118 protein-coding genes and 1 pseudogene (1 of these 119 only partly in view) are annotated in these 113,637 nt (G+C 53.0%); 51 read left to right on the forward strand and 68 right to left on the reverse strand.

The features are described from left to right. Window positions 1–86 precede the first annotated feature (86 nt). Window positions 87–365 carry a YeaC family protein gene (locus EKN38_RS14230; protein ID WP_014831507.1) on the reverse strand — a complete coding sequence of 93 codons (279 nt, stop codon included), beginning with the start codon at window positions 363–365 and terminating at the stop codon, window positions 87–89. Window positions 366–406: 41 nt separating this feature from the next. After that, the gene (gene msrB / locus EKN38_RS14235) at window positions 407–820 is read right to left on the reverse strand and encodes a peptide-methionine (R)-S-oxide reductase MsrB (protein WP_013097052.1); all 414 of its coding nucleotides are present in this window, start codon (window positions 818–820) and stop codon (window positions 407–409) included. A 341-nt stretch (window positions 821–1,161) separates the two neighbouring features. On the opposite strand from msrB, the gene gapA reads away from it, so the two are divergent. Continuing rightward, entirely contained in the window at window positions 1,162–2,157 is a 996-nt protein-coding gene (gene gapA, locus EKN38_RS14240; protein ID WP_014831506.1) for a glyceraldehyde-3-phosphate dehydrogenase, read from the forward strand. Between the two features lie 74 nt (window positions 2,158–2,231). Next, window positions 2,232–3,116, forward strand: coding sequence for a D-hexose-6-phosphate mutarotase (locus tag EKN38_RS14245; protein WP_014831505.1), 885 nt, complete (start codon window positions 2,232–2,234; stop codon window positions 3,114–3,116). A 99-nt stretch (window positions 3,117–3,215) separates the two neighbouring features. Here EKN38_RS14245 and EKN38_RS14250 read toward each other — a convergent pair whose 3' ends face one another. Continuing rightward, window positions 3,216–3,962 carry a MipA/OmpV family protein gene (locus EKN38_RS14250; RefSeq protein WP_126522264.1) on the reverse strand — a complete coding sequence of 249 codons (747 nt, stop codon included), beginning with the start codon at window positions 3,960–3,962 and terminating at the stop codon, window positions 3,216–3,218. Between the two features lie 431 nt (window positions 3,963–4,393). Here EKN38_RS14250 and yeaG point away from each other — a divergent pair, with 431 nt between their 5' ends. The 3 genes from yeaG to EKN38_RS14265 all read left to right on the forward strand — a co-directional run bounded on the left by yeaG (window position 4,394) and on the right by EKN38_RS14265 (window position 8,301). Further along, window positions 4,394–6,328, forward strand: coding sequence for a protein kinase YeaG (gene yeaG / locus EKN38_RS14255; RefSeq protein ID WP_014831503.1), 1,935 nt, complete (start codon window positions 4,394–4,396; stop codon window positions 6,326–6,328). A 74-nt stretch (window positions 6,329–6,402) separates the two neighbouring features. Further along, window positions 6,403–7,686 (forward strand): YeaH/YhbH family protein, encoded by a 1,284-nt coding sequence (locus EKN38_RS14260; RefSeq protein ID WP_014831502.1) that lies wholly within the window; start codon window positions 6,403–6,405, stop codon window positions 7,684–7,686. A 114-nt stretch (window positions 7,687–7,800) separates the two neighbouring features. Further along, the gene (locus EKN38_RS14265) at window positions 7,801–8,301 is read left to right on the forward strand and encodes a YbaK/prolyl-tRNA synthetase associated domain-containing protein (protein ID WP_014831501.1); all 501 of its coding nucleotides are present in this window, start codon (window positions 7,801–7,803) and stop codon (window positions 8,299–8,301) included. Between the two features lie 21 nt (window positions 8,302–8,322). Here the strand turns inward: EKN38_RS14265 and yoaI are convergent, their stop codons facing one another. Further along, window positions 8,323–8,427, reverse strand: a complete 105-nt coding sequence (yoaI, locus tag EKN38_RS26035; RefSeq protein ID WP_014831500.1) for a small membrane protein YoaI — start codon at window positions 8,425–8,427, stop codon at window positions 8,323–8,325. A 147-nt stretch (window positions 8,428–8,574) separates the two neighbouring features. Here yoaI and EKN38_RS14270 point away from each other — a divergent pair, with 147 nt between their 5' ends. Next, complete coding sequence (locus EKN38_RS14270; protein ID WP_008500737.1) at window positions 8,575–9,021, forward strand: DUF441 domain-containing protein; 447 nt, start codon at window positions 8,575–8,577, stop codon at window positions 9,019–9,021. Here the strand turns inward: EKN38_RS14270 and EKN38_RS14275 are convergent. After that, window positions 9,005–9,796: an AraC family transcriptional regulator gene (locus EKN38_RS14275; RefSeq protein ID WP_014831499.1), complete on the reverse strand. Its 792-nt coding sequence runs from the start codon at window positions 9,794–9,796 to the stop codon at window positions 9,005–9,007. The genes EKN38_RS14270 and EKN38_RS14275 overlap by 17 nt on opposite strands. A gap of 99 nt (window positions 9,797–9,895) precedes the next feature. Between EKN38_RS14275 and EKN38_RS14280 the strand changes: the two genes are divergently transcribed. Then, a complete protein-coding gene (locus EKN38_RS14280) occupies window positions 9,896–11,071 on the forward strand; it encodes a CynX/NimT family MFS transporter (protein ID WP_126522266.1) in 1,176 nt (391 codons plus the stop codon). 33 nt (window positions 11,072–11,104) lie between these two features. Here EKN38_RS14280 and EKN38_RS14285 read toward each other — a convergent pair whose 3' ends face one another. Beyond that, window positions 11,105–11,812: a CTP synthase gene (locus EKN38_RS14285; RefSeq protein WP_014831497.1), complete on the reverse strand. Its 708-nt coding sequence runs from the start codon at window positions 11,810–11,812 to the stop codon at window positions 11,105–11,107. Window positions 11,813–11,913: 101 nt separating this feature from the next. Here EKN38_RS14285 and EKN38_RS14290 point away from each other — a divergent pair, with 101 nt between their 5' ends. Then, window positions 11,914–12,258 (forward strand): DUF488 domain-containing protein, encoded by a 345-nt coding sequence (locus EKN38_RS14290; protein WP_014831496.1) that lies wholly within the window; start codon window positions 11,914–11,916, stop codon window positions 12,256–12,258. On the opposite strand, the gene EKN38_RS14295 is transcribed toward EKN38_RS14290, so the two are convergent. Next, the gene (locus EKN38_RS14295; protein ID WP_014831495.1) at window positions 12,259–12,564 is read right to left on the reverse strand and encodes a hypothetical protein; all 306 of its coding nucleotides are present in this window, start codon (window positions 12,562–12,564) and stop codon (window positions 12,259–12,261) included. 80 nt (window positions 12,565–12,644) lie between these two features. Further along, window positions 12,645–12,899 carry a DUF333 domain-containing protein gene (locus EKN38_RS14300; protein ID WP_014831494.1) on the reverse strand — a complete coding sequence of 85 codons (255 nt, stop codon included), beginning with the start codon at window positions 12,897–12,899 and terminating at the stop codon, window positions 12,645–12,647. Window positions 12,900–13,206: 307 nt separating this feature from the next. Between EKN38_RS14300 and EKN38_RS14305 the strand changes: the two genes are divergently transcribed. Genes EKN38_RS14305 through yoaJ form a run of 3 tightly spaced genes read left to right on the forward strand, consistent with a single transcriptional unit; the run spans window position 13,207 to window position 14,454 of the window. Next, window positions 13,207–14,235 carry a sensor domain-containing diguanylate cyclase gene (locus EKN38_RS14305; protein WP_050859647.1) on the forward strand — a complete coding sequence of 343 codons (1,029 nt, stop codon included), beginning with the start codon at window positions 13,207–13,209 and terminating at the stop codon, window positions 14,233–14,235. A 45-nt stretch (window positions 14,236–14,280) separates the two neighbouring features. Continuing rightward, window positions 14,281–14,379 (forward strand): YoaK family small membrane protein, encoded by a 99-nt coding sequence (locus tag EKN38_RS14310; RefSeq protein WP_014883431.1) that lies wholly within the window; start codon window positions 14,281–14,283, stop codon window positions 14,377–14,379. Further along, complete coding sequence (gene yoaJ / locus EKN38_RS26240; protein ID WP_071841870.1) at window positions 14,380–14,454, forward strand: protein YoaJ; 75 nt, start codon at window positions 14,380–14,382, stop codon at window positions 14,452–14,454. 54 nt (window positions 14,455–14,508) lie between these two features. On the opposite strand, the gene EKN38_RS14320 is transcribed toward yoaJ, so the two are convergent. Further along, the gene (locus EKN38_RS14320; RefSeq protein WP_008500746.1) at window positions 14,509–14,757 is read right to left on the reverse strand and encodes a GlsB/YeaQ/YmgE family stress response membrane protein; all 249 of its coding nucleotides are present in this window, start codon (window positions 14,755–14,757) and stop codon (window positions 14,509–14,511) included. 280 nt (window positions 14,758–15,037) lie between these two features. Further along, a complete protein-coding gene (locus EKN38_RS14325) occupies window positions 15,038–16,522 on the reverse strand; it encodes a sensor domain-containing diguanylate cyclase (protein ID WP_014831492.1) in 1,485 nt (494 codons plus the stop codon). Between the two features lie 239 nt (window positions 16,523–16,761). Here EKN38_RS14325 and EKN38_RS14330 point away from each other — a divergent pair, with 239 nt between their 5' ends. After that, window positions 16,762–18,273 (forward strand): cyclic diguanylate phosphodiesterase, encoded by a 1,512-nt coding sequence (locus EKN38_RS14330; protein WP_014831491.1) that lies wholly within the window; start codon window positions 16,762–16,764, stop codon window positions 18,271–18,273. Here the strand turns inward: EKN38_RS14330 and EKN38_RS14335 are convergent. From EKN38_RS14335 to EKN38_RS14360, 6 genes are all read right to left on the reverse strand, one after another. Then, window positions 18,270–18,965, reverse strand: a complete 696-nt coding sequence (locus tag EKN38_RS14335) for a hypothetical protein (protein ID WP_126522269.1) — start codon at window positions 18,963–18,965, stop codon at window positions 18,270–18,272. The two genes, EKN38_RS14330 and EKN38_RS14335, sit on opposite strands and share 4 nt — an antisense overlap. 241 nt (window positions 18,966–19,206) lie before the next feature. Continuing rightward, complete coding sequence (locus EKN38_RS14340) at window positions 19,207–19,452, reverse strand: YmjA family protein (RefSeq protein WP_014831490.1); 246 nt, start codon at window positions 19,450–19,452, stop codon at window positions 19,207–19,209. Window positions 19,453–19,528: 76 nt separating this feature from the next. After that, the gene (locus tag EKN38_RS14345) at window positions 19,529–19,876 is read right to left on the reverse strand and encodes a DUF1304 domain-containing protein (RefSeq protein WP_014831489.1); all 348 of its coding nucleotides are present in this window, start codon (window positions 19,874–19,876) and stop codon (window positions 19,529–19,531) included. 60 nt (window positions 19,877–19,936) lie between these two features. Further along, the gene (locus tag EKN38_RS14350; RefSeq protein ID WP_043951608.1) at window positions 19,937–21,934 is read right to left on the reverse strand and encodes a BCCT family transporter; all 1,998 of its coding nucleotides are present in this window, start codon (window positions 21,932–21,934) and stop codon (window positions 19,937–19,939) included. Window positions 21,935–22,067: 133 nt separating this feature from the next. Next, complete coding sequence (locus EKN38_RS14355) at window positions 22,068–22,703, reverse strand: response regulator transcription factor (protein ID WP_014831487.1); 636 nt, start codon at window positions 22,701–22,703, stop codon at window positions 22,068–22,070. Window positions 22,704–23,032: 329 nt separating this feature from the next. Next, window positions 23,033–24,097, reverse strand: coding sequence for a GlxA family transcriptional regulator (locus EKN38_RS14360; RefSeq protein WP_043951756.1), 1,065 nt, complete (start codon window positions 24,095–24,097; stop codon window positions 23,033–23,035). Between the two features lie 71 nt (window positions 24,098–24,168). On the opposite strand from EKN38_RS14360, the gene EKN38_RS14365 reads away from it, so the two are divergent. The 3 genes from EKN38_RS14365 to EKN38_RS14375 are packed head-to-tail and all read left to right on the forward strand — an operon-like array spanning window position 24,169 to window position 25,921. Then, window positions 24,169–24,948: an alpha/beta hydrolase gene (locus tag EKN38_RS14365; RefSeq protein ID WP_014831485.1), complete on the forward strand. Its 780-nt coding sequence runs from the start codon at window positions 24,169–24,171 to the stop codon at window positions 24,946–24,948. A gap of 25 nt (window positions 24,949–24,973) precedes the next feature. Beyond that, complete coding sequence (locus tag EKN38_RS14370; protein WP_014831484.1) at window positions 24,974–25,609, forward strand: FMN-dependent NADH-azoreductase; 636 nt, start codon at window positions 24,974–24,976, stop codon at window positions 25,607–25,609. A gap of 3 nt (window positions 25,610–25,612) precedes the next feature. Then, entirely contained in the window at window positions 25,613–25,921 is a 309-nt protein-coding gene (locus EKN38_RS14375; protein WP_014831483.1) for a YciI family protein, read from the forward strand. A gap of 151 nt (window positions 25,922–26,072) precedes the next feature. On the opposite strand, the gene EKN38_RS14380 is transcribed toward EKN38_RS14375, so the two are convergent. Beyond that, on the reverse strand, window positions 26,073–27,374 hold the full coding sequence (locus tag EKN38_RS14380; protein ID WP_125364844.1) for an oligosaccharide flippase family protein: 1,302 nt from the start codon (window positions 27,372–27,374) through the stop codon (window positions 26,073–26,075). A 565-nt stretch (window positions 27,375–27,939) separates the two neighbouring features. On the opposite strand from EKN38_RS14380, the gene EKN38_RS14385 reads away from it, so the two are divergent. Next, on the forward strand, window positions 27,940–28,539 hold the full coding sequence (locus EKN38_RS14385) for a helix-turn-helix domain-containing protein (RefSeq protein ID WP_014831481.1): 600 nt from the start codon (window positions 27,940–27,942) through the stop codon (window positions 28,537–28,539). A gap of 142 nt (window positions 28,540–28,681) precedes the next feature. Here the strand turns inward: EKN38_RS14385 and EKN38_RS14390 are convergent, their stop codons facing one another. The 3 genes from EKN38_RS14390 to icd form a co-directional block, all read right to left on the reverse strand. Next, window positions 28,682–29,218 carry a helix-turn-helix transcriptional regulator gene (locus tag EKN38_RS14390; protein WP_014831480.1) on the reverse strand — a complete coding sequence of 179 codons (537 nt, stop codon included), beginning with the start codon at window positions 29,216–29,218 and terminating at the stop codon, window positions 28,682–28,684. 17 nt (window positions 29,219–29,235) lie between these two features. Beyond that, window positions 29,236–29,718, reverse strand: coding sequence for an outer membrane beta-barrel protein (locus tag EKN38_RS14395; RefSeq protein ID WP_014831479.1), 483 nt, complete (start codon window positions 29,716–29,718; stop codon window positions 29,236–29,238). Between the two features lie 396 nt (window positions 29,719–30,114). Then, window positions 30,115–31,365 carry an NADP-dependent isocitrate dehydrogenase gene (gene icd / locus EKN38_RS14400; RefSeq protein WP_013097077.1) on the reverse strand — a complete coding sequence of 417 codons (1,251 nt, stop codon included), beginning with the start codon at window positions 31,363–31,365 and terminating at the stop codon, window positions 30,115–30,117. A 117-nt stretch (window positions 31,366–31,482) separates the two neighbouring features. Between icd and rluE the strand changes: the two genes are divergently transcribed. The 8 genes from rluE (at window position 31,483) to EKN38_RS14440 (ending at window position 39,291) form a co-directional block, all read left to right on the forward strand. Next, complete coding sequence (rluE, locus tag EKN38_RS14405; protein WP_014831478.1) at window positions 31,483–32,136, forward strand: 23S rRNA pseudouridine(2457) synthase RluE; 654 nt, start codon at window positions 31,483–31,485, stop codon at window positions 32,134–32,136. Window positions 32,137–32,145: 9 nt separating this feature from the next. Then, the gene (locus EKN38_RS14410; RefSeq protein WP_014831477.1) at window positions 32,146–32,619 is read left to right on the forward strand and encodes an NUDIX hydrolase; all 474 of its coding nucleotides are present in this window, start codon (window positions 32,146–32,148) and stop codon (window positions 32,617–32,619) included. A gap of 40 nt (window positions 32,620–32,659) precedes the next feature. Then, window positions 32,660–33,772, forward strand: coding sequence for a tRNA 2-thiouridine(34) synthase MnmA (mnmA, locus tag EKN38_RS14415; protein ID WP_126522271.1), 1,113 nt, complete (start codon window positions 32,660–32,662; stop codon window positions 33,770–33,772). A gap of 27 nt (window positions 33,773–33,799) precedes the next feature. After that, window positions 33,800–34,429: a high frequency lysogenization protein HflD gene (hflD, locus tag EKN38_RS14420; protein WP_014169611.1), complete on the forward strand. Its 630-nt coding sequence runs from the start codon at window positions 33,800–33,802 to the stop codon at window positions 34,427–34,429. A gap of 19 nt (window positions 34,430–34,448) precedes the next feature. Beyond that, window positions 34,449–35,819: an adenylosuccinate lyase gene (gene purB, locus EKN38_RS14425; protein ID WP_014831475.1), complete on the forward strand. Its 1,371-nt coding sequence runs from the start codon at window positions 34,449–34,451 to the stop codon at window positions 35,817–35,819. A gap of 123 nt (window positions 35,820–35,942) precedes the next feature. Further along, window positions 35,943–36,614 (forward strand): two-component system response regulator PhoP, encoded by a 672-nt coding sequence (gene phoP / locus EKN38_RS14430; protein WP_014831474.1) that lies wholly within the window; start codon window positions 35,943–35,945, stop codon window positions 36,612–36,614. After that, window positions 36,615–38,078, forward strand: coding sequence for a two-component system sensor histidine kinase PhoQ (gene phoQ, locus EKN38_RS14435; protein WP_014831473.1), 1,464 nt, complete (start codon window positions 36,615–36,617; stop codon window positions 38,076–38,078). A 91-nt stretch (window positions 38,079–38,169) separates the two neighbouring features. Beyond that, window positions 38,170–39,291, forward strand: a complete 1,122-nt coding sequence (locus tag EKN38_RS14440; RefSeq protein WP_014831472.1) for a cupin domain-containing protein — start codon at window positions 38,170–38,172, stop codon at window positions 39,289–39,291. A gap of 87 nt (window positions 39,292–39,378) precedes the next feature. Here EKN38_RS14440 and pepT read toward each other — a convergent pair whose 3' ends face one another. Beyond that, window positions 39,379–40,602: a peptidase T gene (gene pepT, locus EKN38_RS14445; RefSeq protein WP_014831471.1), complete on the reverse strand. Its 1,224-nt coding sequence runs from the start codon at window positions 40,600–40,602 to the stop codon at window positions 39,379–39,381. A gap of 267 nt (window positions 40,603–40,869) precedes the next feature. Here pepT and potA point away from each other — a divergent pair, with 267 nt between their 5' ends. Genes potA through potD form a run of 4 tightly spaced genes read left to right on the forward strand, consistent with a single transcriptional unit; the run spans window position 40,870 to window position 44,648 of the window. After that, window positions 40,870–41,988, forward strand: a complete 1,119-nt coding sequence (gene potA / locus EKN38_RS14450) for a spermidine/putrescine ABC transporter ATP-binding protein PotA (RefSeq protein WP_014831470.1) — start codon at window positions 40,870–40,872, stop codon at window positions 41,986–41,988. Beyond that, window positions 41,972–42,829: a spermidine/putrescine ABC transporter permease PotB gene (potB, locus tag EKN38_RS14455; RefSeq protein ID WP_013097090.1), complete on the forward strand. Its 858-nt coding sequence runs from the start codon at window positions 41,972–41,974 to the stop codon at window positions 42,827–42,829. Before potA ends, potB begins: the two co-directional genes overlap by 17 nt. Next, window positions 42,826–43,617 (forward strand): spermidine/putrescine ABC transporter permease PotC, encoded by a 792-nt coding sequence (gene potC / locus EKN38_RS14460; protein ID WP_013097091.1) that lies wholly within the window; start codon window positions 42,826–42,828, stop codon window positions 43,615–43,617. Before potB ends, potC begins: the two co-directional genes overlap by 4 nt. Next, complete coding sequence (gene potD / locus EKN38_RS14465) at window positions 43,614–44,648, forward strand: spermidine/putrescine ABC transporter substrate-binding protein PotD (RefSeq protein WP_014831469.1); 1,035 nt, start codon at window positions 43,614–43,616, stop codon at window positions 44,646–44,648. The genes potC and potD overlap by 4 nt, the downstream gene beginning before the upstream one ends. 43 nt (window positions 44,649–44,691) lie before the next feature. Here the strand turns inward: potD and EKN38_RS14470 are convergent, their stop codons facing one another. The 6 genes from EKN38_RS14470 to lolC all read right to left on the reverse strand — a co-directional run bounded on the left by EKN38_RS14470 (window position 44,692) and on the right by lolC (window position 51,086). After that, window positions 44,692–45,921 (reverse strand): EAL and HDOD domain-containing protein, encoded by a 1,230-nt coding sequence (locus EKN38_RS14470; protein ID WP_014831468.1) that lies wholly within the window; start codon window positions 45,919–45,921, stop codon window positions 44,692–44,694. 226 nt (window positions 45,922–46,147) lie between these two features. Next, window positions 46,148–46,969 carry a Sir2 family NAD+-dependent deacetylase gene (cobB, locus tag EKN38_RS14475; protein ID WP_046888570.1) on the reverse strand — a complete coding sequence of 274 codons (822 nt, stop codon included), beginning with the start codon at window positions 46,967–46,969 and terminating at the stop codon, window positions 46,148–46,150. A gap of 14 nt (window positions 46,970–46,983) precedes the next feature. Further along, the gene (nagK, locus tag EKN38_RS14480) at window positions 46,984–47,895 is read right to left on the reverse strand and encodes an N-acetylglucosamine kinase (RefSeq protein WP_014831467.1); all 912 of its coding nucleotides are present in this window, start codon (window positions 47,893–47,895) and stop codon (window positions 46,984–46,986) included. Between the two features lie 53 nt (window positions 47,896–47,948). Beyond that, window positions 47,949–49,193, reverse strand: a complete 1,245-nt coding sequence (lolE, locus tag EKN38_RS14485) for a lipoprotein-releasing ABC transporter permease subunit LolE (RefSeq protein WP_126522273.1) — start codon at window positions 49,191–49,193, stop codon at window positions 47,949–47,951. Beyond that, window positions 49,193–49,894, reverse strand: a complete 702-nt coding sequence (lolD, locus tag EKN38_RS14490; RefSeq protein ID WP_013097097.1) for a lipoprotein-releasing ABC transporter ATP-binding protein LolD — start codon at window positions 49,892–49,894, stop codon at window positions 49,193–49,195. Before lolD ends, lolE begins: the two co-directional genes overlap by 1 nt. Then, entirely contained in the window at window positions 49,887–51,086 is a 1,200-nt protein-coding gene (gene lolC / locus EKN38_RS14495; RefSeq protein ID WP_013097098.1) for a lipoprotein-releasing ABC transporter permease subunit LolC, read from the reverse strand. Before lolC ends, lolD begins: the two co-directional genes overlap by 8 nt. A 256-nt stretch (window positions 51,087–51,342) precedes the next feature. Between lolC and EKN38_RS14500 the strand changes: the two genes are divergently transcribed. The 3 genes from EKN38_RS14500 (at window position 51,343) to EKN38_RS14510 (ending at window position 57,127) form a co-directional block, all read left to right on the forward strand. Then, complete coding sequence (locus EKN38_RS14500) at window positions 51,343–52,416, forward strand: acyltransferase family protein (RefSeq protein ID WP_126522275.1); 1,074 nt, start codon at window positions 51,343–51,345, stop codon at window positions 52,414–52,416. A 148-nt stretch (window positions 52,417–52,564) separates the two neighbouring features. Continuing rightward, window positions 52,565–56,011: a transcription-repair coupling factor gene (mfd, locus tag EKN38_RS14505; RefSeq protein ID WP_014831464.1), complete on the forward strand. Its 3,447-nt coding sequence runs from the start codon at window positions 52,565–52,567 to the stop codon at window positions 56,009–56,011. 150 nt (window positions 56,012–56,161) lie between these two features. After that, window positions 56,162–57,127: a L,D-transpeptidase family protein gene (locus tag EKN38_RS14510; RefSeq protein ID WP_014831463.1), complete on the forward strand. Its 966-nt coding sequence runs from the start codon at window positions 56,162–56,164 to the stop codon at window positions 57,125–57,127. Between the two features lie 73 nt (window positions 57,128–57,200). Here EKN38_RS14510 and bhsA read toward each other — a convergent pair whose 3' ends face one another. Next, a complete protein-coding gene (gene bhsA / locus EKN38_RS14515; protein ID WP_013097102.1) occupies window positions 57,201–57,458 on the reverse strand; it encodes a multiple stress resistance protein BhsA in 258 nt (85 codons plus the stop codon). 245 nt (window positions 57,459–57,703) lie between these two features. Between bhsA and EKN38_RS14520 the strand changes: the two genes are divergently transcribed. Then, entirely contained in the window at window positions 57,704–58,345 is a 642-nt protein-coding gene (locus EKN38_RS14520) for a TetR/AcrR family transcriptional regulator (protein WP_014831462.1), read from the forward strand. Window positions 58,346–58,400: 55 nt separating this feature from the next. On the opposite strand, the gene EKN38_RS14525 is transcribed toward EKN38_RS14520, so the two are convergent. The 8 genes from EKN38_RS14525 to hinT form a co-directional block, all read right to left on the reverse strand. Further along, a complete protein-coding gene (locus tag EKN38_RS14525; RefSeq protein WP_014831461.1) occupies window positions 58,401–58,940 on the reverse strand; it encodes a glycine zipper 2TM domain-containing protein in 540 nt (179 codons plus the stop codon). A 193-nt stretch (window positions 58,941–59,133) separates the two neighbouring features. Beyond that, the gene (locus EKN38_RS14530; protein ID WP_014831460.1) at window positions 59,134–60,438 is read right to left on the reverse strand and encodes an NAD(P)/FAD-dependent oxidoreductase; all 1,305 of its coding nucleotides are present in this window, start codon (window positions 60,436–60,438) and stop codon (window positions 59,134–59,136) included. A 238-nt stretch (window positions 60,439–60,676) separates the two neighbouring features. Next, window positions 60,677–61,219: an alpha/beta hydrolase YcfP gene (ycfP, locus tag EKN38_RS14535; RefSeq protein WP_013097106.1), complete on the reverse strand. Its 543-nt coding sequence runs from the start codon at window positions 61,217–61,219 to the stop codon at window positions 60,677–60,679. Window positions 61,220–61,253: 34 nt separating this feature from the next. Then, on the reverse strand, window positions 61,254–62,279 hold the full coding sequence (gene nagZ, locus EKN38_RS14540; RefSeq protein WP_014831459.1) for a beta-N-acetylhexosaminidase: 1,026 nt from the start codon (window positions 62,277–62,279) through the stop codon (window positions 61,254–61,256). A gap of 11 nt (window positions 62,280–62,290) precedes the next feature. Next, a complete protein-coding gene (gene thiK, locus EKN38_RS14545) occupies window positions 62,291–63,115 on the reverse strand; it encodes a thiamine kinase (RefSeq protein ID WP_014831458.1) in 825 nt (274 codons plus the stop codon). Beyond that, window positions 63,096–63,743, reverse strand: coding sequence for a penicillin-binding protein activator LpoB (gene lpoB / locus EKN38_RS14550; RefSeq protein ID WP_014831457.1), 648 nt, complete (start codon window positions 63,741–63,743; stop codon window positions 63,096–63,098). The genes thiK and lpoB overlap by 20 nt, the downstream gene beginning before the upstream one ends. Window positions 63,744–63,753: 10 nt before the next feature. Then, window positions 63,754–64,128, reverse strand: coding sequence for a YcfL family protein (locus EKN38_RS14555; protein ID WP_014831456.1), 375 nt, complete (start codon window positions 64,126–64,128; stop codon window positions 63,754–63,756). Between the two features lies 1 nt (window position 64,129). Then, the gene (gene hinT, locus EKN38_RS14560; protein WP_006809243.1) at window positions 64,130–64,489 is read right to left on the reverse strand and encodes a purine nucleoside phosphoramidase; all 360 of its coding nucleotides are present in this window, start codon (window positions 64,487–64,489) and stop codon (window positions 64,130–64,132) included. Window positions 64,490–64,840: 351 nt separating this feature from the next. Here hinT and fhuE point away from each other — a divergent pair, with 351 nt between their 5' ends. Continuing rightward, window positions 64,841–67,030, forward strand: a complete 2,190-nt coding sequence (fhuE, locus tag EKN38_RS14565) for a ferric-rhodotorulic acid/ferric-coprogen receptor FhuE (RefSeq protein WP_043951605.1) — start codon at window positions 64,841–64,843, stop codon at window positions 67,028–67,030. 83 nt (window positions 67,031–67,113) lie between these two features. Here fhuE and ptsG read toward each other — a convergent pair whose 3' ends face one another. The 14 genes from ptsG to yceD form a co-directional block, all read right to left on the reverse strand. Next, window positions 67,114–68,547, reverse strand: a complete 1,434-nt coding sequence (gene ptsG, locus EKN38_RS14570) for a PTS glucose transporter subunit IIBC (RefSeq protein ID WP_014831454.1) — start codon at window positions 68,545–68,547, stop codon at window positions 67,114–67,116. Window positions 68,548–68,844: 297 nt separating this feature from the next. Further along, window positions 68,845–69,639: a metal-dependent hydrolase gene (locus tag EKN38_RS14575; protein ID WP_014831453.1), complete on the reverse strand. Its 795-nt coding sequence runs from the start codon at window positions 69,637–69,639 to the stop codon at window positions 68,845–68,847. 10 nt (window positions 69,640–69,649) lie between these two features. Then, entirely contained in the window at window positions 69,650–70,654 is a 1,005-nt protein-coding gene (gene holB, locus EKN38_RS14580; RefSeq protein WP_014831452.1) for a DNA polymerase III subunit delta', read from the reverse strand. Further along, window positions 70,651–71,292, reverse strand: coding sequence for a dTMP kinase (gene tmk / locus EKN38_RS14585; RefSeq protein ID WP_014831451.1), 642 nt, complete (start codon window positions 71,290–71,292; stop codon window positions 70,651–70,653). The genes holB and tmk overlap by 4 nt, the downstream gene beginning before the upstream one ends. Further along, a complete protein-coding gene (gene yceG / locus EKN38_RS14590; RefSeq protein WP_014831450.1) occupies window positions 71,282–72,304 on the reverse strand; it encodes a cell division protein YceG in 1,023 nt (340 codons plus the stop codon). The genes tmk and yceG overlap by 11 nt, the downstream gene beginning before the upstream one ends. A gap of 2 nt (window positions 72,305–72,306) precedes the next feature. Further along, window positions 72,307–73,116, reverse strand: a complete 810-nt coding sequence (gene pabC / locus EKN38_RS14595) for an aminodeoxychorismate lyase (protein WP_014831449.1) — start codon at window positions 73,114–73,116, stop codon at window positions 72,307–72,309. A 121-nt stretch (window positions 73,117–73,237) separates the two neighbouring features. Beyond that, window positions 73,238–74,479, reverse strand: coding sequence for a beta-ketoacyl-ACP synthase II (gene fabF / locus EKN38_RS14600; protein WP_014831448.1), 1,242 nt, complete (start codon window positions 74,477–74,479; stop codon window positions 73,238–73,240). Between the two features lie 91 nt (window positions 74,480–74,570). Continuing rightward, window positions 74,571–74,807: an acyl carrier protein gene (acpP, locus tag EKN38_RS14605; protein ID WP_003857954.1), complete on the reverse strand. Its 237-nt coding sequence runs from the start codon at window positions 74,805–74,807 to the stop codon at window positions 74,571–74,573. A gap of 154 nt (window positions 74,808–74,961) precedes the next feature. Continuing rightward, window positions 74,962–75,696, reverse strand: coding sequence for a 3-oxoacyl-ACP reductase FabG (fabG, locus tag EKN38_RS14610; protein WP_013097120.1), 735 nt, complete (start codon window positions 75,694–75,696; stop codon window positions 74,962–74,964). Window positions 75,697–75,708: 12 nt separating this feature from the next. Continuing rightward, the gene (gene fabD / locus EKN38_RS14615) at window positions 75,709–76,638 is read right to left on the reverse strand and encodes an ACP S-malonyltransferase (RefSeq protein WP_014831447.1); all 930 of its coding nucleotides are present in this window, start codon (window positions 76,636–76,638) and stop codon (window positions 75,709–75,711) included. A 15-nt stretch (window positions 76,639–76,653) separates the two neighbouring features. After that, complete coding sequence (locus EKN38_RS14620) at window positions 76,654–77,607, reverse strand: beta-ketoacyl-ACP synthase III (RefSeq protein WP_014831446.1); 954 nt, start codon at window positions 77,605–77,607, stop codon at window positions 76,654–76,656. 6 nt (window positions 77,608–77,613) lie between these two features. Then, window positions 77,614–78,648, reverse strand: coding sequence for a phosphate acyltransferase PlsX (gene plsX, locus EKN38_RS14625; RefSeq protein WP_014831445.1), 1,035 nt, complete (start codon window positions 78,646–78,648; stop codon window positions 77,614–77,616). Between the two features lie 80 nt (window positions 78,649–78,728). After that, a complete protein-coding gene (rpmF, locus tag EKN38_RS14630) occupies window positions 78,729–78,902 on the reverse strand; it encodes a 50S ribosomal protein L32 (protein WP_003857964.1) in 174 nt (57 codons plus the stop codon). A gap of 16 nt (window positions 78,903–78,918) precedes the next feature. Next, window positions 78,919–79,440, reverse strand: a complete 522-nt coding sequence (yceD, locus tag EKN38_RS14635) for a 23S rRNA accumulation protein YceD (protein ID WP_013097124.1) — start codon at window positions 79,438–79,440, stop codon at window positions 78,919–78,921. A gap of 140 nt (window positions 79,441–79,580) precedes the next feature. Here yceD and EKN38_RS14640 point away from each other — a divergent pair, with 140 nt between their 5' ends. Next, window positions 79,581–80,165: a Maf family protein gene (locus tag EKN38_RS14640; protein WP_047362211.1), complete on the forward strand. Its 585-nt coding sequence runs from the start codon at window positions 79,581–79,583 to the stop codon at window positions 80,163–80,165. A gap of 82 nt (window positions 80,166–80,247) precedes the next feature. On the opposite strand, the gene rluC is transcribed toward EKN38_RS14640, so the two are convergent. Then, window positions 80,248–81,195, reverse strand: coding sequence for a 23S rRNA pseudouridine(955/2504/2580) synthase RluC (gene rluC / locus EKN38_RS14645; RefSeq protein WP_014831443.1), 948 nt, complete (start codon window positions 81,193–81,195; stop codon window positions 80,248–80,250). Window positions 81,196–81,767: 572 nt separating this feature from the next. On the opposite strand from rluC, the gene rne reads away from it, so the two are divergent. Further along, window positions 81,768–84,887 (forward strand): ribonuclease E, encoded by a 3,120-nt coding sequence (gene rne / locus EKN38_RS14655; protein ID WP_014831442.1) that lies wholly within the window; start codon window positions 81,768–81,770, stop codon window positions 84,885–84,887. Window positions 84,888–84,930: 43 nt separating this feature from the next. On the opposite strand, the gene EKN38_RS14660 is transcribed toward rne, so the two are convergent. Continuing rightward, window positions 84,931–85,959, reverse strand: coding sequence for a LysR family transcriptional regulator (locus EKN38_RS14660; protein WP_371335898.1), 1,029 nt, complete (start codon window positions 85,957–85,959; stop codon window positions 84,931–84,933). A 16-nt stretch (window positions 85,960–85,975) separates the two neighbouring features. Between EKN38_RS14660 and EKN38_RS14665 the strand changes: the two genes are divergently transcribed. Then, the gene (locus EKN38_RS14665; RefSeq protein WP_014831440.1) at window positions 85,976–87,190 is read left to right on the forward strand and encodes an MFS transporter; all 1,215 of its coding nucleotides are present in this window, start codon (window positions 85,976–85,978) and stop codon (window positions 87,188–87,190) included. Window positions 87,191–87,266: 76 nt separating this feature from the next. Here EKN38_RS14665 and flgL read toward each other — a convergent pair whose 3' ends face one another. The 11 genes from flgL to flgB form a co-directional block, all read right to left on the reverse strand. Continuing rightward, window positions 87,267–88,220 (reverse strand): flagellar hook-associated protein FlgL, encoded by a 954-nt coding sequence (gene flgL, locus EKN38_RS14670; RefSeq protein ID WP_014831439.1) that lies wholly within the window; start codon window positions 88,218–88,220, stop codon window positions 87,267–87,269. Between the two features lie 14 nt (window positions 88,221–88,234). Next, entirely contained in the window at window positions 88,235–89,872 is a 1,638-nt protein-coding gene (gene flgK / locus EKN38_RS14675; RefSeq protein WP_014831438.1) for a flagellar hook-associated protein FlgK, read from the reverse strand. 75 nt (window positions 89,873–89,947) lie between these two features. Beyond that, the gene (gene flgJ / locus EKN38_RS14680) at window positions 89,948–90,901 is read right to left on the reverse strand and encodes a flagellar assembly peptidoglycan hydrolase FlgJ (protein WP_014831437.1); all 954 of its coding nucleotides are present in this window, start codon (window positions 90,899–90,901) and stop codon (window positions 89,948–89,950) included. Further along, window positions 90,901–91,998, reverse strand: coding sequence for a flagellar basal body P-ring protein FlgI (locus EKN38_RS14685; RefSeq protein WP_013097134.1), 1,098 nt, complete (start codon window positions 91,996–91,998; stop codon window positions 90,901–90,903). Before EKN38_RS14685 ends, flgJ begins: the two co-directional genes overlap by 1 nt. 12 nt (window positions 91,999–92,010) lie before the next feature. Beyond that, window positions 92,011–92,709 carry a flagellar basal body L-ring protein FlgH gene (gene flgH / locus EKN38_RS14690; protein ID WP_003857987.1) on the reverse strand — a complete coding sequence of 233 codons (699 nt, stop codon included), beginning with the start codon at window positions 92,707–92,709 and terminating at the stop codon, window positions 92,011–92,013. A gap of 57 nt (window positions 92,710–92,766) precedes the next feature. Next, window positions 92,767–93,549, reverse strand: coding sequence for a flagellar basal-body rod protein FlgG (gene flgG / locus EKN38_RS14695; RefSeq protein WP_008500810.1), 783 nt, complete (start codon window positions 93,547–93,549; stop codon window positions 92,767–92,769). A gap of 11 nt (window positions 93,550–93,560) precedes the next feature. Then, the gene (locus tag EKN38_RS14700; RefSeq protein WP_013097135.1) at window positions 93,561–94,316 is read right to left on the reverse strand and encodes a flagellar basal body rod protein FlgF; all 756 of its coding nucleotides are present in this window, start codon (window positions 94,314–94,316) and stop codon (window positions 93,561–93,563) included. 20 nt (window positions 94,317–94,336) lie between these two features. Further along, on the reverse strand, window positions 94,337–95,545 hold the full coding sequence (gene flgE / locus EKN38_RS14705; protein ID WP_013097136.1) for a flagellar hook protein FlgE: 1,209 nt from the start codon (window positions 95,543–95,545) through the stop codon (window positions 94,337–94,339). Window positions 95,546–95,571: 26 nt separating this feature from the next. Then, window positions 95,572–96,282: a flagellar hook assembly protein FlgD gene (gene flgD, locus EKN38_RS14710; protein ID WP_014831436.1), complete on the reverse strand. Its 711-nt coding sequence runs from the start codon at window positions 96,280–96,282 to the stop codon at window positions 95,572–95,574. An 11-nt stretch (window positions 96,283–96,293) separates the two neighbouring features. Then, window positions 96,294–96,698 (reverse strand): flagellar basal body rod protein FlgC, encoded by a 405-nt coding sequence (gene flgC / locus EKN38_RS14715; protein ID WP_013097138.1) that lies wholly within the window; start codon window positions 96,696–96,698, stop codon window positions 96,294–96,296. Beyond that, window positions 96,699–97,118, reverse strand: coding sequence for a flagellar basal body rod protein FlgB (gene flgB / locus EKN38_RS14720; RefSeq protein WP_013097139.1), 420 nt, complete (start codon window positions 97,116–97,118; stop codon window positions 96,699–96,701). A gap of 157 nt (window positions 97,119–97,275) precedes the next feature. Here flgB and flgA point away from each other — a divergent pair, with 157 nt between their 5' ends. From flgA to flgN, 3 genes are all read left to right on the forward strand, one after another. Beyond that, complete coding sequence (gene flgA / locus EKN38_RS14730) at window positions 97,276–97,935, forward strand: flagellar basal body P-ring formation chaperone FlgA (RefSeq protein ID WP_014831435.1); 660 nt, start codon at window positions 97,276–97,278, stop codon at window positions 97,933–97,935. Window positions 97,936–98,028: 93 nt separating this feature from the next. Next, window positions 98,029–98,322, forward strand: coding sequence for a flagellar biosynthesis anti-sigma factor FlgM (gene flgM / locus EKN38_RS14735; protein WP_014831434.1), 294 nt, complete (start codon window positions 98,029–98,031; stop codon window positions 98,320–98,322). 4 nt (window positions 98,323–98,326) lie between these two features. Beyond that, window positions 98,327–98,752 (forward strand): flagella biosynthesis chaperone FlgN, encoded by a 426-nt coding sequence (gene flgN, locus EKN38_RS14740; protein ID WP_014831433.1) that lies wholly within the window; start codon window positions 98,327–98,329, stop codon window positions 98,750–98,752. Window positions 98,753–98,811: 59 nt separating this feature from the next. On the opposite strand, the gene murJ is transcribed toward flgN, so the two are convergent. The 4 genes from murJ to rimJ form a co-directional block, all read right to left on the reverse strand. After that, entirely contained in the window at window positions 98,812–100,347 is a 1,536-nt protein-coding gene (gene murJ / locus EKN38_RS14745; protein WP_014831432.1) for a murein biosynthesis integral membrane protein MurJ, read from the reverse strand. 129 nt (window positions 100,348–100,476) lie between these two features. After that, a complete protein-coding gene (locus EKN38_RS14750) occupies window positions 100,477–101,400 on the reverse strand; it encodes a Gfo/Idh/MocA family protein (RefSeq protein ID WP_014831431.1) in 924 nt (307 codons plus the stop codon). Between the two features lie 2 nt (window positions 101,401–101,402). Then, window positions 101,403–102,053: a YceH family protein gene (locus EKN38_RS14755; protein WP_014831430.1), complete on the reverse strand. Its 651-nt coding sequence runs from the start codon at window positions 102,051–102,053 to the stop codon at window positions 101,403–101,405. Between the two features lie 9 nt (window positions 102,054–102,062). Then, window positions 102,063–102,647 (reverse strand): ribosomal protein S5-alanine N-acetyltransferase, encoded by a 585-nt coding sequence (gene rimJ / locus EKN38_RS14760; RefSeq protein ID WP_013097146.1) that lies wholly within the window; start codon window positions 102,645–102,647, stop codon window positions 102,063–102,065. 236 nt (window positions 102,648–102,883) lie between these two features. Here rimJ and mdtH point away from each other — a divergent pair, with 236 nt between their 5' ends. From mdtH to EKN38_RS14805, 9 genes are all read left to right on the forward strand, one after another. Then, a complete protein-coding gene (gene mdtH, locus EKN38_RS14765) occupies window positions 102,884–104,092 on the forward strand; it encodes a multidrug efflux MFS transporter MdtH (RefSeq protein ID WP_014831429.1) in 1,209 nt (402 codons plus the stop codon). Between the two features lie 120 nt (window positions 104,093–104,212). Continuing rightward, a complete protein-coding gene (locus EKN38_RS14770; protein WP_014831428.1) occupies window positions 104,213–104,773 on the forward strand; it encodes a lipoprotein in 561 nt (186 codons plus the stop codon). A gap of 128 nt (window positions 104,774–104,901) precedes the next feature. Further along, window positions 104,902–105,948, forward strand: coding sequence for a dihydroorotase (pyrC, locus tag EKN38_RS14775; RefSeq protein ID WP_014831427.1), 1,047 nt, complete (start codon window positions 104,902–104,904; stop codon window positions 105,946–105,948). 75 nt (window positions 105,949–106,023) lie between these two features. Further along, window positions 106,024–106,269 (forward strand): DNA damage-inducible protein I, encoded by a 246-nt coding sequence (gene dinI, locus EKN38_RS14780; protein WP_014831426.1) that lies wholly within the window; start codon window positions 106,024–106,026, stop codon window positions 106,267–106,269. Between the two features lie 272 nt (window positions 106,270–106,541). Beyond that, window positions 106,542–106,796 (forward strand): biofilm formation regulator BssS, encoded by a 255-nt coding sequence (gene bssS / locus EKN38_RS14785; protein WP_008500827.1) that lies wholly within the window; start codon window positions 106,542–106,544, stop codon window positions 106,794–106,796. 116 nt (window positions 106,797–106,912) lie between these two features. Then, complete coding sequence (gene solA, locus EKN38_RS14790) at window positions 106,913–108,031, forward strand: N-methyl-L-tryptophan oxidase (protein WP_126522277.1); 1,119 nt, start codon at window positions 106,913–106,915, stop codon at window positions 108,029–108,031. A gap of 55 nt (window positions 108,032–108,086) precedes the next feature. Beyond that, the gene (locus tag EKN38_RS14795; protein WP_014831424.1) at window positions 108,087–108,200 is read left to right on the forward strand and encodes a DUF2770 family protein; all 114 of its coding nucleotides are present in this window, start codon (window positions 108,087–108,089) and stop codon (window positions 108,198–108,200) included. A gap of 219 nt (window positions 108,201–108,419) precedes the next feature. Further along, window positions 108,420–108,986: a cytochrome b gene (locus tag EKN38_RS14800; protein WP_014831423.1), complete on the forward strand. Its 567-nt coding sequence runs from the start codon at window positions 108,420–108,422 to the stop codon at window positions 108,984–108,986. Window position 108,987: 1 nt separating this feature from the next. Further along, entirely contained in the window at window positions 108,988–109,566 is a 579-nt protein-coding gene (locus tag EKN38_RS14805; protein WP_014831422.1) for a YceI family protein, read from the forward strand. A gap of 41 nt (window positions 109,567–109,607) precedes the next feature. On the opposite strand, the gene EKN38_RS14810 is transcribed toward EKN38_RS14805, so the two are convergent. Next, the gene (locus tag EKN38_RS14810) at window positions 109,608–110,657 is read right to left on the reverse strand and encodes a rhodanese-related sulfurtransferase (protein ID WP_014831421.1); all 1,050 of its coding nucleotides are present in this window, start codon (window positions 110,655–110,657) and stop codon (window positions 109,608–109,610) included. A 223-nt stretch (window positions 110,658–110,880) separates the two neighbouring features. Between EKN38_RS14810 and EKN38_RS14815 the strand changes: the two are divergent. The 3 genes and pseudogenes from EKN38_RS14815 to EKN38_RS14825 all read left to right on the forward strand — a co-directional run. Next, a pseudogene (locus EKN38_RS14815) lies at window positions 110,881–111,807 on the forward strand (Kdo(2)-lipid IV(A) acyltransferase). 141 nt (window positions 111,808–111,948) lie between these two features. After that, entirely contained in the window at window positions 111,949–113,166 is a 1,218-nt protein-coding gene (gene mdtG / locus EKN38_RS14820) for a multidrug efflux MFS transporter MdtG (protein WP_014831419.1), read from the forward strand. Window positions 113,167–113,263: 97 nt separating this feature from the next. After that, a protein-coding gene (locus EKN38_RS14825) for a MysB family protein (RefSeq protein ID WP_014831418.1) crosses the window boundary here: on the forward strand, window positions 113,264–113,637 show its 5' portion. Its footprint extends 1 nt past the window's final position; the window shows 374 of its 375 coding nt (coding positions 1–374); the start codon lies at window positions 113,264–113,266; only part of the stop codon is in view: it crosses the right edge, with 2 bases visible at window positions 113,636–113,637.

Consider the following 113,637-nt stretch of genomic DNA (forward strand, 5'->3'; position numbering starts at 1 on the left):
CAACTTTCGTCGCTTTCGGTAAAAAAATTACTGGGGATCCCTCAACCCACCGGGAGAGGGTTGAGTAAGGGCATCAACCCGCACCGTTATTGCATTTTCATTGTCGCAATCGGCTTGGGCGTGATACCAAACTCTTCTTTCAGCTCACGCTTGCTCTTCATCACCATCTGGCCGTTGGTGTCGATTGTCATGTGCTGCGCATCGGTGTTATTGCGCGCCTGCCACAGCATCACCAGCTGCAGGCTGTTCTCTTTTTGCTCCGGGGTTAAGGCAACGCCATCAGGCCATTTCCCCAGCTCAACGGCAGTGACCAGACGCTGATAAACCTCGAGCGTCATACCGTTAATCATGTCATCAATATTCACTATCTCTCCCTTTCAAAGGAATAATTTGCTGAATCGTTTTTTCAACCTTTGATCTGGTCGCCGTTTTCATCGTCGCTGAAGCTCAGAGAGGCTGAGTTTACGCAGAAACGCTCGCCCGTTGGCTGAGGGCCGTCCGGGAAGACATGCCCCAGGTGCGCATCGCAGTTGCCGCAGCGAATTTCGGTACGGACCATCCCGTGCGAGGAGTCAGTCAGGTAGCGGATCGCGTCATCGCTCACCGGCTCGTAAAAGCTCGGCCAGCCGCAGCCAGAATCGTATTTCGTTTGTGAGTTGAACAGGGGGGCATCACAGACCAGGCAATGGTACACGCCATCGCGTTTGTTATGCAGCAAACGCCCGGTGAATGGCGGCTCCGTGCCGTGATTCTGCGTCACGTAAAATTGCATTTCTGTGAGGTTTTTTTTCAAATCGTCAGGGTTACGTTGGTTCGACATATGCTTACATCTCGCTGTAGAAACAGACATCTTTTAACCCGGATTCTAACAAAACATTAACACCCTTGCGTGCACTTTTGTTCTAAACTTATGTGTCGCGAAAAGGCGGTCAGGCAATTGTGATCATGTTCACATATTTATCCTGCGAGGCCTTTAAAATTCCGGGCGCAGCCCCCATGTGGTTGTTAGCTCAAAGGGAAAGTGAGGCGAGTCAGTCGCACAAACGTTAGTCACAGGATTGATTTGTCGCAATGATTGACACGATTCCGCTTGACGCTGCGTAAGGTTTTTGTAATTTTACAGGCAACCTTTTATTCACTAACAAATAGCTGGTGGAATATATGACTATCAAAGTAGGTATCAACGGTTTTGGCCGTATCGGCCGTATTGTTTTCCGTGCTGCTCAGAAACGTTCTGACATCGAAATCGTTGGTATCAACGATCTCCTGGACGCTGAATACATGGCGTACATGCTGAAGTACGACTCAACTCACGGTCGTTTCGACGGCACCGTTGAAGTGAAAGACGGCCACCTGGTTGTTAATGGCAAAACCATCCGCGTTACTGCTGAGAAAGACCCAGCTAACCTGAAATGGAACGAAATCGGTGTTGACGTTGTTGCTGAAGCAACCGGTATCTTCCTGACCGACGAAACTGCGCGTAAACACATCACCGCGGGTGCAAAAAAAGTTGTTCTGACTGGTCCTTCTAAAGACAACACCCCAATGTTCGTTCGTGGTGCTAACTTCGAAACTTACGCTGGCCAGGATATCGTTTCTAACGCATCCTGCACCACCAACTGCCTGGCACCGCTGGCTAAAGTTATCAACGACAACTTCGGCATCATCGAAGGTCTGATGACTACCGTTCACGCGACCACCGCTACTCAGAAAACCGTTGACGGCCCGTCTCACAAAGACTGGCGTGGCGGCCGTGGCGCGGCTCAGAACATCATCCCATCCTCTACCGGTGCTGCTAAAGCTGTAGGTAAAGTACTGCCAGAACTGAATGGCAAACTGACTGGTATGGCGTTCCGCGTTCCAACTCCTAACGTATCCGTTGTTGACCTGACCGTTCGTCTGGAAAAAGCTGCTTCTTACGAAGAAATTAAGAAAGCAATCAAAGCTGCTTCCGAAGGCGCAATGAAAGGCGTTCTGGGTTACACCGAAGACGACGTTGTATCTACCGATTTCAACGGCGAAGTATGCACTTCCGTGTTCGATGCTAAAGCGGGTATCGCACTGAACGACAACTTCGTTAAACTGGTATCCTGGTACGACAACGAAACCGGCTACTCTAACAAAGTACTGGACCTGATCGCTCACATCTCCAAATAAACTGGAATGAGTGCTTGATCCAAAAAGGCGACTTCGGTCGCCTTTTTTATTGTTTTAAGACAGAGGATTGCTTAATGACTCATAAAATTTTTGCACTTCCGGTAGTCGAACAACTTACCCCTGTGCTCTCCCGTCGCCAGATTGATGGCGCTGATGTTATCGTCGTTGACCACCCGCGTGTTAAGGCCTCCGTTGCGCTGAACGGCGCTCACCTGCTCTCCTGGAAACCGGAAGGTGAAACGGAAGTGCTGTGGCTGAGCGATGCGACCTCTTTCAAAAAAGGGGCGGCGATCCGCGGCGGCGTGCCGATCTGCTGGCCGTGGTTTGGCCCGTCAGCGCAGCCGGGTCTGCCTTCTCATGGTTTTGCCCGCAACCAGCAGTGGACCCTGAAAGCGCATAACGAAGATGATAACGGTGCCGTGCTGACCTTTGAGCTGCAAGCCAATGACGAGACCCGAGCGCTGTGGCCACACGAATTCACTCTGTACGCCCGCTTTAAGCTGGGGAAAACCTGCGAAATTGAGCTGGAAGCACACGGCGAGTTTGAAACCACGTCCGCCCTGCACTCCTATTTCAACGTGGGTGACATCAGCGCCGTTAACGTCAGCGGCCTTGGCGATACCTATATCGACAAAGTGGACAACGCCAAAGAAGGGAAACTCAGCGACGGCGTACAGACCTTCCCTGACCGCACCGACCGCGTATACCTGCATCCGGAAGCGTGCAACGTGATCCACGACAGTGCCCTCAACCGTGGCATCGAAGTGGTTCACCATCATCACAGCAACGTGGTGGGCTGGAACCCTGGCCCGGCGCTCTCTGTAAGCATGGCGGACGTGCCTGACGACGGTTACAAAACGTTTGTCTGCGTCGAGACCGCCTGTGTAACAACACCGCAAAAAGCCAGCGAAGAAAAACCGTCTCGCTTAGGGCAGACTATTCGCATTGTGAAGCGCTAAAGGCTTCGACACGGTGTTGTGTTTTACTGCACCAAAGCAATGCAAACGGGGCGCAAGCGCCCCGTTATAATGCAAAGAATGCACTGATTTAATGCACAATCAGAACTTGTAGGTCACACCGACAGAGAAAATGCCCGCCCAGGACTTGTCGACCATCGGGCTATCTTTCACTTCGTCGCTCAGACGCTCGTAACGGCCAGTACCGTATACGTTCCAGTCCCCGAGGAAGTTGTAGCTCGCGGTCAGCTCCAGGTACGGATCCCAGCCATCATCGGCGCTGTAGCTCTTCAGACCGCTACGACGGGACTCATTCTTAGAGACGCCATAGTAGTAGTCGTTGTAGTTCTTACTGTTGTACTGCACACCGATACCTGGCGTCAGCGTTAACGCACCGTTGGTGTAGCGATAGAGCCAGGCCAGATCCCAGATAAAGCCGTTGCTGTTATCCAGCGTATCCCCCGCCAACGCGGTACGCAGGAAACCATACTCGGTGTTATGCACATAAGAGAGACCCGCCATCATGGTGCTCTTACGCTTGTCGAGCTGACGCAGGGCGTGGCTGTCGCTATCACCGGGTTTGAAGTGCGTCGGATCGTAGTAAGCCATAATAGAGAGCTTATCTGCCGTATCGTTCCACAGATAGTAGCCGCCGCCCAGGCCACGGAACCAGAAGTTATCGCCTTCATAGGTGACAACCGGAACGGGATAAACATCACGATCATACTGTTTGTACGGGCTGTTAATGACACCCACGCCCGCACCAACCGTCCACTGGCTTTCCGCCTGTGCGGTGCTAACTGCGGTCGCGGCGAGTACGCCCAATGCCAGAAGTTTGAGTTTGGTCACAATCCATTCTTTCCTGTAGTCAAATAATCAGCGGGTGAAGTGTAACCGCCAGACCCGTACTTCCTCAAATTTTTTGCCTGCTAATCAGTTTGATTAACCCGTTATTTTTCATTTTTCAGATGACAGGTCGTTTTCATTTATGTGACCACAGGGTGAAAAATGCCCTTATGACTTATAACGACAATGGAAATTTTTGGATGAGTTATTGATATGTCATTGAAATTAGATTTTATCAGCATGCAAGTTTTGCAAATGCCATCTACGCTTTAATTTAAGAAGAGTTTTCCTGAACGCCCCGCGGTACTTAGCGTCTGACCTGGCACACAGGTTGCTGCTCTGGCAGTGAGGTGCGAGAGATTCTCTTCCGGGAGCCTCCACTACTCATACGAACGGCTCTTATCCTGTGCTAAAAAACGAAAGGACGGCATGCCATGAATATATTCGATCACTATCGCCAGCGCTATGAAGCTGCCAAGGACGAAGAGTTCACACTGCAGGAGTTTCTTACCATCTGTCGGCAAGATCGCAGTGCCTATGCCAACGCGGCAGAACGGCTATTGATGGCTATTGGTGAGCCAAACATGGTTGATACTGCCCAGGAACCACGGCTTTCCCGTCTCTTTTCGAATCGGGTGGTCGCCCGATACCCGGCGTTTGAAGAGTTCTATGGCATGGAAGATGCCATCGAGCAAATCGTCTCCTACCTGAAACATGCTGCTCAGGGTCTGGAAGAGAAGAAACAGATCCTCTATTTACTCGGCCCGGTGGGTGGCGGTAAATCGTCACTGGCTGAACGGCTGAAATCGCTGATGCAGCGTGTGCCTATCTATGTACTGAGTGCCAACGGTGAACGCAGCCCGGTGAACGACCATCCGCTGTGCCTGTTTAACCCGCAGGAAGATGCACAAATTCTGGATAAAGAGTATGGCATTCCGCGTCGTTATCTCGGCACCATCATGTCGCCATGGGCGGCGAAACGCCTGCATGAGTTTGGCGGTGACATTACCAAATTCCGTGTTGTGAAAGTGTGGCCATCCATACTGGAACAGATCGCTATTGCCAAAACGGAACCGGGTGATGAGAACAACCAGGACATTTCGGCACTGGTCGGTAAAGTCGATATCCGTAAGCTGGAAAACTACGCCCAGAATGACCCGGATGCCTACGGCTACTCTGGTGCACTGTGCCGGGCAAACCAGGGGATTATGGAGTTCGTCGAGATGTTTAAAGCACCTATTAAAGTGCTGCATCCGCTGCTGACAGCCACCCAGGAAGGGAACTACAACGGGACGGAAGGTATCTCTGCCCTGCCGTTCAACGGCATCATCCTGGCGCACTCAAACGAATCCGAGTGGGTCTCCTTCCGTAATAATAAAAACAATGAGGCGTTCCTTGACCGTGTGTACATCGTCAAAGTGCCTTATTGCCTGCGGATCTCCGAAGAGATCAAAATTTACGAAAAACTGCTTAACCACAGTGAGCTGGTGCATGCGCCATGCGCGCCGGGCACTCTGGAAACGCTGTCGCGCTTCTCCATCCTGTCACGTCTGAAAGAGCCGGAAAACTCCAGCATCTACTCGAAAATGCGAGTGTATGACGGTGAGAGCCTCAAAGATACCGACCCGAAAGCGAAGTCGTATCAGGAGTACCGTGACTACGCGGGTGTCGACGAGGGCATGAACGGTCTGTCCACGCGTTTCGCATTTAAGATCCTCTCCCGCGTGTTTAACTTCGACCATGCGGAAGTGGCAGCCAACCCGGTTCATCTGTTCTACGTGCTGGAGCAGCAGATCGAACGCGAGCAGTTCCCGCAGGAGCAGGCTGAACGTTATCTTGAGTTCCTGAAAGGTTATCTGATCCCGAAATATGCCGAGTTCATTGGCAAAGAGATCCAGACGGCCTACCTGGAATCCTATTCAGAATACGGCCAGAACATCTTTGACCGTTACGTCACCTACGCTGACTTCTGGATCCAGGATCAGGAGTACCGCGACCCGGATACCGGGCAGCTGTTTGACCGGGAATCCCTGAATGCGGAGCTGGAAAAAATTGAGAAGCCTGCCGGGATCAGCAACCCGAAAGACTTCCGTAATGAGATTGTGAACTTTGTACTGCGTGCGAGAGCGCATAACAACGGTCGTAATCCGAACTGGACCAGCTACGAGAAACTGCGCACGGTCATCGAGAAGAAAATGTTCTCCAATACCGAAGAGCTGTTACCGGTGATTTCGTTTAACACCAAAACCTCAACTGACGAGCAGAAGAAACACGACGATTTTGTCGACCGTATGATGGAAAAAGGCTATACCCGCAAACAGGTTCGTTTGCTGTGCGAATGGTATCTGCGCGTACGGAAATCGTCTTAAAACAAGTGCCCGGTGTCGCTTAACGTTCACCGGGCCAACAAAATGCAAGTTGGCAAATGCAGTACGGGGGGCATATGACCTGGTTTATTGACCGGCGTCTGAACGGCAAAAACAAGAGCACGGTGAACCGCCAGCGCTTCTTGCGCCGTTATAAAGCGCAAATTAAACAGTCGATCTCCGAGGCCATCAACAAACGCTCGGTGACCGACGTCGACAGCGGCGAGTCTGTCTCCATCCCCACCGATGACATCAGCGAACCGATGTTTCATCAGGGGCGTGGCGGGCTGCGCCATCGCGTCCACCCAGGTAATGACCACTTCGTTCAGAACGACAGAATCGAGCGTCCACAAGGGGGTGGCGGCGGTTCAGGAAGCGGTCAGGGACAGGCCAGTCAGGACGGTGAAGGTCAGGATGAGTTCGTCTTCCAGATCTCGAAAGATGAGTATCTCGACCTGCTCTTTGAAGATTTGGCGCTGCCTAATCTGAAAAAGAATCAGCACCGTCAGCTTAACGAATACAAAACCCATCGCGCCGGCTATACCGCGAACGGCGTACCGGCCAATATCAGCGTCGTACGTTCGCTGCAAAACTCGCTGGCGCGGCGCACGGCCATGACGGCAGGTAAACGGCGTGAACTGCGCGAGCTGGAGAGCTGCCTGAAGGTCGTGGAAAATACCGAACCGGCGCAACTGCTGGAAGAGGAGCGCCTGCGTAAAGAGATTGCTGAGCTGAGGGCGAAGATCGAGCGGGTACCGTTTATCGATACCTTCGACCTGCGCTATAAAAACTACGAAAAACGGCCGGAGCCTTCGAGCCAGGCTGTCATGTTCTGTCTGATGGACGTCTCCGGTTCAATGGACCAGGCCACTAAGGATATGGCGAAGCGTTTTTACATTCTGCTCTATCTATTCCTGAGCAGAACATACAAAAACGTGGAAGTGGTCTACATTCGCCACCACACCCAGGCGAAAGAGGTGGATGAACATGAGTTCTTCTACTCGCAGGAGACCGGTGGCACCATCGTGTCTAGCGCCCTGAAGCTAATGGATGAGGTAGTGAAAGAGCGTTACGATCCGGCGCAGTGGAACATCTATGCTGCGCAGGCGTCCGATGGTGATAACTGGGCGGATGACTCGCCGTTGTGTCACGACATTCTGGCGAAAAAAATTCTGCCGGTGGTGCGCTACTACAGCTATATCGAAATCACGCGTCGTGCCCACCAGACGCTGTGGCGTGAATATGAACATCTGCAATCGATGTTCGATAACTTCGCCATGCAGCACATCCGTGACCAGGATGATATCTATCCGGTGTTCCGGGAACTTTTCCACAAGCAATCGGCCACCAGCAACGCCTGACCCCACAGCCAGCGACACGCTGGCTGTTTTCTTCCCCCTTCGTTCATCCCCTTCGCGAAAGGATCTGTGCTACTGTTGGACACTGCGTATTGGCAGATAACAGGTACACTCACTATGTCTGATGATGTTAAGGGTACGGCTACCCACCAGCAACTCATTACGCTGTTAACCCAGCAAGGTGCGCGGTTTCGTGTGATGGAGCACGAGGCCGTGGGGAAATGTGAAGCGGTGAGCGAAATCCGTGGAACCGATCTCGGGCAAGGCGCAAAAGCGCTGGTCTGCAAAGTGAAGGGAAACGGTGTAAAAAAACACGTTCTGGCGATCCTGGCCGCTGACCAGCAGGCCGACCTGAGCCAGCTTGCCAGCCATTTCGGCGGATTAAAAGCCTCTCTCGCCAGCCCGGCCGAAGTCGATAACCTGACGGCCTGCGTGTTTGGCGCTATCCCGCCGTTCAGCTTCCATCCCGATCTGACCCTGGTCGCCGACCCGCTCCTCTTCGAGCGTTTTGACGAAATCGCCTTCAACGCCGGTCTGCTGGAAAAATCCGTGATTATGGATACCCAGGATTACCTGCGCATTGCCCGTCCTGAACTGGTGGCGTTCCGTAAGGCATGAGCGTGATGGCTGACGCCTCTGTCAGCCTCTCTTTTCCAGAAACAGAATCGACGCGATCAGAATAACGGCAATAGCGAAAAACGATGAGGAGATAATCAGCGTTTCAACAAACATGTGATCGTTCATCTTAGCAACCCTTTGCGATGCCTGATGCCGTTTTATCCCCTGCAAATGACACGGATATGACAGTGACACGTATTTTTTTTAAAACACTGTCGTCAGCCGTTTTTCCGCGTAAAGTAAGCAGGCTTACTATTCTGGCAAGGACTCCTCATGTTTGATCCTACTCTGCTCATTCTTCTGGCACTCGCTGCACTCGGCTTTATCAGCCACAACACCACCGTCGCCATCTCGATTCTGGTGTTAATCATTGTGCGCGTAACGCCGTTAAACACTTTTTTCCCGTGGATAGAAAAACAAGGCCTCACGATCGGGATAATCATTCTGACCATTGGGGTAATGGCCCCTATTGCCAGCGGCACGCTTCCGGCTTCAACGCTGCTGCACTCGTTTGTGAACTGGAAATCGCTGGTGGCTATCGCGGTGGGGATTTTCGTGTCATGGCTGGGTGGTCGTGGCGTCACGTTGATGAGCAGCCAGCCCTCCCTGGTGGCTGGTCTGCTGGTGGGTACGGTGCTTGGCGTGGCGCTCTTTCGCGGCGTTCCGGTGGGCCCGTTGATTGCCGCCGGGCTGGTTTCGCTGTTTATTGGGAAGTCGTAGTCAGACTGGCAATATAGCGTGCGGGCGTTTGCCCCAGCCCCTTTTTAAACATCGTAATAAAGGCAGTGGTGGAGTCATAACCGAGTGACTGCGCCACCTGCTGAACTGACTTCCCGCCAATCAGCAGCTGCAACGCCACAATCAACTGCAGCTGATGACGCCAGCGGCGAAAGCTTAAGCCCGTCTCTTTGACCACCAGCCGTGCCAGGTTGCGCTCGCTCATGGCAAAGTGGCGCGCCCATTGCGCCAGCGTCTGCCACGCGGCGGGCTCTTCCGCCATCTTTTCGCTCATCAACCGAATTTTTGGATGAGGGGAAACGGGCAGCTGTAAATGCTCCTGACGCTGGAGCGGCAGTTCATCAAACAGCACATCCATCAGACGCAAGGTGGTGGCAAGCGGCAGTTGCTCACGTGTTTTCCCCGCCAGCGACAGAATCAGCTCCCGCACCAGCGGCGATATTTTCAGCGTACAGCACCGGTCTGGCAGACTGACGGCGCCAGGTTCAATAAACAAAAAACAGAGCTGGGCACCTGGCGTCGCTTTGTTGCTGTGGGGCATCTGCCCAGGGATCCACACGGCATACTGGGGCGGTACCATCAGCATGGCATTTTCTACCTCACAGGTGATTGCGCCACCCAGCGCCAGAATCAGCTGCCCTTTGCGGTGCTGGTGCCGCGGAATATGTTGTTCCTGCGCCACCACGCGGATGCGAAAGGCGACCGCCGCATCGAATTGGCTATCGGGATCGTAGCCGTCCAGTCCCAGACCGTTCATCAGGTTGTCCGATATTAGCGATAAACTGTCATTTTAGCCTGATTTCAACCGCGACGAAAATCGGTATTGTGTGCGCTCGCCTGAACGTATGAGAACACAATGACTACTGCTACTCGCAACGGCGCGCTGCTGATCGCAGGCATCCTGATGATTGCCACGACGCTTCGCGTCACCTTTACCGGAGCAGCGCCGCTGCTCGACACTATTCGCCTTGAATATGGATTAACCACCGCGCAGACCGGTCTATTAACTACCCTGCCGCTGTTAGCGTTTGCCCTTATCTCGCCGCTCGCCGCGGGCGTGGCGCGGCGTATCGGCATGGAGCGCAGCCTGTTTATTGCCCTGCTGCTGATATGCGCCGGCATTGTCGTGCGCTCCCTGCCCTCCGCAGCCCTGCTGTTTACCGGCACGGCGGTGATCGGCTGTGGTATCGCGCTCGGGAATGTGCTGTTACCTGGATTAATCAAACGTGATTTCCCCGGCCAGGTTGCCCGACTTACCGGAGCCTATTCCCTGACGATGGGGGTTTCGGCGGCGTGCGGTTCGGCGCTGATTGTACCGCTTGCTCAGGGCGCGGCAGGCTGGCAGGGCGCACTGCTGATGCTGATGATCTTTCCCCTGCTGGCGCTGCTGCTCTGGCTACCGCAGTGGCGGCAGAAACAGGTCGCCACGGTGACCGGCGCCGGGGCGCTACACAACCGCGCCATCTGGCGCTCTGCCCTCGCCTGGCAGGTAACGCTCTTTCTCGGCATCAACTCGCTGATTTACTACGTCATCATCGGCTGGTTGCCCGCGATATTACTCAGCCACGGCTACAGCGAAACGCAGGCAGGCTCCATGCACGGGCTGTTACAGCTGGCGACTGCCATTCCGGGCCTTGCCGTGCCGCTGATCCTGCATCGTCTGAACGATCAGCGCGGGATTGCCGGCGCAGTAGCGCTGATGTGTGCAGTCAGTGCGGCAGGTTTCTGGTTTGCGCCGGATTGGGCGGTCGTGTGGACGCTGGTGTTTGGCTTTGGCACCGGAGCAACGATGATCCTCGGTCTGACGTTCATCGGCCTGCGCGCCAGCTCTGCCCATCAGGCGGCGGCGCTGTCCGGTATGGCGCAGTCAATTGGTTATCTGCTGGCAGCCTGCGGGCCCCCGCTGATGGGGAAAGTTCACGATACCGCCGGTGACTGGCAGATCCCGCTTCTGGCCTGCGCGCTGGCCTCGGTGGTAATGGCCATCTGCGGCATGCTTGCCGGGCGCGACCGGGAGATCACGCCCCGTTAAAAACAGAGGCAGACCTGACGGTCTGCCGTTTTCTTACCCACGCGCCGCACGCAGCATCGCCTGTACCAGCACTACCGGACGCCCCGCCAGCGCAGCACGCTCGTGCTGGAATAACGTAATCACGAAGAACGGATGGGTGACCAGCTCTGCGGCACGGATTTCCCCCTGCTCGTCCCAGCCCGTCACGCGCATATCACCGCTCTCCAGCTCCTGCGCAAATTCCGGCGATACGCCGTAGTTGCAGTGATATCCCTCTTCAATTTCCGGCTTGCCGTAGGCTTTCGCAATCAGCGTGTTGTTACGCAGCTCAATCGCATCGGTTTTTTCCACCAGAGAGCAGGTCAGCGGCGCAATCACCATCGAGCCTTCGGTGTCCGTTTCGGCGTGCGCCGCATCGCTCCAGCCGAGCACGTTACGTGCGTACTCAATTAGCGCATGCTGGAAACCACCGCAGGTGCCGAGGAACGGAATGCTGTTTTCACGCGCATAGCGTGCGGCGATAAAAGCGGCTTCGGTATTTTTGTAGGGGCTTGCAGGAACCAGCCAGATGGCATCGTAACCCACCAGATCTTCAGGACTGGTCAGCTCCGTCGTCGCAAGCCAGTCATAATCAGCGGTGAGATCCAGCACTGCAGCAGCATCATCAATGGCCAGCGGGATCGCCTGGTGCGCAATCACATCGGGATTGTAATCGCCAACCAGCGCAATGCGCAGCGTCGTTTTAACCGGGAGGTGTTCCATGAAAGGTTCCTTATGCCAGAGTATTATCAGATAACATAAGGAACCTCAGACTACCGATCTTCTGCAATAATCACAATACCTTAAATTGGGAGGGTGAAATGATGATTCAATGCAAGCGCGTCTATGAACAGGCTGCCCCCGAGGATGGTTATCGGGTGCTGGTGGACAGGCTGTGGCCGCGGGGGGTGAAAAAAGCAGACCTCGTGCACGATGAATGGTGCAAAGCGCTTACGCCTTCAGACGGATTGCGCAAGGCTTTCCATAGCGAAACCATTGATTTCACCACCTTCAGCCAGGCGTATCGGGAAGAGCTGGCACAACATAAAGACGAGGGATTGCGTCTGGCGACGCTGGCAAAACAGCAGACCTTAACCCTTCTCTACGGCGCAAAAAATACCGAACAGAATCACGCTAAGGTCCTGGCAGACTGGCTGCGCCATCTGTAATTAGTCGATCGTTAACTCATCCACAATGTGAGGCGCCTCATCCGGAGTGAGCGGCAGTAAATGTTCAGCGCGCACAAATGCAAAACCGTGCTGATTATCGAAGGCGTAGACATCGCCCGTCACCAGCCAGAGCGCGCGATCCGCTGTAGCAGGCAGCTGCGTCATTACGCCATTGACCGGGTTAACAAAACGCTGGCCGGGCTGGCAAAGGCCAAACAACTCGACTGATTTACCCACATTGCGACGGCCAGAGGCCGTGCGGGCACCAATGATCAACGCCATGCTGCCCGGTTTAAGCTGAAACATACTTCTCTCACGATAAAGATGGCCAGAAACTGGCTAAGAATAATCCTAAAGAGAAGTGTATCGCAATAACTGCGCCGCTGTCACCTGGCGGGTTGCGGGTGATCGCGACGATAGAGCTCCCATTCGTCAATCACTTCGCCACCGGGTAATTTGCACTCGGTGCGCACGCCCTGCGGGCTCTGGATTGGGATCTGCTCTCCGCCTTTTTCCAGACAATAGACCGAGGCTGGGTTAGCCATTCCAGCAATGTGCGGCGGTTGCGGGGCATCCGGTGGAGGCGTTTGTGTGGTGCAGGCGGCCAGTGGTAACGCCAGGGCCAAAAGCAGAAATCTCATCGTGTTGATCCTTTTCACATCATCAGATCTAAAGGGTAACGGGTCGCCGCCGCTTTCTCCATGATTTCTCCATTTTAACTGCACTTTTCAACACTATAGTGAGGCGTGTTCTCGATATGACCAGAGAACATCATTCCGTAATCAAGATGTCTTTGCCCCGTTCTCAACAACGGGGCTTTTTTTCCCGCTGCCTGTCTCCGCTGAATATGTAAAATTTTTACCATTCATGTTTTACTATGGCTGAAGCCGAAATTTTCAGCATAACATGCAGATGCAGACGTCTTCTGTATGGGAGTCTACCTACGTCATGTCGGATATTATCCTTGCCCGAGTTTCTGAAACTCTCTCCACTGAGCAAACCCTTGAAAGTCTCGTTCGACAGCTGCTGGAGATGCTGGAACTGGTGACCGAAATGGAGTCGACCTACCTGACGAAGGTCGATCTCAATGCGCGCCTGCAGCATATTTTATATGCCCGGAACAGTAAGCAGATGCAGATCCCGGAGGGACTGAGCGTTCCCTGGGGCGACACGCTGTGCAAACGTGCGCTGGACAGTGACACGCTTTTCAGTAACGCGGTGCCCGAGCGCTGGGCAGATTGCGACGCCGCGAAAGCACTCGGCATTACCACTTACGTGAGCGTACCAGTGCAGCTTGCTGATGGTTCCCTTTACGGTACGCTCTGCGCAACCAGCACGCAAAAGAAGCAGCTTAGCGAACGCGGTGAACAGGTTCTGAAACTGTTTGCCGGATTGATTGCCCAGTCCATTCAGAAAGAGTCGCTGGTTTCCCAGCTTCGTGAAGCGAATGCGGCACTCATCGCCTATTCCTACACCGATGCCCTCACCGGTTTACCCAACCGCCGCGCCATCTTTAAAGATCTCAACACCCTGTTTTCCCTGGGCCGCCACCTTAAGCGCAACGTGATTATCGCCTTTATCGATCTGGATGATTTTAAACTGATTAACGACCGGTACGGGCATGAAACAGGCGATCAATTCCTGATTGAAGTGGGCAAGCGCCTGTCAGAAGAAAAAACCGATGACGAAATTATCGGCCGGCTGGGCGGCGATGAGTTTTTGGTAGCCTGCCTGAGTCAGACAGAAAATCAGGCTGATCACACCCAGATTAACCAGCTTAAAACGCGCCTTCGGGCCCGCATCGCCGGCTACTACGGGCTGGACAGTGTGAACATTGTTTACCCCGGTGCAAGTCTGGGAATTATCGACGTCGATCCTGCCGGGACGGATGAGGACAGCGCGTTACGCGCCGCGGATGTCGCGATGTATCAGGATAAAAAGGGAAAAAGCAAAACCCGCTTTCTCGATCTGGATTAACCCCGTACACTCTACGGCATTCTGAAAACCAAAACAGGTGATGGCATGAGAATAGGGATCCTCTTCCCGGTCGTTATTTTTATAACGGCGGTGGTTTTTTTAGCATGGTTTTTTGTCGGTGGTTACGCGGCGCCAGGGGCATAAATGAGAAAAACAACACTCATTATGCTGATTGTCGCCATCGTTGCTGTCGCTGGAACGCAATTTGGCTGGTGGTAACACCGCAACGTAAAAAGGCCGCCATCTGGCAGCCTTTTTTAACGCTTATCAGATTTAGCTTTTGATTTTTCTGTAGATAAACAGAACAACCAGCGCACCGATCACCGCGACAGCAAAACTGCCGAAGTTGAAGCCATCGACCTTGCCGAACCCGAACAACGTACTGATCCAGCCGCCGACTACCGCGCCGACAATACCCAGTATCACGGTGACGATAAAACCACCGCCATCTTTGCCCGGCATGATCCACTTCGCCAGAATACCCGCAATAAGCCCAAAGATAATCCAGGATAAAATTCCCATAACTTTCCTCTCTGTATGGTTTTTGTCATTAAATCAACGACACAAAAAGGATAGCACAGGATCCGGGAAAGGAAATTTGTGATTAGTATCACAGCGAGAGAGTGCGCATTTATTCTCCAGAAGCGCGCCACATGAAATGTGGGGTTGCATCTTAAGTTGAGAAAGATTATCTTTCTCAACACTGAATAGTTGAGTTAAACACTCAGGTATTCAGTACGACATTGCTCACATTGCTTCCAGTATTTTTTGCCCACTTTTGAGTGGGCTTTTTTTTGCCCGCTTAGACGGCAACAAAAGCGTGCCGGTTTCGCCCTGCACGTTTTGCCTGATAGAGCGCCTGGTCCGCTGCAATAATGAAGTTTTGCTGGCTGCCAGCAATGTCCACGGCACGTGCGGTTGACACCCCAACACTGACGGTCACCCGTCCAAAGGGACTAAAAGCATGCTCAATGTCCAGTGAGAAAACGTTGCCGATCATCGTCTGAGCCAGGCGGATCGCTTCCTGAATATCGGTGTCAGGCAATATCAGCGCAAACTCTTCTCCGCCATAGCGCGCCACCAACTGGTTGTCCCGGGTGAGGCTCTCACGCAGACTATTCCCCAGCAGGGTCAGACAGCGGTCCCCTTCCGGATGGCCGTAGTTATCATTGTATTTTTTGAAATAATCAACATCCACAATGAGGACGGAAATCGGCGTGTCGTTAGCCGCACACGCGGCGATTTCTGAGAGAATTTTTTCATCAAACGTGCGGCGGTTGTAAAGCCCGGTCAGCGCATCTTCTGACGCAATGATCTTAAGCTCTTTGTTATCCCGGGTTTTTCTGGACAGATCCGAATAGAGGAAATAAGAGGCCACGATAAGCGCCACGGTAAAAATAAGAATGAGGACGGCCAACTGCACGGCCTGTTTACGCCAGGGGGAAAGAGCCTCTTCTTTACTGACTGCCACCGTGGTGACCAGCCCGTATCGTTTGTTTTTTTCAAAAGCAAAAATACGTTCGACTTTGTCAAACCGCGAAACGGAACTGGCGATCCCTGAATTTTGTACCTTGAGGTACTTTCTGAAAAGTGGCGAATCAGAAACGATCGCACCAATGTAGTTATTTTTAAAAGGATAGCGAACCAGCAATACGCCAGATTGTGTTGTCAGGCCAATCACACCGGAATGGCCAATATCAATCTGCCCGTAGAGGGCCAGAAAATTTTCGATTCCCAGCGTCACGACGACAACGCCGTTAAAGGCCCCGGTATGCGTTTCTAACCGTCGACTGATCGTAATCACCCATTTACCATTCGTCCTGCTCACCACTGGCTGGCCGATAAAGATCTGCTGATTTTTATTTTCCTTGTGATAGATAAAAAACGATCTGTCAGCCCCTTTTCGTGGCCCGGAAAAATTTCCATACAATGCCGTAAAGATATCTCCATGGACATTGTAGATAACCACATTATTAATCTGGGTAAGCAGATTATCCTGGTTTTCTATTATCCGCTGAATATGGGTCGCCTGCTGCGGGGTCATACCATATATGTCGATCACGTCTGAAATGGTGGTGATAAGCATTTCGCTTTGACGCATGATCCCCTCAGTGTAGACATCTAAGGTATGACTCAGGTTAGCAACGCCGGTATTAATTTGCTGAATTGACTGCTGTCTGGACGTGGTAATTTGGACGGCAAGCGACAGCGAGATGATCAATGAGACAATGATGACGGTAATGGTTGTTGTGTAAAAAGTATTTTTCACATGCACGAGCTTTTCCACCTTATCACGCCTGACGTCCCTGGCTGACAACTCTTGCCACTCTAACAAAGGTCAGGTTAAGAGGAAAATAAATTGCACTTAAGCGTGCGACAGGGAACGGTTATTATTTTATTTATCTAAAATTTGCGTCAGGTACTATTACAGCGATCTACTGAAGGCTGCCATCACACGCGGGCTTGTACGCTGCCCTGCCTGTGTTAAGATTCACCCCATCAGGGAGCTGACAGGATAACCGGAAAATGAAAAAGATCATTGCCGTTGCTATCATATCAACGATTCTGGTCATTCTGTCTCTTTATGCAGTGAATGCGGTTATCGTCAGCCAGCAGCGGGATAAACAGCGTGAAGTCGCCCATACGCTTTTGCACTATTCCGAAGGATTGTCCGAAAGCGTCGCCCTTGCGCTTAAAAATGTTACGGCGCAAGGCTGTGATGAAACCAGCCTTGATGGCTATCGAAAGATTAAACTCGATAGCCCCTATTTTGCCGATATCGGTTTTGTTGAAAACGGCAAAGTTGCCTGTACTGCCTTTTGGGGAAAACTTGCCACTCCCGTCCCCGTTCCGGCAGAACTTCATAAAACGCCACGAGGGTTCCTGCTGGCGCAGTTTTCGAAAAAAGATTTTTTCACCGGCAACGCAGCCATTTATAATAATGTTATTATTTTCACCTCCCGTTATGCCTACGACAAATTTACACCGGTTACGGCAAACTACTCCCTGAGTGCGACGACCAAAGATTTCGGGCGAACATTTTTCCTGGTCACACCTGAATCCGTAAAACAGAACTGGTTGCATTCAACACTCTTTACCTTAACCCTCACACAGTGCAGTGCCCGTTGGGATTTATGTGTCATTGTGAAGCATCACGATGCGGGCCTGGCCTCGTTACCCATCGTGGTGTTTATTCTTCTGACGGCCATTTTGTCGTTTATCTGGACGGCGATAACGCTGTTTTTCATGCGTATTTACGAAGATCGCTTTTCTCTGGAGCGAACGCTGGTTAAAGCGGTAAAAACCAATACCATCAGCGTCAATTACCAGCCGATTATACGTATTGAGGATCACAAAATTGTTGGTGTTGAAGTGCTGTCGAGATGGCGTGATTACAATCAGGCAGATGTCTCCCCGGAATTGTTTATCCCTTTAATTAAGAAAATCGGTCTGTACCGGCAGTATTATATTAATATCATTGCCAAATCACTGTCTGAAATCGCGCCGCTTGCCATTAAACATCAGCTAATGATCTCCCTTAACGTGGGGCGAACAGAGATTGAAGATGGCCTGTTTATTCAGGTGTTGCGTCGTGAATGCTCACGGAATAATATCCCGCTGTCTTTAATAAAAGTTGAGCTTTCAGAAAAAGCAGTGTCCAGTGCGGATATTCTGGAAGGATTTTGCCTTGAGCTTAAGTCCCTGGGCGTGAGGATCTCGATAGACGATTTTGGGGTACAAAACTCAAATCTGGACAGGCTCTCCCTGCTGGAATATGACGAGATTAAAATCGACAAGTCACTGGTTGACGGTATCACTGAACATTATAAGCAGAATATTTTTGCGATTTTTTGCGATGCCCTCGCCCGACTGAATAAAACGCTTGTTTTTGAAGGGGTGGAGAGCGAAACACAATATCGCTTTATTGCGGACAGGTATCCGGACGCCCTGATTCAGGGGTGGTATTTCTCAAAATCACTCGCCCGGAGTGAGCTGGCCAAAAAACTGACGTGTACCGTACGGCAACCTGAGCCTTAGGATGCAATCATACCCGGCGTGACCGGTGTGGAGTACATCCAGTTATAATTGACCAGCCGGAGATCAAGCGAGCCGCAGACGTCGCCAAAGCGCAGCGATTGCCGTGCCCGGAAAAATGCCCTCAGGGGCTCTGGCATATAATCAGCCTGATAGCGTAGCAGTGTGGTATGCCAGAAAGGCGCGGGTAGCGGTGTCTTATCATGACGTAACCGCAGTTCATCTTGCCAGTGCGTTGTTAACAGCATTTCGCAAAATGCCTTTCGTTGTGCCGGGGCGGGAGAATCGGGTAGTCCGGCAAGAAGAAACTGGCCCGGCAACGCCACCAGCCGGAGCGCTCTGATGGTGATGACCTGCCCCGCAAACGGTGACCACGCGTCGAGGAGCTGATGCGTTTTCACCGGCAAACGTGCGTTCTTCTCATAAAGAGGCAACGTCAACGGAACAAAGGTAAAATGGAAACCCGGGCGCGGCTGGAGATCGGCCAGCGGATCCTGACAGGTAAGCGACTGCAGTTCCCGGAATAAAACATCAACAGACTCTGCGATTTCCGGCTGGAACCCCGTCGCCAGTGCGAAACTGCCCGACGCGTAACAGGGAGCTCTTCGCGAACCGATACCGTCCTGCGTTTCCCACATCGCCAGCGTTTTGGCGTTGGTTTCAGGGTAAAGTCTTTCCAGATCGGGGTTTTCCATTTATCACCCAAAACATATTCGTCACAATCAGACGGTAGATTACCGTGAAATACACTTTTATTGGGTCAACACTGTGAAAATGCCCTTTTTGTTTCCCCTGGTACTCTTTTGCCTGGTGTTTATTTTTGCCCTGTTTATCGGTAAACCCTCTTCACCTGGGTTGCGAAAAAAATGCATGTGGTCCGATAGCGTAATGCTGAGCTGTCTGGCAAAGCATCAGCATACCGGAGCCTGAAGCGGGCTACTCGTTGCCCCATTGATTGAGGAAGTTCGCAATATCATCGATGCGTGCCGCGCGGATCCCGGCTTCACTGGCCATCTCCTGCTGGGCTTCCTCGCTGATCTCCTCGTTGTTGCTTAAACGAGTGAGGAGCAGCTGGAAATAGTGCGCCAGCGCGTCATGCTCTGACTTACTGACTGGCTCCGCGGTTTCCGTCGAATACTCATCGACGATGTCATAATATTTAAGCGGGATATCGTTGTTCATAAACAGTCTCTTGTCTGCCATTTAGCGGGTGATGCACCGAGTATATCGGACGCGTCACGTTGACCATAGTGTTGGCTCAGACAAGCATCGCAAGTAAGGCAGCGAGCGCCGGTATAGCCTGAACATACAGGATTTTTCGACTGGCAGTCGCTGCCCCAAACATTCCGGCAATGAACACGCAGCTCAGGAAAAAGACGGTCACATGGACGCCGCGTTCACCGAGCCAGAGTCCCCAGAGCAGCCCCGCCGCCAGAAAACCGTTATACAGCCCCTGATTCGCGGCCAGTACGCGGGTTTCACGCGCAAAGTCGGGGGTTAGATTAAAGGCCTTCTGACCTGTTTTTGTGTTCCACAGGAACATCTCCAGCACCAGAATATAGAGATGGATTAACGCAACAATAACGATCAGTGTAGTTGCTAACATTGGGCAGTCTCTCACAGTCAGTGGCAAAATAAATGCCGTCCCGGCAGACGGCATTTTGTATTAACGAACCAGGTGCAGGAAGTGGAGATGTTTTTCGTACTGGTCAAGTATGTCATTGATAAGCTGTTCCTGATTCCAGCCCATCACATCATAATTCTGACCGCCCTCTTTCAGATACACTTCTGCACGATAATAGCGGTGTTGCTCTGCCTGTTGCTCATCATTATCCATTGCGGCAAGAGCAAAAGTTGGCGAATTATAGCCGCGAAGCCTTACTTCATAAATAAAGTTCAGCTCATTGCCCAAATCAACCTCAAGCCGAAGACGATCGTCAGTCGCATCATTGATGTGACTCAGCGTCCCCTGCTTGTTTAGCTCTTCCTGAACCAACGTCATGGCAGGCTGGATAACGTCGTCCATAAAGCGTTTCACCAGAGAACGTTTCGGCAGATAGGCGATATTGCGCAACCTTCTCTGCCACGGAATAGGGTTACGGGCTGCCGTCGGCGCAATCGTTGCCATACTCAGGCTTTCCCGTTTGGTCAAATCCCGACGCAGGGCTTTTAACAGTCCGTATATTGAGATCAATAAGATCACTGAGAAGGGTAATGCACTCGCAATTGTCACGGTTTGCAGCGCACTCAGTCCACCCGCAATCAGCAGTGCGATAGCCACAATCCCCATGAGCGAGGCCCAGAAAATTCGCTGCCAGACAGGCGTGTGAGCGACGCCACCCGATGCCAGCGTATCAACAACCATCGCCCCGGAGTCAGCCGAGGTGACAAAGAAGACAATGACCATCGCCATTGCAATAAATGACAACACTGAGGAAAACGGGAAATGTTCAAGGAAATTAAACAGGGCCAGCGCGACATCCTGCTGGACGGTATTTGCCAGGTCAGTTGCTCCCTGATTCATGATGAGATAAATGGCGCTGTTACCAAACACCGTCATCCACATGAGGGTAAAACCTGCGGGAACAAACAGCACGCCCGTAACAAACTCACGAATTGTCCTGCCACGGGATACGCGCGCGATGAACATACCGACAAATGGCGACCAGGAAAGCCACCATCCCCAATACAATAACGTCCAGCCACCAAGCCAGTTGCTTGATTTCGGTTCATAGGCGTAAAGGTTAAACGTTTTACTCACTAATTCCGAAAGATAACCGCCAGTATTTTCCACGAATGATTTCAGTAAAAGCACTGTTGGTCCAAGACATAACACGAGCGCCAGGAGCAAAACCGCCAGGCCCAGGTTGAGCTCAGACAGGATACGTATTCCTTTGTCCAGACCGGATACCACTGAAATCGTCGCTAACCCGGTGATCACTACAATCAGAATGACCTGCACCGTTTCATTAATGGGCACCCCGAAAAGATGGTTCAAACCAGCATTAACCTGCAAAACACCGTAACCGAGCGATGTCGCAACACCAAAGACAGTCCCTATCACGGCAAAAATATCGACTGCATGGCCGACAGGACCGTAGATGCGATCGCCAATGATGGGATAGAGTGCGGAACGAAGCGTTAAAGGCAGACCGTGACGGTAGCTGAAGAATGCCAGAATCAGCGCCACAATGGCATAGATGGCCCATGCATGCAGTCCCCAGTGAAAGAACGTCAGGCGCATGGCTTCTTTCGCTGCAGCAACGGTTTCAGGGGTGCCGACGGGTGGCGACAGGTAATGCATCACTGGTTCGGCAACGCCAAAGAACATCAGGCCGATGCCCATCCCTGCTGAAAAAAGCATCGCAAACCAGGAATGGTAGCTGAAGTCAGGCTGGGCATGGTCCGGCCCCAGCTTGATATCACCGTAACGAGAAAGACCGAGGAAAGTGACACTCAGTAAAATCAGGGCGACAGCAAGAATGTAGAACCAACTGGCATTCGTGAAGATCTGTTGCTGCAGGAGTTTGAATTTTTTGTCGGCCATCTCCGGAAATACTGCGGCAAAGGCGACAAGAAGGAAAATTAACAAAGCAGATGTAAAGAATACCGCTTTGTTAATCTGGCTTGTAGACTTCTTTGGGATAGGATCATTTCCACTCATAATTAATTTATTCCATTATCGTAGACCGCTTCAGATGAGAGGCGTTACCTCTCGTAGGGTAGCAAAAATCAACAGAACCTGGGGATAATAATCTGAATGAGTGTCGTTTAGACTTATGAAGTTCTCCGCGTAATCAATAAAGCTTGCGGGGTGGGCAGCGGGATTTACCGATTTGCAAAGTTCCGGCAGCATGTACCAGATCCGCTAACGTACGTACCTGCATTTTATCCATCACCCTGCGTCGATGGACCTTCACCGTAATTTCTGTTATCCCCAGCTCTGAGGCGATTTGTTTATTTTGCAAGCCATTAATTGCCATCTCAAAAATCTGTTTCTCACGTCGTGTCAACGCCTGGTAATTTTTGCACAGTTCAAATAACCGTTGCTGTTCCAGAAAATGGTTTGTCGCGTCGATCAGTACCTCATTCACCACGCGCAAAAGTTGTTCAGGTTCGACCGGTTTGGTCAAAAAATCCCGGGCGCCTGCTTTCATTGCCCGAACGCAGGAAGGGATTGCGCTGCTCTTCGTCAGAATGAGTACCGGTATAGCGCATCCACGGGCTTTCAGTGCATCCATCACGCCAAAGCCATTCATACGAGGAAGGTTTAATTCAAGGATTAAGCATGAAGGGTGATCAACGATGGGAAAGGATAAAAATTCTTCGGCATTACTGAAGTCAAACGTCTGATAGCCCGCGACGGTTAAAAACTGAACAACAAGCGACCGGTATGCATCATCATCATCGATAACATAAATAACCTCTTCCATTTCATTTTCTCCTGATTAAATCTTTCAGGGACATAATACGAACAGTTGCGTCCATTCCCAAAGTATTTATGACTGCTAACGTCATGCCGGATATCTTTTCCACATCGACAGCAGGTAAAACCAAACACGCCAACCATTCGTCAACCGTCAGGCTTATTGACCGCGAGTAGTATTAGGACAATCCGAAAAAACTGAACTTTCACAGCGTTCGCTTTCGAGTGGGAATCTGTCAGCGCCACACTTTTATATTCAGAGGACAACATGATATTGACGGATGGCCAGCCCATTCATCAGATCAATCACGCCGTTGATAAGCCAACAATAGCCGCTCATTCGCAGCCAGAATTTGAAGGGGTCGTTGTCAAAAGCCGCTTTCTGAAACTTCCGGGGGACATCCCCATCATGGTGCTAAAAGCGCGCCGGAAAGCAGTTTCATCGCTATATCCGCAAATATTTGCAATCTGTGAAATAGTTTTTCCCGGGCTTTCAAGAAGCACAGATGCAGTTTCAATACGAACCCGCGTAATGAAGTCTTTCGGACTTTCCTGGATGAGCGTTTTCATTTTACGGTTCAGCGTGCGGGTCGTCATATTCAGAGCTGCAGCAAGTTGCTTTACCGTCATTGCAGGGTTCTGATAACGAAGCAGACTCTCTGCTTTAGTCAGTAGAGGATGTCTTGAGTTGAGAAAACCTGCGGGCGCATAGATTTGCTGTGACAAAGGCTGGCTGTCAGCAACGGCCATGTCAGCTGTCAATTTTGCCAGCTCATTACCAGCATGTTTGCGTACGAGGTATATAACCAGATCGACCCATGAAAGCGGGCCGCCCGCGGTTATTACATTGTCCTGTTCGGCCAGGGTTTTTCCCCATATGGGTTTTGCAAGTGGATAGCGTTCAGCGAAAGTTGGATATAACCACCACGTAGTGGTGCAGATCCGTCCGTTGAGTAAACCCGCCTCTCCCAGTACAAAACCGCCCGCACATGCTGAGGCAATACAGCTTCCCTCTGAATACTTAACTTTCAACCACTCGGCTGCACTCGATACAGCTGCTCTGTCAGCCGGAAATCTTTGCTCATCCAACTGCATACCGCTGGCAATGATCAGCTCGAAGTTGTCAGGTTCATTAAATGAGCCATCACTTTCAATGATTCGTCCCTGAACGTCCCTGACGGGCTGCCCATCCGCGGTAATCGTCCTGACGTCAAAAAATGGATTAGCCCTGGATATTTCAGGACTCACTGTAGGGTTTAGCCTGATCACCTGATTCGCCAGCCAAAACATATCAGCCAGCCCTGCCAGCGCCGAACGCATGTTGCCCGGAAGCGCAAGTAACGCAACTCGCATTTTAACCCCAGTGTCAAAGAATGTCTTATTTCGCATGTTACCTGTCATTAATGACACTTCATACCCCCCTGTCAGCATGATTACACTGCCTGAAACTGAGAAATACGGGAAATAGAGTTATGCGTAAGCAAAATTTAATGTCGGTCGCGCTGCGAAAAGGAGTATTTGCTTTGTGTCTTTTATTTATGAGCAACCCGCCGCTTATGGCACAGGATTCGGGTGTAAAAAATATCGTGCTGGTTCACGGTGCCTTTGGTGACGGATCGAACTGGTCAGCCGTCATCGCTCTCCTGCAGGACCGGGGCTACCACGTTACTGCTGTTCAGAATCCCCTGACATCCTTACGAGAGGATGTGGCTGCAACAGAGCGTGTACTTGAGCGTCAAAATGGTAACGTACTGCTCGTTGGCCATTCATGGGCAGGGGCGGTGATCACCCAGGCTGGTAATGCGAATAACGTAAAGGGGCTCGTCTATTTGTCCGCCCTTGTTCCGGACAGCAATCAGTCTGTTTCTGACGCACTTGCGCACTTCAATGCCCCCATGAAAGGTATGGAAGCCGATAAAAACGGCCTCATCTGGCTTGATAAGCCAGAGTTGTTTCATCAGGTTATGGCTAATGAGCTAAGCATGAAACAGAGCCTTCTGATTTCTGCGGTGCAACAGCCTATCGCCGCTGCCGCTTTTAACGAAAAAGTGAATGCGGCAGCCTGGAGAGAGAAACCCTCCTGGTATCTCATCACAGAAAACGACAACGCACTGAACCCGTTAGTACAGGCAAGTTTTGCCCATGAAGCAGGCGCACATATCACACGAATTCACTCAGATCATCTATCCATGATTTCTCATCCCAAAGAGGTTGCAGCACTGATTGAAAATGCTGCGCAGAGTATCCACTGACCCTTACACAACAGGACGATATGCAATGAAAATTCTCCATCTTGATTCAAGTATCAATTATGAATTTTCAGTAACCCGACAGTTGTCGGCTGAAACAGTGAAACAACTGATGGCAACCAGTCAGGGGAATCAACTGACTTACCGGGATCTTGTAAAAGACGAAATCAGCCATCTCACCGGGGAAATCGCTGCAGAATTCAGACCTGTTACCGGACGACCTGCAACTACAACTCGCCTGGACTCTGAGCGAGAATTATCAAATGCTCTGGTCTCTGAGTTTCTTGAAAGCGAGGTGATTGTTATCGGAGCGCCAATGTACAACTTTTCCGTTCCCAGCCAATTAAAAGCCTGGATGGACAGAATCGCGCAGCCAGGGAAAACCTTCAACTACACCCCAACAGGCCCTGTTGGTCTTGCAGGGGAAAAAAGAGTCATCATAGCCTCAGCCCGGGGTGGTTTTTATGCCGGTACGGCATTTGAAGAAATGGACTTTCAGGAGCAATTTCTGCGTAAGTTTCTGGGCTTCCTGGGCATCTCAAATGTTGTGTTTGTCCGGGCTGAAGGCGCATCTAAAGGGGAGGATGTAAAGCTCAGAGAACTATCCCGTGCTTTCTCTTTAATACCACAAGCCATTAATAACGTTTCTGCCGCTAAGGAATAAACCATGTTGCACGCCGTCACGCTGAGTTACCTGACACAACCTGATGCGATTTCTGATCATCTTGAAGCACATAAACAATGGCTGCTGAGGGGGTTTGATGAAGGAGCAATTCTTTTTGCCGGCCCGCTCAGCAATGGTACTGGCGGCTTCATTCTTTTTCAGGGGGATAACATCAGCGATATTCATAACTTTCTTCAGGATGACCCCTTTATAATTCATAACATTGCAGATGCAGAAGTAATGAGTATCGAGCCGGCGTTATGCGCGCCGGGATTCCCAAAAAAATGGGCGGAGAAAGCTCGTTTCATCTGACCATTACTCACTCTAAAGCGTCCTGAAACCTATGAAATGAGTCTGTTTCATGGTTTTCGAGGACGCTTTTATTTGTCATTGAACAGCGCACCATTAAAGATAAATCATAGTAGGCTTTTTTAATTTGACTCAGTTTTGAGGCTGCACTTAATTAGCTTCCATCTAATTTTTTCATTCCAAACACCCTCCGGAAATATACATAAATAATTTTAAACATCTCGATATGGACCAGTAATATAAATCCCTGCATAAACAAATAGTTGATAACTGTCAGAGAAAAAAATTCAGTAATGATAACCGCTGATGCAGCCCCCATCAATCCGAACCTGATAGACAAGAAATAAGAAAGCACCAGACTTAAAACCAATATAAATATAGTCTTCCATAATAAAAACCTATACCCAGAAAACTTAATTATTATTTTTGATGAAGCCATGCCAAGTGTAGATAATAATGTTGAGAAACATAACAAAATGCAGGGTGCTATTGACTCCTTATAAGATTCCCCGTATAGATAGAGAATTGCAAAGTTTACTAAAAATGTAATCACCAACATTACTGGAATCGATAATAAAATAATATTTAAATGTAATTTAGCCCCTACTCTAATTATTTTTTGATTATTTTTCTCTCGAAAAACAGACGGAAGACAAGAAGTCAACAACGATAATAAGATAAAACTCCAACTCGTTGCAATGCTTTGAGAAACTGAATAAATACCGACATCATGATTACCATATAAAAAAGAGATTATAAGCACATTCAACCTTGGATAGATTGATGAAATGATTGAAGGGATAACAAGAATGCTTCCAGCATAACTCAGATGGAATAATCTTTTTTTTAGCACGTTATACTTAACTGTTACCATCCCTTTATATTGTTTTCTAAATACATATGATTTTAGAAAATAAGGAATAGCACTTATCATTATAAGAGGTAATCCAAAATAGATAATCGGCACTTTATATCTAACCATTAATGCTCTGGCTAATAAGCCGAAAATAAGTCCAACTACGTTTGCAATAGCATTAACTCTAGAGTTCAGCAGTGACTCATTAAAGCTTGTATAAGTATCAATAGTGTAAAAATAATACGCCGTACAGATTGACAGCACTAATGTCATACCTGTTAAATCCATTCTCACATTTAAAAACATTATGCAAACGCTTGCAAAAAAGATAAATATTATACTTCTCAACATAAATATAGGCATCATTAATTGTATGCCGCTAATCAAGTTTATGCTTATTCTTTTATAGAAAATACTATCGCTGCCAAACACCCCAATAACCTGAACAATTTGAAAAATAGCAGTTGCAATTGCTATTTGACCAATTACCACAGGCCCCAGATATTTAGCCACCAAAGCATTTATAAAGAAAAGACCCACTACGCCGATTGTTTTTTCTGCAATCATCCACAAGAAATTCTTTTGAGTTTTGCTTAACACTTACTCAACCTCATATAAATATTTATTTCTCTTCATCATCTCTATAAAGTAAATCTATGAATTGAGTTACATCCATACTGTTTTTATTCGATCGAATAAAATAAAAAACAACTGCTATTAGTATCAATAAGGCTATGCATAACAATAGAAACAACATATCGAGTCCCCGTTTTGATACTCAACCCAACTTAAAAATGAGATGATTCTTTAAGTGTTAAGCATCAATTTATATAGAATTAAAGAGTTGTTTTGAGCAATACCAATAAATAGTAAACAGTCGTATATCATTCCTATATAAAAATTAATCCCCACGTAAATCATTAACTCAAAAAATCACGCTCAAATAACATAAAGCCATCTCCGAATCGACTATTAATAATGATAGGTTGATAAAATTTTACGAGCTCAGCACTTACTTATTTTTGATGATCTGGTCTATAAAAATTAAATTATGTATAATTACACAAACACATATTTAAATTTAAACTTGCCATCTTCTAAAAAGGTTATATGATTACCTAACATCAAACTTTAAGAATGAAAATAGTAGCAGAGGCTTCACACCATGTTTAACCATATCTTAGAGATTGTTGAAGGATCTAACAAGTTTATGCGCATTTATGCGTCAAATGGACAACGAATAAACTTCACGCTTAATAATAAACCACACGTATACTTTCTCACAGAAGGAAGAGTAGACATTTATAGAAAAGCAGACGATATTTTAATTTTCACTGTATATGCGCCCTATATTTTAGGGATAATCTTTATGTTCGAAAAGGATGATTACCATTACTTTCGAGCTTCAACGGATGCAACTTTCACAGCAATTTCAACTGTGGAATTGGATTGTTTGGCTGATAGTAATAACTTGTGGAAACATTTTTTCTTAATGACTTGTGAAATCACTTTAAACTTTTTCAAAAGAGACCAAAGATTTTCATCAAAAAATGCCTACGATATTATAAAAAACAATTTAGAAGCCATATGGGAATTACCAGAGAATGAAAGATCTCAAATTTCAGTTTTCAAGTTCATTTTATCCAGAAGCTCAATTTCTCGTAGTTCCTTAAATAAAGTCTTAAAAGATTTGAATGATGGTGGATATATTAATATTCACAGAGGAAAGTTACTAAATATCAAAAACCTACCATTAAAATACTAATCATTTAGGAGGCAGAAATATCTTTCGCCATAATGGTGTTGTTTCTGATGCAATTCTTTTGTTTTCATTGATGCGATAATTAGCATAAAAACAATAAATTGAAAATGGAATCAATACCATTATCGATAAAATAGATATTATATTATACGTGTTCATACAACCCTTCTTTTGTTGCCAAAGCATACATATACAATTCATGCCTATTTTTCAAGTTTAATTTTTGCAAAATATTACGCCTATGAGAGCTGATTGTCTTTTTTGTTATATTAAGCATAATAGCAATTTTGTCATCTGTTGCTCCCTCCGAAAATAAAGTTAACAGCAGGGTCTCTTTCGATGATAGTTTTTTAAAATAAAGCGCACTGTGAAGATAATCTTGGTTTGTTAAATCATTAAAACACTCTATATATTTATCCAAATCATAATTACATGGCAAAATCAACGTTTTTTCCGGTCTATATTTTGAAACAGCGTAACAATGTAAGAAATTATCTGTGATGATTATATCTTGAGTATGATACTTATGATAAAAAATAAGAGCTGGAAGCTTAGTGGTTTGCTCAACGTTATATGTATAAGATTCAAATACTTTAGAATCGTAAATGAGCTCCCTGATGCCGTAATATAAAAAATAGTTATCAGTAATAACATATATTCTTATTATTTTTTTTGATATCATTTCATTCACCTTGAACGTCAGAACAAATATCCTATCCCAATGATGAAAGTATCTATTCCTTTGTTATCAACAAGACCCAATTCATATCCTGTATTTAATTGAATATTGTCTGTTAAGTTGTAAAACAAACCAGCACCAAAAGCTGCCCCATAAATCTCATGACTTTGATCAGGTTTCATTTTTGAACCACAAGAAATACCAGCAAGCCCATATAAATTTATATCTTGTGTGATATTAATAGCAAGCCCAGGCATAATTGATGCATATTTGTTTTTCAAATAAGAGTCCCCGGAACCGCTGGTGTTCTGTATATAAGAACCTGATGCGACCAGTGCAAAATTACCCATATCGTGTTTAAACATCACATTCATGCCATGCATCTTTTCGGCCCCACTCTCTTTGCCTGCAGCATAGTTTATAGACATTGAATTACTGGCAGATACCGGCATGGTAAAAGCGCCAAAAAAAAGAAAAGCAGCTGCTAGATTAAATTTATGCATAGTTCCTCCAATAATTTCTCTTAAATATACAGAGATAAAATTGTGTTACCAGCATATAAATACACATGCAAAAGTTTTAATTGCACAACAAAATGTTTATTTTTATATATTGACTAAGGGTACTAACACGAACCAGTCATTCCTGGATAAAGGATTTTGAGGAAATGAAATTCGGAATTGTTTATTTTTGATAAGTGGGAAGTGAAATGCGAATACAGTTTTTATATCTACAGTAGCGAATACACCCTGCCCTAAATTGTTGTGGCAGATGCAGAGAGAACAGGAAATAACATCTGCTTAAGAAAGGGTTTTGATAAGTTATTGATAAAAATACGAAAAACAACAATAAAAACGGGAACCAACTGGCTCCCGTTCGTTACTAACCCAGCGAGTGGATTACATATTCGCGATAATCGCGTCGCCAAACTCTGAACATTTCAGCAGTTTAGCGCCTTCCATCAGACGTTCGAAGTCATAGGTAACGGTTTTGGCGTTGATCGCGCCTTCCATACCTTTAACGATCAGGTCTGCGGCTTCGAACCATTCCATATGACGCAGCATCATTTCTGCGGACAGGATGATAGAGCCTGGGTTCACTTTGTCCTGACCTGCGTATTTTGGTGCAGTACCGTGGGTGGCTTCGAACAGGGCGCACTCGTCACCGATGTTCGCGCCTGGGGCGATACCGATACCGCCAACCTGTGCTGCCAGGGCGTCAGAGATGTAGTCACCGTTCAGGTTCATACAGGCGATCACGTCGTATTCCGCTGGACGCAGCAGGATCTGCTGCAGGAACGCATCGGCGATCACATCTTTAATGATGATCTCTTTGCCGGTGTTCGGGTTCTTGATCTTCTGCCATGGGCCGCCGTCGATCAGCTCACCGCCGAACTCTTCTTGCGCCAACTGGTAACCCCAGTCTTTGAACGCGCCTTCGGTGAACTTCATGATGTTGCCTTTGTGAACCAGGGTCACAGAGTCTCGGTCGTTGGTGATCGCGTATTCAATTGCCGCGCGCACCAGACGTTTGGTCCCTTCTTCGGAGCACGGCTTGATGCCGATACCACAATGCTCAGGGAAGCGAATTTTCTTCACGCCCATCTCTTCGCGCAGGAATTTAATCACTTTTTCTGCGTCAGCAGAGTCGGCTTTCCATTCGATACCCGCGTAGATGTCTTCTGAGTTTTCGCGGAAGATAACCATATCGGTCAGTTCAGGATGCTTAACCGGGCTTGGGGTGCCCTGATAGTAACGAACCGGACGCAGACATACGTACAGGTCCAGCTCCTGACGCAGTGCCACGTTCAGAGAACGGATACCGCCGCCAACTGGCGTCGTCAGTGGGCCTTTAATAGCAACGCGGTAGTCGCGGATCAGGTCCAGCGTTTCGGCTGGCAGCCAGACGTCCTGGCCATAAACTTGAGTAGATTTTTCACCGGTGTAAATTTCCATCCAGGAAATTTTACGCTCGCCTTTGTAGGCTTTCTCAACAGCGGCATCAACCACTTTCAGCATTGCCGGGGTAACGTCTACACCGATACCATCACCTTCGATGAATGGAATGATCGGATTGTGAGGAACGTTAATCTTGCCGTTTTGCAGGGTGATCTTTTTACCTTCCGCCGGAACAACTACTTTGCTTTCCATTAACCTCTCCTTCGAGCGCTTCTGGTTGTTACTGATCTTATGTTAATAAATTGTAATGAGCCCTTCGATAGTACCTGATTGTCCGACGCCATGAAAGGTCTTCGTTATTAGGCTATAATGCGGCAATTGATAACGCCTGAAAATACCATGAAGAAAACTTCTTTTACAAAACACCGGGTTGAGCGATTCAGCTCGCGACAAGCCGCCAGAAGACCGCAGGAAAGCCAGCCAAAGCGGGTCATTTTGTTCAATAAACCCTACGATGTTTTGCCGCAATTTACCGATGAAGCCGGGCGCAGCACGCTCAAGGATTACATCCCCGTTCAGGGTGTCTATGCCGCCGGTCGTCTGGATCGTGACAGCGAGGGGCTGCTGGTTTTAACCAACGATGGCGCCTTACAGGCGAAACTCACACAGCCGGGAAAACGCACCGGCAAAATTTACTACGTGCAGGTGGAAGGCGAGCCGGATGAAGCGGCGCTCGCGGCATTACGCAACGGCGTGACGTTAAACGATGGCCCCACCCTGCCCGCAGGAATTGAACGCGTGAATGAACCGGAGTGGCTGTGGCCGCGCAACCCGCCCATTCGCGAGCGCAAATCTATTCCTACCAGCTGGCTCAAAATCACCCTTTATGAAGGCCGCAACCGACAGGTTCGGCGCATGACCGCCCACGTGGGCTTCCCTACCCTGCGCCTGATTCGCTATGCCATGGGCAGCTACACGCTGGATGCCCTGGCTAACGGTGAATGGCGGGACGTTGCCCCTTAAGGAGTCACTATGTTTAAACCTCATGTTACGGTCGCCTGTGTGGTTCATGCACAGGGGAAATTCCTGGTGGTGGAAGAGAGCATCAACGGTAAAGCATTGTGGAATCAACCTGCCGGGCATCTCGAAGCAAACGAGACGCTGCTGCAGGCCGCGAAGCGCGAGCTGTGGGAAGAGACGGGTATCCGTGCCGAACCGCAACATTTTATCCGCATGCACCAGTGGATTGCCCCCGACCACACGCCGTTCCTGCGATTTTTATTTGCCGTTGAGCTTAGCGAAACGTGCGCCACTGAACCGCACGATGACGATATCGATCGCTGCCTGTGGGTCAGCGCCGACGAGATCCTGAACGCGCCAAACCTGCGCTCACCGCTGGTTTCCGAAAGCATCCGCTGCTGGCAGTCAGGCGCACGCTTGCCGCTGGAGGTCATCGGAGAATTTAACTGGCCGTTTACAGAGGGTGTCAATGGTGGGGGGGCGTGATAGAATACGCCGCCTTGAAGTTCAATGTCGTGAGTATTCCATGTCAGATAACAGCCAGAAAAAAGTGATCGTCGGCATGTCCGGCGGTGTCGATTCCTCCGTTTCCGCCTACCTGTTGCAACAACAGGGCTATAAGGTGGAGGGCCTGTTCATGAAGAACTGGGAGGAAGATGATGGCGAGGAATATTGCACTGCCGCTGCGGATCTCGCCGATGCGCAGGCCGTGTGCGACAAGCTCGGCATTGAACTGCACACCGTTAACTTTGCCGCAGAATACTGGGATAACGTGTTTGAGCTTTTCCTGGAAGAGTACAAAGCGGGCCGTACCCCAAACCCGGATATTCTGTGCAACAAAGAGATCAAATTTAAAGCCTTCCTCGAATTCGCGGCGGAAGATCTGGGCGCAGACTATATTGCGACCGGTCACTACGTGCGTCGCGCCGATGTGAACGGCAAAAGCCAGCTGCTGCGCGGTCTGGACGGTAATAAAGATCAGAGCTATTTCCTTTATACGCTAAGCCATGAACAGATTGCACAAAGCCTGTCCCCGGTTGGCGAGCTGGAAAAGCCGGAAGTCCGTAAAATCGCTGAAGCGCTGGATCTGATCACCGCGAAGAAAAAAGACTCCACCGGTATCTGCTTTATTGGCGAGCGCAAATTCCGCGATTTCCTTGGTCGCTACCTGCCTGCGCAGCCGGGCAAAATTGTCACCGTCGATGGCGACGAAATTGGCCAGCATCAGGGGCTGATGTACCACACCCTCGGCCAGCGTAAAGGCCTGGGCATTGGCGGTACCAAAGACGGTAGCGAAGATCCGTGGTATGTGGTCGACAAAGATGTCGAAAACAATATTCTGATCGTCGCTCAGGGGCACGACCATCCGCGTCTGATGTCCGTTGGCCTTATCGCACAACAGTTGCACTGGGTCGATCGTGAACCACTCAAAGGTACGCTGCGCTGCACGGTAAAAACGCGCTACCGTCAGACGGACATCCCGTGCACCCTTACCGCGCTGGATGACGATCGCATTGACGTGCGTTTTGACGAGCCGGTTGCAGCCGTTACCCCGGGCCAGTCCGCCGTCTTCTACAGCGGTGAAATCTGCCTGGGCGGTGGGATCATTGAACAGCGCCTGCCGCTGACCGCTGTTTAACCCGATTGCACACATAAAGGAGACCGTGTGGCGAAGAACTATTATGACATCACCCTGGCCCTGGCAGGAATTTGCCAGTCAGCCCGTCTGGTGCAACAGCTGGCGCATCAGGGTCATTGCGACGCTGACGCGCTGCACGTTTCGCTCAACAGCGTTATCGATCTCAACCCCGGTTCAACCCTGGGTGTCTTCGGTGGCAGCGAAACCAATCTTCGTCTCGGTCTTGAAACCTTGCTTGGCGTGCTTAACGCCAGCAGCCGTCAGGGCTTAAACGCGGAGCTCACCCGCTATACGTTAAGCCTGATGGTGCTGGAACGTAAACTGAGTGCGGCAAAAGGCGCGCTGGATACGCTGGGCGACCGCATTGCCGGATTGCAGCGTCAGCTCGACCATTTTGATCTGCAGTCTGAAACGCTGCTGAGCGCCATGGCCGGTATTTATGTCGATGTTATCAGCCCACTCGGCCCACGCATTCAGGTCACCGGTTCACCTGCCGTACTGCAAAGCCCACAGGTTCAGGCAAAAGTGCGCGCCTCGCTGCTGGCCGGTATCCGTGCCGCCGTGCTGTGGCATCAGGTTGGCGGTGGCCGCCTGCAGTTAATGTTTTCTCGTAATCGCCTGACGACTCAGGCAAAACAAATTCTTGCTCATTGTTAACCTCCCGGAGTTGCGAATTATGGAATTATCCTCACTGACCGCCGTATCCCCTGTCGATGGACGCTACGGCGATAAAGTCAGCGCGCTGCGCGGGATCTTCAGCGAATATGGCCTGCTGAAGTTCCGTGTTCAGGTTGAAGTACGCTGGCTGCAAAAGCTGGCCGCCCAGGCAGCAATCAAGGAAGTTCCTGCTTTTGACGCCCAGGCAAACGATTACCTTGATAAAATCGTTGCTGACTTTAATGAAGAAGATGCTGCACGCATCAAGACCATTGAACGTACCACCAACCACGACGTAAAGGCGGTTGAGTACTTCCTGAAAGAGAAAGTGGCGAGCGTCCCTGCGCTGCATGCGGTGTCTGAATTCATTCACTTCGCCTGTACATCTGAAGACATCAATAACTTGTCTCACGCGCTGATGCTCTCCACCGCGCGCAAAGAGGTGGTTCTGCCTTACTGGCGTAAAATCATTGACGCGGTGAAAGCCTTGTCTGCGGAATACCGTGATATTCCTCTGCTCTCCCGTACTCACGGCCAGCCAGCCACCCCGTCCACGATGGGTAAAGAGATGGCTAACGTGGCGTACCGTATGGAGCGTCAGTACCGTCAGCTGGAGCAGGTTGAAATCCTGGGCAAAATTAACGGGGCGGTGGGCAACTACAACGCCCATATCGCCGCCTACCCGGAAGTGGACTGGCATCAGTTCAGTGAAGAGTTCGTAACCTCTCTGGGTATTCAGTGGAACCCGTACACCACTCAGATTGAGCCACACGACTATATCGCTGAGCTGTTTGACTGCATCGCTCGCTTCAACACCATCCTGATCGACTTCGATCGTGACGTGTGGGGTTATATCGCGCTCAACCACTTCAAACAAAAAACCATCGCCGGTGAAATCGGCTCTTCAACCATGCCGCACAAAGTGAACCCGATTGACTTCGAAAACTCCGAAGGCAACCTGGGTCTGGCCAACGCCGTACTGCAGCATATGGCGAGCAAACTGCCGGTTTCCCGCTGGCAGCGCGACCTGACCGACTCCACCGTTCTGCGTAACCTGGGCGTGGGTATTGGCTATGCGCTGATCGCCTATCAGTCGACCCTGAAAGGGGTGAGCAAACTGGAAGTGAACCGCGATCGTCTGCTGGACGAACTGGATCACAACTGGGAAGTGCTGGCCGAGCCGATCCAGACCGTGATGCGTCGTTATGGCATCGAAAAACCGTACGAAAAACTGAAAGAACTTACCCGCGGTAAACGTGTCGATGCGGAAGGTATGAAGCAGTTTATCGATAGCCTTGCATTGCCGGAAGCGGAGAAAACCCGCCTGAAGGAGATGACACCGGCGAATTACATTGGCCGTGCCATCACCATGGTCGACGAGCTGAAGTAATCCTCTCCTCCCCCTTTTCGCCCGAAAAGGGGGCTGCTTTTTCCCCGGTTTACTCAATGTTTATCTCCACAACAACATAATCAGCGTTAAACTATTCATACTATCAACTCTGGGAGAAAGATGATGCGCGTACTGGTTGTTGAGGATAACGCATTGCTACGTCATCACCTGAAGGTACAGCTTCAGGAGATGGGACATCAGGTGGACGATGCTGAAGATGCAAAAGAAGCCGATTATTATCTCAATGAACACCTGCCGGATATCGCCATCGTTGACCTCGGGTTACCTGACGAAGACGGGCTGTCGTTAATTCGCCGCTGGCGCAGCCATGACGTCTCCCTTCCGGTACTGGTACTGACCGCCCGTGAAGGCTGGCAGGACAAAGTTGAAGTGCTCAGCGCGGGTGCCGATGATTACGTCACCAAACCGTTTCATATTGAAGAAGTGGCCGCGCGTATGCAGGCGCTGTTACGCCGCAACAGCGGACTGGCCTCACAGGTTATTTCCCTTCCGCCATTCCAGGTGGATCTCTCTCGCCGTGAATTCTCCATCAACAACGAAGTGATCAAGCTGACGGCCTTCGAATACACCATCATGGAAACGCTGATCCGTAATAACGGCAAAGTGGTCAGCAAAGATTCCTTAATGCTCCAGCTTTATCCGGATGCCGAACTGCGTGAGAGCCACACCATTGATGTGCTGATGGGACGTTTGCGTAAGAAAATCCAGGCGCAGTACCCGCAGGATGTGATCACTACCGTACGTGGTCAGGGCTACCTGTTCGAATTACGCTAAATGAAACGAATTTTGCGGCACTTTCTGCCCCTTTCGCTGCGGGTTCGCTTTTTGCTGGCCACGGCAGCCGTTGTGCTGGTGCTATCGCTCTCTTATGGCATGGTGGCGCTGGTCGGTTATAGCGTCAGCTTTGACAAAACAACGTTTCGACTGTTGCGCGGTGAAAGTAACCTGTTTTATACCCTGGCCAGATGGGAAAACAATAAGATCACCGTCGAAATGCCGGAAAACCTGAACCAGCAAAGCCCGACGATGGCACTGATTTACAATGAAAAAGGGAAACTGCTCTGGGCGCAGCGTGATGTGCCATGGCTGGTGAAACGTATTCGTCCGGAATGGCTGAAAACCAATGGATTTCATGAAATCGAAGCCGACCTGAATACCACCAGCACCTTGCTGCGAGAAGATCGCTCTCTGCAGAAAAAGCTCAATGAGATCCGCGCCGATGACGCCGAGACGGAGATGACCCACTCCGTCGCCATCAATCTTTATCCCGCCACCACCAATATGCCTCAGCTCACCATCGTGGTGGTGGATACCATCCCCGTCGAGCTTAAACGCTCTTATCGGGTCTGGGGCTGGTTCGTGTATGTACTGGCCGCCAATTTGCTGCTGGTCATACCGCTGCTGTGGATTGCCGCCTGGTGGAGTTTGCGACCGATAGAATCACTGGCGAAAGAGGTCCGCGAGCTGGAGGAGCATCACCGTGAGAAGCTCAACCCGGAGACCACGCGCGAGTTAACGAGCCTGGTGCGTAACCTCAACCGTCTGCTGAAAAGTGAACGCGAACGCTACGATAAATACCGCACCACGCTGACTGATCTCACTCACAGCCTGAAGACCCCGCTGGCCGTGATGCAAAGCACCCTGCGCTCCATGCGCAGTTCCAGGATGAGCGTCGATGAAGCCGAGCCGGTAATGCTGGAGCAAATCAGCCGTATTTCGCAGCAAATTGGCTATTATCTCCATCGCGCCAGTATGCGTGCCGGCAGCGCCCTGTTGAGCCGGGAACTGCATCCTGTGGCACCGCTACTGGATAACCTGACCTCTGCGCTGAATAAGGTGTATCAGCGTAAAGGGGTGAACATCAGTCTCGATATCTCTCCTGAAATCAGTTTCGTCGGCGAAAAGAATGATTTCATGGAGGTGATGGGTAACCTGCTCGATAACGCCTGTAAATATTGTCTGGAGTTCGTGGAGGTTTCCGCCCGTCAGACGGACAACGAGTTGCACATTATTGTTGAGGATGATGGCCCGGGGATCCCGCGTAACAAACGTGACGTGGTGTTTGATCGCGGTCAGCGTGCGGATACACTGCGTCCCGGCCAGGGTGTAGGGTTATCAGTCGCTCGTGAGATTGTCGACCAGTACGATGGCAAAATCGAAACCGGTGAAAGTTTGCTTGGCGGTGCCAGAATGGAAGTGATTTTTGGCCGTCAGCAGCCCACATCGAACGATAGTTAGCCCGTTATGTGAAAAAAGCGCGGATCTCGCACCCAGGCTCCTGCGCTTCCGTTATAATCCGACTCAGTAAGAGCCTGCGGAATAAAAAAATATGGATTATCACTTAGCACTGAACTGGCCCGAGTTTATTGAACGTTACTGGCAGAAACGCCCGGTGGTTCTTAAGCGCGGGTTCAGCAATTTTGTCGACCCTATCTCGCCTGACGAACTGGCCGGCCTGGCCATGGAAAACGAAGTCGACAGCCGTCTGGTGAGCCACCAGGATGGAAAATGGCAGGTCAGCCATGGTCCTTTCGAAAGCTACGATCACCTCGGTGAAAATAACTGGTCATTGCTGGTGCAGGCAGTCAACCACTGGCACGAGCCGACGGCAGCCTTAATGCGCCCGTTCCGCGCCCTGCCCGACTGGCGAATGGACGATCTGATGATCTCCTTCTCCGTGCCAGGGGGCGGCGTTGGCCCGCATCTGGATCAGTACGATGTGTTTATCATTCAGGGGACCGGCCGCCGCCGCTGGCGCGTGGGTGAAAAAGTGCCAATGAAACAGCACTGCCCGCATCCTGACCTGCTTCAGGTAGATCCGTTTGACGGGATCATCGACGAAGAGCTGGAGCCGGGTGATATTCTTTATATCCCGCCGGGATTCCCGCATGAAGGCTACTCGCTGGAAAACTCCCTCAACTACTCCGTCGGGTTCCGCGCGCCAAGCGGTCGTGAGATGATCAGCGGTTTTGCCGATTACGTTCTGCAACGCGAGCTGGGCAGCCATCGCTACAGCGATCCGGATGTGCCTTCCCGCGAGCATCCGGCAGACATTCTGCCAGCAGAGCTGGATAAGCTGCGCGGCATGATGCTGGATCTGATCAACGAGCCGGAACATTTCAGACAGTGGTTTGGTGAGTTTATCAGCCAGTCACGTCACGAGCTGGATGTGGCTCCTCCGGAGCCGCCATACCAGGCCGACGAGATTTATGATGCGCTGCAGCAGGGTGACAAGCTGGTTCGCCTCGGTGGGTTACGCGTGCTGCGCATCGGTGAAGATGTCTTCGTCAACGGCGAGAAGCTGGATTCTCCGCATCGCCCGGCGCTGGAAGCCATCGCCAGCCATCTGGTACTGACTGCCGATACCTTTGGCGACGCCCTGGAAGATCCCTCTTTCCTCGCCATGCTTGCCGCGCTGGTCAACAGCGGGTATTGGTTCTTTGAGGACTGAGTTGTAATGTATTGCCGGGTGGCGCTTCGCTTACCCAGCCTACCTGTTCCCGTAGGCCCGGTAAGCGAAGCGCCACCGGGCGATGTCTTAACGCTTCGCGGTTAACTCCGCAATCCGCACAATCACCTTCACCGCTTTTTCCATCCCTTCCAGCGTCACAAACTCATGCTTACCGTGGTAGTTGTATCCTCCGGTAAAGAGATTCGGGCACGGCAATCCCATGAAGGACAGTTGCGAACCGTCGGTGCCGCCGCGAATCGGCTTCAGCACCGGTTCAATATCACAGTCACGCATGGCCTGCTGGGCGATATCCAGGATATGCGGATGTTCCATCACCTTCTCGCGCATATTGTAGTAGCTGTCTTCAATAATCAGCTCAATATAGCAGTCCGGGTGCAGCCCCTTACCCACCTTCTTCGCGATTTCCATCATCTTACGCTTGCGTGCTTCGAACGCTTTACGGTCAAAGTCACGCACGATGTAGTGCATCTGCGCGCTGTCCACCGTGCCTTTGATGCTGGTCAGGTGATAAAAACCTTCATAACCTTCGGTCTGCTCCGGGCTCTCATCCGCCGGGACTTCCGCATGAATACGGGACGCCAGCGACAGCGCATTCACCATCACACCTTTGGCGGAGCCGGGATGGACATTGTTACCCACAATTTTGATGGTCACGGACGCGGCATTGAAGTTTTCAAATTCCAGTTCGCCCACGCCACCGCCGTCAACGGTATAGGCCCACTGCGCGTTAAAGGCCTCGACATCAAAATGTTTCGCCCCCTTGCCCACCTCTTCATCCGGCGTAAAGGCCACACGGATATCACCGTGTGGAATATTTTTTCCTTTCAGCACCGCCAGTGCCGTCATGATCTCCGCGATACCCGCTTTGTCATCCGCCCCCAGCAGCGTTTTGCCATCCGTGGTGATCAGCGTCTGCCCCAGCAGCTGGTGCAGCACCGGGAACATCACCGGCGAGAGCACTTCGTCACCAATTCCCAGCGCAATGTCACCGCCACGGTAGTTTTCCACAATCTGCGGATTAACATGTTTACCGCTAAAATCCGGAGAGGTGTCGACATGGGAGATAAAGCCAATCGCCGGAATATCGCCGGAGACGTTGGCAGGCAGCGTGCCCATCACAGTGCCTTTTTCGCTCAGGGTGACATTGACCAGCCCCATGGCCTCAAGCTGCTCTTTGAGCAGATGTAATAACTTCCACTGGCCTTCGGTGCTTGGCACCTGGCGGACACCCGGTTTAGATTGGGTATCCAGCGAAACGTACTGTAAAAAACGCTCAAGTAATTTATCCATGCAGTCACCCTCACTTTTTGTGACAACATTATCAATAAGCATCAAAACGCAAATATTGCGTCAGGTCACTTTTATCCCGCAAACGAGAATATATTACGTTTATATCGTTGTACGTCAGTAAATGTAGCTTATGAATCAGTGACAAGGATTGGCGATTCCCGTGGTTTGCCGTAGAATGTCCGCCCTCATTACGAGTCACCAAGGTGGTTACACACAAACCCCGCTTCGGTCTGCTGCCCGGAGCGTCTATATGGGACAGCGCAAAAATTGAATACTCAATCCCGTTCACGTTCACCGCTGGTGCAACTGGAACGAATTCGTAAAAGTTTTGATGGAAAAGATGTCATTTCCGACCTCAACCTGACCATCAATGATGGTGAGTTCCTCACGCTGCTTGGCCCTTCTGGCTGCGGCAAGACAACCGTACTGCGCCTTATCGCCGGGCTGGAAAGCGTCGATAGCGGCCATATCCACCTTGAAAAGCAGGACATTACTCAGGTCCCCGCCGAAGATCGTCACGTTAATACCGTCTTTCAGAGCTATGCTTTATTCCCGCACATGACCGTGTTTGAAAACGTCGCGTTTGGCCTGCGGATGCAAAAAACACCGACCAGCGAGATCCCGCCGCGCGTAACAGAAGCGCTGCGAATGGTTCAGTTGGAGGAGTTTGCTCAGCGCAAACCGCATCAGCTGTCTGGTGGCCAACAGCAACGTGTGGCCATCGCCCGTGCGGTGGTCAACAAACCGCGTCTGCTTCTGCTGGATGAGTCCCTCTCCGCGCTGGACTACAAACTGCGCAAGCAGATGCAGAACGAGCTTAAGGCCCTGCAGCGTAAGCTGGGCATTACCTTCGTCTTTGTCACTCACGACCAGGAAGAGGCTCTCACCATGTCCGACCGTATCGTGGTGATGCGCGATGGCAAAATCGAGCAGGACGGCGCGCCGCGTGAAATCTACGAAGAGCCGAAAAACCTGTTTGTGGCCAGCTTCATTGGCGAGATCAATATCTTCAACGCCACGGTTATCGAGCGTCTGGATGAGCAGCGCGTTCGGGCGAATGTCGAAGGCCGCGAGTGCAATATCACCGTTAACTTTGCCGTTGAGAAGGGACAAAAGCTCAACGTGCTGTTACGCCCGGAAGATCTGCGCGTCGAGGAGATCCACGGCAATGCGCAAGCCGAAGGATTGATCGGCTATATCCGCGAGCGAAATTACAAGGGGATGACACTGGAATCCGTTGTCGAACTGGAAAACGGTAAGATGGTGATGGTCAGCGAGTTCTTTAACGAGGACGACCCGGACTTCGATCATTCGCTCGATCAAAAAATGGTGATTAACTGGGTAGAAAGCTGGGAGGTTGTGCTGGCTGATGAAGAACACAAGTAAATTCCAGAATGTGGTGATTGCCACGATCGTCGGTTGGCTTGTGTTGTTTGTCTTTCTACCCAACCTGATGATCATTGCCACCAGCTTCCTGACCCGCGACGATGCCCACTTCGTGGCGCTGGTCTTTACGCTGGATAACTACTCGCGCCTGCTCGATCCGCTCTATTTTGATGTGCTGCTGCACTCGCTGAATATGGCGTTGATCGCCACCGTTGCCTGCCTGGTGCTGGGGTATCCCTTCGCGTGGTTCCTGGCGCGTCTGCCGCAAAAAATCCGCCCGCTGCTGCTCTTTTTACTGATTGTGCCCTTCTGGACCAACTCATTAATCCGCATCTACGGGCTGAAAATCTTCCTCAGCACCAAAGGCTATCTTAACGAGTTTCTGCTGTGGCTGGGGGTGATTGATACGCCAATCCGCATCATGTTTACGCCTGGCGCAGTCATTATCGGTCTGGTTTATATCCTGCTGCCGTTTATGGTGATGCCGCTCTACTCCAGCATTGAGAAGCTGGACAAACCGCTGCTGGAAGCGGCGAAAGATCTGGGGGCGAATAAGCTGCAGACCTTTATCCGCATTATCATTCCGCTGACGATGCCCGGCATTATCGCGGGCTGTCTGCTGGTGATGCTCCCGGCCATGGGCTTGTTCTATGTTTCTGACCTGATGGGCGGCGCGAAAAACCTGCTGATCGGCAATGTGATTAAGAGCCAGTTCCTGAACATTCGCGACTGGCCATTCGGCTCCGCCACCAGCATTACGCTGACGGTGGTGATGGGTCTGATGCTGCTGGTTTACTGGCGCGCTTCGCGATTGCTGAATAAGAAGGTGGAACTCGAATGATCGGTCGACTGCTTCGCGGCGGTTTTATGACCGCCATTTATGCTTACCTGTATATCCCGATTATCATTTTGATCGTGAACTCGTTTAACAGCTCACGCTTCGGGATCAACTGGCAGGGCTTTACCACCAATTGGTACAGCCTGCTGATGAACAACGACAGCCTGCTGCAGGCCGCGCAGCACTCATTAACCATGGCGATTTTTTCCGCAACCTTCGCCACGCTGATTGGTTCGCTCACCGCCGTGGCGCTGTACCGCTATCGCTTTCGCGGCAAACCGTTCGTCAGCGGCATGCTGTTTGTGGTGATGATGTCACCGGATATCGTCATGGCGATTTCTCTGCTGGTGCTGTTTATGCTGCTGGGTGTCCAGCTCGGCTTCTGGTCGCTGCTGTTTTCCCATATCACCTTCTGCCTGCCGTTTGTGGTGGTGACGGTCTATGCACGCCTGAAAGGCTTTGATGTGCGTATGCTGGAGGCCGCAAAAGATCTCGGCGCCAGCGAGATGACCATTTTGCGCAAAATTATCCTGCCGCTGGCCATGCCCGCCGTCGCGGCCGGGTGGCTGCTCAGCTTCACCCTGTCGATGGATGACGTTGTGGTCTCCTCTTTCGTGACCGGGCCGAGCTATGAAATTCTGCCGTTGAAAATCTATTCGATGGTGAAAGTCGGCGTCTCGCCTGAGGTGAACGCGCTGGCGACCATACTGTTGGTGTTCTCACTGGTACTGGTGATTGCCAGCCAGATTATTGCTCGTGATAAAACAAAATCTCAGGGGACAATGAAATGAAAAAAATGCTTGCCGCTGCGGCACTGGTGCTCGGAATGGGCGTCGCGCACGCTGATGACAGCAAAACACTCTACTTCTATAACTGGACTGAGTATGTGCCGCCGGGTCTGCTGGAGCAGTTCACCAAAGAGACGGGCATTAAGGTCATCTACTCCACCTACGAGTCCAATGAAACCATGTACGCCAAGCTTAAAACGTACAAGGACGGCGCGTACGATCTGGTGGTGCCCTCGACCTACTTCGTCGACAAGATGCGTAAAGAGGGCATGATCCAGAAGATCGACAAGTCGAAGCTGACCAACTTCAACAACCTCGATCCGCAGATGCTCAACAAACCGTTCGATCCGAACAACGACTACTCCATTCCGTACATCTGGGGTGCGACCGCCATCGGCGTTAACAGCGAAGCAATCGATCCTAAAACCGTGACCCAGTGGGCCGATCTGTGGAAGCCTGAATACAAAGGCAGCCTGCTGTTAACCGACGATGCCCGTGAAGTGTTCCAGGTGGCGCTGCGCAAGCTGGGTTACTCGGGCAACACAACGGACCCGAAAGAGATTGAGGCGGCCTATAATGAGCTGAAAAAACTGATGCCTAACGTGGCGGCGTTCAACTCCGATAACCCGGCGAACCCGTATATGGAAGGTGAAGTGAATCTGGGCATGGTGTGGAACGGCTCTGCCTGGGTTGCCCGTCAGGCCGGTACGCCGCTGGAGGTTGTCTGGCCAAAAGAAGGCGGCATCTTCTGGATGGACAGCCTGGCTATTCCTGCGAATGCGAAAAACGTTGACGGTGCCCTGAAGCTCATTAACTTCCTGTTACGCCCGGACGTGGCGAAGCAGGTTGCAGAGACCATCGGCTACCCGACGCCAAACCTGGCCGCCCGTAAGCTGTTAAAGCCTGACGTGGCCAACGATAAGTCGCTCTATCCGGATGCCGACACCATCAGTAAAGGTGAATGGCAAAACGACGTCGGCGATGCGAGCCGCCTTTATGAAGAGTATTACCAGAAATTAAAAGCCGGCCGATAAGCGCCGCAGCCTGGCTCCTCACGTCGCCACGTCGTGAGGAGCGTTAACCCGCCGCATTTTCCCCCGCCCAGATCGTCGCCGTTCTCATGGCATCGACGACCTCGTCATCCGACAGTCCCAGCCCCTTAGCCATCCTGGCCGCCTCACCCCACTCCTGCTGTTCATAGTAGCGACACAGCGCCACCATGTCGGCTAACATGCCTTCCTGATGACACAGGGCATGGCTGACAGCCTGCGGCACCGCAATTTGCTTCATCAACTCCGCCATTGGCAATTCAAGCAGGGTATCGAGCAGAGAGAACAGGCCACACATAAACGCATTCTCCGCCAGCCCCGGCTCATGCATCTTCTCTGCAATCAGCTCACAGAATTTACCCCGCATCATGCTCAGAGGATAAAGTTCGTCGACGGTGTCATTGCCGGCAGTGGCCAGCACCACCACCGCAACAAAGCGTCGCAGCTGATTTTCCCCGAGATAGCGGAGCACTTCGCTGAGCGTTAATTTGCTAAAATTGCAGACACCGACGTGTTTAAACGCCGTATGTTTCATATAACGCATGATTTTATAGGACAACGTGAGGTCGGTTTTTATTAACGACTCAATTATCCGAAAATCAGGTTTATTCCGCCCCACTTCCATCTGCAGGCGGAAAATCGCCAGTTGATTTTGCGATAAGCGCTTATATTTAATCACTTCAGGACGGCAGAAAAAGTAACCCTGAAAAAGCGAAAAACCTGCCTCGCGATAGTGTTTGAATTCCTCTTTAGTCTCAACTTTTTCAGCGAGATACTTTATATGGCGGGTCAGGTCTTTACGCGCTTTTAGATAATCCTGAATTTGCGCTAAGGTATAATTCCTGACATCAAATTTGAGAATAGAAATATAGGGCAAAAAGCGATCCCATTCCGGCGCGAGGGTGAAATCATCAAGCGCAAAGCGATACCCGTGCGCACTCATCTCTTTAACGGCCTGCAATAACGCCTCACCGGGAACCGCATCTTCAAGGATCTCGATAACGACGCTCTCCTTGTCCAGCGCTTCACCGCTGCGATCGATGACCATTCTGGACGGAAAGTTGATAAACGACGTCTGTGCCCCGGCGATACGCCGGGACGGGACACATAAAAAATGGTCGGAGATCATTCTGGATGTTGCAAATTCTGCCGATACATCCGGAAAACGGTTTGCCATCCCATCCCTGAAAAGCAGTTCATAAGCCACCGTATTCATATCCGGGTTAAAAATGGGTTGTCTCGCAATAAATCCGTACATATCCCATCCTCCTTATCGACGTTATATTTATTAGCATCCTCTTTCTACACTACGATAACGAGCATTATTAAGCACTATTTTGATTGAATGCACAAAATAATAGCATCCACACTAATTAACAGGACTTATATTTTGTTCCGTAATCACCGTTAATGGTAATTTCAGCGGACGCATGCATAAACGAAAAAGGCACCCGTTTAACAGGTGCCTTATCACATTATTGCTATTACAGACCTTTCAGCAGCTTATCAACAAACTCCGGTACGACCTCGCTTGCCAACCCGTAATGTTTCTCTTCAAACTCACTTCCCACCTGGCTCGGCTCAAGGTTCAGCTCTACGGTATGTGCGCCGTGCAGGCGCGCTTCGTGAACAAACCCCGCCGCCGGATAGACATGCCCTGACGTACCGATGGCGATAAACACATCCGCCATCGCCAGCGCGCTGTATATCTCATCCATCCCCAGCGGCATTTCGCCAAACCAGACCACATGCGGACGCAGACGCGCAGGGAACTGGCAGCAGTGACATTTATCCTCAGGCAGGACGTCCTCTTTCCAGTCCAGCACCTGGCCGCTCCATGCACAGCGCACCTTCAGTAGCTCGCCGTGCATGTGGATGATGTTTTTGTTGCCGGCTCGCTCGTGCAGGTTATCGATATTCTGCGTAACCAGCAGAAAACGATCCCCCAGCGCCTCCTCCAGCTTCGCCAGCGCCAGGTGCGCCGGATTAGGCGCTATTTCTGGCTGCTGAAGCTGACGACGGCGGGCATTGTAAAATGCCTGCACAAGATCCGGGTCACGGGCGAAGCCTTCTGGTGTCGCCACATCCTCCACACGGTGCTCTTCCCACAACCCGTCCGCGGCGCGGAAGGTTCGAATACCGGACTCGGCAGAGATCCCCGCCCCGGTCAGCACCACCACTCTGGGTTTATCCATCGCTTCTGGCATCATTCTGTCTCTGAAAAAGATCCGCTGGCGCAAGCGCTCACGTAAGCGGCGTTTATTTTTGCGAAAACGGCTGAGTCGACCCTGGCGACGCGACAGCATAGTAACCTCGTAAACTAGTCGGTGAGATGAAGGAATGCGGCTCCGCGCATGCCTCCTGCGTCCCCGTGCCGTGCGCGTTCGATACGCGGCACGCGGGCGACTGGCAACAGATGTCGGGGCAGACGCCCCGACAGCTGTTCCGTTATCGCGGTAAAGTTTGATAACCCGCCCCCAATCACCAGCAGATCCGGATCAACGATGGTCAGGATATTCCCCAGACACACCGCCAGCAGATCGAGATAACGTTCAACGTGCTCTCGCGCCTGCGCATCGCCTTGCTCCCACCGGGTAATGATCTGAGGGGCCTCAAGTTTCTGATGATAGAAGTGTTCGTAAAGCCATGCAAACCCGCGACCTGACAGGTAGTTCTCAATACAGCCATGCTGACCACAGCCACAGCGGGTAAGCGGGAAATCACGTCCCACGACCTCAAGCGCATCCACCGGCAAACGGATATGACCAAACTCTCCGGTGATATAGCTGCGGCCGGTGATGGGCTTGCCGTTGATGACAATTCCCCCGCCGACGCCGGTGCCGAGGATCAGTCCCATCACCAGAGGATATTGACGGAATTCATCATCCCAGGCTTCAGAGAGCGCAAAGCAGTTGGCATCGTTGTCTAAACGCACGTCGCGTTCAAGGAGAGCAGAGAGATCGGCGCGCAGCGGTTTGCCGCTGGCAGCAGGAACATTAGCGGCATACAGCGTGCCATCGTCGGTTTCAGGCATACCTGGAATACCAATGCCGACGCTGCCTTTCACACCAAAGCGTTCATCGGCCTGCGCCACCAGCGCGGCAATGGCGGTTAAAAATGCATCGTAGCTTTCGCGCGGCGTGGGAACGCGGGTTTCCCACTGCAGTTTGAGATCGTTATCAAACGCGCCGAGCGCAATTTTGGTGCCGCCAATATCAAATCCGTAATACATAACGCATTCCTCTTTTAACCTGGCGGCCCGTAAGCCGCTAGATCATGACGTAATTACTGGCCACTTAATACCCTCGCCGGATCAATTCGGCTTGCGCGACGCGCCGGATACCAGCTTGCCAGCAGACTCAGTAAAAGTGCTGTAACCAGCACATAAATAACGTCCAGCCAGTGCAATTCAGACGGCAGGAAGTCAATAAAATAGATATCACCCGACAGGAACTGGTGGCCGATCAGCGTCTCAATCCCGTTGATGATTGGCGTGAGCTGTAACGACACCACGACGCCAATCACCACCCCGCACAGGCTACCGAACAGCCCCGCCAGCAGACCATACCAGACGAAGATGGCGCGAATAAGACCGTCCTTTGCCCCAAGGGTACGCAGAACCGCGATGTCGCCACTCTTGTCTTTGACCGCCATTACCAGCGTCGAGACGATATTAAAGCACGCCACGCCAATCACCAGCACCATTGCCAGATACATGATGGCGCGGATCATCTGGATATCACGATACATATACCCGTAAGTGCCGATCCAGCTTTTGATGTAGACATAGTTATTGGTCACGCTGCCCGCATCACGCACCAGTTTATTGGCGTTGAAGACGTCGTTGACCTTAATGGCGATGCCCGTCACGCTGTCGCCCATGTCCAGATACTGGCGCGCGTCTTCCAGCGGCACCATTGCGAAGCTGTGGTCAAGCTGTCCGCTCAGTTGCAGGATCCCGGTAACGTGCAGACGCACGCGCTTAGGCTGCTGTAATTTATGGTCAGCGCTGGCGTTCGGGATCATGATCGACACCCAGTCGCCCTGCTTCACTTTCAGCGCGTCGGCCACACCTTTGCCCATGATGATCTGTTGCTCACCGGCCTTAAAGTTCGCCCACGCGCCGTTCTGCACATATTTCGGCAGCGCGCTCAGGCGTTCTTCCTGGACAGGATTCACCCCTTTCACCTGGATGGCGCGCAGGTTAACACCGCTTTCCACCAGCCCTGTGAAGTTAATGTAAGGTGCAGCGGCGGCAATACCCGGCACGTTTTCCACTTTGCTGAGGGCATCACGCCAGTTGTTCCACGGCTGATTAACCGGTTCGATTTCGCCGTGCGGCACAACGGCCAGAATACGGTTATTCAACTCACGCTCAAAACCGTTCATGGCGCTTAACCCTACGATCAACACCGCCACGCCGAGCGCAATACCGATGGTGGAGATCACCGAGATAAGGGAGACCATCCCGCCGCGACGGCGGCCGCGACTGAAACGTAGCCCGATGAGTAACGATAACGGTGAGGCCATTACTCCGCTCCCATCAGAGTCAGTTCAGCGTTCAAATGACCGTCACGCATCTCAAGCTGGCGTCCCATCCGTTTTGCCAGTTGCAAATCGTGGGTCACCACCAGAAACGCCGTCCCCTGTGAGGCATTCAGCTCACCCAGAAGCTGGAAAATACTGTCAGCATTGCGCGCATCCAGGTTGCCGGTTGGTTCATCCGCCAGCACCAGACGCGGGTTGTTCACCAGCGCACGGGCAATTGCCACACGCTGACGCTCGCCACCGGACAGCTCAGACGGACGGTGGTCACCGCGATGCCCCAGGCCTACGGCTTTCAGCATGTCGCTGGCGCGGGCATTAATTTCTGCCGGTTTCTTTTTACCAATCAGCAAAGGCATCGCCACGTTTTCCAGCGCCGTGAAATCCGGCAGCAGATGGTGGAACTGGTAGATAAAGCCCAGCTCACGGTTACGCAGCTCCGCTTTTGCCGCAGAAGACATTTTGCTCATCGGCTGGCCAGAGAAAATCACGTCGCCACTCGTCGGCGTATCCAGCCCGCCCAGCAGGTGTAATAAGGTACTTTTGCCGGAACCGGAGCTGCCGACAATCGCCATCATCTCGCCTTCGCCCACGCTGAAGCTCACATTGTGCAGCACATCGGTCTGTACAGAGCCTTCCTGATAGCGTTTGGACAGGTTGTCGCATTGCAACAGGATCTTATTCATAACGTAAAGCCTCAGCGGGTTGAGTGGCGGCAGCGCGCCAGGAAGGATAGAGCGTAGAAAGCAGCGCAATGGCCATCGCGGCCAGCGCAATACCGACCACCTGCAGCGGTTCGATAGCAACCGGCAGCGCCGCGCCATCAAGCAGCGCGCCGATGATCGGCATTAAGTTATTCAACTGACTGGCCAGCAGCGCCCCGAGAACGGCCCCGAGTAACGCGCCAATGATCCCGGCGCTGGCCCCCTGCACCATAAAGACGGCCATAATCTGGCGCGGCGTCAGCCCCTGGGTTTGCAGGATGGCAACTTCGCCCTGCTTTTCCATTACCATCAGACCAAGCGAGGTGATGATGTTAAATGCCGCGACCGCGACGATCAGGCTTAGCAGCAGGCCCATCATATTTTTTTCCATACGCACGGCCTGGAACAGTTCGCCTTTACGCTCGCGCCAGTCCTGCCATTTTGTGCCTTCCGGCAAGGTTTGCTGGCTGAGGGTATCGACCTTCAGCGGTGCGTCGAGCCACAGACGCCAGCCGGTAATATTGCCCACCGGATAACGCATCAGTCGCGAAGCATCCTGGATATTCATGAGCATCTGGTAGCCGTCAACTTCGCTGTTGGCGGCAAACGTGCCAATCACAGTGAACAGACGCTGGCTGGGTAGACGTCCCATCGGCGTAAACTGGCTGGCAGACGGCACCATCACACGCAGCTGGTCGCCACGGTTCACACCAAGCTGCCCGGCAAGCTGCTCGCCGAGGATCACGTTGTATTTGCCCGCTTCCAGATCGCTTTGCTTCACGTTGACCAGATACGGCGTGAGCGGATCTTTTTGCGCCGGGTCAATCCCCAGCATGACGCCCACCGCCACGCTGCGGGCGCTTTGCAGAACGACATCGCCCGTTGTCACCGGTGCAACGCGCGTGACACCCTGTAACTTCGCCGCACTTTCCGGCAGCTGTTGCGGGTTAACGGAGCCGTTGGTTGAAGAGAGAATGGCCTGCGGCATCAGCCCCAGGATGTTGTTTTGCAGCTCGCGCTCAAAGCCGTTCATGACGGAAAGCACCGTCACCAGTGCCATCACGCCAAGCGTAATGCCAATAGTCGAAAGCCAGGAGACAAAACGACCGAAACGGTCCGCGGCGCGCCCACGCATGTAGCGTAAGCCTATGAAGAGTGCGACAGGTTGATACATGAAGTCCGTCTGTTTGCTGATAGCAGACCCACGAGTATATAAGCGAATCCGTTAAGCGTAAATGACTGAAACCGTAAGCTTTGGTAATCATTTTTCTGAAAAATTCAGATAAATCAGAATGCTACTCGTCGAATTATCGCGCCTCACCCTCCACCTTTTCCGAAAAACTACCTGATACAGACTGTTTCCCGTTACATCCCGGCTTCGTTTAACAACAATTGCTCGTTCGTTTATGGCAATAAGGTAGTTGCGAACAATGAAGCAAAAAGCATTATGGATTAACCAGATAAAGGGGCTGTGTATCTGCCTGGTGGTGATCTATCATTCGGTTATCACATTTTATCCCCATCTGACGGGGCTACAACATCCGCTGTCCGGTCTTCTCGCTAAATGCAGGGTCTATTTCAATCTTTATCTCGCGCCCTTCCGTATGCCGGTATTTTTCTTCATTTCCGGTTATCTGATCCGTCGATACATTGACGAGGTGAACTGGCGCACCAGTTTTGACAAACGGATCTGGAGCATTGTCTGGGTACTGGCGCTGTGGGGAGTACTGCAATGGCAGGCGCTGAGTCATCTGAACGCCTGGCTGGCCCCCGAGCGTGAGCTGGCCACATCCTCGAACGCCGCGTATGCCGATTCACTTTCCGGGTTTGCGCTGGGGATGCTCACGGCCAGCACCAGCCTGTGGTATCTGTACGCTCTGGTGGTCTATTTCACGCTATGTAAACTGCTGAGCCGCTGGAAACTGCCCGTGCTGGGACTGCTGGCACTGGCCAGCATCGCGATTAATTTCCTGCCGCTGCCGTGGTGGGGAATGAACAGCGTGGTGCGCAACATGATCTACTACAGTCTTGGCGCGTGGTATGGCGCAGAGCTGATGGCATGGATGAAGGGGCTGAACCTGCGCCGAACCTGGCTGGCGTTGGGCGCTTTTGTTGCCGTCTCCGTGGTACTGTGGTTTGCTAACGTTCCGCTGCTGCTTTCCCTGCTGTCGATCGTGCTGATCATGAAGCTTTTCTACAGCCTCGAGCTGCGTTATGCCGTTCACCCCAGCAACCTGCTTAACGTCATCGGCTCAAACACCATCGCTATCTACACCACGCACCGCATCCTGATAGAGGCCTTCAGCCTGTTCCTGATCGGTGAGATGAATGCTGCCTACTGGCCGGTATGGGCCGAGCTTGCCTTGATCCTGGTCTACCCGTTTGCCAGCCTGCTGATCTGCACCCTCGCCGGGCTTGGCGTACGCAAAATATCGACGGCACTGTTTGGCGATCTGTTCTTCTCTCCCCCTTCCGCGAGCACACTGTCTCCGGCAACCCGATAATACCGCCCTCGCCCCCGTCCGGGGGCGAATCTTCCCGCGTTGCAGTTCAGATTTGCTTATGCAAAACGATCGAGGATAATAAAGACATTGCGTATCAGTGATATGCCCCAATACTGTGGGTATATCCACAAGAGACTCTGACATAGCCATGCCTGAACACTATCGTTATTCCCTGCCTGTCAAAGCGGGCGACCAGCGCCAGCTGGGCGAACTCACTGGCGCGGCTTGCGCCACGCTGGTGGCAGAAATCGCTGAGCGACATCCTGGTCCGGTGGTGCTGGTCGCCCCGGATATGCAAAATGCGCTGCGACTGCATGATGAAATTCGCCAGTTCACCGATAACCTGGTCTTCAGTCTGGCCGACTGGGAAACACTGCCGTATGACAGTTTCTCCCCGCATCAGGAGATCATCTCCTCGCGCCTGTCGACCCTCTATCAGTTACCGACCATGCAGCGTGGCGTGCTGATCGTTCCGGTCAACACCCTGATGCAGCGCGTCTGTCCTCACAGCTATTTGCACGGCCATGCGCTGGTCATGAAAAAAGGTCAGCGTCTGTCGCGTGACGATTTGCGCGCGCAGCTGGACAGCGCCGGATACCGTCATGTCGATCAGGTTATGGAGCACGGGGAATACGCCACGCGAGGTGCGTTGCTCGATCTGTACCCGATGGGCAGCGACCAACCGTATCGACTGGACTTCTTCGACGATGAGATCGACAGCCTGCGCGTATTCGACGCCGACACGCAGCGCACGCTGGAAGAAGTGGAAGCCATCAATTTATTACCCGCCCATGAATTCCCGACGGACAAAACCGCTATCGAGCTGTTCCGTAGCCAGTGGCGCGACAAGTTCGACGTCAAGCGCGACGCTGAGCATATCTATCAGCAGGTCAGCAAAGGTACGCTTCCTGCCGGGATCGAATACTGGCAGCCGCTGTTCTTTAACGAGCCACTGCCCGCCCTGTTTAGCTACTTCCCGGCAAATACGCTGATTGTCAACACCGGTGATATCGACGCCAGCGCCAGCCGCTTTGAGAGCGAAACCCGCGCGCGCTTTGAAAACCGGGGCGTGGACCCGATGCGTCCGCTGCTGCCACCGGAGACGCTGTGGCTGCGCACCGACGAGCTTAACGCCGAACTCAAGCGCTGGCCGCGCGTACAGCTGAAAACCGATACGCTTGCCGATAAAGCTGCCAATACCAATCTTGCATTCCAGAAGCTGCCAGATTTAGCCGTTCAGGCACAGCAGAAATCCCCGCTGGAGAGTCTCCGCAAGTTCCTCGACGCCTTTACCGGCCCGGTGGTCTTCTCCGTTGAGAGTGAAGGCCGCCGTGAAGCGCTGGGTGAATTGCTGGGGCGGATTAAAGTTGCCCCGAAACGCATTTTGCGCCTGAGCGAAGCTACGGGGACGGGGCGTTACCTGATGATCGGTGCCGCCGAGCACGGGTTTATCGATACCCTCAACAACGTGGCATTAATCTGTGAAAGTGACCTGCTGGGTGAACGTGTTGCGCGTCGCCGTCAGGACAGCCGTCGCACCATTAACCCGGATACACTGATCCGCAACCTGGCGGAACTCCATCCGGGCCAACCGATTGTGCACCTTGAACATGGCGTGGGCCGTTATCAGGGGATGACGACGCTGGAAGCCGGTGGCATTAAAGGTGAATACCTGATGCTGACCTACGCCAACGACGCCAAACTCTACGTGCCGGTCTCATCCCTGCATCTGATCAGCCGCTACGCCGGAGGTGCAGAAGAGAATGCACCATTGCATAAACTGGGCGGTGACGCCTGGGCACGCGCCCGGCAGAAAGCGGCGGAAAAAGTGCGTGATGTCGCAGCCGAGCTGCTGGATATCTATGCCCAGCGTGCGGCCAAAGAGGGCTTTGCCTTTAAGCATGATAAAGAGCAGTACCAGCTGTTCTGTGACAGCTTCCCGTTTGAAACCACGCCGGATCAGGCCCAGGCCATCAATGCCGTGTTAAGCGACATGTGTCAGCCGCTGGCGATGGACAGACTGGTCTGTGGCGATGTCGGCTTCGGGAAAACCGAAGTGGCCATGCGTGCCGCTTTCCTCGCCGTCGAGAATAACAAGCAGGTGGCGGTGCTGGTACCCACTACCCTGCTCGCGCAGCAGCACTTCGATAACTTCCGCGACCGCTTTGCCAACTGGCCGGTACGCATCGAGATGCTGTCTCGTTTTCGCAGTACCAAAGAGCAAACGCAGATCCTTGAGCAGGCCAGCGAGGGTAAGATCGATATCCTGATCGGCACCCACAAACTGCTGCAGAGTGACGTGAAATGGAAAGATCTGGGACTGCTGATTGTCGATGAAGAGCACCGTTTTGGCGTGCGGCATAAAGAGCGCATCAAAGCGATGCGTGCCGACGTTGATATCCTGACCCTGACCGCGACGCCAATTCCGCGAACCCTGAACATGGCGATGAGCGGCATGCGCGATCTCTCGATTATCGCCACGCCGCCGGCGCGTCGTCTGGCCGTGAAAACCTTTGTCCGCGAATACGATAATCTGGTGGTACGTGAGGCCATTCTGCGTGAGGTGCTGCGCGGCGGTCAGGTCTATTACCTCTATAACGATGTGGAAAATATCCAGAAAGCGGCAGACAGGCTGGCAGAGCTGGTGCCGGAGGCGCGTATCGCCATCGGTCACGGGCAAATGCGCGAGCGCGAGCTGGAACGGGTGATGAACGACTTCCACCACCAGCGTTTTAATGTTCTGGTGTGTACGACCATCATTGAGACCGGGATTGATATCCCGACGGCCAACACCATCATTATTGAACGCGCGGATCATTTCGGTCTGGCACAGCTTCATCAGCTGCGTGGCCGCGTCGGGCGTTCGCACCATCAGGCCTATGCCTGGCTGCTGACGCCGCATCCGAAAGCGATGACCACCGATGCGCAAAAACGCCTGGAAGCGATCGCCTCGCTGGAAGATCTGGGGGCAGGCTTTGCCCTCGCCACCCACGACCTGGAGATCCGCGGTGCGGGTGAACTGCTGGGTGAAGATCAGAGTGGCTCGATGGAAACCATCGGTTTCTCGCTCTACATGGAGCTGCTCGAGAACGCGGTTGATGCCCTGAAGGCCGGGCGTGAACCGTCACTGGAAGATCTCACCAGCCAGCAAACCGAGGTTGAGTTACGCATGCCGTCCCTGCTGCCGGATGATTTCATTCCGGATGTGAATACCCGCCTGTCGTTCTACAAGCGTATTGCCAGTGCGAAAAATGAAAACGAACTGGAAGAGATCAAAGTTGAGCTTATCGACCGCTTTGGTCTGCTGCCAGATGCCGCAAGAAACTTGCTGGATATCGCGCGACTGCGTCAGCAGGCGCAGAAGCTGGGCATCCGTAAGCTTGAAGGCAACGAGAAAGGCGGCGTGATTGAGTTTGCCGAGAAAAACCACGTTAACCCTACGTGGCTCATCGGTTTACTGCAAAAGCAGCCGCAGCATTTCCGCCTGGATGGGCCAACGCGTCTGAAATTTACGCAGGAGCTGACGGAGCGTAAAACCCGTATGGACTGGGTACGTAACTTTATGCGTCAGCTGGAAGAGAACGCGATCCCATAATCTGCTCTGCCTCCGGTTGCGCCATGCTACCGGGGGCAACAATTTACAAACTCTTTTCACTTCACCCGATCTTCCCGACAGACCCCTTCGCCATAATTATTATTAACCCGTTATAAAACAATAACCTTATCATTTGTATGGATTATAGTGATGATGACTTATTCGCGTTTTACTCGCTGGATAACCGTGTTTGCGCTGGCCGCAACGGTCGCGGTCGCACTTCCCGCTCGCGCAAACACCTGGCCACTCCCGCCGCCAGGCAGCAAGGTTGTCGGGGAAAACCGTTTTCATGTGGTTGAAAACAATGGTGGATCGCTTGAAGCGATTGCCAAAAAATATAACGTCGGCTTTCTGGCCTTACTGCAGGCCAACCCCGGCGTTGACCCTTATGTTCCGCGCGCTGGCAGCGTGTTGACTATCCCGCTGCAGACCATTCTGCCGGATGCGCCGCGCGAGGGGATCGTAATAAATCTTGCCGAACTGCGTCTTTACTATTACCCGCCGGGCAAAAATGAAGTGACCGTCTACCCTATTGGCATTGGTCAGTTAGGCGGCGACACGTTGACCCCAACGATGGTCACCACCGTATCGGATAAGCGCGCAAACCCGACCTGGACGCCAACGGCCAATATTCGTGCCCGCTATAAGGCTCAGGGGATCGATCTGCCCGCCGTCGTACCGGCCGGACCGGATAACCCAATGGGCCACCACGCCATCCGCCTCGCGGCCTATGGCGGCGTTTACCTGTTACATGGAACGAATGCGGATTTTGGTATCGGCATGCGGGTCAGCTCCGGTTGTATTCGTCTGCGTGATGACGATATCAAAACGCTGTACAAGCTGGTTACACCGGGCACCAAAGTGAACATCATTAATACACCAGTCAAGGTGTCTGAGGAGCCAGGCGGCGTGCGACTGGTTGAAATTCACCAGCCGTTATCGAAAAACATTGATGACAATCCGCAGACGCTGCCGATCAACCTGAATGCGGCGATGGTGAGTTTTAAAACCGATGCAAGGACGGATGGCATTGTGATGGAGCGCGCCATGGAGGCACGTTCGGGAATGCCGACAGATGTCTCACGACACCACGATGTCGCCCAACAGGTGATGTAAAACCGAATGTAAAAAAGCCCTGCAGTTGCAGGGCTTTTTTATAGCAGTGGCATAAATGAGGGTTTAGCCAGGCTTATTTGTAAATAACAGCGGTACCGTGAAGGGTGTTAGGACCGGTTACAGAGGTAATGCGGAAAGATTTCGCACCCATCTCATCCGCTTTTTGCGCCAGTTGATCTTCCAGTGAACCCAGGTTAGTCCCGGCGCTGGCGGAGATGGTGCCTACTTTGTGCTGGTCAGCAGGCGTTGACTGGACTTCCACAGCAGCAAAGCTTGCGAAAGAGAGTGAGCTAAGTACAGCAGCGGCGATCAGGGTTTTTACGTTTTTCATGATTTTTACCTTTAGGCAGATGAATTTGGAGGTCGTTATCTATTTAGTTAACGATCGATAGGTAAATGATAGATGTGATCCAGCTCACACGTCAACATATTTTTATAACGACCATTAAATTAATTTTATTTCCGTTATTTTTCATATCCATATGATTAATTTATTTTTCAGAAAACAGCACTGGTGGTGAAATGCGTTTATTTTTATAATGGTTATTCAACAAACCAACAGAGGACCAACGGCAAATGACAACCGATGTCACGAGTTGTGCGAAGAAAAGCCGTGGCCGACCGAAAGTGTTCGACAGGGATGCAGCGCTTGATAAGGCCATGACTCTCTTCTGGCAACATGGGTATGAAGCGACCTCGCTTTCCGATCTGGTAGAAGCCACCGGAGCCAAAGCGCCGACGCTGTATGCGGAATTCACGAATAAAGAGGGGCTGTTCAGGGCAGTGCTGGACAGATACATCTCGCGCTTTGCATCGCGATATGAAGCCCAGCTGTTTTGTGAAGAGAAAACGGTCGAGCAGGCATTGCGTGACTATTTTTCCGCTATCGCCACCTGCTTTACCAGTAAAGAGACACCCGCGGGCTGTTTTATGATTAACACCTCCGCGACGCTTGCGGCCTCCTCGAAAGAGATCGCCAACACGGTGAAATCACGTCATGCCATGCAGGAGGAGACGCTCAGCACCTTCCTGGCCCAGCGCCAGCAACGTGGTGAAATTCCGGCGCATTGCCGCCCTCAGGAATTAGCGCAATATCTGAGCTGTATTTTGCAGGGGATGTCGATAAGCGCCCGTGAAGGGGCAACGCTGGAAAAACTGCAACATATCACTGAGACCACCCTTCGACTGTGGCCTGAACTGCTTAAAATCCAGGGCTAAAAAAAAGCTCCTCAGCCTGAGCGCTTGAGGAGCTAAGTTCAGAGAACATCTTTTTTTACGCTTTGTTATTCAGTACCAGCTGGCCATTTCCATCCAGCGGAATTTGGGTGCCAGGGTCTTTATCCATACGGATTTTGCCCTGCTGGTCACCAATTTTGTACGTCACGTCATAACCCAGCATTTTTTCCGACTTATCATAGACGGTTTTACAGCGCTGCTGAGTGGTGGTGTACGTATCATTATCCTGCATGGCGCCCTGCACCTGGTTACCAGCGTAGCCGCCACCCAGTGCACCGACCACGGTCGCCACATCTTTACCACGCCCGCCACCAAACTGGTGACCTATCACCCCGCCTGCTACCGCACCCAGGACAGAACCGGCAATGCGGTTTTCATCCTGAACCGGACGACGGTGAGTGACAGAGACGTTACGGCATTCCTGACGAGGCGTTTTAACCGTTTCTTTAATGGGGGTTGCAGAAACCACCTGCGCATACTGTGGGCCACGATTCAGTACGTTGAGACTGGCAACGGCAGCCACACCTAACGCAGCAGCGACGCCAATCCCTATACCCGCCAACATTGATTTATTCACGGGACTTCCTCCTTTGTTGCTATTGGTAACAATTTTGCAATGCAGACCACGCTTCGCCAATAAGACAAAGGCTCAAAAAAGTGGCGAACAGGAGAGACACTGGATGTTTAGGAGAACTCTTAAGCACTCAATCTGTGATGAGCAGCATGATATGCTAAAAAATCCCTCCGGAGGGCCCGGAGGGAGAGAAAAATCAGTGCAGCTTCAGACGCGGACGGATCACACGGTTGATTCGGCCCACCAGCATCATCAGCCCGGTTTTGAAGTAGCCGTGCAGCGCAATCTGGTGCATACGGTACAGGGAGATATAGACAAAGCGTGCAATGCGCCCTTCTACCATCATTGAGCCGCGCATCAGGTTCCCCATCAGGCTGCCTACGGTAGAGAAGTTGGACAGTGAAACCAGAGAGCCGTGGTCTTTGTAGACATAGGCCTTCATTGGCTTGCCTTTACGCTGTGCCAGAATATTGTGTAACACCAGGCTTGCCATCTGATGCGCTGCCTGAGCGCGAGGAGGTACGAAACCGCCTTCAGGACGCGCGCATGACGCACAGTCACCAATCGCGAAAATATCCGGATCGCGCGTGGTTTGCAGTGTCGGCTCGGTCACCAGCTGGTTAATACGGTTAGTTTCCAGCCCACCAATGTCTTTCATGAAATCAGGCGCTTTGATACCCGCCGCCCAGACCATCAGATCCGCTTTGATGTACTCGCCATCTTTGGTGTGCAGGCCACCTTCATCTGCGCTGGTCACCATCGTCTGGGTGAGAACACGCACGCCCAGTTTGGTCAGTTCGTTATGTGCCGCACCGGAAATACGTGGAGGCAGCGCAGGCAGAATGCGCTCACCCGCTTCAACCAGCGTCACGTTCAGCGCTTCATTGGTTAACCCTTTGTAGCCGTAGCTGTGCAGCTGTTTTACCGCATTGTGCAGTTCAGCGGACAACTCAACACCCGTCGCGCCACCGCCAACAATGGCGATATTCACCTTGCCATTCGCACCCATGTTACTGGTGTACTTCAGGAACAGGTTGAGCATCTCCTGATGGAAACGACGCGCCTGATGCGGGTTGTCCAGGAAAATGCAGTGCTCTTTTACACCCGGGGTGTTGAAATCATTGGAAGTACTGCCCAGCGCCATGACCAGCGTGTCATAGGCAAGCTTACGCTCCGGGACCAGCAACTCACCTTTGTCGTCACGCAGCTCTGCCAGAGTAATGGTTTTGCTCTCACGGTTGATATCCACCACGGAACCCAGCTGGAACTGGAAATGGTGATTACGCGCATGCGCGAGGTAGCTCAGCGCGTCCACCCCCTCATCCAGGGAACCGGTCGCCACTTCGTGCAGCAACGGCTTCCACAGGTGGCTGTGGTTACGATCCACCAGCGTAATTTTGGCTTTTTTGCCGCGACCCAGCTTCTTACCCAACTGTGTCGCCAGCTCCAGCCCGCCAGCACCACCGCCTACAATCACTATCTTTTTCAATGGCGTAGTCAACGTGACCCCCTCAAATTATTAACCAATTGTTAATTAAAAGTTATAAAAATAACCCTTAATTAACAACAGGTTACAGCACTGAAACCATTCAGGTGCATTGAGAATACCACGTCAGGCGCATTGGTCATACCAAAATTGATGTGCATCAAGTTTTGGTGGCTTAAAAGTAGACAATTCTGCAAAAAAAGAAAGCCCGCCACGCTTTCGCGGCCGGGCCAGGGAGGTCTTTTGCTGTGTCTTAGCCCAGTGTTTTAAAGGCTTTGATACGCTGCAGATGCGGGGAGATGTTTTTAAACTTGTGGGTCTGTTCTTCGTCCCAGACAATTTCATAGTAATGATGCAACAACTCAGCCGCACGGTGGCTGTTGAGCGCCTCATCATTACGCGAAAGGATCACCAGACAGCGATCGCGGTTCTTTTCACGGAAATTGCTGACGCACTTGGTGGCAATATCAACATACTCTTCAGGGCGGTCAATCTTGCCTTCCATGTTCTCGTTCGGGAACAGGTTAGGATTGAATACCACCTGGCGAATATCGCACAGGAACCCAATCCGCTCGGCCCAGTAGCCCCCCAACCCCACGCCGCAAATCAGCGGGCGATCGTCGATGTTGAGCTGCAGCATCTTGTCCACTTCTTTGAGCAGATGCTGCATGTCATGTTTCGGATGGCGCGTGCTGTAGCTGATCAGCCGTACATCCGGATCGATAAACTGCAGTTGCAGTACCTTCTCATGATTACCAGGACTGTTTGAGTCAAAACCGTGTAAATAGATGATCATTGTCTTCTCACCACGCTACGCCTTCCGGGAGGATTTACAGGCTGGCTTTGTGTGCCTGCCAGCGCTCATTCAGTGCTTCAAGCCGGGCGTTAACCGCTTTCCAGCGTGCCGAATCCATCAGCTCCTGACGGCTAAATGAACCTTTATGATACAAATGTGTAACACGCTCTGCATTGATCGGCGACAGGTTATCCAGCACGCTGACTGCGCCTTTACGATTATTGCAGACGAGGATCATATCGCAACCTGCGTCGAGCGACGCCTGCCCACGCTCTGCGTAGCTCCCCATGATCGCCGCCCCTTCCATCGACAAATCGTCAGAGAAGATCACGCCGTTGAAACCGAGCTCCTGCCGCAGGACGGTTTTCAGCCAGTGTGGAGAGCCGCTCGCCGGGCGCGGATCGACGTCACTGTAAATCACATGTGCAGGCATAATGGCATCCAGCTTGTTATCGCTAATCAGCGAGCGGAACACCGACATATCTTTGGCGCGGATTTCCGCCTCCGGACGTGGATCACGTGGGGTCTCTTTGTGCGAATCCGCCGTTACAGCACCATGCCCCGGGAAGTGTTTACCGGTGGTTTTCATTCCCGCATCGTGCATGCCGTCGATAAAGCGGGTTGCCATCTCCAGTGCAATACGGGGATCGCTATGGTACGAGCGCTCGCCAATTGCCGCGCTGATATGTCCCACATCCAGCACCGGAGCAAAACTGATGTCGATGTCCATGGCAATCATCTCGCTGGCCATCAGCCAGCCCGCCTCCTGCGCGAGTTTTCCGCCCTCTTCTGTACCGAGCAATGCCGCGAAAGACTGCGCCGCCGGCAGGCGTGTGAAGCCTTCACGGAAACGCTGCACGCGCCCGCCTTCCTGATCGACGGCCACGACCAGATGATTACGCGACGCCGCGCGGATCTGGCGTACCAGCTCTCGCAGCTGCGCCGGATCGTGATAGTTGCGGGTAAAGAGGATCAGGCCCCCCACCAGCGGGTGCGCCAGAATTTCACGCTCCTCCGCATCCAGTTCAAACCCTTCTACATCCAACATGACTGGACCCACAGCAACCTCTCTTATCCTTTAATGTGTAACTGACGCCAGGCATCATTTGCCAGCGCAATAAATTGTTTGTCTCCGGACTGCTGAAAACGCATTTCAAACCAGCCCGCCATCAGCATGTCAACCCAGGGCCGCCAGCGTCTGACCTGACGCGCCAGTGTTCCCGCGTCCAGGTGCGCTATCCGGGCGTAATCGCTGATAAGCCTTTGGCGCGCAGCATCATCTTCCACCCAGACTGACGCCAGCTCCAGTGCCACATCCCCATCTCCGGCGTACTCCCAGTCGATAAGCCTGATGCCGGCCGATGTATGCACGATATTGCCGGCATGGACATCCATATGTAATGGCGAGAGCCGAAGCGGCTGAGGCTCTCCCGCAGTACGTAACCGTTTAAGCTGCGCAAGCCAGTATGGGGTGCGTCTGTCCGGTGAGGCTCGCTGCCAGTACTGTTCCAGCAATGGGAGCAGTATAATGCGCCACCCCAGACACGGCTGATGGTGCAGACGACAGAGCATCGCAGCAAGCGTTGCGCTTTCGGGCAGCGTATGGCGGATCTCCCCCGCCAGATACTCTACCGCCATCCAGCCCTGCCTGAAAAAGCGCGGCGCGGGCACGAGATCCGCCGGTAGACGCTTCAGGGCACGAAACTGACGGCGAAAATGGGAAACAGGGGCTAAGGGATCGTGATGATGACGCAACACCAGACGCTGCTCGCCCTGCTCCAGAATGCAACTCGCGCCGCCAAGCCCGGAGTGGGCCTGCGGCGCGATAAGACGATACTGCGGAAAATATCGCGTGAGGATCGCTTCACGCGTGCAATCAGAGTTGCGTAACCGCACCTTTACCTGACCAGATAATCTCGCCTGTCTGAACCAGCATCAGCTGCATCTGCAGGGCTGGCGTATTCACGTTACCGGTGGCATTAGAGTACAGCACATACTGCGCACCAACGTTACGGGCAATCCCCATCGCCTTACTGCGCGTACCAAGGCTGTCCTGCGGTGACAGGCCAAGCTGCTGTTTGGCTACCGCCAGCTGCTGCGCCGAAACCAGCGTAAATTTGCCGTTGTTGGCCAGGGCATTGCGCAGGGTTTCAGTCGCTTCTCCGGCGTTTAATGAACCGTTAGTCCGGTTGTTCACGCTATCCACCAGCAGTACGCTACCCGCGGTCACGCCCTGAGCCTGCAGCATTTTACCGACCATCGGCTGCATCGCACCGTTCCAGTCATAATGACGCACGCGCGGTGCAGGCTGTGAGGTCTGATCCTGATGTTCAATCGGACCCGGTTGCGACGGAAGCGTCGGTACAGACGGCACGGTTGGCTGTGGTTGCGTTGGCTGTGTCGGCTGCTCCGTACCCGGTTTCGCCTCTTCCACAGGTGCTGGCTGTTCGGTTCGCGTCACACAGCCTGCGAGGAACAGTGCAAAAGCTGTCACGAGCGCATAACGGCTCATATTTTTAATCAAGGTTCACCTCTTACAGATAAAGATAAAGTCTCACCTTATGCGCACCCAGATAGTTGGCGCTCCCATAGAGCGTTACCGACGATCTGGCCGGAATGGTCACGCTGCGCGGCGCTTCCAGCGGGTGCATTTCAAGACCTCGTACGTCATACCAGAAAAAACGGTAGTGAACCGTCACCGGTTCGTGTCTTTCGTTAAAGAGCGCAGAGGAAGCAGAAGATTTGATTTCACTGATGGTCAACGTGGGTTGTTCTGCCGTGATGCCCGCTGCCAGTACCGAGGACTCCATCACCAGCGTTTGTTCCTCGCTGACGGGAATGGCCGGACGCGCGCTGCACCCCACCATCACCATTGTCATTACCAGCGCTGCAATACGCCCTTTCAACATGTTAAAGACCTTTATGTGCCAGCATCGGCCCCAGAGGACGTCCACCCAGCAGATGCATATGAATATGATAAACTTCCTGCCCACCGTGGCGATTACAGTTCATGATAAGACGGTAACCGTCCTCAGCAATCCCTTCCTGCTCGGCGATTTTCGCGGCCACCGTCAGCATACGGCCTAACGCCACTTCGTGCTCGGTTTTTACGTCATTGACGGTAGGAATCAGAATATTTGGAATGATAAGGATATGTGTCGGAGCCTGAGGGGAAATATCCCTGAAAGCCGTCACCAGCTCATCCTGATAGACGATATCCGAAGGGATTTCGCGGCGGATAATTTTACTGAAAATGGTTTCTTCAGCCATGACCTGTTCCTTTGTTGTTTAATCTGGCGTGGTGCGTCCGCTATTAACATACTCTCTGCATGAGTATGTGGCACAACTGAAGAGTATGAGCGAGTTTCTCCTGTCCTTTCAACCTTCTCCCCGGATTTCTTTCCTGAAAGCGCTTCAGCTGAGTGAAGAGTGACCGCTGGCATGTGTTAACCACCTGAAACATTATTTCATTTCCTTTTGACACATCTGTTTACAGCGTTAATCACAATGCGTATATTTCGCATTTGCATTTTCATGCGCATTTTCAACATAGAAAACGACGTCAGCCCGTTCTCGCGGGACTGCCGCACACACCTTTCACCATTCAGTAAGGGTTTGATGATGTCTTTCATTTATCACACCAGGGATGGGCAACGTCAGCCAGTCGCAACACCTTCGTTGCTGGCTGCCTGTATTGCTATGGCATTGATGCCAGCCGTCAGTTTCGCCGCCTCTGCAACCGAAGATACCGTCGTTGTTGAGGGCGGTCTTGATAACACGCAGGACCCGTCAGGGAGTCAGGATGAAGACTACAGCGTTAAGACCACCACGACGGGGACGAAACTGTTACTGGTTCCCCGGGATATCCCCCAGTCCGTCAGCGTCATCAGCCAGCAGCGTATGGCAGATCAGAACCTGCAATCGATCGGCCAGGTGTTAACCAACACGACCGGCGTTACGGCACAGGTGCAGGACAGCGACCGGACGGTGTTCTACTCTCGCGGCTTCTTCGTCAGTAACTATGCCTACGATGACCTGCCAACCTCCATCAGCGAAGTATGGAACTTTGGTGATACGGCCGCCGATACCGCCATTTACGATCGTATTGAAGTGGTGCGCGGTGCAACCGGCCTGATGTCCGGCACGGGGAACCCCTCCGCCTATGTGAACATGGTTCGTAAGCATGCAGACAGCAATGAATTTAAAGGCAATGTCTCAGCCAGTTACGGTAGCTGGGACAAACAACGCTATGTGCTGGATCTGCAGTCTCCGCTGGTAGAGTCCGGTAAAGTGCGTGGTCGTCTTATCACGGGTTATCAGGACAACGACAGTTTTGTTGATAACTACCACTACCGCAAAAAGTTCCTCTACGGCGTGGTGGATGCGGACGTGACGGACAACACGAGCCTGTCGGTGGGCTATGAATATCAGGAAAGCAACACCGATAACCCAACCTGGGGCGGCCTGCCAACCTGGCACAGTGACGGCAGCAAAACCCATTACAGCCGTAGCCAGACTGTGGCACCTGACTGGGCCTACTCTGATAAAGATAACACCCGCATTTTCGCCAACCTCACCCAACGCTTCGACAACGGCTGGGAAGCCCACATCAACGGTATGCATGCGGACACCCGCTTCGACAGCAAACTGATGTATATGTCCGGCTACCCGGATAAAGAGACCGGTGCAGGCATGGTCGGGTACGGCGGCTGGAACAGGGGTGAACGTAAGCAGGACGCGGTGGATGCCTTCCTGCGCGGTGATTTCGATCTTTTCGGTCGTCAGCATGAGATGATGTTTGGCGGCAGCTTCAGTCGTCAGCGTAACCACTATGACAACACCATGCCGGACGCGCTGTATGGTATGGTTGACGTGGGTAACTTCAAAAACTGGAACGGGAATATCGCCGATCCGCAGTGGACCCCATGGAAGCTCTACAGTCAGGACGATATCCGCCAGTCTTCGGCCTATACTTCCGCCCGCTTCTCACTGGCCGATCCGCTGCACCTGATCCTCGGTGCGCGTTATACCCATTACAACATTCGCTATAACCCGGCAGGCTCACCGGACACACGCCTGGAAAGCAGTAAGGATGATGTGACGCCGTATGCGGGCCTTGTCTACGATATCAATGAAGACTGGTCAACCTACGTCAGCTATACCTCCATCTTCCAGCCTCAGGACAAACGTGACGCCAGCGGTCGCTATCTCGACCCGACAACGGGCAAAAGCTATGAAGCCGGCGTGAAAGCGGACTGGTTCAATACCCGCCTGACCACCTCGCTCGCCCTCTTCCGTATTGAGCAGGATAACGTGGCGAATAACACCTATACCTACATGCCAAGCGGCGAGTCGATCTATGAATCTCTGGACGGCGTGGTCAGTAAAGGGATTGAGTTCGAGCTGAACGGTGCCCTGACCGATAACTGGCAGCTGACCTTCGGCGCGACCCGCTACATTGCCGAAGACAAGCGCGGTAACACGGTAAGCTCCGATCAGCCTCGCACCACAATGAAGCTGTTTACCCGTTATCAACTGCCCATGCTGCCTGCACTGGCGGTAGGCGGCGGGGTGAACTGGCAGAATAAAGTCTGGAACGCGGTGGATGGCGGCCCGGCAGGTCAATCACGGGCAGAACAAGGCAGCTACGCGCTGGTTAACCTGTTTAGCCGGTATCAGGTCACCAACGATTTTGCTGTCCAGGCTAACGTCAACAACCTGTTCGACAAAGAGTACTACGACTACGTCGGCTCTTATGTGGTCTATGGCGCGCCGCTGAACGTCTCGGTGAGCGCGAGCTACGACTTCTGAGTGTTCAGCCGCTACCCGGCATAACAAACGGCAGTAATAAAAAAGGCAGCCATTCGGCTGCCTTAGTCTCCCCAGGTCACAGCTTAGCTGTTGCGGATGTATTCATCCATTTCGGTTTTCAGGTTATCGGATTTGGTCCCGAAGATTGCCTGAACACCAGAACCTGCAACAACCACACCCGCTGCGCCCAGTTTTTTCAGACCCGGCTGGTCTACTTTCGCGACGTCGGCAACGCTCACACGCAGACGAGTGATACACGCGTCCAGGTTAGTGATGTTTTCTTTACCGCCGAACGCTGCAACCAGTGCCGGAGCCATTTCGCTGGTCGCGCCTGCTTTGCTGTCTTCAGTCGCATCTTCACGACCTGGTGTTTTCAGGTCCAGTGCTTTGATCAGCACGCGGAAGATGGTGTAGTAGACAACGGCATAGCACGCACCCACGATTGGGAACAGCCACAGTTTGCTGCTGTTACCGGACAGAACGATGAAGTCGATCAGACCGTGTGAGAAGGACGTACCGTCACGCATACCCAGCAGGATACAGATTGGGAACGCCAGGCCAGCCAGAATCGCGTGGATAACGTACAGGATCGGCGCAACGAACATGAAGGAGAACTCGATTGGCTCGGTGATACCGGTCAGGAACGAGGTCAACGCTGCGGAGATCATGATACCGCCCACTTTTGCACGGTTCTCTGGTTTAGCTGAGTGCCAGATAGCAATTGCCGCAGCTGGCAGACCGTACATTTTGAACAGGAAGCCACCAGACAGTTTACCTGCTGTTGGGTCACCCGCCATGTAACGAGGGATATCACCGTGGAACACCTGGCCCGCTGCGTTGGTGAATTCACCAATCTGCATCTGGAATGGAACGTTCCAGATGTGGTGCAGACCAAATGGCACCAGGCAACGCTCGATGAAGCCGTAGATACCGAACGCGACAACCGGGTTCTGGTAAGCAGCCCACTGAGAGAAGGTCTGGATAGCGGAACCGATTGGTGGCCAGATGAAGGACAGGATCACACCCGTGAAAATCGCTGCCAGACCAGAGATAATCGGAACGAAACGCTTGCCCGCGAAGAAGCCCAGATACTCAGGCAGCTTAATGCGATAGAAGCGGTTAAACATATACGCTGCAATCGCACCGGAGATGATACCGCCCAGAACACCGGTATCCGCCAGGTGTTTCGCTGCGATCTCTTCAGCAGGTAAATGCAGAACCAGCGGTGCAACCACAGCCATGGTTTTCACCATGATGCCGTAGGCAACCACTGCAGCCAGCGCAGAAACGCCGTCGTTATTGGTGAAGCCCAGAGCAACACCGATAGCGAAGATCAGCGGCATGTTAGCAAAGACGGAACCGCCTGCTTCGGCCATCACGTGGGACACTACGGCTGGCAGCCAGCTGAAGTTTGCAGAACCGACACCCAGCAGGATACCTGCGATAGGCAGTACGGATACTGGCAGCATCAGCGATTTACCGACCTTTTGCAGGTTAGCAAATGCATTCTTAAACATAATTGAGAGTGCTCCTGAGTATTTGTGCTTTTTTTACGCTTTCACGCATTGGCCCGGGGGGAGTACCGTGCCGTGGACAGGACATCTAAGCGCCCTTTATTTATTACACAGAGTAAAATAATTCCCTCTGACTTTGTTTGACGGCTATCACGTTTCAGCTTAAGACGGTCGAAAAACTTTCAGTTATTTACAAAAAGCATTTCTGGATGTGTCAAAAAACACCATCACCGCCCCAAATGAGGCGGTGAACTTTACTCGTTTTAACTATTAATTACGAGCCTAAAAAAAACAGGTGTATCAGACAGATTGCAGGCGGGCGGGGTCAATATGGAACAGGGTAGAGAAGTTTTCCGTCGTGACACGGGCCAGTTCTTCGATACTGACGCCCTTCAGAACGGCCATGTATTCAGCCACGTCTCTGGTCATCGCTGGCTGGTTTTCTTTACCACGATGCGGTACCGGTGCCAGATAAGGAGAATCTGTTTCCACCAGAATACGATCGAGCGGCACATAACGCGCGGCATCCCGAAGCTGCTCAGCGTTACGGAACGTCACGATCCCGGAAAACGAGATATAAAACCCTAAATCAAGCAGTTTTCCCGCCGTTTCTCTGTCTTCTGTGAAACAGTGTAGTACGCCACCGCAATCCGTCACGTTTTCTTCCCTGAGGATCGCCAGCGTATCGGCACGCGCGTCACGGGTATGAACGATAACCGGTTTGTTGAGTTCACGCCCGATGCGAATGTGATGACGGAACGACTCCTGCTGCAACGCCTTTGTTTCAGGCGTGTAGTAATAATCGAGCCCGGTTTCCCCCATGGCGACCACGCCCTCTTCCGCCGCCAGGCGGCGCAACTCCTCAACGTCGTACGCCTCGTCCTGATTAAGCGGATGCACGCCACAGGAGAAAACAACGTCAGGGCGGACGCCTACCAGTTCACGCATGGTGCGATAGCCCGGCAGCGTGGTGGCCACGGCAAGGCAAAATTTCACATCGCGGGCGGCGGCTTTTGCCAGCACGTCGTCCACGTCTTTATGCAGGGATTGATAATCCAGGCCATCGAGATGGCAGTGTGAGTCGACTAAAAACATAATGTCTCTCTCAGAGATGGGAAACAGGCGGTGTAACGCCTGGTTGCAGGTAATGTTCGATACGCAATAACTGGTCGGTCAGCACAAGCTCGCGATTGAGACCGGTTACTGTCAAAAGCTGTTCACGGCTCTGGCAAACATCGTGCAGAATTGCGCGCAACGTGGCGCCTGACAGGCGATTCGCCAGAGTATTCACCAGCGGCCAGACATCGGGATTGGTCAGTAGCGTGGCCCCCTGCTGGATCTTGAGCGCATCAAGAAGTAACGCGGCCAGCCAGTGCAGACGCCCGGCAACCTGATCGCTGTTGAGTGCAGGCAACACACTCAGCCAGTCGCGGCTCTCCAGCGCCGATTCTACGGCGCGGCACAGTGCTTCCCGTTGCGACCAGACATCAGGCTGCAGCAGTGCCAGCGCGGCGGCGGGTGCGCCACTGCTGAGACGCAGCGCGGACAACGCGCTATCTGGTGACGTTGTCACCTCTCGTTCCAGCCAGCTCAGCGCCCACGATTCCTGCGGGATCGCAAGGTGATGAAGTCGACAACGACTGCGTAGCGTCGGCAATAATCGTCCCGGATCGCGGCATGACAGGAAGAACCACGTTTTTTCCGGTGGCTCCTCCAGGGTCTTAAGCAGGGCGTTCGCCGCCGCCTCGGTCAGTAGCGCGGCGTCTTTCAGCCAGACGACTTTTGCGCCGCCCAGTCGCGCGTGTTCGTATAATTTTTCACTCACTTCACGCACGGCATCAATACCGAGCGCGCTTTTGCCCTTTTCAGGCTCCAGCGTGTAGTAGTCAGGATGAGTGCCTGCCTGCATCAGCTGGCAGCCACGGCATTTACCGCAGCTTTTATGCCCTTCTGGCTGCTGGCACATCAAAAAACGGGTGATGGCGTAGATCAACGCATCTTCACCCATGCCTGGCAATGCCTGAATCAGTAACGCATGATGCCCCCGTCCGGCCTGATAGCTGGAAATCAGCTGTTCAAAGTGCGGGCGCAACCATGGGTACCATTTCATGCCTGTTGCTCCTGTAGCCATTGTTTGACCGTTTCCTCAATGGAACGGGTCACCTCTTCCAGGGACTGGGTCGCATCGATTGTACGAATGGAATGGTCCTGACTGGCGAGTTCAAGATAACGCGCGCGGGTGCGATTAAAGAAGTCGAGCGACTCTTGCTCAATACGATCCAGCTCACCGCGAGCGCGCGCACGTTTCAGGCCCACTTCCGGCGTCACATCCAGATAGAGCGTCAGATCGGGACGAAAATCGCCCAATACCGCGTCGCGCAGCGTTGCCAGCATCGTCTGGTCAATACCTCGTCCCCCGCCCTGATACGCCTGAGTCGACAGATCGTGACGGTCGCCAATGACCCACTTGCCGGCGGCCAGGGCCGGTTTGATGACCGTTTCAACCAGCTGCACGCGCGCGGCATAGAACATCAGCACTTCGGCTTTGTCAGTGATAACTTCGTCGCCCACGGATTTGATATCCAGCACCAGGCTGCGCAGCTTTTCAGCCAGCTGCGTACCGCCCGGCTCACGGGTAAACACCATGTCCGCAACGCCAAGCGCTTTTAGCGTATCGATCACCACGTTGCGGGCTGTGGTTTTACCGGCGCCTTCGAGTCCCTCAATGACAATGTATTTACTGCGCATTTTTTTCCTTAAGTGCCTTCAGATAGTCCTGAACAGAGCGATTATGGCTGGCAAGGTTGGTGTTAAAGGTATGCCCCCCTTTTCCATCAGCCACAAAGTAGAGATACGGTGTTTTTGCCGGATGCGCGGCCGCCTTAAGCGAGGCTTCGCTCGGCGTGGCAATCGGGCCTGGCGGCAGACCGCTAATAACGTAGGTATTATACGCCGTCGGCGTCTCCAGATCTTTTCGTGTGATCTTGCCGCTGTAGCTCTCACCCATTCCGTAGATCACGGTAGGGTCAGTTTGCAGACGCATGCCAATGCGCAGTCGGTTGATAAAGACCGACGCGACCTGGTCGCGCTCTGAAGCCACCGCGGTCTCCTTCTCGATAATTGAGGCCATGGTGACAAACTGATTTTGATCTTTATACGGCAGGCCATCGGCGCGTCCGTCCCATGCAGCTTCCACCGCCGCGACCATTTTTTTGTGCGCACGCTTCAGGATCGCCACATCGGTTGTTCCCGCCGTATACATCCAGGTGTCCGGCCAGAACCAGCCCTCAACCCACTCCGGATGTTCAAATTCCAGTACCTCGGCAACCGTCTGGTAGCTATCATCTTTTAGCGTATGCTTAATATACGGTGCGTCACGCAGCTGTTTAAGGTAATCACTCAGACGCATACCTTCAACAAAACGCAGCGGGAACTGCGCTTCTTTGCCGCTTTCCAGCAGCTGCAGCATCTCTCTGACGGTCATGCCAGGCGTAAAACGATAGGTGCCGGCTTTGAAATGAGACAGATCAGGTTCAATACGTAATAACCACTGGAACACACGTGGGCGATTGATGATTTTGTCGCGGTAAAGCTGTTCTCCAAGCGCCTGTCGCCAGGTTCCCGCTTTCAGGGTAAATATCGTTTCGTCCTTAATCAGGATCTTACTGTCCGCCAGCTGACGAACTTTCCACACTCCTGCACCGCCAGCGACACCCAGCGCAACGATAAGGAGGAGGACAAAGCGTAACATTTTCTTCATGACTATCTGGTTTGCTCACATATCGGGGCTAAAAACTCAAACAGCTCGCGCGATGGCAAGCAAAATTGACCATAGGCGCGGACAGGTATAACCGGCATCAGTGCGTTGCAAATAACGATTTCATCTGCTGCCTGCAACGCCTCTTCGCGTGCGTTAACTTCGACAACGTAAAAGTCAGAGCGTGCCAGCTGCTGCAAACAAAACTGACGCATAATACCGTTGACTCCCGCCTGTTCCAGCGAAGGCGTGAAAACCGTCTTGCCCTGCCGCCAGAATAAATTAGCCGCACAGCATTCCGTAATGAACCCTTCGCTGTCAAGAACCAGCGCTTCATCGGCTGCCGTCTGCTCAAGATGAGTACGGATTAGCACCTGCTCAAGACGATTGAGATGTTTTATCCCTGCAAGCATAGGGTTTCTTCCCAGTCGTACCGGGCTGAGCGTCAGGGTAACGCCCTCGTCGCGCCAGCGTGGATAATGGGCAGGATACGCAGAAACTGACAGGATCCGGGTGGGATGCTGGCAACTGGCGCCGCTGTAACCGCGTCCACCGCTGCCGCGACTGATAATTGCTTTGAGTACCCCATTGCGTTTTCCGGACGCAAGCTGGCGCATTTCCTGGCGCAATGTGTCCCATTGCGTAAAAGGGATCAGTAACGTCTCGCAGGCTGTTTGCAGACGGCGTATATGCGCGTCCAGCAGACATACGTCACCATCCACAATGCGCGCGGTGGTAAAGCAACCATCACCAAACTGAGTCGCCCTGTCGCTGGCAGGCAGAGAATCTTGCTCAAGGCCATTGATTAAAAACATGGTGGCTCCTTATGCGTGGGCGTTTAGTCTGGCAGGATGTCATGCAGCCGACAAGAAGATTAGCCTTAATAAAAAAGGCCCGGCAAGCGGACCTTTTTTCACAGCCATAGGGTACGCAGATTCAGATCTTTTTGAAGATCAGAGAACCGTTAGTACCGCCGAAGCCGAAGGAGTTACACAGGGTGTACTCCATTCCACTCACCTGGCGCGCTTCGTGAGGAACGAAGTCCAGATCGCAACCGTCATCCGGATTATCCAGGTTGATGGTTGGCGGAACAGCCTGGTCGCGCAGCGCAAGAATAGAGTAAATAGACTCTACTGCCCCCGCCGCACCTAACAGGTGACCGGTCATGGATTTTGTGGAGCTGACCAGTACGCGGCTGGCAGATTCGCCGAAGATAGACTTCACAGCCTGAGCTTCTGCTTTATCGCCTGCTGGTGTAGAAGTACCGTGCGCGTTAACGTAACCGATTTGCGCAGGCGTGATACCTGCATCGCGAATCGCGTTTTCCATGGCCAGCGCAGCGCCTGCGCCATTTTCCGGCGGTGACGTCATGTGATAGGCATCGCTACTCATACCAAAGCCAACGACTTCAGCATAAATTTTCGCACCACGTTTTTTTGCATGTTCGTACTCTTCCAGAACGAGCATACCCGCACCATCACCCAGCACGAAACCGTCACGGTCTTTATCCCACGGACGGCTTGCCGCCTGAGGATTATCGTTGCGGGTAGACAGCGCACGCGCAGCACCAAAGCCACCCACGCCAAGCGGGGTACTGGCTTTTTCAGCACCGCCCGCCACCATAGCATCTGCATCGCCGTACGCAATGATACGCGCGGCCTGGCCGATGTTATGCACGCCAGAGGTACATGCGGTCGCGATAGAAATGCTTGGCCCACGCAGACCGAACATGATGGTCAGGTGACCCGCCACCATATTAACAATCGTGGACGGAACGAAGAACGGGCTGATTTTACGCGGTCCGCCATTCATCAGAGATGTATGGTTTTCCTCAATCAGGCCAAGACCGCCAATCCCGGAGCCGATAGCGGCACCGATACGGCTTGCGTTCTCTTCCGTAATTTCAAGGCCAGAATCCTGCATGGCCTGAACGCCAGCGACAATTCCATATTGAATGAAGGCATCCATCTTGCGCTGTTCTTTACGCGAGATGATCTCTTCACAGTTAAAATCCTTTACTAAGCCAGCAAATTTCGTTGCATAGGCGCTAGTATCGAAATGGTCGATTAGGCTGATGCCGCTCTGACCGGCAAGGAGAGCTTTCCAGGTGGACTCTACGGTATTGCCGACAGGAGACAACATGCCAAGTCCGGTCACAACTACACGACGCTTAGACACGTTTGTCCTCCAGGGAGGGATAAAAAAAGAGATTCGTGGGACTAAAAAAGATAAAACTCAGGCGGTCGAATGACCGCCTGGAGATGTTCACTTACGCCTGGTGGCCGTTGATGTAATCAATGGCAGCCTGAACGGTGGTGATCTTCTCAGCTTCTTCGTCCGGAATCTCAGTATCAAACTCTTCTTCCAGAGCCATTACCAGCTCAACGGTGTCAAGAGAATCTGCGCCCAGGTCTTCAACGAAGGAAGCGGAGTTCACAACTTCTTCCTGCTTAACGCCCAGCTGTTCGCCGATAATTTTCTTAACGCGTTCTTCGATAGTGCTCATACTCTTAAATTTCCTATCAAAACTCGCTTTCGCGATGGTTTTCGTAGTGTATAAAATGTTGAAAAATTTGCAACTAAATCCCGGCAGGTCTTACCACGATTTTACGTTATTTTGAGGCCAATCCCCCCAATAACGCAAATATTTTCGATCGTGATTAAACCATATACATCCCGCCGTTGACGTGGAGGGTCTCACCAGTGATGTAACCCGCTTCGTCAGAGGCTAAAAATGCAACCGCGCTGGCAATTTCTTTAGGGTCGCCTAAGCGGCCCGCTGGAACAGCTGCCAGCGTACCCGCACGCTGCTCATCAGTCAGCGCACGCGTCATGTCCGTTTCAATAAAGCCCGGAGCAACAACGTTTACAGTAATACCGCGGGACGCGACTTCACGCGCCAGCGACTTACTGAAACCAATCAGACCTGCTTTCGCCGCAGCGTAGTTAGCCTGACCAGCATTTCCCATGGTACCAACCACAGAACCGACAGTGATAATACGACCATGACGCTTTTTCATCATAGCGCGCATTACCGCTTTTGACAGACGGAATACAGATGACAGGTTGGTTTCGATAATATCGTTCCACTCGTCGTCTTTCATTCGCATCAACAGGTTATCGCGAGTGATCCCGGCATTATTGACCAGAATATCCACTTCGCCAAACTCTGCGCGAATATTTTCCAGAACAGATTCGATAGATGCAGGCTCAGTCACATTCAGTACCAGACCTTTACCGTTCGCACCCAGATAGTCGCTGATGGCCTTCGCGCCATTCTCGCTGGTTGCTGTACCAATCACTTTCGCGCCGCGCGCGGCCAGTGTTTCAGCAATGGCGCGCCCGATACCGCGGCTTGCGCCAGTGACCAGGGCAATTTTTCCTTCAAAACTCATGGTATTCCTCTTTTATTGCGAGAGTGCCGCTTCAATAGCTTCCGGCTCGTTAATCGCCGAGGCAGTCAGGGTGTCAACAATACGTTTTGTCAGACCGGTCAGGACTTTCCCTGGGCCGACTTCGTACAGGTGCTCAACGCCCTGAGAGGCCATAAACTCAACGGTTTTGGTCCACTGTACCGGGCTATAGAGCTGGCGAACCAGCGCGTCACGGATAGCCTCCGGCGTAGTTTCACATTTCACATCGACGTTGTTCACAACGGAAATCGTCGGTGCGTTAAAGGTAATTTTTTCCAGTTCAACCGCCAGCTTGTCAGCAGCAGGTTTCATCAGCGCACAGTGGGACGGAACACTCACTGGCAGCGGCAGCGCACGTTTCGCGCCCGCGGCTTTACAGGCTGCACCTGCACGTTCAACCGCTTCTTTATGACCGGCGATAACCACCTGACCTGGCGAGTTGAAGTTAACCGGTGAAACCACCTGACCTTCTGCTGATTCTTCACACGCTTTTGCGATGGAAGCATCGTCGAGACCGATGATAGCAGACATGCCGCCCGTGCCTTCTGGCACCGCTTCCTGCATGAATTTACCACGCAGTTCAACCAGGCGTACCGCGTCAGCAAAGGCAATCACACCGGCACAGACCAGCGCAGAGTATTCACCCAGGCTATGGCCCGCGAGCAGGGCTGGCGCTTTACCGCCCTTCTGCTGCCAGACGCGCCACAGCGCAACGGAAGCGGTCAGCAGAGCAGGCTGAGTCTGCCAGGTTTTGTTCAGCTCTTCGGCCGGCCCCTGTTGGGTCAGCGCCCATAAATCATAACCCAGTGCATCGGAAGCTTCACGGAAAGTCTCTTCGATTACCGGATAGTTTGCTGCCATTTCAGACAACATCCCAACGGTTTGAGAGCCCTGCCCCGGGAACACAAAAGCAAATTGCGTCATCTTTTAATCCTTATCCTAGAAACGAACCAGCGCGGAACCCCAGGTGAACCCGCCACCGAAGGCTTCAAGCAAGACCAACTGGCCCCGTTTGATTCGTCCGTCACGTACCGCTTCATCAAAGGCGCACGGTACTGACGCCGCAGAGGTATTGCCGTGGCGATCGAGCGTCACCACAACGTTATCCATCGACATGCCCAGCTTTTTCGCGGTCGCACTGATAATACGCAGGTTCGCCTGATGCGGCACCAGCCAGTCGAGTGCAGTGCGTTCAAGGTTATTGGCTTCCAGCGTTTCATCAACAATGTGTGCCAGCTCCGTCACTGCAACCTTAAACACCTCGTTACCTGCCATGGTCAGGTAGATAGAGTTGTCCGGATTCACACGGTCGGCGTTAGGCAGCGTCAGCAGTTCGCCATAGCTACCGTCAGCATGCAGATGCGTGGAGATGATGCCCGGCTCTTCAGACTGGCCCAGCAGTACGGCACCCGCACCATCACCAAAAATAATGATCGTTCCACGATCGGTTGGATCGCAGGTACGCGCCAGCACGTCAGCCCCGATCACCAGCGCATATTTCACCGCGCCGGATTTTACATACTGATCGGCAATGCTCAATGCATAGGTGAAACCTGCGCAGGCTGCGGCAACGTCAAACGCCGGGCAGCCTTTAATACCGAGCATATTCTGCACCTGGCACGCTGCGCTTGGGAAAGCATGTGTGGCAGATGTCGTGGCGACCACGATCAAACCAATCTGTTCTTTATCGATGCCCGCCATTTCGATAGCACGCTGTGCGGCTTCGTAACCCATGGTGGACACGGTTTCGTCTGGCGCGGCGATACGACGTTCACGGATACCTGTGCGCGTGACAATCCACTCGTCAGACGTATCTACCATTTTTTCCAGATCGGCGTTGGTTCGCACTTGTGTTGGCAGATAGCTGCCGGTACCAATAATCTTCGTATACATGTACGCTCAGTCACTTTTAGCTAATACAGATTCCAGGCGAGCGGCAATCCGCTGAGGGACTTGTCGCTGCACCGCCTGCACTGCCTGTTCAATGGCGACAGTAAATGCTCGCTGATTGGCGGCACCGTGACTCTTGATCACAATGCCGCGCAATCCTAACAGACAGGCGCCATTATACTGGTCGGGGTTGAGGTGACTGAATCGCCGCGTCAGGCTTTTTTGTAACCAACGCTTCAATAAAATCAGCCACCAGGCGCTTTTTTTACCTTCTCCCTGCGATTTGAGGAGAGAAAGGAACATTCGCACAACCCCTTCCATGGTCTTCAACGTCACGTTTCCAGTGAAGCCATCACACACCAGAACATCCGTTTTCCCCGTCAGCAACTCATTGGCTTCGAGATAACCAATATAGTTGATGGAGGGAACCTGTTTAAGCAATTCGGCAGCCTCACGAATGCTGTCCAGGCCTTTGGTCTCTTCTTCACCTATGTTCAGTAACGCAACACGGGGAGTGTTGATCCCGACCACTTCTTCTGCCAGCACCGACCCCATCACGGCAAACTGAGCCAGCATTGTACTATCACAATCGACGTTAGCGCCCAGATCGAGCACCACCGTTTTGCCCTTTTGCTGATGCGGGAGTACCGTCACCAGCGCCGGACGCTCAATGCCCTCAATAGGCTTGAGCAGTAATTTCGACAGCCCCATCAGCGCGCCGGTATTTCCCGCGCTGACGCAGGCCTGCGCACGTCCTTCTTTTACCAGCTCCAGTGCCATTCGCATAGAGCTGCCACGGCTATTGCGAATCGCCTGCGATGGCCGGGCATTACTGGCAATAACTGACTGCGCAGGAATAATCTGCAGACGCGAACGTTGTTCGAAGTCAGCTTTTGCAAGTAATGGCGTGATTGTGTCGGGATTGCCGACTAAAAGAAGTGTGAGTTGCGAATTAGAATTCAGTGCCTGCAATGCTGCAGGCACTGTCACGGAAGGCCCAAAATCTCCTCCCATGACATCTAACGCCAGGGTTAGACGTGTCAAGGTATCGTCGCAGCCTGGTTCGGTAAATTCCCCGTTTGCACGGGGAGTTCCTCACTAAGCCTAATCACGCAAACGCGTGATTACTTAGTGATAACCTTGCGGCCGCGGTAGAAACCGTCAGCGGTGATGTGGTGACGCAGGTGTTTCTCACCAGAAGTCTTGTCTACAGACAGGCTGGTAACTGCAGTCAGCGCGTCATGGGAACGACGCATGCCACGTTTGGAACGGGTTGGTTTATTCTGTTGTACGGCCATGGACCTTACTCCTCAATTACTTACGCTTTAAGCTGGCTAATACGGCAAATGGGTTTGGTTTTTGCGCTTCATCAGGCAGTTCCCCAAAGACCATGTCCGCCTCGGACACTTCACAGTGTTCAGAATCATGCACCGGAACCACTGGCAAGGTGAGGATGATTTCATCTTCAACCAGAGCCAGAAGATCGATTTCACCGAATTCGTTAACCTCAATCGGCTCATACGCTTCCGGGAGTGCCTCAGCCTGTTCGTCAGAACGAACCGGACTGAAACAATACGTTGTGTGAACATGCTGTGTGAACGGTTTCCCGCAACGCTGACATTCGAGCGTTACCGTCACCTTTGCATCACCGGTTAAAACGGCAAGGCGCTGGTTATCGATAGCGAACGACATGGAGCATTCCACATCACTGTCCACACTGACTACGGATTCGGCAATACGCTCAGCCTGATCGGAAGTATAGATACCTTCATAATCGAGGCGTTTTTGAGCCGTACGAACCGGATCAAGAGTCAGGGGTAATTTTACCTTTTGCATAGGGCGCGCATATTAACTTTGTAACGTCATATAGTCAAAGAAAAAGGCAACCAGGGCTGCCTTTTGCCAATTATTCGCACACATTGCGGCCTGTAGTTTAAAATGGCTGGCATCGATACGCTATATCTGGTGATAAAAATATGCCAAATCTCGTTCTCGCTTCCACGTCTCCCTACCGCCGAATATTGCTGGAAAAGCTCGGGATCCCGTTTGAGTGCGCCGCGCCGGACGTTGACGAGACGCCACAACCTGGCGAGTCGCCGCGTCATCTAGTGACCCGTCTGGCGAAAGAAAAAGCCCAGTCGCTTGCCGCACGATACCCTTCGCATTTGATTATAGGCTCCGATCAGGTTTGTGTACTGGATGGCGTCATTACCGGTAAGCCGCACACCGAAGAGAACGCCTGTAAACAGCTTATGCAGGCGCGAGGCAATATTGTTACCTTCTATACCGGTCTCGCACTCTATAACTCCGCCGCGGGCCACCTGCAGACCGAATGTGAGCCGTTTGATGTCCATTTCCGGCACCTGAGTGAGCAAGAAATCATAGATTATGTGCGTCGTGAACGGCCGCTAAACTGTGCGGGCAGTTTTAAAAGTGAAGGTCTTGGGATTGCGCTGTTCGAAAAACTGGAGGGGCGTGATCCGAACACACTGGTGGGCTTGCCGCTGATAGCGCTGTGCCAGATGTTAAGACGCGAAGCGTGTAATCCGCTGACGGCGTGACCTTTGCGGCCTGATACCCTCTCCCACAGGCAGAGGGTGCAAACATTAAAAACGGCGACTTCGTTGCCGTTTAACGTTTACCTTAGCCGCGCAGAACTTTCAGGCAGCGTTTCAACTGCTCATCCAGCGGCGCTTCAATACGTATAGTCTCGCCGGTATTCGGATGGGTAAACTTCAGCGCTGCCGCATGCAGGAACAGACGCGACAGCCCCGTCCCCGCCAGTTGCTTATCAAACTCCCTGTCGCCATAACGGTCGTCAAAAGCAATCGGATGGCCCGCAAACTGGGTATGCACGCGAATCTGGTGGGTACGGCCGGTAACCGGACTACAGCGCACCAGCGTGGCGAACTCATAACGCTCTTCCACTTTAAAGCGTGTCTCAGACGGTTTACCTTCCTGGCTCACACGGACGATTCGCTCACCGCTTTGCAAAATATTTTTCAACAGCGGGGCCTGCACCACTTTAACGTGGGACTGCCACTGACCGCGCACCAGCGCCAGATAATCTTTCTGCATCCCTTTTTCACGTAACTGCTCGTGCAATGAGCGCAGGGCAGAACGTTTTTTGGCGACCAGCAGCACGCCGGAGGTGTCACGATCGAGACGGTGCACCAGTTCGAGGAAACGGGCTTCCGGGCGCAGCGCGCGCAGCCCTTCGATCACGCCGAAACTCAGACCGCTGCCACCGTGTACTGCCGTACCCGACGGTTTATTCAACACCAGGATGTAATCATCTTCATACAGGATCACATCACTCAGGGCGGCCACCTTCTGCAGCTTAGGCGACACGACCTCTTCTTCGCGTTCAGCAACACGCACCGGTGGGATACGTACTTCGTCACCGGCTTCGAGCTTATACTCAGGCTTCACGCGTTTTTTGTTAACCCGCACCTCGCCCTTACGCAGGATGCGGTAAATCATGCTTTTTGGCACACCTTTCAGTTGGGTGCGCAAAAAGTTATCGATACGTTGCCCCGCTTCATCATCGGCGATAGCAACCATTTTTACGGCTGGAGTCTCTGTTTTCATGGTTGGCGATTCTAAATATCGTCAGGCATTAGCGCCACTCATTTTTCTATGCTTATATTTACTTTTATCCGGCCTGCCCCCCGTTTCGCGCAATCGATTTGGTGGTTATTAAACCAATCACCAACCTGAAGTGAAGAAACTGTGAGTAACCGGGTGATAATTGGTAAAAGTCATCTTGCTATAACCCGGCGAGCAGTGGAATAATGAAGCCGTTTTCCGCGTTAAATCCGGGTTTTGTAAGGATATCGACGGAATGACCAATTTTGTCTGACCGATCATCCACGCAGCAATGGCGTAAGACGTATTGATCTTTCAGGCAGTTAGCGGGCTGCGGGTTGCAGTACTTCCCGGTATAAGGATTGTTCTCTGGAGAGTTTTACCCAGGCAATTCCCCTGATAATTGCGCTGTTTTTCCGTATGAAATACAGGCAACCGACACTCTGCGCCTCTTAAGCGAGCGACAACCGTGAGGTTGGCGACGTGAATAGACACGAGGCCATCGGTTCATACCCCGGAAAGCGTCACCTTGCCCGCAGCTTTGTCGTCAATGTAAGAATAACGAGTAAGTTACGATGAAAAGAATGTTAATCAACGCAACTCAGCAAGAAGAGTTGCGTGTCGCCCTTGTGGATGGGCAGCGCCTGTACGATCTGGATATCGAAAGTCCTGGACACGAACAGAAAAAAGCGAACATTTACAAAGGTAAAATCACCCGCATTGAACCCAGTCTTGAAGCTGCATTTGTCGATTACGGTGCTGAGCGTCATGGTTTCCTCCCTCTGAAAGAAATCGCCCGCGAATATTTCCCTGCTAACTACAACTCTCACGGCCGTCCGAATATCAAAGATGTTCTGCGTGAAGGTCAGGAAGTGATCGTTCAGATTGATAAAGAAGAGCGTGGCAACAAAGGTGCCGCACTGACAACCTTTATCAGCCTGGCAGGGAGTTATCTGGTACTGATGCCAAACAACCCGCGTGCGGGTGGCATCTCTCGCCGTATCGAAGGTGATGACCGTACTGAGCTGAAAGAAGCGCTGGCCAGTCTTGAACTGCCGGATGGCATGGGTCTTATCGTGCGTACCGCCGGTGTGGGCAAATCAGCCGAAGCGCTGCAGTGGGACTTAAGTTTCCGTCTGAAGCACTGGGAAGCCATCCAGAAAGCAGCGGAAAGCCGCCCTGCTCCGTTCCTGATCCACCAGGAAAGCAACGTTATCGTGCGTGCATTCCGCGACTATCTGCGTCAGGACATCGGTGAGATTCTGATCGACAACCCGAAAGTGCTTGAGCTGGCTCGCCAGCACATCGCCGCACTGGGCCGTCCGGACTTCACCAGTAAAATCAAACTGTACACCGGTGAAATCCCGCTGTTCAGCCACTATCAGATCGAATCCCAGATTGAGTCCGCCTTCCAGCGTGAAGTGCGTCTGCCATCCGGCGGTTCTATCGTTATCGATACCACGGAAGCGCTGACCGCTATCGACATCAACTCCGCACGTGCAACGCGCGGCGGTGATATCGAAGAGACCGCCTTCAACACCAACCTTGAAGCCGCTGATGAAATCGCCCGCCAGCTCCGCCTGCGCGACCTGGGTGGCCTGATTGTTATCGACTTTATCGACATGACTCCTGTTCGCCACCAGCGTGCGGTTGAAAACCGTCTGCGCGAAGCGGTACGTCAGGATCGTGCGCGTATCCAGATCAGCCATATCTCACGCTTTGGCCTGCTGGAGATGTCCCGTCAGCGTCTTAGCCCATCACTGGGTGAATCCAGCCATCACGTTTGCCCGCGCTGCTCCGGTACCGGGACCGTCCGTGATAACGAATCTCTGTCTCTCTCAATTCTGCGTCTGATTGAAGAAGAAGCGCTGAAAGAGAATACCAAAGAGGTTCACGCCATTGTTCCAGTGCCAATTGCCTCCTACCTGCTGAACGAAAAACGTGCCGCGGTGAGTGCCATTGAAGCGCGTCAGGGCGGCGTTCGCTGCATTATCGTGCCAAATGACCAGATGGAAACCCCGCACTATCACGTGCTGCGTGTCCGTAAGGGTGAAGAGACCAGCACGCTCAGCTACCTGCTGCCGAAGCTGCATGAAGAAGAGATGGCGTTGCCATCCGATGAAGAGCCTGCAGAGCGTAAACTGCCAGAGCAGCCTGCATTAGCGACCTTCATCATGCCAGAAGCACCGCCAGAAAGTGCCCTGGAAAAACCAGCGGCTAAACCGGCGGCGCAAAAACCGGAAGCGGTGGCAAAAGCCGAACCAGCACAACCGGGTCTGCTGAGCCGTTTCTTCGGCGCGCTGAAGAAGATGTTCGCGGGTGAAGAGGTTCAGCCGGAGCAGCCGAAAGAAGAGCCAAAAGCGGCCAAACCTGAGCGTCAGCAGGACCGTCGTAAGCGTCAGAACAACCGCCGCGATCGTAACGAGCGCAATGACCGTAACGAACGCCGTGACAATCGTTCGGACAACAATGAAGGCCGTGAGCAACGCGAAGACAACCGTCGTAACCGTCGCGAGAAACAACAGCAGAACGTTGAAGATCGCGAAATTCGCCAGCAGGCGGGCGATGAGTCTGAGAAGAGCAAACAGCGCGACGAGCAGCAGCCTCGCCGTGAGCGCAACCGTCGCCGTAACGACGAGAAACGCCAGGCCCAGCAGGACGTTAAAAACCTGAATCGCGAAGAGCCTGCTGAACAGCAGGAGACCGAGCAGGAAGAACGTACTCAGGTCATGCCACGTCGTAAGCAGCGTCAACTGACTCAGAAAGTGCGTGTCGGTGCACAGCCAGTGGAAGAGACTGTTGTTGTCGTTCCGCCAGCAGAGGAAAGCGTGCCGAATACCCAGCTGGCGAAAGTGGATCTGCCTGCCGTGGTTGAGAATAACGCCGAGCAGGATGAAAACGGTGAAGGTCGTGATAACGCAGGTATGCCGCGTCGTTCACGTCGCTCTCCTCGTCATCTGCGCGTCAGCGGTCAGCGTCGTCGCCGTTACCGTGACGAGCGCTATCCGACGCAGTCTGCTATGCCGTTAACCGTGGCGTGCGCGTCACCTGAAATGGCATCCGGGAAGGTCTGGATCCGCTATCCTGTTGCCCGTCCGGAGCAGGTTGTTGAAGAGCCGTCTGTCACCGAAGAGGTGATTGCCCCGGTTATCGCCGTTGAAGAAACGGTGACAGAAGCAGCCGTTGCAGTGGAACCTCAGGTGGTTGAACCGCAGGCTGTTGAAGCTGAAGCGCCTCACGCCGTTGACGTTGAAACCACGCATCCGGAAGTGATTGCCGCGCCAGTTGATGCCGCACCGCACTTTATCGCTGAAGAAGACACCGTGGTCGCTGAAGAGGTTGCGGAAGAAGTTGAACCAGCAGCTACTGTTGAAGAAGCTGCAGACGTGGTTGTCGAAACCGTCACTGAAGAAGTGGTTCAGGACGTTGAGATTGAAGCAGAACCCGTTCGTGAAGCCGCTGACGTAAAAGCACCAGAGGTGAAAGCCGAGCCGGTAGCCGTCACGCCAGCCCCTGTTCACGTTGCCACAGCACCCATGACGCGCGCCCCGGCGCCGGATTATGTGCCTGAAGCACCGCGTCACAGCGACTGGGTACGCCCTGCATTCAACTTTGAAGGCAAAGGCGCTGCCGGTGGACACAGTGCAACGCATCAGGCGACTGCACCCGCCACCCGTCCGCAGTCTGTCGAATAACGACACATAGTGTAAAAAGCCGACCTCCGGGTCGGCTTTTTTATTACCCGTTTACCGGCTTTCTCATCCCGGCAATGCCCGGCATCACCTGTTTCATCATCTCCAGAAAACGGCGTAATCGTGCCGGATAGTAGCGCGACCATGGATAAACCAGATGAACCGGCAGCGCCGCAGGTTGCCACTCCGGCAGTAAATGGATCAAGCGCCCTTCCTGAATATCCTCTTGTACCGTCCAGCTTGATACGACGGCAACGCCCAGACCTGTCAGGACCGTATTGCGGGCCACATAGAGGCTGTCGGTGCTCAGTCGCGGCGTAATGCTGATACGTGCTGACTGGCCCGTGCTCTCCTCCTGCAAATCCACATGACGTTGGTAAAACGTATTGATGGCAATCCACGGAAGCACCTGCAGATCCTCCGGCGTTTTAACCGGTGGAAACCGGGCCAGTAATGCTGGCGAGGCCACCACGCAGCGCGGCACCTCTGCCAGCAGCACGGAAACGGTCGCCGGATCAACATCGGCTCCCACGCGAATGGCGCAATCCAGGTTATCGCTCAGGAAATCCACCGACTTGTCATTCAACATCCACTCGACGGAGAGCTGAGGATAACGCTGCAAAAACTCCGTTAACGGTTTCAGAAGCTGATCCTGCCCAAAGGCGTGCGGCGCGCGCACCCGCAGAACACCAACCGGTTCATCTTCTGTCTGGCCGATTTCATCTTCCAGCGCCAGCCAGCTGTCAATGACCCGGCGGGCATGCTGATAGCAGCGTTCGCCGTCGTCGGTAAGTTTGGTCGCATGAGTGGTACGCAACAACAGCCGCGCCCCCAGGAGCGTCTCCAGAGACTGAAGACGGCGACTCACCGTGGCCTGGGTGGTTGCCAGCTGCCTTGCTGCCCCGGATAACGACCCGGCTTCCACAATGCGGACAAACGTCCGCATCAGCTCCACCCTGTCTATACGTTCAACTCGCTTCATATTTTTATCTGTCATACGTTTAACGTATAAGCGTTTTACCACCAGGCCCTCTACCGTCGCAAGGCGCAGTGATAAAAAATAGCCCCACACGATGAATGAGGAACGTCTTATGAACACAACAACTGCTCCCCACGCCGCCAGCCGCTGGGTGATTTTTATGCTGGCCTTAGGGGCTGGCTTTAGCGTGGCATCCATCTATTACGCACAACCTCTGCTGCCACTGATGGGCGCCGATCTTCACCTGAGCATCGAAGGCATGGGGCTGGTCCCGACGCTTACCCAGGCAGGCTATGCGCTCGGCATACTCTTCCTGCTGCCGCTCGGCGATCGTCACGATCGCAGAACGTTGATTCTGATTAAAAGTGCGGCCCTGGCCCTGTTTTTATTGGGCTGTAGCCTGACCGGGCAACTGCACTCGCTGTTACTGGCAAGCCTGCTGATTGGTATGGCGGCGACCATGGCGCAGGATATCGTCCCTGCCGCGGCAATCCTTGCACCGGAAGGCAAACAGGGTAAAACCGTCGGCACGGTAATGACCGGTCTGTTGCTGGGTATTCTGCTCTCCCGGACCGTCAGCGGCGTGGTGGGCGAAGCCTTTGGCTGGCGCGTCATGTACCAGCTGGCAGCGGCAAGCATTGCGTTCGTCGGTGCTGTGATGTGGGCCGTTCTTCCGCGGTTTGCCATCCACTCCACCCTGAGCTATCCCGCGCTGCTGCGTTCTATGGAACACCTATGGCGTCGTTATCCGGCTCTGCGCCGTGCGGCACTGGCTCAGGGTTTTCTGTCGATTGCCTTTAGTGCTTTCTGGTCTACGCTGGCGGTAATGCTGCTCGAACGTTATCACTTAGGGAGTGCGGTAGCGGGTGGATTTGGTATTGCGGGCGCCGCAGGTGCGTTAGCCGCTCCGCTGGCGGGTGGTCTGGCCGATAAACTGGGCGCCGGGAAAGTCACGCAGCTTGGAGCTGTCCTGGTAACCGTCTCATTCGCCCTGATGTTCCTGATGCCGGCGTTGGGTGTTCATGGGCAATTGATGCTTATCGCCCTCTCCGCCGTTGGGTTTGATCTGGGTCTGCAGTCAAGCCTGGTGGCGCACCAGAATCTGGTTTATAGCCTTGAGCCACAGGCCCGTGGACGCCTGAATGCCTTGCTCTTTACGGTGGTTTTCATCGGCATGGCACTGGGTTCCGTGCTGGGCAGTAATATCTATACGCTGGCAGGCTGGACCGGGGTGGTCGCCCTTGCAACGGTGTGTGGGGTCATTGCACTGGTTATCCGCCTGATTGAGAGCGCTCGCGTCACCTCAGCACAGGCAGAAATCGCCTAAAAAAAATGCCCAATCCAGACGGATTGGGCAGTCAAAACATGCCCAGTTTCAAGACATGTTCCAAGAGGTGAAGATGTTATTTATTCAACTGGAACAGAGACATGCCCTGCATGTCGCTAAACGCCTTATAAGAGGCCTGCAAGGCTGCCTGCTGCATAATGTAAGAAGAAATGGCACTGTTCCAGTCAACATCGACCAGATCGCTCATCTGCTGAGTCTGCCCCAGGGCGCGGTCATCACCCAGGTTATCGAGTTTTTCCAGTTCGTTCATCTTGGTACCCACATCCGCGACGACGGTAAGGACATTGTTCTGGGTATTGGTGATGCCGATCTGTGCGTCAGAAATCGCTTTATTCTGCACTTCTGCTGCCGCAGAGTCGTTATCAACAGGAACCTTAAGCGCGGAAATCGCCGTGTCGAGGATCTTGAACATATTCGTCTCGCCGTAACCGCCGCCAGGCAGTTCTTTAGCGTTACTGGTAATACTTTCAAAGATCTGCTGACCGGTGTGGCTAATCACCATGTTACGGGCGGTATCAACCTGCTGAGAAATGGCCTGCGTGCCCCCGTTGTAATCACCGGTCACGGAATCAAACGGTGGCGCTTCGGTCTTATAGCCAGCAAAAATATACCGGCCATTACCATCCGCTGAGTTTGCCAGGTTCATCAGCTGATCGCGAATACCCTGCAAGTCACTCGCCAGTGACAGGCGATCGTCATCACTTAACGTGCCATTTCCTGCGTTGACGAGTTTCTCTTTCGCACTGGTGATCGCCGCGTTAACCTGGCTCAGCACGTTATCTTCCAGAGAGACTTTTTGCGTGGCGAACGTTCTCGCCAGGGCAAACTGGCTATTCTGAGATTGCGACTGTGACAGCACAACCGCCTGCGACGCCGCGATTGGATCGTCCGACGGACGGTTAACACGCTTACCGGTGGACATTTGTTCACCGTAGCTCAGCCACTTGCTCTGGGAATCGGTGATTCCCCGCATGTTCTGGTCGTACATCATCTGGGTGCTAATACGCATTTTTCACCTCAGCCTTAGCGAATATTGATAATTGCATCAAAGAGCGTGCTGGCAGTTTGTAACACCTGCGCATTGGCAAGGTAATACTGCTGATAGCGCTGCAGGTTGCCATACTCTTCGTCAAGATTGACCCCAGAGATGGACTGCTGTTGCTTGGTCAATTGCGTCGCCACATTCGCTTTCGTTTCGCTGCTGGTTTTCAATGCTGCCGTTGAGCTGCCGACCGTACTGACCAGAGAAGCATAAGCATCGTTGAAAGTCTTATTCCCGCCGACTACCTTACTGTTTTGCAGATCGAGCAGTTTTTGGCCATTGCGGTTGTCGCTCTCGCCGCCGTTGCTTGCGGATGCCATAGCCAGTTTGGACTCATCTTTGAACTTGAGCTCCATATTGACGATGACATCAGAAACAGGCTTGACGATGAAGCTGTCTTTGGCGTTCGCGCTACCGGTCACGTTGACGCTCAGGCCATCAAAGGAGAGATTGCCACTTGCGTCCGGGGCCATGGTGAAGCTGGTTTTATCCGAACGGGTGATAGTCCAGTCGGTGCCGTTAAACTGCAGCTTATAATCGGTGGCCTGCACTTTGGTGCTGTCTGCCACAGTGGCCGTCATTGCAGCCGTACCGGTATTGCGGCTGTTGGTTACCACGGCTGGCGAACCAAAGTCGAACAGCTTGCCACCGGCATCGCCATTAGCATCAAACCCGGCTTCATGCTGCTTATTCATCGCGTCCGCAAAGGCCAGTGCCAGCTGGTTCAGGTTATTACGTGCTTTATCCAGGTCTTCGGAGCGGAATGTTAATAAGCCACCCAGAGAACCGGTGGTGATCATTTTCTCAGGGATTTCGATATTGCCGGACACCTCATCGCTGAAGGCGATAGTCGTCCGGGTCGGATCGGCGCTGGATTTCACCGCGGCTAACTGGTTCGCTTTACTCCCCTGCACCAGGGTGTAACCGTTGCCAAACGAGACGTTATAGGTGCCACCGTCCTGAACAGCCACTTCAACACCCACAATTTGGTTCAGCTCACTCACCAGCTGATCGCGCTGATCCAGCAGGTCATTTGGCGATGAACCTGCCCCTACGCCGGTAAGACGGGAAATCTGATCGTTCAGATTCGCAATCTGTTTTGCGTAGTTGTTGATCTGCTCAACGCTTGACGCAATGGCGGTATTGACCTGAGAATCCTGATCGCGAAGATACTGGTCGTTCGTTTTAAACTGATTGACCAGACCATCCGCTTTTCCCAGCACCGTCTGTCTTGCGGCCGGGTCTTCCGCGTTGCTCACCAGCGTTTGCAGGCTTTTAAAGAAATCCTGAAGCGTCGTCGAAAGTGAGTTGGTGGAATCAGAGAGTACATCGTCAATTTTCGACATCTGCTGGTAGCGCGTCGTCAGACCGCTACTCTGCGTTTGCGCGGCGCGCAGCTGGTTGGTGATGAAAGCATCATACTCACGCTGTACCCCGGAGACATACACCCCGTTACCCACCCAGCCACCGCCGGTCAGGGTGCTGTTAGACGCACCCAGCACGGTCGTCTGGCGGGTGTAACCTGCCACGTTATAGCTTGAAATATTATTACTGACGGTATTGAGTGCCGCCTGTGCAGCACTGAGGCCACTCATGGCGCTGTTAATCAAACTGGACATGGAGGTTCCTTTTATTCGTTCAGACACGAGTCCTGATGAAAGTTATCGGCAGCCTCCACCGGGACTTGAGAAGTTTCAGAACAGATTTTCGATATCTGTGCTATAGGCTTTGCTGACTTTCTCGCCCATCGATTTCAGCTGCTGAATCATGCTGGTGAGCTTACGCGCATAGTTCGGGTCGGTAGCATAGCCCGCGTTCTGCAGCGCCTGCGCGCCCTGCTCTGGCGTTGTCGCCTGCGTAACGGCGGTATAACGCGGATTGCGACTCAGCAGGCCCACGTAATCGGACAACGCTTCCAGATAAGAGCTGTAGACGCGGAATTTTGCTTTGATCTTCACCGCCGCACCGTTTTCATATTCGGTGGTGGTGATCTCCGTTGTCGGCCCCTTCCAGCTGGCGTTCGCCTTCACGCCAAAGATGTTAAAGCTCGGCTCGCCGTTTTCCTTACGGATCTGGCGCTGACCCCAACCCGATTCCAGCGCGGCCTGCGCCAGGATCAGGTGGTGTGGCACCCCACTCTGTTCACTGGCAAGACGGGCCGGCAACGAAAGCTGTGCCAGGAAGTCTTTGCTGTCACCGGAGAGCGGCTCATCGCTGCTTACCGTCGCCTTCGGTATCGCTTTACGCACCATTTGCGTCAGCGCCTGGTTCTGATAGCTGGTCACCGTTTGCAGGTCGAACTTCATCGGCACCTGCTGCGGCTCATCTTTCGGCGGGATACCCTGCGCGGCTTCGGTCTGTTTGACGATCATGTCAGCCAGACCGAGGCCTTTACCGGCGGTCATCTGCTGCGCAATCTGTTGGTCATACATGCTGGTATACAGGCGCGTTGAATCACTGCTGAACATGCCGTCTTTTGGCAGGGTTTCTCGCATGCTCTTCAGCATCATCTGTACAAACATCCCTTCCACCTGGCGGGCAACCGGGCGGATATTTGCCGCCGGGTCTTTGCCTGCCTGGGTTTTCAGTTCGTTAAGCGACTGGGCATCCCAGGCCGCGCTGGTCAACAGTTTGCTATCGGTCAGCATCAGATGATTTCCAGTTTGGCGCGCAGACAGCCCGCACTTTGCATGGATTGCAGAATAGACATCAGATCCATCGGCGTTGCCCCCAGGGCATTCAGGGCACGCACCACGCTGTTGAGGTTGGCACTGGAGCGTACGCTCTGCAGCGAGCCCCCGCTCTGACGCAAATCGATCTGGGTTTGCGGCGTTACCACCGTCTGCCCACCACCAAACGGGGTATCCGGCTGGCTGACGTTGGCGGAGCGGTTGACCGTTACCGAGAGGTTACCCTGCGCCACGGCGCAGCTGTCCAGCGACACTTCACGGTTCATCACCACCGAACCGGTACGGGAGTTGATGATCACTTTGGCATCCTGAACAGGGACATTCACTTCCATGTTCTGGATATCGGCCAGCATGCGCACCTGGTTGCTGCCGCCCGTTGAGGTGCGGATCTGCACGGTACGGGCATCCAGCGCTGTCGCACTGCCATAACCACGGCTGCGGTTGATGGTGTCGGCGATTTGCTGCGCCATGGTGAAATCTTCATTGTTCAGCTGCAGGTTGATGGTATTCCCCGCGCCGAACTGGGTCGGCAGTTCACGCTCAATGATTGCACCGTTAGTGATACGCCCGCCGTTCAGTTGGTTGACCTGCACGCTGCTGCCGCCTGCAGAGGCCCCCGCGCCGCCCACCAGAATGTTACCCTGCGCCAGGGCATAAACCTGGCTATCCACCCCTTTCAGCGGAGTCATCAGCAGCGTACCGCCGCGCAGGCTTTTGGCGTTACCCATGGAGGAAACCACCACATCGATGGTCTGCCCCTGACGCGCAAACGCCGGGTAGGAAGCGGTTACCATTACCGCCGCCACGTTTTTCAACTGCATGTTGGTGCCCGCCGGTACGGTGATACCGAGCTGGGACAGCATGTTGTTCAAGCTCTGGGTGGTGAATGGCGTCTGGGTGGTCTGGTCACCCGTGCCATCCAGGCCAACCACCAGACCATAGCCAATGAGGGAGTTTTCACGCACGCCCTGAACGCTGGTGAGATCGCGAATGCGGTCAGCCTGGGCAAATGTTGCCACCAGCATCAGCGCCACGGCGAAGATCGATTTAAACATGGGTCACCTCGCTTACATCGGCGATAAATTAAGGAAGAAGCGCTGCAGCCAGCCCATATTTTGCGCTTCGTTGATATAGCCGTTACCGACGTACTCAATGCGCGCATCCGCCACCTGGGTGGACGGAACGGTGTTGGTGCCGCTGATGGTGCGAGGGTTAACCACACCGGAGAAGCGAATGAATTCAGTGCCCTGGTTAATGGCGATCTGTTTTTCACCCACCACATGTAAATTGCCGTTAACCAGCACCTGGTCAACCGTTACCGTCAGCGTGCCGCTGAAGGTATTGCTGGCGTTCGCGCCACCTTTACCGTTAAAGGTGTTACCGCCAGAGGCCTCAACATCTGCACGCGCATTGCCGAAGAGTCCCTGCAGATAGCGCGGTACGGTATCGAAGCCAAAATTGGTTTTGCCATCGCGGCTGGCATTCGCTGACGAGCTCTTGCTCGCACTGACGTTTTCCTGCAGCACAATGGTCAATGTATCGCCGACGTTACGCGGGCGACGGTCTTCAAACAGCGGCTGATAACCATAGTTGATCGGCTGCGCGGTCTGGAAAATGGAGCCGTTCACCACTGGCGCAGGGCCAGGAACGGGTTGGGCGGTCGTCGCACCCTGGACCAATGGTTTAGACGGGATCCAGGCACATCCGCTAAGGGTGACGGCCAGAACAGTCAGAATCGGATAACGAAACGCCGCGTTTTTTTGCATTGCCTTCATCTTCGAAAACAGGGAGCCGGTGCGGCGTTTACCGCACCGGGCTGCACCTTAGAGTTGCGTCAGTTTCTGCAGCATCTGATCGGTCGTCGACACTGCTTTACTGTTAATTTCATACGCGCGCTGGACCTGGATCATATTCACCAGCTCTTCCGCCACGTTCACGTTCGAGGTTTCCACATAACCCTGATACAACAGCCCCGCCCCGTTCAGGCCCGGGGTGCTCTCATTCGGCGTACCGGAGGATTGCGTTTCGGTGTAGAGGTTCTCACCAATGCTTTCCAGACCGGTATCGTTCATGAAGGTCGTCAGATTGAGCTGCCCAACCTGAACAGGCGCGGCCTGCCCCTGCTGGGTGACGCTCACCACGCCGTCACGTCCGATGGTGATGCTCAGGGCATTCGCCGGGATCGTGATCGCAGGCTGAACCTGGAAACCACCGGCCGTGACCAGCTGGCCGTTCTGATCGACCTGGAACGAGCCGTCACGGGTGTAGGCAGAGGTCCCGTCAGGCAGTTGCACCTGGAAGAAACCCTGGCCTTTGATGGCAACGTCTTTGCTGTTGTTGGTCTGGGACAGGTTGCCCTGGCTGTGCAGGCGTTCGGTGGCGACCGGACGAACACCGGTACCAATCTGCAGACCCGATGGCAGCGTGGTTTGCTCAGAGGACTGCGCACCTGGCTGACGGATGGTTTGATAAAGCAAATCTTCGAAAACGGCACGCTGACGCTTGAAACCATTGGTGCTGACGTTTGCCAGGTTGTTGGCAATCACATCCATATTGGTTTGCTGCGCGTCCAGGCCAGTTTTCGCGATCCATAAAGAACTGATCATAGGGAGTCCTGTTAACTCATAGCCAGAAGTTGATTAGCTTTACCCGCGTTCTCGTCAACGCTGCTAATTATCTTCATCTGCATTTCAAAACGACGGGCGCTGGCGATCATGTCGGTCATGGCTTCGACCGGCTTGACGTTACTGCCTTCCAGAACACCGGACATCACGCGAATGGTCGGGTCGGCCTGGAGCGTGGCGCCACGGGTGGCCTGAGCCGCCTGGGTCAGACGGAACATACCGTCATCACCACGCTGCACCTCTTTGCCGTCCGCTTTGACCAGCTTCAGCCGTCCGACGGGCGCAACGGTATTGGCCGGGTCGCCCGGGTTCAACGCCGAGATGGTGCCGTCTGCGGCAATGGTCAGTTCAGACCCTTCCGGCACCGTCAACGGCCCCGCCTCACCCATCACCGGGTGACCCTGAATCGTCAACTGGCCTGTGGCACTGACCTGGATATTACCGTTGCGGGTATAGCCTTCGCCGCCGTCTGCCGTTTGCACGGCCAGCCAGCCGTCCTGTTGCAGGGCAACGTCCAGCGGGCGAGCGGTGTAATCCATCTGTCCTGGCGTCATGTCAGCGCCAGGGGTCGATGCCGTGACCAGCGTACGCGTCGGCAGGGACAATCCCTCCACCGGCACCGCACGCAGCGCATTGAGCTGTGCGCGGAACCCCGGCGTAGAGGCGTTCGCCAGGTTGCTGGCGGTAACAGCCTGCTGATTGAGCGTCTGACTTGCCGCGCCCATCGCGGTATATATTGCGTGATCCATTGCGCTTTCCTGTTAGCCGCTTAACGCAGGTTAACCAGCGTGTTGAGGATCTGATCCTGGGTCTTGATGGTCTGCGCGTTAGACTGATAGTTACGTTGCGCGACAATCATGTTCACCAGCTCTTTACTCAGGTCGACGTTAGAGGCTTCCAGCGCACCGTTGGTCAGCGTACCGAAGTTACCGGAACCCGCGGTACCCAGCAGCGCGACGCCGGAGGACTGCGTGGCAGACCAGACGTTGTCACCTTCAGACTTCAGACCTTCGTTGTTGGCGAAGTTTGCCAGCACGATCTGGCCCAGAACCTGGGTCTGTTCGTTGGAGTAGTTACCGACCACGGTGCCGTCGTCGTTGATCTGGTAGCTCACCAGGTCGCCCGGTTTAAAACCATTCTGGCTGGTTCCGACGATGTTGTTCGCACCGGTGTTCTGCTGCATGGAGTTCGCAAAGCTCATGGCGAAGGTCGCAGGCGTGGCACCAGGAATGGTCGCGGTAGTCAGGTTGATGTTGCCACCGCCGATCAGCGTACCGTTGTTGTTGAAGGTCAGCGTCGTGGCGAGAGAGGCCGTGCTGCCTGCCACGCTACCGTCCTGGGCATACACTTTCCAGGAGTTAGCCGGGGTCGCATCTTTGACGTAAAACAGGTTCATGTTGTGCGCATTACCCTGGCTGTCAAAGACGGTTACCGTACCTTTTTTGTTGTAAGTATCCGGGTTGGCCGGATCAAAGGCGGTGGTCGGTGCGGTATCGGTGGAGTTGAGGTTAATCTGCTGGGAAGCCGTGGTGGTGGCCTTCGCGGCCATCAGCGTGGTCGGGATATTAATAGGCTGTGGGTTCGCACCGGTCTGAACCGTTGATGGCGTCCCGGCAACCGGATAACCGGTTAATTGCATCCCCTGCATGTTCACCAGGTTACGGTTTTCATCCAGCTTGAACTGGCCGTTACGGCTGTAGAACACCGAGCCGTTAGCATCGACCATACGGAAGAAACCGTTCTGGCTGATGGCAACGTCCAGGCCACGACCGGTATTGGTGGTGGTGCCGTCGGTAAAGTCCTGGGTAATGCCTGCAACTTTTACACCCAGACCCACTTTGGAACCGGCAAACATATCTGCAAATGAAGCAGAACCGGATTTAAAACCATAGGTCGCGGAGTTGGCGATGTTGTTGCCAATGACGTCCAGGTTGGTGGCCGCAGCATTCAGGCCGCTGACCGCTTGAGAAAAGGCCATGACTTACTCCTGATAAGTGTTAAGGCTTAGATAATCTGCCGAACTTCGTCGAGTGTGGTGGTACCAGAAGTACCCAAATCCAGTTTGTTGCCATCGCTACCTTTAATGACGCCCTGGACCAGCGCAAACTGCAGCGGCTGAGCCACCAGCTGGGTAGAGCCATTGCTGGCACTGATCGCCACTTTGTAGGAACCGTTTGGCGCTTTAGTACCGTCTGTCAGGCTGCCATCCCAGGTAAAGGTATGAACGCCCGCCTTCAGTTCGCCGATGTCAATGGTGCGAACCACGGCACCGGTTGAGTCGGTGATCGTCGCGGTCACTTTGTCAGCCGCCTGCTGCAACTCAACGCCAAACGGCGTAGTCGTGGTCGTCGTGTTGCCTTCGGTGGTGCTGGTGCCCGCCAGGATCGTGGTGCCCGGGATCATCACCCCGTGACCAATCAGGTTCGCGGCCTGCAGGGACTGGCTATTATCAATCTGACCGGAAACAGAGCCGAGGGTGGTATTGAGCTTCTCAATGCCGCTGACGGTACTGATCTGCGCAAGCTGCGTGGTCAGTTCGTTGTTCTGCATGGGGTTGGTGGGATCCTGGTTCTTCAGCTGTGCCACCAGCAGCGTCAGAAAGCTGCTTTGCAGATCGGAGGCATTACTCCCTGTCAGGGAGCTGGAACCCGTCGAACTGTTGGCACCACTGACGCCCGAGTTCGTTGGATCATTCACATTAACGGCGATGGACATGCATGTCTCCTTTACTGGCCGAGAGTGAGGGTTTTGAGCATCATGCTCTTCACGGTATTAAGCACTTCGACGTTTGCCTGATAGCTACGTGAAGCGGACATGGAGTTCACCATCTCACCCACCACATCCACGTTTGGCATTTTCACGTAACCGTTCGCGTCCGCCAGCGGGTTGCCAGGCTCATACACCAGCTTGTCCGGTGCCTGGCTCTCCACCACGTCAGAGACTTTCACCCCGCCCGTCGCCGCGCCTGGCGCAGCATCAACCTGGAAGACCACCTGCTTTGCACGATAAGGCTGTCCGTCAGGTCCGGTCACGCTGTCGGCGTTCGCCAGGTTGCTGGCAGCCACGTTCAGGCGTTTGGACTGTGCGGTTAACGCCGAGCCGGCGATATCAAAAATATTCAGCAAGGCCATTTATCCGTTGCCCCCCTGCAGGACGTTCATCATGCCTTTGATTTGTCCGCCGAGTACGGTCAGGCCCATCTGATATTTCAGGCTGTTATCGGCAAACTGTGTACGCTCCCGGTCCATATCCACGGTGTTACCGTCGAGTGAAGGCTGGTCGGGAATGCGATAAAGTAAATCGGTTGTGGGCGCAGTCATCGCCTGAGCAGGAATATGGCGTGAGGAGGTCAGTGCGAGCGCGACACCGCTCCCTTCTGCACGTCCACGCTCCATCACTTTTTTAAGCTCACTGGAAAAATCAATATCGCGCGCCTGATACCCTGGCGTATCGGCGTTCGCGATATTGGCGGCTAAAATCTCCTGCCGCTGGGCGCGTAAATTGAGCGCTTCCTGCTGAAAACGTAATGCGGCGTCGAGTTTATCGAGCATGTCTCCTCCGCTGATGGCAAAATTTCAGTTCACAGCTTAAATCTCACCCCGTCACCCCTATCGACGGAATAAGCGCAAAATGCGTCGCTATTTATTCCGTTGATGCAAAACCACTGCAGGTAGAATCCTCTCCATTCGGGTAACGGTGGAATGTGCGATGCAAACGTTAAAACGCGGCCTGGCGGCTACGATCTTGCTTTTCAGCCCCCTGGTGCAGGCTGAAGGGGTAGAGGATCAACTGACGGCTTTCTTTGCTCAGCAACTGGCGGGCTTTAGCGATGAAGTCAACGTCACCGTCCGCACGCCGCCTAATCTTTACCCCTCCTGCGAACAGCCGTCGTTCAGCGTAACGGGCACCACAAAACTGTGGGGGAACGTGAACGTGCTGGCGCGCTGCCCGGGAGAAAAACGCTATTTACAGGTTGCGGTACAGGCAACGGGCAATTATGTTGTTGCCGCTGTCCCCATCGCACGCGGCAGCGTGTTGCAGGCTAACAGCGTGACCCTGAAACGTGGCCGTCTGGATCAGCTTCCTCCACGCACGATGCTTGAGATTAACCAGGCGCAGGATGCCGTCAGCCTGCGTGATGTCGCGCCAGGCCAGCCGATACAGCTCTCCATGCTGCGTCAGGCATGGCGGGTTAAAGCGGGTCAGCAGGTGATGGTGGTGGCCAACGGCGATGGTTTTCAGATAAACAGTGAAGGGAAGGCATTAAACAATGCCGCAGTGGCGCAAAATGCCCGCGTCAGGATGTCCTCAGGCCAGGTGGTTAGCGGAACCGTCGATTCTGATGGGAATATTCTGATTAACCTATAATCTTTTTAAAGAAATCGCTGCGTCTGCCGATAAATAATCAACTAATGATGATATCAGGCGCCAACGCCGCGAACCCTCGATGAGGACAACACTATGAGCATTGATCGTACATCAGCCCTGAAGCCGGTAGGCGCTGTACAGCCTCGCGAAACGAATGACGCTATGCCGCAGAAAACGCGTCTGGAAAAACCGTCAACGTCTAACAGCACCAGCGTAACCCTGAGCGATGCCCAGGCAAAACTGATGCAGCCAGGCAGCAGCGATATCAATATGGAACGTGTTGAAGCGCTGAAAACGGCTATTCGTAACGGTGAACTGAAAATGGATACCAGCAAAATTGCTGATGCCCTGATTCAGGAAGCACAGAGTTTCTTACAGAGTAACTAACCGTATGAGTCGACTGTCAGAAATACTGGATCACATGACGGTTGTCCTGAACGACCTGAAAACGGTAATGGACGCGGAGCAACAGCACCTCTCTTCCGGTCAAATTAACGGCAGCGCGTTGCAGCGTATTACGGAAGATAAGAGTTCGCTTCTGGCGACGCTGGATTATCTGGAACAGCAGCGTCGCGCTGAGCAAGATCCTAAGCGCAGTGCGAATGACGATATTGTAGAACGCTGGCAGACCATTACAGAAAAAACCCAGCATCTGCGCGATCTCAACCAGCACAACGGCTGGCTGCTGGAAGGACAGATTGAGCGTAATCAGCAAGCGCTTGACGTGTTAAAGCCGCATAAAGAGCCCGGGCTGTATGGTGCGGATGGTCAAACGTCAACGGCTCGTGTTACGGGCGGGAAAAAGATTTCGATTTGAAGCCTGTGCGACAAATCATGCAGTGGGGAGCACCCTAAGGTGAACTCCCCTTTTGGCGTTTATGCCGTACGGCGGGCAAACTCTTTCACTTTAAAGCCCAGTACCGCGAGCGTCGCAAAGTAAGCCACAACCCCGACCCCCACGACGGCCATCAGCCGCATCAGACGGTAAGGCATGGTGCCCTGGGACCATTCCGGCATCACATGCAGCATACCAAGCAACGCCGCAGACATGACCAGCACCGCAACGATCAGACGCACGAGGAAACTCCGCCATCCCGGCTGCGGCGTGAAGATATCCTGCTTACGCAACTGCCAGTACAACAGCCCGGCGTTGAGACAGGCCGCAAGACCAATAGACAAGGCCAGGCCAGCGTGCTTCAGCGGGCCAATAAAGGCCAGGTTCATCAGCTGGGTCATAATCAGCGTCACAATGGCAATTTTCACCGGCGTTTTGATGTTCTGGCGCGAGTAGAACCCGGGCGCCAGCACTTTAACGACGATCAGCCCCATCAACCCGACCGAGTAGGCAATCAGCGCTTGCTGCGTCATGGACGCGTCAAAAGCGGTGAATTTCCCGTACTGGAAGAGTGATACCGTCAGCGGTTTGGCCAGAATACCCAGCGCCACTGCGCTTGGCAGCGCCAGCAGGAAACAGAGACGCAGTCCCCAGTCCATCAGGCGGCAATACTCATCGTGATTGCCGCTGGCAAAACTTTTCGACAGCGACGGCAGCAGGATGGTCCCCAGCGCCACGCCCAGCACCCCGGACGGAAACTCCATCAGACGGTCAGCGTAGTACATCCAGGAAACCGAGCCGGACACGAGGAAAGAGGCAAAGATGGTGTTAATGATAAGCGAGATCTGGCTGACCGAAACCCCGAGAATGGCAGGCCCCATCTGCTTCATTACGCGCATCGCGCCGGCGTCACGGAAATTAATCCGCGGCAGAACCAGCATACCGATTTTCTTCAGGTGTGGCAGCTGATACGCCAGCTGTAACACACCGCCCGCCGTCACCGCCCAGGCCAGCGCCAGCACTGGCGGGTTGAAATGGGGTGCAGCGAACAGCGCAAAGCCAATCATACTGATGTTAAGGAACGTTGGCGCAAAGGCCGGAACGGAGAAGCGGTTCCAGGTATTGAGGATCGCCCCCACCAGCGAGGCCAGCGAAATCAGCAGGATATAAGGAAAGGTAATACGCAGCAGTTGGGAGGTCAGGGCAAATTTATCTGCCGAGTCCGCAAAGCCAGGCGCCGTCACCATAATCACCCAGGGTGCAGCCAGCATCCCCAGTACCGTCACGATCGCCAGTGCCAGCGTCAGCAGGCCGGAAACGTACGCGACAAATACACGCGTCGCGTCTTCACCCTGCTTGCTTTTATATTCCGCCAGAATAGGAACAAACGCCTGGGAAAATGCCCCCTCAGCAAAAATACGACGTAATAAATTTGGCAGTTTGAACGCGACGAAAAAGGCGTCCGTTGCCATCCCTGCACCAAATACTCTTGCTACAATCGCATCGCGCGCAAAACCCAGCACGCGGGAAAACATGGTCATCGAGCTGACTGCCGCCAGCGATTTTAATAAGTTCATTAACGTGAATTTCCAGAACCATACGGATTTCCAGGACGGGTAAGCGAAAGCGCCACCCGGCAAAGCCAACAAGCGGCGCTTAGTCTAACCCGATTTCAACGAATTACTATCCGCAGATGTTACAGCAAGTTATTCACTCATGGCTTCGCGCCAGAGCCGCTCCACAATGCGTTGTGCCATGATAGCCTGCTCACCGGATGTTTCCGGAACCGTCTGATTTTGCACGCAGGAGATAAAGTGACGGGCGCATCCGGCAAAGCCGCGCTGCTCCAGAGTGCTTTGCCAGCCAGGCGCCGGGAGTGTGACTACGCCATTGCCCTTCTCTTCACGCCACTCGCGCATGTCGGTAATGTCATACAGGGCACCGTCAGTGACCGCCTGCACAGACTCCCGCTGACTGCCGGCCCGACGATGCATGCTGGTGGTGATCTGCAGATGCTCAATGGCAAAATGATGCTCAGCGTAAACCATCTGGCCCTGTTCGTTGGTCAACAGGGTGCCGCTTTTGAGCTGGGCTTGCCCGCCCGTCAGCCAGAGCGCGGTGTCCACCACGTGCAGGTAATCATCCAGAAGGGTAAAGCGCAGATCGTTCGGACCGATGCTGTCGGTGCGGTGTTTGTCCATTCGCAGGGACGCGAGCGCACCAGACTGTGCCTTCAACTGCTGGTAAAGCGGCGCAAAACGGCGGTTAAAACCCACCATCAGCGTCAGTTTTTTGCGCGCCGCCAGCTCGATCAGCCGTTCGGCATCCTGAACGTTTTCTGCCAGCGGTTTATCGACACAGACGTGCACACCGGCATTCAACAACTCGCTGACCACCTGATAATGTGTTGCTGTAGAGGTATGTACAAACACCGCATCGCATTCGCGAGCCAGATCCTGAAGCGATGCCGCATACGGCATGCGCCAGGTTTCGCAGATCCGCTCGGCCTTTTCACGGGTGGGCGACCACGCGCCTTGCAGCGTCCAGTCCGTCGCCGCCCCCAGAACAGGCAGCCAGGCTTTTTGTGCAATTCCCCCCAGCCCCACCACGCCAACGCGTAATTTTTTCACCGTCAATCTCCCAAATGTGCCAGCAATGCGTCCAGACGCTGTTTCAGCCCGGCGACCTCGTCTTCCAGCGCCTCTACGCGGGCAACCAAATCGTCCTCTCCAGCAGTGATATCGGCTGCAACGGACTTAACTGAAATATCAATTTCACCACTGAAGAGATGCATATAACGGCTTTCGCGTTTACCCGGCTCACGCGCCAGACGCACCACGTAAGGGCCGTCGTCACGAGTGGCAAGCCCATCCAGGGTCTGCTCAACCTCCTGCACATCGGCGAACTCATGCATGCGTGAAGCCCGGGTACGCAGTTCACCCGGCGTTTGCGCCCCGCGCAGTAACAGCGTGGTGATCACCGCCACCTCGGCGGCACTCAGCTTCAGATCGCCGAACTCGGAATTACAAAATCGCTGCTCATACTTGGTCACGCGGTTACCGAAACCGCTGACGGTACGCAGGTAATGGCGTTTAACCAGCTCGTCAAGAATGTCCTGCACCTCGTGCTCGCCGAGATTCATCACTGGCTCACGGTTGGTTTTCTGATTACATGCCATTGTCACGGCATTGACGGAGAGCGGATATTGCTCCGGCGTGGTGACCTGTTTTTCCAGCAAGCAGCCAATAACACGCGCTTCTGTCGCGCTTAACTGATATTTCATCTCTTCTCCTTAGCGGCCTGCAGTCCAGTCCCGGGTGGTTAATGCCGTCAGAACGTGGTCACGCCATTCTCCGTCGATCAGCAGATAATCTTTAGCGTAACCTTCTTTCTCAAACCCTAATCGCGCCAGCAAATTACCGCTGCGCTGATTATGCGGCATGTAGTTCGCCATAATGCGATGGATATGTTGGGTGCGCTGCATATAACGGATCGCTACCGTTAACGCCTCATACATCAGCCCTTGTCCTTGCCATTTCTGGCCGATGGAGTAGCCGAGGTAACAGGCGTGAAACGATCCGCGCACCACGTTGGAAAAGTTGGCAATGCCGATGATCTCTTTTTCCTCCGGATCCAGCAGCGCGAAATAGAACGCACTACCCTGCTTGTGGAATTCGGCAATCATGCTGAGGCGCGCCTGCCAGCCGGAAGGGTAGCAATGGCTCTCATCCCGAACGGGTTCCCAGGGTTTTAAAAACTGGCGATTCTCGGCGTAATAATCCGCCAGACGCCAGGCATCACGCTCATGCACCAGACGAACGACCAGCCTGTCCGTTGTCAGACGCACTTTTGGCACATTACTGCGATAGCCAAACATCGATACCACTCCTTCCCGTCACTTCTGCTTACCCATTAGCTTTACTATACCTGCGCCTGTGCCGTCTGTGAAAACAGTGACATACCATTTTGACCTCTTTTCACATTTTTCGATGAGAACTCTCTATCAAAGCGCTCTTTTGATAAAAAAATATTGTCACGTGCAGGGGTGGGAAAAAACGTGGCGACACCGCAGAATGTTAGCGTGCTCACCATCCTGTTTTCCCTGGAGGGAAAATGTCCCGCGTATCACAGGCCAGGAGCCTGGGTAAATATTTCCTGCTCGTCGATAACATGCTGGTCGTGCTCGGCTTTTTTGTGGTGTTTCCGCTTATTTCGATCCGCTTTGTCGATCAAATGGGCTGGGCGGCACTGATGGTCGGTATCGCGCTGGGGTTACGCCAGTTTGTCCAGCAGGGTCTGGGCGTGTTTGGTGGCGCCATCGCCGACCGCTTTGGTGCCAAACCGATGATCGTAACCGGTATGCTGCTGCGTGCGGCAGGCTTCGCCACCATGGCGATTGCTCAGGAGCCCTGGCTGCTGTGGTTCTCCTGCTTCCTCTCCGGTATCGGCGGCACCCTGTTTGATCCACCGCGCACCGCGCTGGTGGTTAAGCTCATTCGCCCGCAGCACCGGGGACGCTTCTTCTCGATTCTGATGATGCAGGACAGTGCCGGAGCGGTGATCGGCGCACTGCTGGGAAGCTGGCTGCTGCAGTACGACTTCCGTCTGGTCTGCGCAGCAGGCGCGGTGTTATTTATTCTGTGCGCCCTCTTTAATGCCCTGTTCCTGCCGGCCTGGAAACTGTCGACGGTCAAAGCCCCGGTGCGTGAAGGACTTGGCCGCGTCCTGCGTGACAAACGCTTCGTTACTTACGTGCTGACCCTGACGGGTTACTACATGCTGGCCGTTCAGGTGATGCTAATGCTCCCGATCATGGTGAACGACATCGCGGGCACGCCTGGCGCGGTAAAATGGATGTACGCCATTGAAGCCTGTCTTTCCCTGACCCTGCTGTACCCGATTGCCCGCTGGAGCGAACGACGTTTTCGCCTGGAGCATCGCCTGATGGCCGGCCTGTTATTGATGACACTCAGCATGATGCCCATCGGGCTGGTGAACTCACTCCAGCAGCTATTTACGCTGATTTGCACATTCTATATCGGCTCGATCATTGCCGAACCGGCACGTGAAACGCTGAGCGCTTCGCTTGCCGACGCACGTGCTCGCGGCAGTTATATGGGGTTCAGTCGCCTGGGGCTGGCCTTTGGCGGTGCCTTAGGCTACGCCGGCGGCGGCTGGCTGTTTGATGCAGGTAAAGCGTTGAGTCAACCGGAACTGCCATGGATGATGCTCGGCGTGGTCGGTTTTATGACGCTCCTTGCGCTGTGGTGGCAATTCAGCCAGAAGCGCAGCGCGAGCGGCATGCTCGAACCTGGCGCATAACCCTCTCTCCGGCGGGGCCCCCCCGCCGTCATTATCAGTTTTTTCTGCTGGTTTCTGCTATTTCACCCTGACATACTGGCGTAACAGGACAGTAGCGCCGATTTTTCGTTGAGGAACACTATGAAAAAAATTGTCATTGCCGCCGCATTCATTGTCAGCGGCCTGCTGGTAGGTTGTAACCAGCTTACGCAATACACCGTCAGTGAGCAGGAAATTAATCAGGCGCTGGAAAAACATAACAACTTTTCAAAAGACATTGGTGTACCGGGGCTTGCCGATGCGCATATCGTCCTCAGCAACCTGACCAGTCAGATTGGACGCGAAGAGCCGAATAAAGTCACCCTCGCCGGGGATGCCAATCTCGATATGACCTCCCTCTTCGGCAACCAGAAAGCCAACATTAAGCTGAAGCTCAAGGCGCTGCCGGTCTTTAACAAAGAGAAAGGGGCCATTTTCCTGCAGGAGATGGAAGTGGTCGATGCGGAGGTTTCCCCGGATAAGATGAAACCGGTGATGCAGACTCTGATGCCCTATCTGAACCAGTCGCTGCGCAACTACTTTAACCAGCAGCCTGCGTATGTCTTAAGTGAAGACAAGAGCAAGGGTGAGGCGCTCGCGAAAAAATATGCCAAAGGAATAGAGGTGAAACCGGGAGAGATCGTCATTCCTTTCACCGATTAACCTGAAGGGGCGCAAAAGCGCCCTTTTTTTTTACGGAAAAGTGTGCAAACGAAAACGTTTCCGCTTATGATTTGTGTCCGGCAAAAACAGCCATCCTTATGACTGATTCCTGACAAGCCGGAGCTTCCATGACTGCACAACCCCAGGTTCTTAAAATCCGCCGCCCTGACGACTGGCATATCCATCTGCGTGATGGCGATATGCTGAAAACCGTCGTGCCGTATACCAGCGAAATTTATGGCCGCGCGATTGTCATGCCTAACCTGGTGCCACCAGTCACCACCGTTGATGCCGCTATGGCTTATCGCCAGCGAATTCTTGATGCCGTGCCGGCGGGAGATGATTTCACCCCGCTGATGACCTGCTATCTGACCGACTCCCTCGATCCGAATGAAGTGGAGCGCGGCTTTAACGAAGGCGTGTTCACCGCCGCGAAACTCTACCCGGCTAACGCCACCACCAACTCCAGCCACGGTGTCACCAGCATTGACGCCATCATGCCGGTTCTGGAGCGCATGCAGAAACTGGGCATGCCGCTGCTGGTACACGGTGAAGTGACCCACGCCGAGATTGATATCTTCGACCGTGAAGCCCGCTTTATCGAAACCGTGATGGAGCCGCTGCGCCAGCGCCTTCCTGCGCTTAAAGTGGTGTTTGAACACATCACCACTAAAGATGCAGCGGAATATGTCCGCGATGGCAATGAGCTGATTGCCGCCACCATTACGCCACAGCACCTGATGTTTAACCGCAACCACATGCTGGTTGGCGGTGTACGTCCGCATCTCTATTGCCTGCCAATCCTGAAACGTAACATCCACCAGCAGGCGCTGCGTGAACTCGTTGCCAGCGGCTTCTCCCGCGCCTTCCTCGGCACGGATTCCGCCCCTCATGCACGCCATCGCAAAGAGGCAAGCTGCGGTTGCGCAGGCTGTTTCAATGCCCCGACGGCGCTCGCCAGCTACGCGACCGTGTTTGAAGAGATGAATGCCCTGCAGCACTTCGAGGCCTTCTGCTCGCTCAACGGACCACGCTTCTACGGGCTGCCGGTCAACGACACCTTTATTGAGCTGGAACGCAAAGAGAGTCAGGTGGACGAGGCCATTCCACTGACGGATGACACGCTGATCCCATTCCTGGCGGGTGAAACCGTCAACTGGACGGTAAAACGCTAAAAAAAACAATGCCCCTTGTTGTCAAAACGATAATATGCCTGTATAAATAAACAGTATATTACACAGGGGGCATTTATGCGTATTGAAGTCACCATAGCCAAAACAACCGTTCTGCCTGCTGGCGCACTTGATGCGCTGGCCGGTGAATTATCCCGCCGTATTAACAACACTTTTCCTGAAAATGCGGGCGCCGTAACGGTTCGTTACGCGGCGGCAAACAACCTCTCCGTCATCGGTGGCGCGAAAGAAGATAAAGACCGAATCAGCGAAATCCTGCAGGAAACGTGGGAAAGTGCCGATGACTGGTTCATCACAGATTAATCTTGCTCCCTCATTGTTCTTTTTTGCCGGGTCGCCCCGGCTTTTTTTCGCCTGAAATCCTGTTAGTTCAAATTAATTCGGCATCAGATTTAAAAATCGTGAACAAGATGGTGTTTTATTGTTCGAACAATCCTAAAAAGCAGAAAAATGTGTTGCCAACTGTTTATTTTTCCCTTCGGAACCCTTATTACTTGTATACTGAAGATGCTTTCAGAAAAACATGCATTGAACCTCAGAGCCGTTGTCTTCTAACACGCATTAAGGGGGTTATAATGGAAAAGAATAGTGAAGTCATCCAGACCCATCCGCTTGTAGGCTGGGATATCAGCACCGTAGATAGCTACGATGCGCTGATGCTGCGTTTGCACTACCAGACCCCGAATCAACTCAACCGTGAAGAAGCGGAAGTTGGACAGACGCTGTGGCTTACAACAGACGTCGCGCGCCAGTTTATTTCTATTTTAGAAGCAGGTATTGCCAAAATAGAATCTGGTGACTATCAGGAAAATGAGTATAAACGGCACTAGTTTTATACCTATTCTTCACTCAACAGGCACCCTTCGGGTGCCTTATTTATTTCTCCCTTGTATCAGCCTGCATAGTTAATTACTCTGCTAACAAAGCGTGAATTCAAGAGATGCATATGAGATACGACTTAATCATAATAGGTAGCGGATCCGTAGGTTCTGCCGCAGGTTATTACGCAACGCAAGCGGGTCTGAAGGTCCTGATGATCGATGCCCATCTGCCTCCGCATGCGGAGGGGAGCCATCATGGCGACACCCGACTCATTCGCCACGCCTATGGTGAAGGCGAGCGCTATGTTCCGCTGGTGCTCCGCGCCCAGACACTGTGGGATGAACTGGCCAAACTGACCGAAGAGCGCATTTTCGAACGCACGGGTGTCATCAACCTTGGCCCGGCGAGCTCTGATTTTCTGGCCAACGTGGAACAGAGTGCGAAAGCGTTCAACCTTGACGTTGAGAAACTGGACGCGGCGGGCATCATGAGCCGCTGGCCAGAGATCACCGTCCCGGACGATTATATCGGTCTGTTTGAAGCCAACTCCGGGGTCCTGCACTGTGAAACGGCCATCAAAACCTGGATCGGTCTTGCAGAAAAAGCGGGCTGCGCTCAGCTCTTCAACTGCCCGGTTGAATCCCTTACCCATCACGCTGACGGCGTTACGGTCACCACTGCGGATGGAGAATATTCAGCGTCCCGTCTGCTGGTTAGCGCAGGGACCTGGGTCACCCGTCTGTTGCCAGACCTGCCCGTTAAGCCGGTGCGCAAGGTCTTCTCGTGGTTCCAGTCGGATGGCCGTTACAGTACGCAGAATAAATTCCCGGCGTTCACCGGCGAGTTACCGAACGGCGATCAGTTTTACGGCTTCCCGTCTGAGAAAGACGCGCTCAAAATCGGCAAACACAATGGTGGGCAGGCGATCTCTTCGCCTGAAGAGCGCAAACCGTTTGGTGCATACCCGCAAGATGGCTCCGAAGCCTTCTCGTTCCTGCGTAATATTCTGCCGGGCGTGGGTGGCTTACTTTATGGTGCAGCCTGCACCTACGACAATACACCGGACGAAGACTTTATCATCGACACCCTGCCGGGGCATTACAACACGCTGCTCGTCACCGGCCTGAGCGGTCATGGCTTCAAGTTCGCCTCTGTACTGGGTGAAATCGCCGCGCAGTTTGCCCAGGGTATCGCACCGCAGTTTGATCTTACCCCCTTCTCACTTTCGCGTTTTAACCGATAATCCGCCGCGGGCTCCGGACGTCCGGGGCCCGTTCTTCACATCAAAACGGGACGTTATGCGCAGGATCGTTAGCTTTCTTATCAACAACATTCGTGAGCATTTTATGCTCTATATTTTATTGTGGGCGTTACTGGCACTCATTGATATTATTTACATTGTATTTTACTGAAAGGCATTACTGACAATTTCTGACATTACTTTAGGTTGATTTAACCTTCACCCCGGCTGTTTATTACGCCTTGGACGAAGCCATTGAATTACATTTGCGGATCATTTTCAAAACCGCTGAAATAAGAAAATTAAAAAACGATATCCAGTTATTTCAGTTGCAATATCATTTATTCCCGTTCATTTTTACTATTCTGTTAATTCATGAATGGTCATTCTGATGCAATTGCGTAACTCCTCTCAGCGCTACGGAATAATATCCATGTTTTTGCACTGGATAGTTGCCCTCACCGTTTATGCGATGTTCGGACTGGGACTGTGGATGGTGACGCTCAGTTATTACGACGGCTGGTATCACCAGGCACCAGAGCTGCATAAGAGCATCGGCGTCCTGCTGATGATGGCATTGGTTATTCGCGTCATCTGGCGTCATATTTCCCCGCCGCCTGCCGCGCCTAAAACCCACAGTAAACTGACGCGTGTCAGCGCTGTGGCCGCTCATATTGCCCTCTATCTCCTGTTGTTCGCGATTCTGATTAGCGGCTATCTCATTTCAACTGCAGACGGCAAGCCGATTAGCGTCTTTGGCCTGTTTGAGGTGCCGGCCACGCTCTCTGACGCGGGGGTTCAGGCCGATACCGCAGGCGTGGTTCATCTCTGGCTGGCATGGAGTGTGGTCATCCTCTCTGTGCTGCACGGGCTTGCCGCCCTTAAACACCATTTCATCGATAAAGACGATACGCTAAAGCGCATGCTTGGCCGTTCGTCAGTTGACTCTGGAGCATAAAATGAAAAAACACCTGCTGGGTATCGCACTGGGTTCTCTGTTATTCACCACCGGCTCGGCCGTGGCGGCTGATTATAAAATTGATAAAGAAGGCCAGCATGCCTTCGTCAATTTCCGTATTCAGCACCTGGGATATAGCTGGCTGTACGGTACCTTTAAGGATTTTGACGGCACATTCACCTTTGACGATAAAAATCCTGCCGCCGATAAGGTCAATGTGACCATTAATACAAACAGCGTCGACACGAACCATGCTGAGCGCGATAAACATTTGCGTAGTGCAGAGTTCCTGAATGTATCGAAATTCCCACAGGCAACCTTCGCGTCGACGGAAGTGAAGAAAGAGGGCGATAAGCTGAATATTACAGGCAATCTGACACTCAATGGTGTCACCAAACCGGTCACCCTCGACGCCAAATTACTGGGTCAGGGCGATGATCCCTGGGGTGGAAAACGTGCAGGCTTTGAAGCGGCAGGCAAAATTCATCTGAAAGATTTTAATATCACCACGGATTTGGGCCCGGCCTCTCAGGACGTGGAGCTGATTATTTCTGTTGAAGGTGTACAGCAGAAGTCATAATAAACACGCCCGGCAGGGTTTTACGTTGCCGGGCGTTATGCTTATTCCGGGTCAGGAATGCCGAGTTTGGTGTTCAGTCGGCCACGCGATTTATTAAAAATCTTATTGCCGTTTTCACGCCCCGCACGACGGCGGCGCTGCTCTTCTTCCGGCAGCATGCTCTCTTCACTGCACAGTTCGCTGCAGCAGCCGTTAAACTTCTCCGCACACGCCGGGCACTGAATAAACAGCAGATGACATCCGTCATTTTTACAGTTGGTATGGGTGTCGCACGGTGCGCCGCACTGGTGGCAGTGGGCAATCACGTCCTCTGAAATACGCTCACCCATTCGCTCATCAAAGACGAAGTTTTTACCAATAAAACGTACCGGTAATCCCTGCTCACGGGCACGGCGGGCATACTCGATGATACCGCCTTCGATATGCCAGACCTTATTGAACCCGTTATGTTTCATCCACGCGCTGGCCTTTTCACAGCGGATGCCGCCGGTGCAGTACATAACGATTTTCTTATCTTTATGTTCCTGCATCATCTCAACCGCTTTCGGCAGCTGCTCGCGGAAGGTGTCGGCCGGGATTTCCATTGCGTTCTCGAAATGGCCCACTTCATATTCGTAGTGGTTACGCATATCGATGAATACCGCGTCCGGGTCATCAAGCATCGCATTGACTTCCGCCGCCTTCAGGTATTCCCCCACGTCGGCCGGGTTGAATTCCGGGTCGTCAATGCCGTCTGCCACGATGCGCTCACGCACTTTCATGCGCAGCACCCAGAATGATTTACCGTCATCGTCCAGGGCGATGTTCAGGCGTAAGCCGTTCAGTGCCGGGTCGAAGCCGTAGAGAAAATCGCGGAAGGCGCTCACGTTGCTTTCCGGGATGCTGATCTGGGCATTGATACCTTCACGCGCCAGATAGACGCGCCCGAACACATTCAGCGCTGTAAAGGCTTTATAAAGTTCATCGCGGGTCGCTTGCGGATCGTTGATCGTGAAGTATTTATAGAATGAGATGGTCGTGCGCGGTTCGGTTTCAGCCAACATACGCGCTTTCAACATCTCATTCGATACGCGGTTGTGTAACACTGGCATGGTGTACAAGTCCTGCAATCGTTATTGAGAAAGTAAAATCGGTCGGCATCATATAGCAAACAATAACAATTTACATCCACACAATTTACGCTACATTTCTGTCAGCCTGAACTATTCGTCATAACAATTGCTGCATAAGTACGCGTTTCGACAACAGACATTTTGGCTATGTAGTAAAAAATGAGACACTAAGCCCTTCAGGACGTTAGAACACAGGACAGACATGACCCAGTTACCGAAATTTACTGTCGCCCTTATGCATCCCCGCTATTGGTTGACCTGGCTTGGCATTGGCTTTTTATGGCTTCTGGTCCAACTCCCCTACCCTGTTATTTTCCGTCTGGGCAAATGTTTGGGTCGTCTTGCGCAAACGTTTATGAAACGTCGCGCCAGGATTGCATACCGCAACCTTGAGCTGTGCTTCCCGCAGATGAGCGAGTCAGAACGTCATGACATGGTGACAAAGAATTTCGAATCTGTCGGCATGGGGCTGATGGAGACAGGAATGGCGTGGTTCTAGCCGGATAAACGCATGGCGCGCTGGAGCGTTGTTGCCGGAACAGGCATGGAGCCCGTGCATACGCTGCAGGCAAACCAGACGGGGGTGCTGCTGATTGGCGTACACTTTCTGACCCTGGAAATCGGTGCCCGTATGTTCGGTATGCAGGCGCCCGGCATTGGTGTTTATCGTCCTAACGACAACCCGGTTATCGATCTCATCCAGACCAATGGCCGTATGCGTTCCAATAAAAGTATGATCGACCGTAAGGATCTGAAGGGGATGATCCGCGCCCTCAAATCAGGTGAAGTGGTCTGGTACGCCCCCGATCACGACTACGGTCCGCAGTCCAGCGTATTTGTGCCGTTTTTCGCCGTTCAGGAGGCGGCCACCACCACCGGTACCTGGATGCTGGCGCGCATGTCCAAAGCCGCCATCGTTCCCTTTGTTCCACGTCGCAAACCGGATGGTTCTGGTTACGAATTAATTATGCTGGAACCGGAACTGGCCCCGCCGCTGACCGATGCAGAAACCACCGCACACTGGATGAATGGCATTGTCGAGAAGTGCATAATGCTCGCGCCGGAACAGTATATGTGGCTCCACCGTCGCTTTAAAACGCGGCCAGAAGGCACGCCGTCCCGCTATTAACCCCCTGCGGCCCTACGGGCCGCTACCTGTTTTAGCTTTAAAAGCTCTTCCTCATTGCGGCAATCATAACCCGGGCGCATAATTAGCAGGCTTATTACTTCATGCCTTACGGTGTTCTGCACCCTTATTACGCGGATTGTTATGTCACCCTCAGATGCCCCCATAAACTGGAAACGTAACCTCACGGTTGCCTGGCTCGGCTGTTTTCTTACCGGCGCGGCGTTTAGCCTCGTGATGCCCTTTCTGCCCCTGTACGTTGAACAACTGGGCGTGACGGGTCACAGTGCGCTCAATATGTGGTCTGGTCTGGTGTTCAGCATCACTTTCCTCTTCTCCGCCATTGCTTCGCCGTTCTGGGGCGGCCTTGCCGACCGTAAAGGGCGCAAAATCATGCTGCTGCGCTCGGCGCTGGGGATGGCCATTATCATGGCGTTGATGGGCGTGGCACAGAACGTCTGGCAGTTTCTGATTTTGCGTGCCTTGCTTGGCCTGCTGGGGGGATTTATCCCCAATGCTAATGCGCTGATCGCCACCCAAATTCCGCGTCATAAAAGCGGCTGGGCGCTCGGGACGCTCTCAACCGGTGGCGTGAGCGGTGCATTACTGGGACCTCTGGCCGGCGGCTTGCTGGCGGACAGCTATGGTCTGCGCCCAGTATTTTTCATTACTGCCAGCGTGCTGTTCCTCTGCTTTATCGTCACGCTGATCTGCATTCGCGAACACTTCACGCCCGTCGCCAAAAAAGAGATGCTCCACGCGCGGGATGTGCTGGCTTCACTTAAGAACCCCAGACTGGTACTGAGTCTGTTTGTTACCACCCTGATTATTCAGGTTGCGACCGGTTCGATTGCCCCGATTCTGACGCTCTACGTTCGCGATCTGGCGGGCAACGTTAGCAATATTGCCTTTATCAGCGGCCTGATTGCGTCAGTACCCGGGGTGGCGGCTCTGCTCAGCGCCCCAAGGCTGGGCAAACTGGGGGATCGCGTGGGGCCGGAAAAGATCCTGCTCTGTGCCCTGGTGATCTCCGTCCTGCTGCTTATCCCGATGTCGATGGTGCAATCCCCGTGGCAACTGGGGGTGCTGCGTTTCCTGCTGGGCGCTGCCGACGGCGCGTTACTGCCCGCTGTTCAGACCTTGCTGGTCTACAACTCAACCAACCAAATCGCCGGACGTATATTTAGCTACAACCAGTCATTTCGCGACATCGGCAACGTTACCGGCCCGCTGGTGGGTGCCGGGATCTCTGCCAGCTTCGGTTTCCGCGCCGTCTTTATCGTCACGGCAGGCGTGGTGCTGTTTAATGCTATTTATTCATGGTTCAGCTTATCCCGGACATTACGGCCAGTGGCTGAATAAGACGAATGCGTGACGGCTTATTTTTGCATTCATACTTGCAGAATCAGATATTCAGCTATTCTTTCCCTGAAACCTTCTGGAAAACAGGGAGACACCAATGACCATGTACGCCACGCTGGAAGAAGCTATTGATGCCGCTCGTGAAGAGTTCCTCGCCGATAATCCCGGCGTTGACGAAGAAGATGCTGACGTGCAACAACTCAATATCCAAAAGTATGTCCTGCAGGATGGGGATATTATGTGGCAGGCCGAATTCTTCGCTGACGAAGGCGAAGAAGGCGAATGTTTGCCGATCCTGAGCGGTGAAGGTGCCCAGGCCGTCTTTGATGGCGACTATGATGAAATTGAGTTGCGTCAGGAGTGGCTGGAAGAAAACACCCTGCATGAGTGGGATGAGGGCGAATTCCAGCTCGAGCCACCACTGGATACAGAAGAAGGTCAGACGGCAGCTGATGAGTGGGACGAGCGTTA

Source organism: Enterobacter sp. WCHEn045836 (genome assembly GCF_003965585.1).
Taxonomy (GTDB): Bacteria; Pseudomonadota; Gammaproteobacteria; order Enterobacterales; family Enterobacteriaceae; genus Enterobacter; species Enterobacter dissolvens.

What these genes read in the sequence shown, in the direction of transcription:
- murJ (WP_014831432.1), bottom strand. Translation starts at nt 100,347, where the DNA reads ATGAACTTATTAAAATCGCTGGCGGCAGTCAGCTCGATGACCATGTTT.
- EKN38_RS14305 (WP_050859647.1), top strand. Translation starts at nt 13,207, where the DNA reads ATGTCGGATATTATCCTTGCCCGAGTTTCTGAAACTCTCTCCACTGAG.
- EKN38_RS14295 (WP_014831495.1), bottom strand. Translation starts at nt 12,564, where the DNA reads ATGTTTCAGCTTAAACCGGGCAGCATGGCGTTGATCATTGGTGCCCGC.
- yoaI (WP_014831500.1), bottom strand. Translation starts at nt 8,427, where the DNA reads ATGAACGATCACATGTTTGTTGAAACGCTGATTATCTCCTCATCGTTT.
- EKN38_RS14640 (WP_047362211.1), top strand. Translation starts at nt 79,581, where the DNA reads ATGCCAAATCTCGTTCTCGCTTCCACGTCTCCCTACCGCCGAATATTG.
- yceG (WP_014831450.1), bottom strand. Translation starts at nt 72,304, where the DNA reads ATGAAGAAAATGTTACGCTTTGTCCTCCTCCTTATCGTTGCGCTGGGT.
- EKN38_RS14300 (WP_014831494.1), bottom strand. Translation starts at nt 12,899, where the DNA reads ATGAGATTTCTGCTTTTGGCCCTGGCGTTACCACTGGCCGCCTGCACC.
- fabG (WP_013097120.1), bottom strand. Translation starts at nt 75,696, where the DNA reads ATGAGTTTTGAAGGAAAAATTGCCCTGGTCACTGGCGCAAGCCGCGGT.
- nagK (WP_014831467.1), bottom strand. Translation starts at nt 47,895, where the DNA reads ATGTATTACGGATTTGATATTGGCGGCACCAAAATTGCGCTCGGCGCG.
- EKN38_RS14755 (WP_014831430.1), bottom strand. Translation starts at nt 102,053, where the DNA reads ATGAAATATCAGTTAAGCGCGACAGAAGCGCGTGTTATTGGCTGCTTG.
- EKN38_RS14365 (WP_014831485.1), top strand. Translation starts at nt 24,169, where the DNA reads ATGCGTAAGCAAAATTTAATGTCGGTCGCGCTGCGAAAAGGAGTATTT.
- EKN38_RS14395 (WP_014831479.1), bottom strand. Translation starts at nt 29,718, where the DNA reads ATGCATAAATTTAATCTAGCAGCTGCTTTTCTTTTTTTTGGCGCTTTT.
- yceD (WP_013097124.1), bottom strand. Translation starts at nt 79,440, where the DNA reads ATGCAAAAGGTAAAATTACCCCTGACTCTTGATCCGGTTCGTACGGCT.
- EKN38_RS14510 (WP_014831463.1), top strand. Translation starts at nt 56,162, where the DNA reads ATGATGACTTATTCGCGTTTTACTCGCTGGATAACCGTGTTTGCGCTG.
- EKN38_RS14285 (WP_014831497.1), bottom strand. Translation starts at nt 11,812, where the DNA reads ATGGAACACCTCCCGGTTAAAACGACGCTGCGCATTGCGCTGGTTGGC.
- EKN38_RS14330 (WP_014831491.1), top strand. Translation starts at nt 16,762, where the DNA reads ATGAAAAAGATCATTGCCGTTGCTATCATATCAACGATTCTGGTCATT.
- rpmF (WP_003857964.1), bottom strand. Translation starts at nt 78,902, where the DNA reads ATGGCCGTACAACAGAATAAACCAACCCGTTCCAAACGTGGCATGCGT.
- flgM (WP_014831434.1), top strand. Translation starts at nt 98,029, where the DNA reads ATGAGCATTGATCGTACATCAGCCCTGAAGCCGGTAGGCGCTGTACAG.
- flgA (WP_014831435.1), top strand. Translation starts at nt 97,276, where the DNA reads ATGCAAACGTTAAAACGCGGCCTGGCGGCTACGATCTTGCTTTTCAGC.
- EKN38_RS14805 (WP_014831422.1), top strand. Translation starts at nt 108,988, where the DNA reads ATGAAAAAACACCTGCTGGGTATCGCACTGGGTTCTCTGTTATTCACC.
- EKN38_RS14385 (WP_014831481.1), top strand. Translation starts at nt 27,940, where the DNA reads ATGTTTAACCATATCTTAGAGATTGTTGAAGGATCTAACAAGTTTATG.
- purB (WP_014831475.1), top strand. Translation starts at nt 34,449, where the DNA reads ATGGAATTATCCTCACTGACCGCCGTATCCCCTGTCGATGGACGCTAC.
- EKN38_RS14470 (WP_014831468.1), bottom strand. Translation starts at nt 45,921, where the DNA reads ATGTACGGATTTATTGCGAGACAACCCATTTTTAACCCGGATATGAAT.
- fabD (WP_014831447.1), bottom strand. Translation starts at nt 76,638, where the DNA reads ATGACGCAATTTGCTTTTGTGTTCCCGGGGCAGGGCTCTCAAACCGTT.
- solA (WP_126522277.1), top strand. Translation starts at nt 106,913, where the DNA reads ATGAGATACGACTTAATCATAATAGGTAGCGGATCCGTAGGTTCTGCC.
- pepT (WP_014831471.1), bottom strand. Translation starts at nt 40,602, where the DNA reads ATGGATAAATTACTTGAGCGTTTTTTACAGTACGTTTCGCTGGATACC.
- EKN38_RS14275 (WP_014831499.1), bottom strand. Translation starts at nt 9,796, where the DNA reads ATGAACGGTCTGGGACTGGACGGCTACGATCCCGATAGCCAATTCGAT.
- tmk (WP_014831451.1), bottom strand. Translation starts at nt 71,292, where the DNA reads ATGCGCAGTAAATACATTGTCATTGAGGGACTCGAAGGCGCCGGTAAA.
- EKN38_RS14810 (WP_014831421.1), bottom strand. Translation starts at nt 110,657, where the DNA reads ATGCCAGTGTTACACAACCGCGTATCGAATGAGATGTTGAAAGCGCGT.
- mdtG (WP_014831419.1), top strand. Translation starts at nt 111,949, where the DNA reads ATGTCACCCTCAGATGCCCCCATAAACTGGAAACGTAACCTCACGGTT.
- acpP (WP_003857954.1), bottom strand. Translation starts at nt 74,807, where the DNA reads ATGAGCACTATCGAAGAACGCGTTAAGAAAATTATCGGCGAACAGCTG.
- EKN38_RS14245 (WP_014831505.1), top strand. Translation starts at nt 2,232, where the DNA reads ATGACTCATAAAATTTTTGCACTTCCGGTAGTCGAACAACTTACCCCT.
- EKN38_RS14335 (WP_126522269.1), bottom strand. Translation starts at nt 18,965, where the DNA reads ATGGAAAACCCCGATCTGGAAAGACTTTACCCTGAAACCAACGCCAAA.
- EKN38_RS14375 (WP_014831483.1), top strand. Translation starts at nt 25,613, where the DNA reads ATGTTGCACGCCGTCACGCTGAGTTACCTGACACAACCTGATGCGATT.
- bssS (WP_008500827.1), top strand. Translation starts at nt 106,542, where the DNA reads ATGGAAAAGAATAGTGAAGTCATCCAGACCCATCCGCTTGTAGGCTGG.
- EKN38_RS14290 (WP_014831496.1), top strand. Translation starts at nt 11,914, where the DNA reads ATGATTCAATGCAAGCGCGTCTATGAACAGGCTGCCCCCGAGGATGGT.
- EKN38_RS14700 (WP_013097135.1), bottom strand. Translation starts at nt 94,316, where the DNA reads ATGGATCACGCAATATATACCGCGATGGGCGCGGCAAGTCAGACGCTC.
- EKN38_RS14555 (WP_014831456.1), bottom strand. Translation starts at nt 64,128, where the DNA reads ATGTTGAAAGGGCGTATTGCAGCGCTGGTAATGACAATGGTGATGGTG.
- flgD (WP_014831436.1), bottom strand. Translation starts at nt 96,282, where the DNA reads ATGTCCATCGCCGTTAATGTGAATGATCCAACGAACTCGGGCGTCAGT.
- EKN38_RS14265 (WP_014831501.1), top strand. Translation starts at nt 7,801, where the DNA reads ATGTCTGATGATGTTAAGGGTACGGCTACCCACCAGCAACTCATTACG.
- pabC (WP_014831449.1), bottom strand. Translation starts at nt 73,116, where the DNA reads ATGTTTTTAATCAATGGCCTTGAGCAAGATTCTCTGCCTGCCAGCGAC.
- flgL (WP_014831439.1), bottom strand. Translation starts at nt 88,220, where the DNA reads ATGCGTATTAGCACCCAGATGATGTACGACCAGAACATGCGGGGAATC.
- EKN38_RS14440 (WP_014831472.1), top strand. Translation starts at nt 38,170, where the DNA reads ATGGATTATCACTTAGCACTGAACTGGCCCGAGTTTATTGAACGTTAC.
- yeaG (WP_014831503.1), top strand. Translation starts at nt 4,394, where the DNA reads ATGAATATATTCGATCACTATCGCCAGCGCTATGAAGCTGCCAAGGAC.
- phoP (WP_014831474.1), top strand. Translation starts at nt 35,943, where the DNA reads ATGCGCGTACTGGTTGTTGAGGATAACGCATTGCTACGTCATCACCTG.
- mfd (WP_014831464.1), top strand. Translation starts at nt 52,565, where the DNA reads ATGCCTGAACACTATCGTTATTCCCTGCCTGTCAAAGCGGGCGACCAG.
- EKN38_RS14390 (WP_014831480.1), bottom strand. Translation starts at nt 29,218, where the DNA reads ATGATATCAAAAAAAATAATAAGAATATATGTTATTACTGATAACTAT.
- ycfP (WP_013097106.1), bottom strand. Translation starts at nt 61,219, where the DNA reads ATGATCATCTATTTACACGGTTTTGACTCAAACAGTCCTGGTAATCAT.
- rluC (WP_014831443.1), bottom strand. Translation starts at nt 81,195, where the DNA reads ATGAAAACAGAGACTCCAGCCGTAAAAATGGTTGCTATCGCCGATGAT.
- EKN38_RS14620 (WP_014831446.1), bottom strand. Translation starts at nt 77,607, where the DNA reads ATGTATACGAAGATTATTGGTACCGGCAGCTATCTGCCAACACAAGTG.
- EKN38_RS14350 (WP_043951608.1), bottom strand. Translation starts at nt 21,934, where the DNA reads ATGAGTGGAAATGATCCTATCCCAAAGAAGTCTACAAGCCAGATTAAC.
- mdtH (WP_014831429.1), top strand. Translation starts at nt 102,884, where the DNA reads ATGTCCCGCGTATCACAGGCCAGGAGCCTGGGTAAATATTTCCTGCTC.
- EKN38_RS14800 (WP_014831423.1), top strand. Translation starts at nt 108,420, where the DNA reads ATGCAATTGCGTAACTCCTCTCAGCGCTACGGAATAATATCCATGTTT.
- EKN38_RS14280 (WP_126522266.1), top strand. Translation starts at nt 9,896, where the DNA reads ATGACTACTGCTACTCGCAACGGCGCGCTGCTGATCGCAGGCATCCTG.
- bhsA (WP_013097102.1), bottom strand. Translation starts at nt 57,458, where the DNA reads ATGAAAAACGTAAAAACCCTGATCGCCGCTGCTGTACTTAGCTCACTC.
- EKN38_RS14355 (WP_014831487.1), bottom strand. Translation starts at nt 22,703, where the DNA reads ATGGAAGAGGTTATTTATGTTATCGATGATGATGATGCATACCGGTCG.
- EKN38_RS14320 (WP_008500746.1), bottom strand. Translation starts at nt 14,757, where the DNA reads ATGGGAATTTTATCCTGGATTATCTTTGGGCTTATTGCGGGTATTCTG.
- EKN38_RS14575 (WP_014831453.1), bottom strand. Translation starts at nt 69,639, where the DNA reads ATGTTTTTAGTCGACTCACACTGCCATCTCGATGGCCTGGATTATCAA.
- EKN38_RS14370 (WP_014831484.1), top strand. Translation starts at nt 24,974, where the DNA reads ATGAAAATTCTCCATCTTGATTCAAGTATCAATTATGAATTTTCAGTA.
- EKN38_RS14260 (WP_014831502.1), top strand. Translation starts at nt 6,403, where the DNA reads ATGACCTGGTTTATTGACCGGCGTCTGAACGGCAAAAACAAGAGCACG.
- dinI (WP_014831426.1), top strand. Translation starts at nt 106,024, where the DNA reads ATGCGTATTGAAGTCACCATAGCCAAAACAACCGTTCTGCCTGCTGGC.
- lolE (WP_126522273.1), bottom strand. Translation starts at nt 49,193, where the DNA reads ATGGCCTCACCGTTATCGTTACTCATCGGGCTACGTTTCAGTCGCGGC.
- rluE (WP_014831478.1), top strand. Translation starts at nt 31,483, where the DNA reads ATGCGGCAATTGATAACGCCTGAAAATACCATGAAGAAAACTTCTTTT.
- flgB (WP_013097139.1), bottom strand. Translation starts at nt 97,118, where the DNA reads ATGCTCGATAAACTCGACGCCGCATTACGTTTTCAGCAGGAAGCGCTC.
- flgC (WP_013097138.1), bottom strand. Translation starts at nt 96,698, where the DNA reads ATGGCCTTGCTGAATATTTTTGATATCGCCGGCTCGGCGTTAACCGCA.
- EKN38_RS14665 (WP_014831440.1), top strand. Translation starts at nt 85,976, where the DNA reads ATGAACACAACAACTGCTCCCCACGCCGCCAGCCGCTGGGTGATTTTT.
- potC (WP_013097091.1), top strand. Translation starts at nt 42,826, where the DNA reads ATGATCGGTCGACTGCTTCGCGGCGGTTTTATGACCGCCATTTATGCT.
- pyrC (WP_014831427.1), top strand. Translation starts at nt 104,902, where the DNA reads ATGACTGCACAACCCCAGGTTCTTAAAATCCGCCGCCCTGACGACTGG.
- lolD (WP_013097097.1), bottom strand. Translation starts at nt 49,894, where the DNA reads ATGAATAAGATCCTGTTGCAATGCGACAACCTGTCCAAACGCTATCAG.
- EKN38_RS14270 (WP_008500737.1), top strand. Translation starts at nt 8,575, where the DNA reads ATGTTTGATCCTACTCTGCTCATTCTTCTGGCACTCGCTGCACTCGGC.
- flgE (WP_013097136.1), bottom strand. Translation starts at nt 95,545, where the DNA reads ATGGCCTTTTCTCAAGCGGTCAGCGGCCTGAATGCTGCGGCCACCAAC.
- EKN38_RS14520 (WP_014831462.1), top strand. Translation starts at nt 57,704, where the DNA reads ATGACAACCGATGTCACGAGTTGTGCGAAGAAAAGCCGTGGCCGACCG.
- holB (WP_014831452.1), bottom strand. Translation starts at nt 70,654, where the DNA reads ATGAAATGGTACCCATGGTTGCGCCCGCACTTTGAACAGCTGATTTCC.
- ptsG (WP_014831454.1), bottom strand. Translation starts at nt 68,547, where the DNA reads ATGTTTAAGAATGCATTTGCTAACCTGCAAAAGGTCGGTAAATCGCTG.
- flgK (WP_014831438.1), bottom strand. Translation starts at nt 89,872, where the DNA reads ATGTCCAGTTTGATTAACAGCGCCATGAGTGGCCTCAGTGCTGCACAG.
- EKN38_RS14410 (WP_014831477.1), top strand. Translation starts at nt 32,146, where the DNA reads ATGTTTAAACCTCATGTTACGGTCGCCTGTGTGGTTCATGCACAGGGG.
- EKN38_RS14310 (WP_014883431.1), top strand. Translation starts at nt 14,281, where the DNA reads ATGAGAATAGGGATCCTCTTCCCGGTCGTTATTTTTATAACGGCGGTG.
- flgH (WP_003857987.1), bottom strand. Translation starts at nt 92,709, where the DNA reads ATGCAAAAAAACGCGGCGTTTCGTTATCCGATTCTGACTGTTCTGGCC.
- rne (WP_014831442.1), top strand. Translation starts at nt 81,768, where the DNA reads ATGAAAAGAATGTTAATCAACGCAACTCAGCAAGAAGAGTTGCGTGTC.
- EKN38_RS14345 (WP_014831489.1), bottom strand. Translation starts at nt 19,876, where the DNA reads ATGTTAGCAACTACACTGATCGTTATTGTTGCGTTAATCCATCTCTAT.
- EKN38_RS14795 (WP_014831424.1), top strand. Translation starts at nt 108,087, where the DNA reads ATGCGCAGGATCGTTAGCTTTCTTATCAACAACATTCGTGAGCATTTT.
- gapA (WP_014831506.1), top strand. Translation starts at nt 1,162, where the DNA reads ATGACTATCAAAGTAGGTATCAACGGTTTTGGCCGTATCGGCCGTATT.
- hinT (WP_006809243.1), bottom strand. Translation starts at nt 64,489, where the DNA reads ATGGCTGAAGAAACCATTTTCAGTAAAATTATCCGCCGCGAAATCCCT.
- fhuE (WP_043951605.1), top strand. Translation starts at nt 64,841, where the DNA reads ATGTCTTTCATTTATCACACCAGGGATGGGCAACGTCAGCCAGTCGCA.
- potB (WP_013097090.1), top strand. Translation starts at nt 41,972, where the DNA reads ATGAAGAACACAAGTAAATTCCAGAATGTGGTGATTGCCACGATCGTC.
- lolC (WP_013097098.1), bottom strand. Translation starts at nt 51,086, where the DNA reads ATGTATCAACCTGTCGCACTCTTCATAGGCTTACGCTACATGCGTGGG.
- rimJ (WP_013097146.1), bottom strand. Translation starts at nt 102,647, where the DNA reads ATGTTTGGCTATCGCAGTAATGTGCCAAAAGTGCGTCTGACAACGGAC.
- flgN (WP_014831433.1), top strand. Translation starts at nt 98,327, where the DNA reads ATGAGTCGACTGTCAGAAATACTGGATCACATGACGGTTGTCCTGAAC.
- EKN38_RS14500 (WP_126522275.1), top strand. Translation starts at nt 51,343, where the DNA reads ATGAAGCAAAAAGCATTATGGATTAACCAGATAAAGGGGCTGTGTATC.
- mnmA (WP_126522271.1), top strand. Translation starts at nt 32,660, where the DNA reads ATGTCAGATAACAGCCAGAAAAAAGTGATCGTCGGCATGTCCGGCGGT.
- EKN38_RS14360 (WP_043951756.1), bottom strand. Translation starts at nt 24,097, where the DNA reads ATGACAGGTAACATGCGAAATAAGACATTCTTTGACACTGGGGTTAAA.
- cobB (WP_046888570.1), bottom strand. Translation starts at nt 46,969, where the DNA reads ATGCTGTCGCGTCGCCAGGGTCGACTCAGCCGTTTTCGCAAAAATAAA.
- msrB (WP_013097052.1), bottom strand. Translation starts at nt 820, where the DNA reads ATGTCGAACCAACGTAACCCTGACGATTTGAAAAAAAACCTCACAGAA.
- potD (WP_014831469.1), top strand. Translation starts at nt 43,614, where the DNA reads ATGAAAAAAATGCTTGCCGCTGCGGCACTGGTGCTCGGAATGGGCGTC.
- phoQ (WP_014831473.1), top strand. Translation starts at nt 36,615, where the DNA reads ATGAAACGAATTTTGCGGCACTTTCTGCCCCTTTCGCTGCGGGTTCGC.
- flgG (WP_008500810.1), bottom strand. Translation starts at nt 93,549, where the DNA reads ATGATCAGTTCTTTATGGATCGCGAAAACTGGCCTGGACGCGCAGCAA.
- EKN38_RS14685 (WP_013097134.1), bottom strand. Translation starts at nt 91,998, where the DNA reads ATGTTTAAATCGATCTTCGCCGTGGCGCTGATGCTGGTGGCAACATTT.
- icd (WP_013097077.1), bottom strand. Translation starts at nt 31,365, where the DNA reads ATGGAAAGCAAAGTAGTTGTTCCGGCGGAAGGTAAAAAGATCACCCTG.
- EKN38_RS14770 (WP_014831428.1), top strand. Translation starts at nt 104,213, where the DNA reads ATGAAAAAAATTGTCATTGCCGCCGCATTCATTGTCAGCGGCCTGCTG.
- EKN38_RS14340 (WP_014831490.1), bottom strand. Translation starts at nt 19,452, where the DNA reads ATGAACAACGATATCCCGCTTAAATATTATGACATCGTCGATGAGTAT.
- flgJ (WP_014831437.1), bottom strand. Translation starts at nt 90,901, where the DNA reads ATGCTGACCGATAGCAAACTGTTGACCAGCGCGGCCTGGGATGCCCAG.